The organism is Lysobacter sp. TAF61, assembly GCF_052113485.1.
Taxonomy (GTDB): Bacteria; Pseudomonadota; Gammaproteobacteria; order Xanthomonadales; family Xanthomonadaceae; genus Lysobacter_J.
Genome location: NZ_JBFRDH010000001.1, coordinates 55,138 through 170,480, shown reverse-complemented (window position 1 = coordinate 170,480; position 115,343 = coordinate 55,138). Strand labels below are relative to the sequence as shown.

Genomic DNA, 115,343 nt, shown 5'->3' with positions numbered 1-115,343 from the left:
GATCCGCGCAACGGCAAGTCCGGTCCGCTCAAGGGCAATTTCAACCAGTTCAAGAAGCTCAAGGCCAAGTACCCCAGCATGAAGGTCATGATCTCGCTGGGCGGCTGGACCTGGTCGCGATGGTTTGCCAAAGCCGCGGCCACCGATGCGCTGCGCAAGCAACTGGCGAGCTCGTGCATCGATGTCTACATCAAGGGCAACCTGGCATTCGACCAGGCCAGCAACGCCGGGGGTGACGCAGTCGCGGCCGGCGTGTTCGACGGCATCGACATCGACTGGGAGTTCCCCGGTGGCGGCGGAATGCCTTGTAACGCGGTCGATCCGAACGACAAGCGCAACTACACGTTGCTGCTCGCCGAGTTCCGCAAGCAGCTCGACGCGATCGGCCAGCAGAACGGCAAGCACTACCTGCTGACGGTGGCGATCGGATCGGGGGGCGACAAGATCGCCAACACCGAACCTGGCGAATACAGCAAGTCGCTCGACTGGATCAACGTCATGTCCTACGACTTCCATGGCGGCTGGGAAGCCACCGGGCCGACCGACTTCCAGTCCAACCTCCACATCGATCCGGCAAGCCCGAATGCCAAGGGCAACGGCGCCACCTTCAACGTGGACAGTGCGATCAAGGCGCTGCTGCAGGGCGGCGTGGCGCCCTCGAAGATCGTGGTCGGTATTCCGTTCTATGGCCGTGGCTGGACGGGAGTGGGCGCCGGACCGAAGGGCGACGGGCTGTACCAGCCCGCCAGCAAGCAGGCGCCGGGCAGCTACGAGGCGGGCATCGAGGACTACAAGATCCTCAGGAACGCGCCGGGCACCGTGCACGAGCATCCGGTGGCGAAGCAGGCCTGGAAGTACGACGGCACGACCTTCTGGTCGTACGACACGCCGGCCACGGTCCGCGAAAAACTCGACTACGTGCGCCAGAACAATCTGCGCGGCGTCTTCAGCTGGGAGCTCGACGGTGACGCCGATGGCGCGGAACTGACCAAGGTGATGGGCGAGATCAACAAGTAGCCACCGGAGTCGACCATGCCTGCTTTCTCTGCAACTTCGGCCCAGCGCCCGCGTCGCGGGTTCACGCTGCTGGAGCTGCTGGTGGTCCTGCTGATCATCGCGTTGCTGGCGGGCTACGTCGGGCCGAAGCTGTTCGGCGAGATCGGCAAGGCCAGGAGCAAGACCGCCGCGTCGCAGATGAAGTCGATAGCCGACGCGCTCGATCGCTACCGCCTGGACACGGGCCGGTTCCCCTCCAGCGAGGAAGGTTTGGCGGCGCTGTCGGTCAACCCCGGCAACCTGCAAGGCTGGGCCGGGCCGTACATGAGCAAGGAGACCCCGCCGGATCCCTGGGGCGCGGCGTATGTGTTCCGGGTGCCCGGCGAAAGCGGCAAGGACTACGACCTGCTGACGCTGGGCGCCGACGGCAAGCCTGGCGGAACCGGCGAAGACGCCGACATCGTCGCCAAGTAGGGGCGATGGCATGCGCTTCCAGGTGCGCAAGCCGCGTTTCGACCGCTCGTTGTTCACGCAGGAACTGATCGCGCTGCTGGAGGCAGGCCTTAGCCTGATCGAGACAATGGAAACGCTGCGCGACAAGAGTGGCGAGGGTATCAACCGGACCGTGCTGGCTGGCATCGTCGATGCCCTGTGCGAGGGACTGCCGCTGTCGAAGGCGCTCGAGCGCCAGCCCGATGCGTTTCCCGGGCTGTACGTGGCAACCGTTGCTTCGGCCGAACGCACCGGCCATCTGGCCGAGGCGCTCAAGCGCTACCACCACTACGACGCCAGGCTGGCGGTGGTGCGCAAGAAGGTGGTGGCGTCGATGGTGTATCCGATGGTCGTGATCGCGACCGGGGCGATGATCATCCTGTTCCTGGCGTTCTACGTGATCCCGAAGTTCAGCCAGGTGTATGCATCGATGAAGGACCTGCCGGCAGCGGCGAGGTTGATGCTGTGGTGGGGCGAGATGGTGCATGCCCACGGCAAGGTGCTGTTCGCCGCGATAGTGGTTGCCGTGGTGCTGATGGGGCTGGCCCTGCGCAGTGGCAGCACGCGCCAGAAGCTGATGGCGCTGATATGGGCCTTGCCGCGCATGGGTCAGTACCAGCGTCTGTTCGCACTCACGCGCTTCTACCGGACCCTCGGTTTACTGCTCTCGGGCGGCATGTCGGTCGTGGCATCGCTGGAGCTGTCGGCGCAATTGCTGCCGGCAGGTATGCAACCGTCGCTGATGCAGGCGCTGGGCGACATCAGCGCCGGCAAGGCCCTGTCGACCGCGCTGCCTGCCGCCGATCTGACCACGCCTGTTGCCGAGCGCCTGATCCGCGTTGGCGAGCAGAGCGGCGAGGTGGCGGCCATGGTCACGCGTTCGGCCGAGTTCTGCGATGACGAGCTCGACCGCGCCATCGACACGCTGATGCGGATGGTGGAGCCGGTGCTGATGCTGGTCGTCGGCGCCATCGTCGGCACCATCGTGTTCCTGCTGTACATGCCGATCTTCCAGCTGGCCGGAAGCGTGGGGTAGGGCGATGGCCAACGGACCGGGCGAAGTGCAGGAACGCGGCGCGGAACGGGCATTTGCCTCGGGAAGCGACGGCTCGCTGCAGGTGCGCATGTGGAACGAGGCCGGGCAGGATCCGGATCAGTACCTGGAGCGGGTGGGTCGCCTCACCGGCCTGCGTGGCCTGGACGCGGGCGAGCTGGACGCGCTCACGCCGTGCTTCGACCTGCTGCCGTTCGCCGAAGCGATGCCGCGCAATTGCCTGCTCGCGCGCGACGCCGACGGGCTGGCGCTGCTGGTGCTGGCCGATCCGTTCGATCCGCACCAGCGCTCGTGGGCGATGCAGCGCGTGCGCGTGCCGTTCCGCTTTGCCTTCGCCGTGCCGGGCGTGTTGCTGGCCTACCTGGCCACGCACGAGGTCGAGCACCAGGCGATGGGCCAGGTCGACATGGGCCATGCCCAGGCCACCGGCAGCGACGGCGTGAAGATCACCCTGGCCACGCTTGCCGCCGATGTCCATCCGGTGATCCGCCTGGTCAATTCGTCGCTCTACGACGCACTCAAGGCCAGGGCCTCCGACATCCATGTCGAAAGCACCGCCTCCGGCCTGGTGGTCAAGTACCGCATCGACGGCGTGTTGCTCGCGGCCGGCTCCGCTGCCGGCGTCGATGTCGCCGAGCAGGTGCTGTCGCGCCTGAAAGTGATGGCCGATCTCGATATCGGCGAACGCCGCATTCCGCAGGATGGACGATTCCGCGCCATCATCAACCAGCGCGAGATCGACTTCCGCGTCTCGATCATGCCGTCCATCCACGGCGAGGATGCGGTCCTGCGCGTGCTCGACAAACAGCGCGGGCAGAAAGAGGCCGCGCCCCTGCGCCTGGATGCGATCGGGCACGAGGCCGACATCGTCAGCGCGATCCGCGCCGTCGCCCATGAGCCGTACGGGTTGATCCTGGTGACGGGGCCGACCGGCTCGGGCAAGTCGACGACGCTGTATGCGACGTTGTCGGAGATCAACACCGGCGAAGAGAAGATCATCACGATCGAGGACCCGGTGGAGTACGAACTGCCCGGGGTCCTTCAGATTCCGATCAACGACAAGAAGGGGCTGACCTTCGCGCGCGGCCTGCGCTCGATCCTTCGCCACGATCCGGACAAGATCCTGGTCGGCGAGATACGCGACGGCGAGACTGCCGCCATCGCCGTGCAGGCGGCGCTCACCGGTCACCTGGTGTTGACGTCGGTGCACGCAAACGGCGTGTTCGCGGTGCTGGATCGCTTCCTGCACATGGGCGTGGACATGCACAGCTTCGTCTCGTCCGTGCTGGGCGTGGTGGCGCAACGACTGATGCGCCTGAACTGCCCGCATTGCCTGTGCGAGGCGCCACCGGATGAAGGCGTGCTGCAGGCCTCGGCATTGACGCTGGAGCAGGTCGGCGGATGGCGGTTCCGCAAAGGCGCCGGTTGCGATGCCTGCCGCAGGACCGGCTACCTCGGTCGGCAACCGATTGCCGAGGTGTTGCGTTTCAACGACCGGATCCGCCAATGCTTCATCGAGCGCCGGCCATTGCTGGAGCTGCGGCAAGTCGCACACGAGAATGGCTTCACGCCCATCCGCCACGTTGCCCTGCGCGCGGTGGCGGACGGACGCACCACGCTGGCGGAGGTGAACCGTGTCACGCTGGTGGAATAGGTTTCGGGCACGGCTGGCGGAGTGTGTCGGCCGACTTGCGGCGATGGTTCCGTCCGTCGACGCCGTGTGGAGCCGCCACGAGCTTCGCGTCGACGATGACTGCGTGCAGTTGCGCGGTGCGGGCGGCCAATCGCCGACCAAGGCGACTTTGGCCCGCGTGGGCGACGTGAACTCGGCGCTGGCGGCAGTCGAGGCGCTGCTCGAATCGATGGGGCCCCGCAAACGTGGCCTGCACCGGATCGAGGTCGTGGTGTCGGGTGCTTTCGCCTGTTACTTCATCCTGCCCTGGTCGCCTTTGCCACGACCCGCCGACTGGCTCGTGTCGGCGCGGGCCCGGTTCGTCCTTGACGGCCTCGGTGCGCCTGAATCGTGGCGCTTCAGCGCGGAGGACGGCCCCTGGGGGCGTGCGCGCCTGGCCACTGCCACGCCGGAAGCATTGTGCGCGGGGATCGCGCGGCTGTGCAAAGCGAAGGCGTTGCGGCTGGTGCGGATCGAGCCGGCATTCACCCATGCGCTTGCCCGCCAGGGTGCACGTGTCGACGACCACGGATCGATCGCCATCGTTGAAGTCGAGGAGAACGCCAGCCGGCGTGCGGTCGCCCATGTCGGCTTCCGCGACAACAGGCAGTGGTCGGGCCATGTCGCGCTGCCGGCCTTTGCCCCGCTCGAACACGTGCTTCGGGACGCGGCGTTCCTGTGCGCCGCGGCGCCATTGCAACGCACCTATGTGATGGCGCCGGCGCACATGCAGGCGGTGATGAGCAGCCTGCCTGGCGCGCTCTGGTTGCCGTCCGATGCAGAGGGCGCGCCATGAAGGCGCAGCGACTGGACCTGTACCTCGCCAACCGGCCAGGCCAGGGGCTGCCAGTGGCAAGCCTGCTGGTCGCCGTGGTCGTCCTGGTTGCCGCCATGCAATACCTTCAGCTGCTACGCGATCGTGGGCATGTGCTTGACGCCCGGGAAGCGGAGATCGTTCGCGCCGAAGGCGCGCGCAGATCCATCGGCGACGCCCACCGCAGCGCCACGGATCCGCAGGCCCGCGAGCTGATGGTCCGGCAGCGCTACGCGATGGAGCCGGCGCGCGATCTGATGGAGCGCGGCTGGCATCCCGGCATCGCCATCGTGCTGCTGGACCTTGCCACCGGTACGCGCCAGATCGACATGGTGTTCGAGTCGAGGTCGGCGCAGGAAGCGCTGGCCTATGTCGATTGGCTGGAACGGCAGGCCGCCACCGAGCGCGTGCTGTTGAAGCGGCAGACGGCAAAGGTGGGACCGCCGGAAGCGCCGGTGGAAACCCGCCTGCAGGTGGTCTGGCGTCCGCAGCCATGAAACGGATCGAATGGGAACTGCGACGTGGCGTGTGGCGGCTTGGCAATCTCGGCCGGTGCGCGGTTGCCGTGCTGGTCATCGCGGTGGTGATTGCATGGGTGGAGATCCGGCCGCTGCAGCGTGACCTGGCCGCGCGACAGGTGCAGCTCGACGCGCGCGCCGCCGCGATAGCCGGAGCGCCGCCACCGACCCCGGAGGAAGCGCGCGACAAGGCCAGTGCGGACCAGCGCTTTTCCGTGTTCCTGCACAGCTTCCATGCCATCGCAGCCCGCCATGGCCTGGTCATTCCCAGCGCCGTCTACCAGGCCGTGCCGGTCGATGAAACCCGCTTGCGGCGCTATCTGGTGGAGGCATCCTTCAACAGCGACTATCCCCGGTTTCGTGCCTTCACTGACGACCTGCGGCAACTGGCGGGGGTGCGTATCGAGCACCTGACCTTGTCGCGCCAGGACATCGGACAGACGCAGCTGGCGATCCGCATCCAGTGTTCGTTCCTGGTCGAGGTTGCGTCGTGACGCGCGCGCTCAGCAGGTGGTCGGCCGTGGATCGCGCAGCCCCTTGGCTGGGGCTTGCCGCGCTGCTCCTGTGCACGCTGGGGATCGTCAGCGGGTGGGGGCGGAGCGAGACCGCGCGCTCCGGTGCTTCAACCCCGGCCACGGTGCGGGCGCAATCGTCGAATCGCACGCGGCCAGCGCCGATGAAGCCGCAGGCGCCGGCGCACCGCAGTGCTGCGGCGCGGTTGCCGGTCGAGCCCTTTGTCAATCTGTTTCCCAGCCAGAACTGGGCACCACCGCCGCCGCCGCCGCCGCAGGCTTCGAACGCACCGCCTGCGCCCGCGCAACCGCCACCGTTGCCGTTCTCGATCGGCGCGCTGTGGCTGGACGGCAGCGGCGAGTTCTACGCGGTGCTCAACTCGCAGGGGAGGGAGTTCCCCATGTGCGCGGCCTGCCGTCAGTCGGGCTTTTACCGGGAGGGCGACGTCGTGCTCGGTTCCTATCGGATCGAGAAGCTGACCCGTCATGAGGTGCGGTTCCTCTACCTGCCGATGAAGCGCAGGCAGCAGCTGTCGCTGGGAGGCTGACATGCGCGCCATCGGGACGCTCGCCACCGTCACCTCGCTTGCATTGCTGATCAGTTGCGCCAGCGACATGCGCCACTACCAGATGGATTCAATGCTCGGCAAGCAGACGCCGGAAGCGACGGCGCAATGGCTTGCCACGCAGTCCGCCGCCCACCCCGATGACCTGGCGTTGCGCAGCAGGTATCTGCAGGTCCGGCGCGAAGTGCTCAACGACTATCTGCGCAAGGCGGTGGCCGCGTACGAAGCCGGCGACCCGGCGCAGGCCAGGGACTGGGCCGGCAAGGCCATCGCGATCGCGCCGGACGATCAGACCCCGCGGGCGATGACGGAGTGGATCGACCGCCAGGGGCAGATCGACTCGAAGTTGAAGTACGCCGAGTCGGTCGCGACGCAACGCCCGCAGGAAGCCCTGGCGATCGTCACCGAAGTGCTGGCGAAACAGCCGGGGAACCTGCGCGCCGGACGCCTGCGCGATGCCATCGTTTCGGCCGAGGGCGCCGGGTCGGGGCCGACCCTGACGCGCGACCTCAGCCGTCCGATCACGGTGCAGTTCCGCGACCAGCCTCTGATCAGCATCTTCGAGCTGATGTCGAACATCACCGGGCTGAACTTCACCTTCGATCGCGAGGTTGCGTCCACCGCGCCCACCACCATCTATGCCAGCAACACGCCGGTGAAACAGGTGCTGGCGCTGGTGCTGCAGGCCAACCAGCTGGCCAGCAAGGTCGTCAGTGGCAACTCCCTGCTGATCTATCCGCGCCGGCCGGACAAGGAGCTCGAGTACCGCGACCTGATGGTGCGGACGTTCTACCTGCAGAACGCGCAAGCCCCGCAGGTGCTCGCCGCGCTGAAGCAGATGACCAAGACCCGCGACGTCGTCCTGGACGAGCGCACCAACGCCATCATCATGCGCGACTCGCCCGAAGCCATTGGCGTGGCCGAGCGGCTGGTGGCGGCAATGGACGTGTCACCGGCCGAAGTGGTGCTGGAGGCGGAGGTACTGGAAGTGTCGGCGACCGACCTGCTGCAGTTCGGTTTGCTCTACCCGGACCGGATCGAATTCACTGCCAGTCCGGCGACAGGCACCGACAGCGAGGGGCGGCGAACACCGGGGGTGCTGACCCTGGAGGAGCTCAAGAGCATCAACAGCGGCGACATCCTGGTGCGGCTCGGAGCGCCTTCGCTGGCCCTGGACATGCTGCAGCGCCAGGGCAGGACCAACACGCTGGCCAATCCGCGCATCCGCGTGCGCAATCGCGAGAAGGCCAAGGTCCTGATCGGTGACCGGCTGCCGGTGGTGACCACGACGCTGTCGGACAATTTCAGCACCGAGAGCATCAACTACCAGGATGTCGGCCTGGCCCTGGAGGCCGAGCCGATCATCAGCAGCAACGACGAGGTGCAGGTCAAGCTGCGCCTGGAGGTCTCGAACGTCACCGACACGATCACCACCAGCACCGGACTGGTTGCCTACCAGATCGGCACGCGCACGGCCGAGACGGTGATGAGCGTGCGCAACAACCAGACCCAGGCGCTGGCCGGTCTCCTGCAACGCAGCGAGCAGGCCGGCGGAACCGGGCTGCCGGGCCTGAGCCGCATCCCCATCCTCGACCGAATCTTCGGAACCCGAGGCAGCGACAAGCGCCGGACCGAGCTGATCCTGCTTCTGACGCCGCACATCGTCCGCAACCAGGGCGTTCCCGCCGACAGCATCACCGATTTCTATTCCGGCACGGAGACCCGTTTGAGCACGCAGCGTGACGGCGAGGGCGCTGCGGATGCCGCGCCCGTGCCGGTGAGCGTGCAGAGCGCTGCCGCGCCAACGCCGCCGCCGTCAGCAGCGCCTGCAACGCCGCCGCCTCCGCCTCCGCCTCCGCCACCCCAACCGCAGAGCCGGCGCAAATGAGCCCGGCCATGGCGCGTGGATTCACGCTGATCGAGCTGCTGGTAACGCTCGCGATCATGGCCACGCTGGCGATGGTGGCGTTGCCACTGACCCAGGTCGCCGCCCAGCGTGCGCGCGAAGAGGAACTGCGGCGTGCGCTGTGGCAGATCCGCGACGCCATCGACGCATACAAGACCGCGACCGACGAGGGCAGGGTCGACAAGTCGGTTGACGACAGTGGTTACCCGCCCACGCTTGAGGTTCTGGTGGAGGGCGCGGTCGACAAGGGCAGCGCCGGCGGCGCGCGGATCTATTTCCTCAGGCGCATTCCGCGCGATCCGACCTGCGATTGCCCAAGCCGCGGCGACGCCCAGACCTGGGGAATCCGCAGTTACGCCAGTCCGCCGGAGTCGCCCGGCGAGGGCCTGGATGTCTACGACGTGTATTCCCGGTCGGAGGGGGTCGCGCTGGATGGCACGGCGTATCGCAAATGGTAGGCGCGTGATGAATCGCCGGGGGTTCACCCTGATCGAGCTGCTGGTGGTGCTGGCCATCATGGGCGCGTTGCTGACGCTGGTGGTGCCGCGCTACTTCGAGCAGGCCGACCGCGCCAAGGAAACGGTGTTGCGCGAGAACCTGACCGTGCTGCGGTCATCCATCGACCGCTTCCATGGCGACAGCGGGCGCTACCCGCAGGCGCTGGACGAACTGGTCCAACGCCGCTACCTGCGCGAAGTCCCGATGGACACCATCACCGGCAGTCGCACCACCTGGACGCTGGTGGCGCCCACGGACGGCGGGGCAGGCATCTACGACGTGCGCAGCGGCGCGCAGGGCAAGGCCAAAGATGGCACCGAATACAGGACCTGGTAGGCGACGCGCGCGTCCGTCAGTCGCGCCCGCGTCGCAAAGCGGCTTCGGCATTCTCGCCGCGCTGCTGTGCGTGGGGTTGATCGCGATCTACCTGATGGAGGTGGGGACGATCTGGAGCCTGGAAGTGCAACGCTCGAAGGAAGAGCAGCTGCTGCGCCACGGCGATGCGATCCGCGAAGCGATCCGCAGCTACGCAATGGCCGATGGCGGTGGCAGCTATCCAATCCGCCTGCAGGACCTGCTGGTGGACCCGCGCGTGCCTTACCCGCGCCATCACCTGCGAGCGCTCTATCCCGATCCCATGACCGGAGGCGAGTGGTTGTTGATCAAGGGCGCAGAAGGCGAGATCTACGGTGTCAACAGCGCGGCCACTGGCGTCCCGCTCAAGCAGCACGGTTTTCCGCCGCAGGACGCCAGCTTCGCGATGAAGTCCAGCTACCAGGAATGGAAGTTTTCCCATTACCCCTCCAGCGGACGGATGAGGCGATGAGTGTGCAGACGCAACCAGCAGGAGAGATGTCATGAAACCACGGCGATTCAGACTGCGCGTGCTGCCAGCTGCGTTGTTGCTTTGTGTGGGGGGCGCGCTGGCGCAGCAAGCATGGCGTGAGGGCGCCACTTACACCGAAGGAACCCTGGTGACCCATGAGGGGCGCACCTACGAGGCGATACAGACCCATACGGCTTACCCCGGCGCGGGGTGGACGCCTTCGACCAGTCCGACCTTGTGGCGCGACACCGGCGCGCCGACGTCAGCGACGCCCTCCCCAACACCAGCGCCGGGTCCGGCGCCGGGCCCAACGGGGACTTGTCACGATCCCTGGTCGGCCAGTTCGACCTATGCCGAAGCAGGGGCTCGGGTGACGCACAACGGCCGCAACTACGAGAACAAGTGGTGGACCCGCGGCGACAATCCGCAGGTTTCAGGCGAGTGGGGTGTCTGGCAGGACCTGGGTCCGTGTTCCAGCACTTCGACGGGCGCGCCTGTACCGACTCCGACTCCGACTCCGACTCCGGCGCCGGTGCCCGCACCGACGCCATCACCGGTACCAACACCCGCACCAGTGCCCGCGCCAACACCAGCACCGACACCAACCCCAACCCCAACCCCAACCCCAACCCCAACCCCAACCCCAACCCCAGTACCAGCGCCAGAACCAGCACCAGCACCAGCACCGACCGAAGCGTCCTACAGACCGCACATCATCTACGTCCCCGCACCCGCGGATTACCCGAGCGACGCCGACCTCCAGCAGCACGAAGCGGCGCTGGTCAGCCAGACCCAGGGGCAGATGGAGCACATCCGCGCTGCACTGCGGGTTCTCCCCGATGCCGACGTGGAAGCCGTGAGGCCCGGCCGGGCCGACAACCCGTCAAATGTTCGCCGCGTCGAGGCCATCGTTCCGGAGCAGTCGTTCGACGAACTGTTCCCGGTGCGGCACATCAAGTACTCCTATGAAAACCTGCTGCGCGGCATCGCCAAGTTCCCCGCCTACTGCGGCGACTACAGCGACGGCCGTGACGCCGATGCGATCTGCCGCAAGTTGCTCGCGACCTCGTTCGCTCATTTCGTCCAGGAGACCGGCGCCAACTGGCCAGGCCTGACGCCGGCGCAGGCGCGCTCCACCGATTCGGAGCACGCCAACCCCATGCTGGCTTCGCTGCCACAGGAAATGCCGATCGCCACGTGGCGGCAGGGGCTGTGGTTCCTGCGGGAATCGGGCTACCAGGAAGGTTCGTCCGTCGGTGCCTACCAGCAATGCGCGCCCGGCTCGCATGCGACCAACTGGGTCTTCTATCCGTGCGCGAAGAACGAGCGCGGACAATACATCGACTACTACGGTCGCGGCTCCAAGCAACTGTCGTGGAACTACAACTACGGCCCATTCTCGCAGGCGCTCTATGGCGACCCGGCTGTGCTTCTCGATGATCCCGCCCGTGTTGCGGACACCTGGCTCAACTTCGCCTCCGCCGTCTGGTTCGCGGTCACTCCGCAGACCCCGAAGCCGCCCATGACCTGGGTCGTCGACGGGACGTGGAAGCCCAACGCGGTGGACCTGGCCAACCACATGAAGCCCGGCTTCGGCGCGACGGTCTACATCATCAACGGCGCCATCGAATGCGGGGGCGGCGGCCCGGAGCGGCCGCAGGTGGCAAACCGCATTGCCGCCTACCGCGAGATCGCGCACAAGCTGAAGGTCGAAATTCGGGCCGACGAACCATTGGGCTGCGCAGACATGCGCGGCTTCACGGACGGCTCCGCCGCCGCCGTCCGGGCGTACCTCGACAAGGACTGGTCCTGGCGCGATGGCAAGCCGGCGATCGGCTGCAAGGTCGTCGACTACACCATGCCGTTCTCGCTGATCAATCCGGGCGACTACACGTTGTGCACGAACTACTACTTCCGCGGCAAGGTTGAATACAACGGCCAGGTCGTGATCGACAACACCCGGTGAAGCGAACGGTTCCTGGAGACCCGCATATGCTTTCAGCCGACTGGAACTCATGGGTGCGCGAAAACCTGGAACGCGGCTGCACGCCCGATTCGCTTGTGCAGGTGATGCTCGCGCGGCGGATCGACGGCAAGGAGGCGGCCCTGGCGGTGACGCAGGCGCTGGCCGCAGTCGATGGCGCGCCGACCTCGACCGGGCCGTGCTGGCCCGACCGATTCGCTTTCCGCAGCGCGAATCGGGCCATCGTCGGCGACCGTACGCTGCGGGTGATTGCCCGCATCGAACGACCCGCAGCCGTGCTGCTGGAGAATGTCCTGTCGCCACAGGAGTGCCAATACCTGATCGCGCTGTCGAAGCAGCAGATGCGTCCGTCCACGGTGGTCTCACCCGACACCGGCGAGATCGCCATGATCGAAGCCCGCAGCAGCGAGGGCGCTTGGTTCGTTCGCGGCCATGACGCCACGATTGCCGCCATCGAAACGCGGCTGGCCGAGCTGATGCGGGTGCCAGTCGAACACGGCGAGGGGCTGCAGGTGTTGCATTACAGGGCGGGCGGCGAGTACAGGCCGCATTACGACTACTTCCCGCCGGAGCAATCCGGCAGCGCTCCGCACCTGGCGCGCGGGGGGCAACGCACGGCATCGCTGATCATGTACCTCAACAATCCCGATGCCGGTGGTGAAACCGTGTTTCCACTGGCGGGCGCGGCGTTCGTTCCGCGTCGCGGCAATGCGCTGTACTTCGCCTACTGCGATGGACTGGGACGGCTGGATTCCTCCAGCCTGCACGGCGGCGCGCCGGTGGCGGGCGGGGAGAAGTGGATCGCCACCAAGTGGGTGCGCCAGCAGCCTTACAGGTGATCCGGCCGGCGCCTGCCCGCGCGGTGCTGTGACAGGGCAGGGTAGCGGGCCTTTCCCGGCGGCCCCGCGTGCCCGCCGCGCCGGTGTCGACCGGCCGTCGGCAGGGCCGGCATTGACGCGGATTCAACAAACAAGTCCCTACGCTGAGTGGATCGACTTCACCGACCACGGAGCAAGCCATGTCGCTGACCCTCACGATCGACCTGTCGGACGAGGACCTGGAGCGGTTCACCGGCCAGATCGAAGCGGCCCGCAAGGACGCCGGAAGCAAGAGCAACGAGGAGATCGTGGCTGCTGCCACGGTGTTGCTGGAGAAGGCGCAGCAGGGCAATCCGCCGCAGTTCGTGAAGGCACGGCTGCCGGCACTTGGCACCCTGATCGCGATGCTGCGTGACGAGGCCTGGGGCCTGTCCGAGGAGGATTCGCTGCGGGTCCGTGGCGCCCTGAATTACCTGGCCGCGCCCGTCGACATCATTCCCGACGACATCCCGGTGTTCGGCTTCCTCGACGACGCCATCATGATCGAGCTGTGCGCCCGTGCGCTGTCGCATGAGATCGAGGCCTACGACGACTTCTGCGACTACCGCGAACGCGAGGCCGAGCGCCGTTCCCTGTCGCCGGACACCGTGGGCCGCGCCGACTGGCTGCAGTCCCGCCGCGACGAGTTGCAGGAGCGCATGCATCGCCGCCGTGGCCGCGATACCGGGCGTGGCTTCGGCCAGGGCTACGGTTCCAGTAGCGGCTATGGCAGCCCGGTGAGCCGTTACACCGACAACAGCTGGCGCCCGGGACCGTTCAAGTTCCGCTGATAGGGTCCGCCGGGCAGGTATTGGGGCAAGCTTGGCAGGGTCAAGGCAGGACCCGGGCGGCTCGCGGCTGCTATAATTTGCGGTTCCTTTGACCGCACCGCACGGACATGATCGAACTCAATCCCGTCCGCCAGCGAATCGCCGACCTCACCGGTCGGCTGGATTCGCTCAGGGGGTATCTTTGACTACGACAGCAAAGTCGAACGTCTCGAAGAAGTAAACCGCGAACTCGAAAGCCCCGACATCTGGAACGACTCCGAGCGTGCCCAGGGCCTGGGCCGTGAGCGCTCCTCGCTGGAAAAGGTCGTCGACGGCATCCGCAACCTCACCGATGGCCTCAATGGCGCCGGCGAGCTGCTGGAGCTGGCCGAAATGGAGGACGACGAATCCACCGCGCTGGCCGTGGTCACGGACGTCGAGAGCTACGCCAAGGAAGTCGAGAAACTCGAGTTCCGCCGCATGTTCTCCGGCAAGATGGACGCGGCCAACGCCTTCGTCGACATCCAGGCCGGCGCCGGCGGCACCGAGGCGCAGGACTGGGCCGAAATCCTGCTGCGCATGTACCTGCGCTGGTGCGAGTCGCGTGGCTGGAAGACCGAGCTGATGGAAGTCAGCGGCGGCGACGTCGCCGGCATCAAGTCGGCCACGCTGCGCGTGGAGGGCGACTTCGCCTACGGCTGGCTGAAGACCGAAACCGGCGTGCACCGGCTGGTGCGCAAGTCGCCGTTCGATTCGGACAACCGCCGCCACACCAGCTTCACCTCGGTGTTCGTGTCGCCCGAAGTCGATGACAACATCGACATCGAGATCAATCCGGCCGACCTGCGCACCGACGTCTACCGCTCCTCCGGCGCCGGTGGCCAGCACGTCAACAAGACCGAGTCGGCGGTGCGAATCACGCACATCCCCAGCGGCATCGTGGTCGCCTGCCAGACCGGCCGCAGCCAGCACCAGAACCGCGACAACGCGATGAAGATGCTGGCCGCCAAGCTCTACGAGCTGGAAATCCAGAAGCGCAACGCCGAACGCGATGCGGTCGAGGCGACCAAGTCCGACATCGGCTGGGGCAGCCAGATCCGCAACTACGTGCTCGACCAGAGCCGCATCAAGGATCTTCGTACCGGCATCGAGCGCAGCGACACGCAGAAGGTGCTCGACGGCGACCTCGACGAATTCGTCGAGGCCAGCCTGAAATCGGGCCTGGAAGTCGGCTCCAAACGCCTCGACGCAGTTTGATCCATCCGTCCCGCGTACCGCGGGATCGCTGGCCGTCATTCCCGCGAAGGCGGGAACCCAGCGACTTTGCTTTCACCCATGAGAACAAAGACACTGGGTTCCCGCCTACGCGGGAATGACGGTTGACCCCTCAGTTCCCAATCAACGCCAAACCATGACCGACCAGACCCCAGCCCCCCAGACGCACACCGACGGCGCCCCGCCGGACGAGAACCGGCTCATCGCCGAGCGTCGCGCCAAACTCACGGCGTTGCGCGGGCAGGGGGTGGCGTTCCCGAACGACTTCCGTCGTGCCGACTTCGTGGGCGATCTGCAGGACGCCTACGCCGACGCGGAGCAGTGGACGGCCGAGGCGCTGGAGGGCAAGCACCACCGCGTCGCCGTTGCCGGCCGCGTGCTGCTCAAGCGCGACATGGGCAAGGCCGGCTTCGCCCAGATCCAGGACGAGTCGGGGCGCCTGCAGCTGTGGCTGAAGAAGGACCTGCTCGGCGACGCCTTCGATATGTTCAAGGACCTGGACCTGGGCGACATCGTGTCGGCCGAAGGCGAGCTCACCCGGACCCGCACCGGCGAGCTGTCGCTCAAGGCCGAGAGCCTGCGCCTGCTGACCAAGGCCCTGCGGCCGCTGCCGGACAAGTTCCACGGCATGGCCGACGTCGAGCAGCGCTACCGCCAGCGCTACGTCGACCTGATCGTGACGCCGGAGGCGCGCGACGTCTTCGTCAAGCGCTCCAGGATCATCCGCGCCATGCGCGCCTGGCTCGACGCCCGCCGCTTCCTGGAGGTCGAGACGCCGATGATGCATTACATCCCCGGCGGCGCCGCGGCAAAACCCTTCGTGACCCACCACAACGCGCTGGACCTGGAGCTCTACCTGCGCGTGGCGCCGGAGCTGTACCTCAAGCGCCTGGTCGTCGGCGGCCTGGAGCGCGTTTACGAGATCAACCGCAACTTCCGCAACGAGGGCGTGTCGACCCGGCACAACCCCGAGTTCACGATGCTCGAGCTGTACGAGGCCTATGCCACCTACACCGAGATCATGGACCTGACCGAAGGCGTGATCCGGGATGTCGCCCAGAGCGTGCTGGGCACCACCGCCCTCAACTGGGAAGGCAACGCCATCGATGTCGGCCCGGCCTTCCGCCGCTGGTCGATGACCGACGCCGTGCTTGAGCACAATCCCGAGATCCAGCGCGAGGACCTGCGCGACCTGACGAAGATGCGTGCGCATTGCGCCCGCCTGGGCATCGCGGCCAAGCCCGGCAACGGCTGGGGCAAGCTGCTGCTGGACATCTTCGAGAAGACCGTCGAGCACACCCTGGTGCAGCCGACCTTCATCATCGACCACCCGGTCGAGGTCAGCCCGCTGGCCCGCGCCAGCGACCGCGACCCGGAGCTGACCGACCGCTTCGAGCTGTTCATCAACGGCAAGGAGCTGGCCAATGGCTTCTCCGAACTCAACGACCCCGAGGACCAGGCCGAGCGCTTCCGCGCCCAGGTCGAGGCCAAGGAGGGTGGCGACGACGAGGCCATGCACTTCGACGCCGACTACATCCGGGCACTGGAGGTCGGCCTGCCGCCCACCGGCGGCCTGGGCATCGGCATCGACCGACTGGTGATGCTGATGACCGGCTCGACCTCGATCCGCGACGTCCTGCTGTTCCCGTACATGCGCCCCGAGACCGGCGGCTGAGCCTGAACCGACAACGCCGGCTTACCGGGTCCGCTCCGCGGACCCTGCGGACAATCGCGCCGCGGGGTATCCTCGGTACCGAGGCCACCACAGGGGGTGGCGGCTCTAATGGATGTCCGGTGTGAACGTCGTCATCGTTGATGATCAAACCTCCGCGCGCACGATGCTGCGCCACATCATTGAGGACATTTCCTCTGAACTGAGGGTCTCGGACTTCGGCGACCCGGAAGCGGCGCTGGGCTGGTGCGAGAGCAACCAGCCCGACCTGCTGCTGCTCGACTACCGCATGCCGGGCCTTGATGGTCTCGAGTTCGCGCGGCGGTTCCGCCGCCTGCCGATGCATCGCGACATCCCGATCATCCTGGTAACCGTGGTCGGCGACGAGCCGGTGCGCCAGGCTGCGCTGGAAGCGGGCGTGATCGACTTCCTGGTCAAGCCGGTGCGTCCGCGCGAACTGCGGGCACGTTGCCGCAACCTGCTGCAACTGCGCCAGCAGTCGGAGAACGTGAAGCAGCGTGCGCTGTCGCTAGAACAGCGCCTGCTGTCGAGCATGCACGAGGTCGAGGAGCGCGAACGCGAGACACTGTCGCGGCTGGCGCGTGCGATCGAATACCGCGACGCCGGCACCAGCGCCTTCCTTGAGCGCATGTCGCATGTCGCCGGCCTGATCGCCGAGCAGCTGGGCATGTTCGAGGACGAGGTGCGTGTCATCGAAATGGCCGCGCCGTTGCATGACATCGGCAAGATCGCCATCCCCGATGCGGTGCTGATGAAGTCCGGCCCGCTGACCGAAGACGAGACCGCGGTGATGCGCCGCCACCCGCGCATCGGCTACGAACTGCTCAGCGGCAGCCAGAACCGCTTCATCCAGGCCGGTGCGCTGATTGCCCTGCGTCATCACGAACGTTACGACGGCAGCGGTTATCCTGACGGCCTGGTGGGCGAGGAAATTCCGTTGGAAGCCAGGATAGTGGCGGTCGCGGATGTCTTCGATGCGCTGATTTCGCCGCGGCCCTACAAGAAGGCCTGGGACGCGGACGCAGCGCTTGGCTACCTCTACGCACAACGTGGCCGGCTGTTCGATCCGCGTTGTGTCGACGCCCTGATCCGCAGTCGCGAGCGGCTCGAGGACATCTGTAATCGCTATTCGACGGTTTCCGCGCGCCCCGGCATGGAGTAGCCATGGTTTCGGTCCTGAACAAGCTGAAGACGCGCCTGGCCGCCCGGCCTGACAGCGAACACGCGCAGGACCTGGTCCGGATCGTCATCACGGCGCTGTTCTCGACCTACCTGGGCTGGCGTTTCCTGCACCTGGACGGCGCCGACAACACGTTGCCGCTGACCTGGATGATCCTGCTCGGCGAGCTGCTCGTGGCGCTGGGCCTGCTCGCTGCGATCCTGCTGGAACCTGGCGTTTCGCACGTGCGGCGCTGGATCGGGATGCTCACCGACTATTCGGCGATGGGCGCGATCATGTGCATCCAGGGCGAGCCTGCCGCGCCGCTGTATGCCGTCTACCTGTGGGTGACGATCGGCAACGGCATGCGCTACGGCAGCCGTTACCTGCGCATCGCCACCGCGCTGGCAACCGCGTCGTTCCTGTCGGTGATCCTGATTTCGCCGTACTGGCGCGACAACCCGTATCTGGCCTGGGGCCTGTTGCTTGGCCTGGGCGCGGTGCCGTTGTACTTCGATTCTCTGCTCAACGCCCTCACCCGGGCGGTGGACGACGCGCGCAAGGCGAACGAGGCCAAGAGCCGCTTCCTGGCCAACATGAGCCACGAGTTCCGCACGCCGCTCAACGGCCTGGCGGGCATGTCCGAGCTGCTGGCGACCACGCGCCTGGACGCCGAGCAGCGCGAGTGCCTGAGCACCATCCAGGCCTCCACGCGCAGCCTGCTGGCGCTGGTCGAGGACGTGCTCGACATCTCCGCGATCGAGGCCGGCAAGGTCAAGCTCGACCTGGTCGAATTCATCCCGCAGGAGCTGGTCGAAAGCATCGGCCTGATCCTGCAGCCGCAGGCGCGCGCCAAGGAGCTGCGCTACGAGGCGGCGATCGGCGAGGGCGTGCCGGTCAGCCTGCGCGGCGACGTCGTGCACCTGCGCCAGGTGCTGATCAATCTCGCCGGCAATGCCATCAAGTTCACCGACCAGGGTTCGGTGCGCCTGGATGTCAGCGTGGTCGACCAGGGCCCGGCCAAGGTGCGGCTGCGGTTCTCCGTCACCGATACCGGCATCGGCGTGCCACTGGCGATGCGCCAGCGCCTGTTCGAAGCGTTCGAGCAGGCCGATGTCAGCCTGGCGCGCCGCTACGGTGGCACCGGCCTGGGCACCACGATCGCCAAGGGCCTGACCGAGGCGATGGGCGGCAGCATCGGTTTCGAGAGCGTCGAGCAGCGCGGCAGCCGCTTCTGGGTCGAGCTTCCCTTCGACCGCCTGATCGAGGAGGCGAGCACCGCCGCCGGAGCCGCTGCGCTGGACCATGGCATTTCGGTCGATGGCGACGGCGCCGGTTCGCCCAATGTCATCGCCTTCTCCGACCCGTTCCTGCGCCATCGCGCGCGCGTGCGCAGCCTGGGCATCCTGGTCGCCGACGACCACGTCGCCAACCGCATGGTGCTGCAGCGGCTGCTGCAGAAGGCCGGGCACAAGGTCACCTGCGTCGACGGCGGCGGCGAGGCGCTCAATGCGCTTTCCGGTTCGGACTACGACGCGGTCATCGCCGACCTGCACATGCCCGACGTCAGCGGCCTGGACCTGCTGCGCCAGCTGCGGGTGATGGAAGCCGGTGGCGGTCGCCGCACGCCGGTACTGATCCTCAGCGCGGACGTCACGCCCGAATCGATTCGTGCCTGCGAACAAGCCGGTGCGCGCGCCTTCCTGGCCAAGCCGGTGTCGACCGTGCGCCTGCTCGACACCCTGGCCGAGATCGCCGCCAATGCCCGCTTCGGCGCGCCGCTGGTGGCACTGCGCAACGAATTGCCCAGCGGCGACGGCACCTTCGACAGCACGGTGCTGGACGAACTCGGCGCGCTCGGCATGGGCGCCGGCTTCGAGCGCGAATTCATCGCCCAGTGCCTGCGCGACGCCGACGGGTGCATGGTCGGCTTGCGCCAGGCCGGCGAGCAGGCCGAATGGGAGCGTGCGCGCGAACATGCGCATGCGCTCAAGGGCGTGGCGAGCAACCTGGGCCTGAACAAGCTGGCTGCGGTCAGTGGCGAGATCATGCGGCTGCCGGACTGGCAGCTCGCGCGCGAGTGGCAGGCCCGCCTCGACGGCCTGGGCGAGCGCATGGCGCAGGGCAGGGCGGCGCTCGACACCCGTGAGCGGCAGCGCGCCGCGCGCGGCGAAGGCGAGCGGTAACTCGCCGGCAAAGGCGAAGGAAAGGATCGGCCCGCCGGGTTTTCCCCTCCCGCGGGCGTTAGGTTCCCCTGAGATGTACCGGGTATTGCCGGTCAGGCGGGCGTGGGCCTGCCTGACTATCCCTGTCTGATTCTCTTGCGTGTCCCCAGTCAATCAGCCTGCTGGTGTTGCCCGGCGGGGCTCAGCCCGCCATGTTTCAGGCAGCGCCGTTCCCGGCCCGGCGCTCCTGCGCCCGCACCAGACGGTCCATCGTCCGCAGCGACTTCTCGCCCAGCTGCAGCGCAGTGTCCACCCAGACCTCGGTGATGCGCATCATTTCGTCGAGGGTCACCGACTGCGTCATCTGCCTGACCTGGTGCATGGCTGCGCGCGCATGCGGGATGCGGCGATTGCTGCGGATGACATCCTCGACCGCCGCCACGCCTTCGCCGCGCGGTACCAGCACGTCGACCAGGCCCATCTTGTGCATTTCCTGGCTGCTGAACATGTTGCCTTCCAGCATCAGCTTCTCGGCCAGGTGCGGGGTGACGCGCTTGCACAGGAACGAGTAGGCGCCCATGCCCGGGAACAGGTCGAACAGCACCTCCGGCAGGCCCATCAGGATGTCTTCCTCGGCCACGATGGTGTGGCAGCTCAGCGCAGCTTCGAAACCGCCGCCCAGCGCGTCACCCTGGAGCAGGGCGATGCTGTGTGCGCCCGCGCCCAGGCCGTCATGGAAGGCGTGCACGCCGCGCACGCACTGGCGGGCGTAGTTGAGCAGGCCGTCGCGGTCGCCGGCGCGGATCAGGCGGCAGAAGAGGTCCAGGTCGCCGCCGAGGTTGAAGGCGTCGCCATCGGAGGCCAGCACCACGTGCGGCAACGTGTTCGCCGCCGCGCCAGCGCGCAGGCGATCAGTGAGGCCGCGCTGGTACTGGATGATGTCGTCGACCAGGTCCGTCGAGAAACAGGCGCGGCGGCCGGGTACGGCGCCGGCATGCATATGGCACCAGTAGACGCCGCGCTCGGTTTCCTCGACGACTCGCAGGTTGCGACCGGAAGCAGTGCGGTGGAACGGGTAGACAGCTGACATTGCGAATCCTCCGTGGGATGAAACCGTCCGGCCGGTCGCGCTGTTCGGGACGGCAATGCGATACAAGGGGGTGCGTCCGACCGTCCGATTCTATGCCTACCAATGCAAACGCCCGCAAGACCGGTGGCCTTGCGGGCGTCAGGAGTGCCTCTGGACCGGAGCTGGACCCCGGCCTGATCAATGCGCGGCGGGGTGCGAGGCCGGGTGCGGGGCGGGGCTGTCGCGCAGTTCCCTGCGCAGGATCTTGCCGACATTGGTCTTCGGCAGCTCGGTCCGGAACTCGACGTAGCGCGGGTGCTTGTAGCCGGTCAGGTGCTCGCGGGCGTGGCTCTTGACCTGCTCGGCGGTCAGGTTCGGGTCCTTCTTGACGATGACCACCTTGACCGCCTCGCCGGACTTGTCGTCCGGAACGCCGACGGCGGCCACTTCGAGCACGCCCGGCATCATCGCGATCACGTCCTCGACCTCGTTCGGGTACACGTTGAAGCCCGAGACCAGGATCATGTCCTTCTTGCGGTCGACGATGAAAAAGAAGCCGTTCTCGTCCATCCGCGCCATGTCGCCGGTGTGCAGCCAGCCGTCGGCGTCGATCACCGCGGCGGTGTCCTCCGGCCGGCGCCAGTAGCCCTTCATCACCTGCGGGCCCTTGATGCACAGCTCGCCGACGTCGCCCATCGGCAGGGTCACGCCGTTCTCGTCCTTGACGCAGGCGTCGGTGGACGGGATCGGCAGGCCGATCGAGCCGTTGTATTCCTTCAGGTCCATCGGGTTGATGCAGGCCGCCGGCGAGGTTTCGGTCAGGCCGTAGGCCTCGACCAGGGTCACCCCGGTCACCTGCTTCCAGCGCTCGGCAACCGAACGCTGCACGGCCATGCCGCCGCCCAGGGTCAGGTGCAGCCGGGAGAAGTCGACCTGGTCGAAGCCCGGCGTGTTGAGCAGGCCGTTGAACAGCGTGTTGACGCCGGTGATGGCCGTGAACGGCACACTCTTGAGCTCCTTGACGAAGCCCTTCATGTCGCGCGGGTTGGTGATCATGTAGTTCAGGCCGCCGAACTTCATGAAGACCAGTCCGTTCGCCGTCAGCGCGAAGATGTGATACAGCGGCAGCGCGGTGATGATCACTTCCTCGCCGTACTTGACGCCGGTGCCCACCCACATCGCCGCCTGCTGCATGTTGGCGACCAGGTTGCGGTGGGTCAGCATCGCGCCCTTGGCCACGCCGGTGGTGCCGCCGGTGTACTGCAGGAAGGCGATGTCCTGCGGCGAGATCTCGACCTCGGACAGCCCGTGGCGCTGGCCCAGCGCCAGCGCGTCACGGAAGCGGATCGCGCCGGGCAGGTTGTAGTCCGGCACCATCTTCTTGATGTACTTGAGCACGAAGTTCACGACCGTGCCCTTGAGGCCGAGCATGTCGCCCAGGCCGGTGGTGATGACCTGCTTGATCTGGGTGTCGGCGAGCACTTCCTCCACGGTGTGGGCAAAGTTGTCGAGCACGAGGATCACGGTGGCGCCGGAGTCGACGAGCTGGTGCCTGAGCTCGCGCGCGGTGTACATCGGATTGGTGTTGACCACCGTCAGTCCCGCGCGCAGCACACCGAACGTGGCGATCGGGTACTGCAGGCAGTTGGGCATCATGATCGCGACGCGATCGCCCTTCTTGAGCTTCAGCTCGCCCAGCAGGTAGGCGGCGAACTGCGCGCTGAGCTGGTCGATCTCGGCATAGGTGAGGGTCTTGCCGAGATTGGCGAAGGCCGGCCGGTCGCGATACTTCTCGATCGCGTTCTCCAGCACGGCGACGACGGACGGGAACTCGTCCACATCGATCTCGGCCGCAACCCCCTGCGGATACTGGGCCAGCCAAGGACGTTCAAAACTCATCGCGATCCCCTCTCCAATCGCAGTTGATAGCCTTCGGCGGCGCGTGTGTCGAATGCGCCGCCGTACGGTGCTTCCAGCGATTGGAGCATAGGCCCCCAAGGCTGGCAAGGCGCGACGGGGAAGCACAACGGTGCACGCGAGGGCATGGCAGCATGGAGCGAGGGAACGGCGAGGGGCAGGGGATGCGGACGACGAATGCGGTTGTGCGCTGCAGCGTGACAGCGATGCTGATGATGGTGTGCGTGCTCGCTGGTTGCAGTCGCACGCCGCCGGAACAGCGACTGCGCGAGACCGTGGCGAGCTTGCAGCAGGGCATCGAGCAACGCGATGCCGCTGTATTGGACGACATCCTCGCCGACGATTTCGTCGGGCCCGATTCGCTCGATCGCGCGGGCGCAGGCAGGATCGCGCGGCTGATGTTCCTGCGTCATCGCCAGATCGGCATCAACCTGGGCCCGGTTTCGGTGAAGCTTCAGCCGGGCCATGCAACGGCGCGATTCACTGCGGCGCTGACGGGCGGATCAGGCGAAGTGTTGCCGGATGCGGCGCAGCTCCATGAGGTGGAGACCGGCTGGCGCGAGGAAGATGGTCAGTGGCGGCTGACGAGTGCGGTGTGGACGCCGAAGCTGTAGTTGCTTTGGAATCCGTCATTCCCGCCTTCGCGGGAATGACGGCCTATCTGGAATGAGGGCCCATGTGCCCGGGTCGGGAATTACGCCGCCTTCTTCGCCGCCAGCTGCCGCAGCACGTAATGCAGGATGCCGCCGTGGCGGAAGTACTCGACTTCCTTCGGCGTCAGCAGCAGCACGCGGACTTCGAAGCGCTTCTCGCTGCCGTCGCTGCGGCGGGCGGTCACCGTGGCAGTCCGTGCTCGGCCGTCGTCGATGCCGGTCACGCTGATTTCTTCGGAGCCGTCCAGGCCGTGCGTCTGGGCGTTCTCGCCGTCCTTGAACTGCAGCGGCAGCACGCCCATGCCGACCAGGTTGGAGCGATGGATGCGCTCGAAGCTCTCGGCGATCACCGCCTTCACTCCGAGCAGGTTGGTGCCCTTGGCCGCCCAGTCGCGCGAGGAGCCGGTGCCATATTCCTTGCCCGCCATCACCACCAGCGGCACGCCTTCGGCCTTGTACTTCATCGCCGCGTCGTAGATCGACATCTTCTCCGGCGCCGCGCCGCCCTTGGCGTAGTACAGCGTGTTGCCGCCTTCTTCGCCGCCGAGCATCAGGTTCTTGATGCGGATGTTGGCAAACGTGCCGCGGACCATGACATCGTCATTGCCGCGACGGCTGCCGTAGCTGTTGAAGTCCACCGGCTGGACGCCGCGCGAAACCAGGAAGCGGCCCGCCGGCGAATCCTTCTTGATGTTGCCCGCCGGCGAGATGTGGTCGGTGGTGATCGAGTCGCCAAACAGGCCCATGATGCGGGCGCCGTGGACGTCGTTGATCGAGCCAACAGCCATCGTCATGCCGTCGAAGTAGGGCGGGTTCTTGATGTAGGTCGAGGCGCCATCCCATGCGAACGACTCACCTTCCGGCGAGGCGATCTGGTTCCAGCGCGAATCGCCCTTGAACACATCGGCGTAGTTCTGCGCGAACAGTTCCGGGCCGACGGTGGCGGCGATGACGTCGCCGATTTCCTTGTTGCTCGGCCAGACATCGCGCAGGTGCACGGCGCGGCCATCGGGGGTGTAGCCAAGCGGCTCGCGGGTCAGGTCGATGTCGACCGTGCCGGCAATGGCATAGGCCACCACCAGCGGCGGCGAGGCGAGGTAGTTCATCTTCACTTCGGGGTGCACGCGGCCCTCGAAGTTGCGGTTGCCCGACAGCACCGAGGCGACGGCGAGGTCGTTTTCGGCAATGCCGCGCGAGACTTCATCCGGCAGCGGGCCGGAGTTGCCGATGCAGGTGGTGCAGCCGTAGCCGACGACGAAGAAGCCGAGCTTCTCCAGGTCGGCCAGCACGCCGGCCTTGCGCAGGTAGTCGGTGACGACCAGCGAGCCTGGTCCGAGCGAGGTCTTGACCCACGGCTTGGCCTTGAGGCCGAGCTTGACGGCGTTTCGCGCCAGCAGGCCGGCGCCGAGCATCACCGCCGGGTTGGAGGTGTTGGTGCACGAGGTGATGGCGGCGATCACCACCGAGCCGTCGCACAGGTCGGCGTCCTGGTCCTGGACGTGGATCTTCGAGCGTGGCCGCGCTGCCAGGTGTTCGGCCTGTGGCTGGTGACCGCCTTCGGCGTCCATGCGGCGCGTGGCGCCGTTGACGCGGTGCGAGGTGAGGTCGCCCAGGTTCTCGGTGAAGTTGGCCTTGACGTCGCTCAGCAGCACCCGGTCCTGCGGACGCTTGGGGCCGGCCAGCGACGGCTTGACGTCGGCGAGGTTGAGTTCGAGCGTGGCCGAGTAGTTGGCCTCGGTCTGCCCCGGCTCGTGCCACAGGCCCTGGGCCCTGGCGTAGGCCTCGACCAGCGCTACCTGCTCGTCGCTGCGCCCGGACAGGCGCAGGTAGGTCAGCGATTCGGCATCGATCGGGAAGATGCCGCAGGTCGCGCCGTACTCCGGTGCCATGTTGGCGATCGTGGCGCGGTCTGCCAGCGGCAGGTGCGGCAGGCCTTCGCCGAAGAACTCGACGAACTTGCCGACCACGCCGAGCTTGCGCAGCATCTGGGTGACGGTCAGCACCAGGTCGGTGGCGGTGGTGCCCTCGGGCAGTTTTCCGGTCAGCTTGAAGCCGACCACTTGCGGAATCAGCATCGACGACGGCTGGCCCAGCATCGCCGCCTCGGCCTCGATGCCGCCCACACCCCAACCCAGGACGCCGATGCCATTGATCATCGTGGTGTGGCTGTCGGTGCCGAAGACGGTGTCGGGGAAGGCGAGCAGTTCGCCGTCCACTTCGCGCTCGACCACGACCCGCGCCAGGTTCTCCAGGTTCACCTGGTGGACGATGCCTGTGTTGGGCGGCACCACCTTGAAGTTGTGGAAGGCCTTCTGGCCCCAGCGCAGGAAGCTGTAGCGCTCCATATTGCGCTCGAACTCGATCTTGCCGTTGAGGTCCAGCGCGTCGGCGCGGCCGAACACGTCCACCTGCACCGAATGGTCGATGACCAGTTCCGACGGGATCAGCGGATTGATCTGGCCGGCGTTGCCGCCGAGCTTGCTGACCGCATCGCGCATCGCCGCCAGGTCGACCACGCACGGCACGCCGGTGAAGTCCTGCAGGACCACGCGCGCAGGCATGAAGGCGATCTCGGTGTCGGGTTCCTTGCCGGCATCCCAGCGCGCCACGGCCTCGATGTGGTCCGTGCCGACCGTGATGCCGCCGTCTTCGTGGCGCAGCAGGTTCTCCAGCAGGATCTTCATCGAGTAGGGCAGCTTGCGGATGTCGAACCGCTCGCCCAGCGCCGGCAGGCTGTTGTAGGTGAGGGTGCGGCCGTTGACGACAAGCTGGCGACGGGTGGAGAAGGAGTCGAGCATGAGTGGGGCTCCTGATCGTGTGGCTTGGCCCCATGGGGGTAGGGGCACTATGGCTTGCACGGCGCCGACGCTGCCGGCGCGGTCCGTCGATTATCACCCTATCGGATTCAGGTAGCGTGCAGACCATGGTCGCAACATGGCCACGGAGTGTTCCAACGGCGCTCCAAACCCTTGTGGCACAGGGCCCCGAGCCCTTTTGCGCATTGCCCGGAAAGCGCATTCAAGGCAAAATACGCAGTCGAGGGGCAGTCCCTTGCCAGGGCGCTCCGACCCCCAGCTGACCAGCCTGCAGGCCCGCCGTCCGGCGCGCCAGACAGCGCTCGCAGTTGTCTATTCGCTTCAACCGACGGGACTCTCAATGCTCTCCAGCTACCGCCAACACGTTGCCGAGCGCGCCGCGCTGGGCATTCCGCCGCTGCCGCTGACCGCGCACCAGACCGCTGACGTCATCGAGCTGTTGAAGAACCCGCCGGCGGGCGAGGGAGCGTTCCTTCTCGACCTGATCACCAACCGCGTTCCGGCCGGCGTCGACGACGCCGCCAAGGTCAAGGCGTCGTACCTGGCCGCGATCGCCTTCGGCACCGAAGTCAATTCGCTGATCAGCCGCGAGCGCGCGACCGAACTGCTCGGCACCATGCTCGGCGGCTACAACATCCATCCGCTGGTTGATCTTCTTGACGATGCGCAGGTCGGCGGCATCGCTGCCGAGGCGCTCAAGAAGACGCTGCTGATGTTCGACGCCTTCCATGACGTGCAGGAAAAGGCGGAGAGCGGCAATGCAAACGCCAAGGCCGTGCTGCAGAGCTGGGCCGACGCCGAATGGTTCACCAGCCGTCCGGAAGTTCCGGCCAGCCTGACCATCACCGTCTTCAAGGTCACCGGCGAAACCAACACCGACGACCTGTCGCCGGCGCCCGACGCCACCACCCGTCCGGACATCCCGCTGCACGCGCTGGCGATGCTGAAGAACAAGCGCGACGGCATCGAGCCGGAAGAAGACGGCAAGCGCGGCCCGGTCAATTTCATCGAGTCGCTGAAGGACAAGGGCCACCTGGTCGCCTATGTCGGCGACGTCGTCGGCACCGGCTCCTCGCGCAAGTCGGCCACCAACTCGGTGCTGTGGTTCACCGGCGAGGACATCCCCTTCATCCCGAACAAGCGCTTCGGCGGTGTCTGCCTGGGCAGCAAGATCGCCCCGATCTTCTACAACACGATGGAAGATGCCGGCGCGCTGCCGATCGAACTCGACGTGTCGCAGATGAACATGGGCGACGTGGTCGAGCTGCGTCCGTACGAGGGCAAGGCGCTCAAGGACGGCCAGGTCATCGCCGAGTTCGCGGTCAAGTCCGACGTGTTGTTCGACGAAGTCCGCGCCGGCGGCCGCATCCCGCTGATCGTCGGCCGCGGCCTCACCGCCAAGGCGCGCGACGCGCTCGGTCTGGCGCCGTCGAGCCTGTTCCGCCTGCCGTCCAACCCGGTCGACAGCGGCAAGGGCTACTCGCTGGCGCAGAAGATGGTCGGCCGCGCCTGCGGCCTGGCCGAAGTCGATGGCGTGCAGCCGGGCATCCGCCCGGGCACCTACTGCGAGCCGAAGATGACCTCGGTGGGTTCGCAGGACACCACCGGCCCGATGACGCGCGACGAGCTCAAGGACCTGGCCTGCCTGGGCTTCTCGGCCGACCTGGTGATGCAGTCGTTCTGCCACACCGCCGCTTACCCGAAGCCGGTCGACGTCAAGACCCACCACGACCTGCCGGCCTTCATCAGCAACCGCGGCGGCATCGCCCTGCGCCCGGGCGACGGCGTGATCCACTCCTGGCTCAACCGCATGCTGCTGCCCGACACGGTCGGCACCGGCGGCGACAGCCACACCCGTTTCCCGGTCGGCATCTCGTTCCCGGCCGGCTCCGGCCTGGTCGCCTTTGCCGCGGCCACCGGCGTGATGCCGCTGGACATGCCCGAGTCGGTGCTGGTGCGCTTCAAGGGCACCATGCAGCCGGGCGTGACCCTGCGTGACCTGGTCAACGCGATTCCGCTGGCCGCGATCAGGCAGGGCACGCTGACCGTCGCCAAGCAGGGCAAGAAGAACATCTTCTCCGGGCGCATCCTCGAGATCGAAGGCCTGCCGCAGCTCAAGGTCGAGCAGGCGTTCGAACTGTCCGACGCCTCGGCCGAGCGTTCGGCGGCCGGCTGCACGGTCAAGCTCGACAAGGAACCGATCATCGAATACCTCACCAGCAACATCACGCTGCTGAAGTGGATGATCGCCGAGGGCTACGCCGACCCGCGTTCGCTGGCGCGCCGCATCAAGGCGATGGAAGCCTGGCTGGCCAACCCGCAGCTGCTGGAAGGCGATGCCGACGCCGAATATGCCGCCGTCATCGAGATCGACCTCGACCAGATCGTCGAGCCGATCGTGGCCTGCCCGAACGACCCGGACGACGTGAAGACGCTGTCCGACGTCGCCGGTGCGGTCATCGACGAAGTCTTCATCGGTTCGTGCATGACCAACATCGGCCACTTCCGCGCCGCCGCCAAGCTGCTGGAAGGCAAGCGCGACATCCCGACCCGCCTGTGGGTCGCGCCGCCGACCAAGATGGACGCTTCGGAGCTGACCAAGGAAGGCCACTACGGCACCTTCGGCACCGCCGGTGCGCGCATGGAAATGCCGGGCTGCTCGCTGTGCATGGGCAACCAGGCGCAGGCGCGCGAGGGCGCGACGGTGTTCTCCACCAGCACCCGCAACTTCCCCAACCGCCTGGGCCGCAACACCAACGTGTACCTGGGTTCGGCGGAACTGGCGGCGATCTGCTCGCGCCTGGGCCGCATCCCGACCCGCGAGGAGTACATGGCGGACATCGGCGTGATCAACGCCAACGGCGCCGAGATCTACCGCTACATGAACTTCGACCAGATCGAGGACTACCGCCAGGTGGCCGAGACGGTCGCGGCCTGACCGGCCTGCCATGCGCTGAACGAAAACCCCGGCAAACGCCGGGGTTTTTGTTTTGGCGCGGGAATGACGGAACACGGGTGGAGGGGTGACAAAGACTGTGCCGGCCGTCGCTATCCGCGAACCTGGCCGACGCCATGCGTCCAGTGCGTGACAACAGTCAAGGACTTGCGTTGCACGCTGTCGTTTCATCGCGCGCAGTCAGGGGGACAACATGAAGACGCACAAGGGGACGGACCGCGTCGAACAGACGCTTCGCTGGATGCTTGCGCTGGCGTTGATCGCGGCGGTTTGCTGGGCCTGGGGGCAGAGCGGCGCGGCGCTGTTGCCGCTGGCCTGATCTGGGCACGCCTGGTGAGGCACGCCTGATCAGGGCATGCCTGACGGGGCACGCCAGGCAGGAGCCGCTTGCAGCGACGAGCGATTCGCGCCCGCCGCCGGCGTGCCTACGCGCTCAACCCAGATGGTCCTTGACCGCCGTCAGCAGCTCGCGCCTGCGCAGCAGGAAGTCCCACAGGCTGCCACCGCACTGCCGCCACAGCACCGCCGAGCGCACGGCTGCGAGCAGGATCGCGCGCACTTCGGCCACGACCGTGGCCTGCCCGAGGTAGTGCGGATTGCCCTGCACCAGCACGCGCGGGCGCAGGTGGCTCAGGGTCTCGGCATAGAGGCCGCCCAGCGCGTTGAGCACGTCCGGATTGCTGCTTCCCAGGCGCTCGGCGTTGCCGGCCTGGGCGCGGATGCCGGCCTGCACGCGCTCGGCCATGTCGTGGTCGCGGACGAAACGCCGCTCCAGTTGCAGCACCGCCAGCACCAGCCGCGGCAATTGTTCATCGCGCTGCTGGTTGCTGAAATAGTCGCGCAGCAGCGTCAGGCCCGGGCGCAGGGCCTCGATGTCGCCATAGATCGCGGCAGGCGAGGGCGCATCGATCCGGAACACCGAATCCATCGCCGTGCCGAGGATGGCGGCGTTGGCCTGCCCGGTGTCGGCGACGCGACGGACCTGGGCCAGCGCCTGCACCAGGCCGGCCAGCGCCAGGACACGGGTGGACATGGATTTGCTTTGATTCATGCAGCTTGGGCCTTCAATCGTTGTTCCAGCGGCGCGTCGGTGGCGGAGATGACAGCGCCGCCGAGGCAGACCTCGCCGTCGTAGAGCACCAGCGACTGCCCCGGGGTTACCGCACGTTGGGGGCGGGCAAAGCGGACTTCCAGGGTGCCGTCGTCGCGCACCGCCACCTCGCAGGCCTCGTCGGCCTGGCGGTAGCGGGTCTGCGCGGTGCAGGCGAAGCGTGCCGAAGGTGGCGCGCCGGCGATCCAGTGCGCGGCTTCGGACCACAGGGTGTGCGACTGCAGCCAGGGGCTGTCGGCGCCCTGGTCGACATAGAGGACGTTGCCGGCGACATCCTTGCCGACCACGTACCAGGGCGCCGCCTCGAAACCGCGGACGCCACCGATGTTGAGCCCTTCGCGCTGGCCAAGGGTGAAATAGAACACGCCCGGATGACGGCCGATGACCTGGCCGTCGGGCGTTCGCATCTCGCCTTCCCGCGCCGGCAGGTAGCGGCCGAGGAACTGGCGGAAATCGCGTTCGCCAATGAAACAGATGCCGGTGGAATCCTTCTTCGCCGCGGTCGGCAGGCCGGCGTCGAGGGCCATCTGCCGCACGTCGCGCTTGAGCAGGTCGCCCAGCGGGAACCGCGTCGCCGCCAGCTGGGCCTGGCCTAGCTGGTGCAGGAAGTAACTCTGGTCCTTGCTGCGGTCGACCGCGCGCAACAGCCGATGACCGCCACCGGACGCCTCGACGCGAGCGTAGTGGCCGGTGGCGATGAACTCCGCCCCCAGCTCGCGGGCGGCGTCGAGGAAGTGCTTGAACTTGATCTCGCGGTTGCACAGCACGTCCGGGTTGGGCGTGCGCCCGGCCGCGTATTCGGCCAGGAAGTGCTCGAACACGCCGTCCCAGTATTCGCCGGAGAAATCGCGGAAATGGATCTGGATGCCGAGCCGGCCGCTGACTGCCACCGCGTCGCGGCGGTCGTCCTCGGCGCGGCAGTCGCCGCTGCCGTCATCGGCCCAGTTCTGCATGAACAAACCGGCGATCGGTTCGCCGCCATCACGCAGGCGCAGCGCCGCCACCGACGAGTCCACGCCACCGGACATGCCGACGATGGTTCGCGCCTTCGCGGCGCTCATGACAGCGTGCTGCTCATGCCAGGTGCTGGACCAGTTCCAGCGGGTGGCGGTGGCCGGCCAGGAAATCGGCCGCGGCACGCCATACCAGCGGGCTGCGATGGCGGTCCCGGGCGGCCTGCAATTGGCTGGGCGTCATCCAGACCGCGCGCACGATGCCGTCGTCCAGCGGCCGGGCCGGATCGTGCCTGACCGGTTCGGCGGCGAAGGCGAAGCGCAGGTAATGGCGACCGCCACTGCCGTCGCCGTTGTCCGGGGCCTTCCACTGGTAAGCCCCGACGAAGGCGGTGAGCCGCACGTGCCAGCCGGTCTCTTCCAGCGTTTCCCGCAGCGCCGCCTCCAGCAGGCTCTCGTCGGGCTCCAGGTGGCCTGCGGGCTGGTTCAGCACCAGGCGCCCGCCAACCGATTCCTCGACCACCAGCAGGCGGCCGCCATCGACCACGATCGTGGCCACGGTCACGTCAGGCTGCCAGAACCGGCCTTCGCGGTAACTCATCTCAGAATTCGTCCTTGCCCTGGGTCAGCGTGGCTTCCATTTCGTCGGCCGAGCGCAAGGCGAAGTCGAGCGCGTCATCGAGCTCGTCGGCCCCGGCGTTGGCGGGAATCTTGACCACGAACAGCGCCATGTCGCCCTGCTTGACCCAGGCGCCCAGCTTGCTCGACTGGCTGCTCTCGAGCAGGCGGTTGGCCACATCGACCGGGAACTGCCCGTCGCTGGCGCGGTACGCAGGCGACCACAGCTCGCGGACCTCCAGATTGCCGAACTTCTCGGTTCCCGACAGCACGTAGACCAGCTGGCTGCGCTTGTCGTCCATGTCGAAGGTCAGCTTGTAGTCGCCGTCCTCGTCCACTTCGTAACGGTACTTCAGGCTGTCCAGGTGCCGGGCCACGAGCGGGTCGGCAACAGGATGCTGCGTTTCAGCGGTGGCCACAGTCGTGTCGCCGGCAATAGCCGGCATCGATGACAACGCAAACAGCATCACGGCAAGCACACGCATCAAGTATCGCTCCTCGAAGGGTTGGGAAGCGGGGGATGGACGGCATTGTGCCGGCGCCCGGGCATGGGCGTCCACGACCGGCAACGGCCCGGGCCCTATAATTCAGCCATGGCCAAACAGACCGAACACGAACAACACCACGGCGTGCTGGTGGAAACCGGCAAGCCGGAGGTCGCCCGCCCGCCCCTGTATTCCGTCCTGCTGCTGAACGATGACTACACCCCGATGGATTTCGTGGTCGAGGTGCTCATGCGGTTTTTCGCCATGAACGCCGAAAAAGCCACCCAGATCATGCTGCACGTGCATACCCGCGGCCGCGGCGTGTGCGGGGTTTTCACCCGCGAGGTAGCAGAATCCAAGGTGGCGCAGGTGAACGAATTTTCAAGGCTCAACCAACACCCCTTGCTGTGCACGATGGAAAAGGCCTAAAAGTTCTGCTTAGCACGTCCTGACCAGTAAGAGGGTGGTGCCGGCCGCGCCTGCGGCCGGACCGGAACTCGCAGCGGAGGTCAAGCCTGGGAAGGATAGGGACTTGCGGCAGGCAATGCGGTCATGGAAAACAGGCGGCATGGAATTCGCCAGTCCCACCCCCATCTAGGACGGCAGTAGTTTCCGGAGGCTCTCGCCCCATGTTCAGCAAGGATCTCGAATACAGCATCGGCCAGTGCTACAAGCGCGCCCGCGAGGCGCGCCACGAGTACATGACGGTCGAACACCTGTTGCTGGCGCTGCTCGACAACCCCTCCGCCGAGGCCGTACTGAAGGCCTGCGGTGTCGACTTCCCGCGCCTTCGCAACGACCTGGAACAGGCCATCGCCACCTCGGTGTCGGTGCTGCCCGAGGACGTCGACCGTGACACCCAGCCGACGCTGGGGTTCCAGCGCGTGCTGCAGCGCGCGGTCTACCACGTCCAGTCCTCCGGCAAGAAGGAGGTCACCGGCGCCAACGTCCTGGTGGCCATCTTCGGCGAGAAGGATTCGCACGCGGTCTATTTCCTCAACCAGCAGGACGTCGCCCGCCTGGACGTCGTCAACTACATTTCCCACGGCATCGCCAAGCAGGGTGGCGAGGAGTCCTCGCGCTCGCAGGATGAGGGCGAATCGCCGTCGGGCGAAGGCGAGGGCGAGAGCAAGGGCGACGCCCTGGCCGAATTCGCGGTCAACCTCAACCAGCTCGCCCGCGACGGCAAGATCGACCCCCTGGTCGGCCGCGCCGACGAGGTCGAGCGCACCATCCAGGTGCTGTGCCGCCGCCGCAAGAACAATCCGCTGTACGTGGGCGAGGCGGGCGTTGGCAAGACCGCCATTGCCGAAGGCCTGGCCAAGCGCATCGTCGACGGCGACGTCCCGGACGTGCTGGCCGACGCCACCATCTACGCGCTCGACCTGGGCGCGCTGGTGGCCGGCACCAAGTACCGCGGCGACTTCGAGAAGCGCCTCAAGGCCGTGCTGACGCAGCTCAAGAAGCTGCCCGAAGCGGTGCTCTTCATCGATGAGATCCACACCATCATCGGCGCCGGCAGTGCCAGCGGCGGGACCATGGATGCCAGCAACCTGATCAAGCCGGCGCTGGCGTCGGGCGACCTGCGCTGCATCGGTTCGACCACGTTCCAGGAGTACCGCGGCATCTTCGAGAAGGACCGTGCGCTGGCGCGGCGCTTCCAGAAGATCGACATCGTCGAGCCGACCGTTGGCGAGGCCTACGAGATCCTGCAGGGCCTCAAGCCCAAGTACGAGGCGCACCACGGCGTGACCTACGCCGACGATGCGCTGCAGGCGGCGGTGGACCTGTCGGTGAAGCACATCGGCGACCGCCTGCTGCCGGACAAGGCCATCGATGTGATCGACGAAGCCGGTGCGCGCCAGCGGCTGCTGGCGATCGACATCCGCAAGAGCCTGATCGATGTCGAGGAAATCGAGACCATCGTCGCCAAGATGGCGCGGATCCCCACCAAGCAGGTAAGCGCTTCCGACAAGGACGTGCTGCGCAACCTCGAGCGCAACCTGAAGATGGTGATCTTCGGCCAGGATCCGGCGATCGATACGCTGACCTCCGCGATCAAGCTGGCACGCTCGGGCCTGGCCAATCCGGACAAGCCGATCGGCAACTTCCTGTTCGCCGGTCCCACCGGTGTCGGCAAGACCGAGGTGACCAAGCAGCTCGCGCTGCAACTGGGCATCGAGCTGGTCCGTTTCGACATGTCCGAGTACATGGAGCCGCATTCTGTGAGCCGCCTGATTGGCGCGCCTCCGGGTTATGTCGGTTTCGACCAGGGCGGTCTGTTGACCGAGAAGATCGTCAAGACGCCACACTGCGTGCTGTTGCTGGACGAGGTCGAGAAGGCGCATCCGGACATCTTCAACATCCTGTTGCAGGTGATGGACCGCGGCGTGTTGACCGACACCAACGGTCGCGAGGCAAACTTCAAGAACGTGATCCTGGTGATGACCACCAATGCCGGTGCGGCGCAGGCGTCGCGGCGGACCATTGGTTTCACCCAGCAGGATCATTCGACCGATGCGATGGAGGTGATCCGCCGCAGCTTCACGCCGGAATTCCGCAATCGTCTCGACGCGGTCGTGCAGTTCCAGGCGCTGGGCTTCGAGCACATCCTGCGGGTGGTCGACAAGTTCCTGATCGAGCTGGAGGCTCAGTTGCACGACAAGGAGGTGACGCTGTCGGCGACGCCGACCGCGCGCGACTGGCTGGCCCAGCATGGCTTCGATCCGCTGATGGGTGCGCGTCCGATGGCGCGTGTGATCCAGGACAAGATCAAGCGCCCGCTCGCCGACGAACTGCTGTTCGGCAAGCTGGTCAATGGCGGTCGCGTCATGATCGACGTCAAGGACGACGAGCTGGTGGTCGAGGCGCAGGCGGAGCCGGAGAAGCTGTTGCCGGCTACGGTGTAGGCGGTCTGGATGTCGTTGAGGCGCCTGTCTTCAACAAAAAAGGCGGCCAATGGCCGCCTTTTTTAATTCAATGGCTTACCGCTGTTACTTCATGCGGTAAGTGATACGGCCCTTGGTCAGGTCGTACGGGGTCATTTCGACCTTCACCTTGTCGCCGGTCAGGATGCGGATGTAGTTCTTGCGCATGCGGCCGGAGATGTGGGCAATGATCTCGTGCCCGTTTTCGAGGCGCACCCGGAACATGGTGTTCGGAAGGGTTTCCGCCACCGTGCCCTCGAATTCGATCACGTCGTCTTTTGCCATGTGGTTCCTGAAATGCGTGGAGCGCCCGTGCCTCAGGATGAGGGACGGAACGAAGCCCCGTATTTTGCCATGCGCACGCCGCCGTTGCAAAAAAACGGTTAATCGGGCAGCGGACCGGCCATCAGACGCGCCGGCCAGGCGCCGACGCGGGCGCTCCAGGGGCCGGGGAGGCCTTCCAGTGCCGCCATCTCGGCGACTCGCGCGACGAAGGCGGGCCGCGGCCACGAGGTTGCGCCAAGGCTGAGCAGGTGCGGGTTCTCGACCTGGGCGTCGATCAATGGCCAGCCCCACTCGTGCAGGTGGTGGGCGAGGGCGGCCAGGGCGACCTTGGAGCCGCCGGACTCGCCACTGAACATGCTCTCGCCGTAGAACATCCGGCCCACTGCCACGCCGTAGATGCCGCCGACCAGGCGGTCGCCGGCGAAGACCTCGAACGAGTGGGCATGGCCGAGGGCGTGCAGGCGGCGATAGGCGACCTGCATGTCGCGGGTGATCCAGGTGCCGCGTTGCCCGGGCCGGCGGATGCGGGCGCAGACCTCGACCACTTCGTCGAAGGCGGTGTCAGCACGCACCGTCCAGTCGCACCGGCGCAGGCTGCGGCGGAATTTCGAGGGCAGGCGCACGCCGTCGGTGGCGAACACGGTGCGTGGATCCGGGCTCCACCACAGGATCGGCTGGCCCTGCGAGTACCAGGGAAAGATGCCGTGCCGGTAGGCGTTGAGCAGGCGTGCCGGTGACAGGTCGCCGCCGACGGCGAGCAGGCCATCGGGTTGCCGCAATGCCTGTTCGACGGGAGGGAACGGCGCCTCGGGATCGTCGGGCAGCAAGGCGGGCAGGGCGGTCATGCGGGTGATGATGGCACCGGCGCCACGCGGCGCCCAGAGCGGACGGCTTCCGCTGCTTATGCGTCCTTGAACGGCGTGTGCGCGGTCAGCGTGGCCGCGTAGCGGCGAACCGCGCTCGACTCCTGCGCGCACCAGTCGCGCAAGGCGGAACCGAATTGTTCGTCGGCGATCCAGTGGCGGCTGCGGACGATCGTGGGCAGGAAGCCGCGCGCGAGTTTGTGCTCGCCCTGCGCGCCAGGTTCGAACCGGGTCAGGCCGTTGCGCAGGCAGTAGTCGATGCCCTGGTAGTAGCAGGTTTCGAAGTGCAGGCCCGGCGCCATTTCGCTGGCGCCCCAATAGCGTCCATACAGCGTGTCGCCTCCGCGCAGGCAGAGCGCGCCGGCGATCGGGTGGCCATCTCGGCAGGCCAGGAAGATCACCAGCGAGGAGGGCATCGTGTCGGCCAGATGACGCAGGAAGGCGAGCGTCAGCGCGGGCCGGTTGCCGTAGTCGGCGAAGGTCTGCAGGTAGAAGCCATGCATCGCCGCGAGGTCATCGTCGCTGGCGTCGCGGCCTTCGATGGTGCGGAACGTCACGCCGGCACGGGCGACCTTGCCGCGTTCCTGGCGGATGTTCTTGCGGTGCTTGTGATCGAACGCGGCCAGGTAGTCGTCGAACGTCTGCCAGGCGCGGTCGTTGCGCCAGTGGTACTGCACGTCTACCCGCGACAGCCAGTCGCGGTCGAACACGGCATCCTCATCGTCGCGATGGAAGTTGACGTGCACCGACGACAGCCCGTTGCCCGCGCACAGTGCCGCCAACGTCGCGGTCAGTGCGGACTGGCGGTCTGCATCGCGGGCGCGGGCGAGAAGTCGCGGGCCGGTTACCGGCGAGTACGGGACCGCGCACAGCCACTTCGGGAAGTAGTCGAGTCCGTGCTGCGCATATGCATGCGCCCATGCATGGTCGAAGACGAACTCGCCGTGCGAATTGTCCTTCAGGTAGGCAGGTGCGGCCGCGACGAGGTCATCGCCGTCCCACAGTGTCAGGTGCTGCGGCGTCCAGCCCCATTGCGCGCGCAGGCAGCCGTGCTGTTCCAGGCCGCTGAGGAAGGCGTGCGCGACGAACGGATTGCGGCCATCGTGCAACGCATCCCACTGCGCGGCGGGGACGTCCGACAGAGAGGCGATGATGCGCGGGGAAGCCATTTCAGCTGCCGGCCGCGCGTTTGCAGGAAAGGACGAGGTCGGTGTCCATTGCAGATGCAACCACGACCCCACTCACCGGTATCAGCCTTCCTTGTCCAGGAACTTCTCCGCGTCCAGCGCGGCCATGCAGCCGAAACCCGCGGAGGTGATCGCCTGGCGATAGACCTGGTCGGCGACGTCGCCGGCAGCGAACACGCCGGGCACCGAGGTCTGCGTGGCATTGCCGTCCAGGCCGGTGCGGATGGTGATGTAGCCGTTCTTCATTTCCAGCTGGCCTTCGAACAGCGACGTGTTCGGGGTGTGGCCGATGGCAACGAACAGGCCGTGGATCAGCACTTCGCGGGTCGAGCCGTCCTGCACCGACTTCACGCGCAGGCCAGTCACCCCTGCATCGTTGCCGAGCACTTCATCGACCTCGTGGTGCCAGATCGGTTCGATCTTGCCGGACTGGATCTTGGCGAACAGCTTGTCCTGCATGATCTTCTCTGCGCGCAGCGTGTCGCGGCGATGCACCAGGTAGACCTTGCGGGCGATGTTGGACAGGTACAGCGCTTCCTCGACCGCGGTGTTGCCGCCGCCGATCACCGCCACGTCCTGCTCCTTGTAGAAGAAACCGTCGCAGGTGGCACAGGCCGACACGCCACGGCCCTTGAACAGTTCTTCCGACGGCAGGCCCAGGTACTTGGCGGTCGCGCCGGTGGCGATGATCAGTGCGTCGCAGGTGTACTCGCCGCTGTCGCCGACGAGCCTGAACGGGCGCGAGGAGAGGTCGGCGGTATGGACGTGGTCGAACACCACTTCGGTATCGAAACGCTCGGCATGCGCCTGCATGCGCGCCATCAGGTCCGGACCCATCAGGCCGTGGGCGTCGCCCGGCCAGTTGTCGACTTCGGTCGTCGTCATCAGCTGGCCGCCCATCTGCAGGCCGGTGATCACCAGCGGCTTGAGGTTGGCGCGCGCAGCGTAGACAGCCGCGGTCCAGCCGGCCGGGCCGGAGCCGAGAATGATGACGTGGGAGTGCTTCGATGGGGTCATTGGTATAATCGCGGGCTGTATGGATAGAAGGCGTCTGGCGCGGTTAAGGCCATACGCAGGCGTGTGTCGGGTCGTCGAAGCCATAGCTTGGAGGCGGCATCCCGGCAAAACAAGGCGAGCGGCATGGACGCAATGTTGCACTGCGCCGTGAGCCCTGTCTGGCTTGTGAAGGACAATAGCGGTATGCGCCGCGGATGCGGCGCTTTTTTGCGTCATTCCCCTCGCAATCGCCCGCGCATGCCCGCGTGGGCATTCAACAATTCGAAGAAGGTAGAGACATGCGGATCGGCGTTCCCAAGGAAACCAAGACCCTCGAAGGGCGCGTAGCGCTCGTTCCGGCTGCTGCCGGCGACCTGGTCAAGCGCGGTCATGAGGTCTGGCTGGAAAAGGATGCCGGCATCAAGTCGGGCTTCAAGGACGAGCAGTACACCCAGCTGGGCGTGAAGATCGCCGCCGATGCCGCGCAGCTCTACGAAAAGGGCCAGCTCATCGTCAAGGTGAAGGAGCCGATCGCCGGCGACCTCAAGCTGTTGCGCAAGGATCACCTGCTGTTCTGCTACCTGCACCTGGCCGCAGAGCCGGAGCTGACCAAGCAACTGCTCGACATCGGCCTGACCGGCATCGCCTTCGAGACCGTCGAGCTGCCCAACGGCGACCTGCCGCTGCTGGCGCCGATGTCGGTCATCGCCGGCAAGATCGCCGTGCAGGTCGGTACCCATCTGCTGCACCAGCCCGAAGGTGGCAAGGGCAAGCTCCTGGGCGGCCTGCCGTCGACCGAGCGTGGCAAGGTCGTGGTGTTCGGCGCAGGCCAGGCCGGCAGTGCCTCGGCGGCGCTGGCTGCGGCCGGTGGCTCCAATGTGGTCGTGTTCGAAATGCGCCAGGACCGCATGGAGCAGATGATGCGCCTGGGCAACAACGTCACCACGCTGTATCCGTACGCCGACGTGGTCGCGCGCGAAGTGGCCTCGGCCGACCTGGTCGTCGGCGCGGTGCTGGTCACCGGTGCCCGCGCCCCGCACGTGCTGACCCGCGAGATGCTCAAGGGCATGCAGGACGGCAGCGTCGTGGTCGACATCTCGATCGACCAGGGCGGCTGCTTCGAGACCTCGCGTCCGACCACCTGGAAGGAGCCGACCTACGTCGAAGAGGGCGTGACCCACTTCTGCGTGACCAACATGCCTGGCGCCGTGCCGCAGACCAGCTCGCAGGCGATCTGCGCGGCGATCCTGCCGTGGGTCAACAAGCTGGCCTCGGGTGACGCCTGGCGCCAGAACCAGGCGCTGGTGCGCGGCATCAACGTCGAGGGTGGCAAGCTGGTGCACCCGGCGCTGCAGGGCATGAAGCTCTAAAGCGTCTGCAGATGGAGTCCAGGACGGGGAGGGTCGGGAAGCCGGCGCTCCCCGTTCCTGTTTTGGCGGCCTGGTCGTGGCGGTGCAGGCCCGGTGCCCCGGCCGGTTCCCGGTCCGACCGTACCCGGACGACCGGTTTGCGCGCCAGGTCTCCCCGTTTTTGCCGCTTCTGGCGTATATTCAACGACTAACAGTAGCTAGCTAAGGCAGAACATCACGGTGGCGCAAGCGTCAACAGCCAGCCGCAAGAAAGTCACGGCCGAAAAGCTGCCGCCTTCGCCGCGGCGGCAACGTCTCATGCGCGATATCGCGCTGATCATGATCGCGCCACTGCTGCTGTACCTGCTTGCCAGCCTGGTGACGTTCTCGCCGCAGGATCCGGGCTGGTCGCATTCGGGCAGCATCACCGCGCCGCTGCACAACGTGGGCGGCCGCGTCGGCGCTTGGACCGCGGATGTGCTGCTCTACCTGTGTGGCTATGTGGCCTTCCTGCTGCCGCTGATGCTCGGGGCGGTCGCCTGGATCGCATTGTTCGGAATGGACGCCGACGGTGACGGCGACGCCGACCTCGGGCCGGCGTTGCGCCTGGTCGGCATCGTCGGATTCCTGGTTGCGGCGACGGGCCTGTTGCATCTGCGCGTTGCTCCCGCCGAGGCGTTCTCCGCAGGCAGCGGCGGCATCCTGGGCCGTCTGGTCGGCAAGTCGCTCTACAACGGTTTCGGCCCGGTGGGCGGCAACCTGTTCCTGCTGGCGCTGTTGCTGGTGTCGGTGACGCTGGCGACCGGTTTGTCGTGGTTCGCGGTGATGGACCGCATCGGCCAGGGCGTGCTCGCGCTGGGCCCGACATTGAGCAAACTGTTCCGCCAGGGCAGCCAGCAGGCGACCGAATGGCAGCAGACGCGCGCCTTCCGCGAGGAGCGCGAGGAAGCGCGCAAGGTCGATACCGAGCTGCGCGCCAAACGCGCTCCGGTGAAGATCGAACCGCCGGCGGCGCCAGTGGTGGAAAAGAGCGAACGCGCCAAGCGCGAGCAGCAGATTCCGCTGTTCCACGTCGGCGACGGCACCGGCATCCCGCCGCTGGCGCTGCTCGATGATCCCAAGCCGCAGCCCAAGGGCTACAGCGAGGAGACGCTGGAAACGCTGTCGCGCCAGATCGAATTCAAGCTCAAGGATTTCCGCATCGATGCGCAGGTGGTCGGCGCCTATCCGGGCCCGGTGATCACCCGCTTCGAGCTGGAGCCTGCGCCGGGCGTGAAGGTCAGCCAGATCAGTTCGCTCGACAAGGACATCGCCCGCGGCCTGTCGGTGAAGTCCGTGCGCGTGGTCGACGTGATCCCGGGCAAGTCGGTGGTCGGCCTGGAAACGCCGAACACCTCGCGCGAGATGATCTTCCTGTCCGAGCTGCTGCGCTCGAAGGAATACGACAAGTCGACCAGCCCGCTGACGCTGGCGCTGGGCAAGGACATCGCCGGTCGCCCGACCGTGGCCGACCTGGCGCGCATGCCGCACCTTCTGGTCGCAGGCACCACCGGTTCGGGCAAGTCGGTCGCGGTCAACGCGATGGTGCTGTCGCTGCTGTACAAGGCGTCCGAGAAAGACCTGCGGATGCTGATGATCGACCCGAAGATGCTCGAGCTGTCGGTCTACCAGGGCATCCCGCACCTGCTGGCGCCTGTCGTCACCGACATGAAGGAGGCCGCCAACGGCCTGCGCTGGTGCGTGGCGGAGATGGAGCGCCGCTACAAGCTGATGTCGGCAGTGGGCGTGCGCAACCTGGCCGGCTTCAACAAGAAGGTCAAGGACGCCATCGAAGCCGGACAGCCGATGATGGATCCGCTGTTCAAGCCCAACGCGGAACTGGGCGAAGCGCCGCAGCCGCTGGACACCTTGCCCTTCATCGTCATCTTCATCGACGAATTCGCCGACATGATGATGATCGTCGGCAAGAAGGTCGAGGAGCTCATCGCCCGCCTCGCGCAGAAGGCGCGCGCCGCCGGCATCCATCTGATCCTGGCCACGCAGCGTCCGTCGGTCGACGTGATCACCGGCCTGATCAAGGCCAACATCCCGACCCGCATCGCCTTCCAGGTGTCGAGCAAGATCGACTCGCGCACCATCCTCGACCAGTCCGGCGCGGAAACGCTGCTCGGCCACGGCGACATGCTGTACCTGCCGCCGGGCACGGCGATGCCCGAGCGCGTGCACGGCGCTTTCGTCTCCGACGAGGAAGTGCATCGGGTGGTCGAGCATCTCAAGCAGGTCGGCGGCGGCCCCGCCTACATCCCGGGCGTGCTCGACGAAGTGCAGACCATGGGCGACGGCATCGTGGTTGGCGCGACCGGCCTGCCGGAAAGCGGCGGCGGTGGCGGCGACGAATCCGATCCGCTCTACGACGAGGCCGTGCGCATCGTCACCGAGACCCGCCGCGCCTCGATCTCGGGCGTGCAACGGCGCCTGAAGATCGGCTACAACCGCGCCGCGCGCCTGATCGAGGCCATGGAAATGGCCGGTGTGGTCACGCCGCCCGAGCACAACGGCGATCGAAGCGTGCTGGCCCCGCCACCGCCCAAGTAGCCAGGGCGGGGCGGATCGATGCGTTCATGCCTCCATTCATCTTTTCGGCGGCACACTTCGCCCATCGCCAATCGCGCCGCAATTCACCCAGGATCCCCATGCGCCTCATCCAACTGACCGGCCTTGTCGCCGCGCTGGCCGTCTCGAGCGCCTTCGCCGGTGCGCGCGACAACCTCAATGCGTTCACCAAGGGCCTGAAGGGCCTGAGCGGGCAGTTCACCCAGGAGGTCTTCGACCCCAGCGGCAAGTCCAAGGAGAAATCCAGTGGCGAGGTCGCGTTGTCGGCACCGCGCCTGTTCCGCTGGGAATACGTCAAACCCTATGCGCAGCTGATTGTCGCCGACGGCAAGAAGGTCTGGGTCCACGATCCGGACCTGGACCAGGTCACCGTGCGGCCGCAGGGTGAGGAAGAACAGAACAATCCGCTGTCGGCGCTGATCGACCCGAGCAAGCTCGACGCGCAGTTCAACGTCAAGGAACTGGGCGCGGTCGACGGCTTGGAATGGCTGTCGCTCACCCCCAAGGGTGACGGCGAGTCGAGCTTCCGCTCGGCGCGGCTGGGCTTCGGCCCCACTGGCCTGGTGAAGATGCAGGTGGTCGATGCACTCGGCCAGCGCACCGAGATCAGCTTCAGTGGCTGGAAGCGCAATCCGGCCTTCGCTGCCGGTACCTTCCGCTTCACGCCGCCCAAGGGCGTGGATGTGATCGGCGGCGGATGAGCGCAAGGCCTGCTTCGGCAGGCCTTTTCGTTTCAGGGTAGGCAGGCGGCCCTTTGCGCGGCCGCTGGAACCGTTGCTCCCATGCGTGACTGCCTTGCCTGGACGCTGGTGCTGCTGCTGTGGCCTGCAACGGCGGCGCTGGCCGGCCCGCCATCTGCGCCCGCGCACGCCGTCGCCACGCGCGCCCTGGACCGTGCGGGCATCGAGAAGGCCGTGGCCGGCGTGGTCGTCGGGGCCCTGGCCGCTCAGTTCGATGGCCGCGACGTCGAAGCACGTTTTGACGCCTTCGACGACCAGCCTGGCGACGACGGCCGGCGCTCGATCAGCGGGGAAGGGCAGATGCGATTCGCCGGTGATCTGGCGTGGATCGGGTTCAAGTTCCGCACCTCATACGACGTGCTGCTCGGGCAGGCCGGGGTTCCCGAGCTGGCGATAGGCGCGGGCGGCGATGCCCGGCCCGTGCCGAACGACACCGCCATCGTGCGGCAGCTGGATGACCGCCTGGTCGACGCCCTGCGGCTGGACCTGGGCCTGTCTTCGATCCGGCTGCAGCTCGATCGGATCGAGTCGGTCGAGACCGGCCAGAATTACCTGCTGATCGACGCCTGGGGCCTGGCCGACTTCGGCCGCGACGGCAGCAGCAACATCCGCATTGCCGCGTTCTACGACCGCCGCAGCGGCCAGTGGCTGCAACTGCACTACGACGTGGACGCGCCGCCGGCGCCTGCCATGCCGCCGGTGGCCGGGCGCTGAATCGGTCGGCCATGGCATCGGCCAGCGGCGGCATCGGCCGCTGACGCCCGCCTTGGTATTGTGTGCGTGTCCCTGGCAAGGTTGCCCGCACGTGCCCCGTTCCCCCCGAAATTCCGCTTCCGACCTGGCAGCGTCCGACGACCTGCTGCAGGTCGATCGCGACGCGATGCGTCCGCTTGCCGAGCGCATGCGACCGCGCACGCTCGATGAGATGGTCGGGCAGAAGCGCCTGCTTGCACCGCGTTCGGCGCTGCGCCGCGCGATCGAGTCCGGGCGCGTGCATTCGATGATCCTGTGGGGGCCGCCGGGCTGCGGCAAGACCACCCTGGCACTGCTGCTGGCCAAGTACGCCGACGCCGAGTTCCGGGCGATATCGGCCGTGTTGTCGGGGCTGCCGGAAGTGCGGCAGGTACTGGCCGAAGCGGCAGTTCGCTTTGGCGAAGGCCATCGCACCGTGCTGTTCGTGGACGAGGTGCACCGTTTCAACAAGGCGCAGCAGGATGCTTTCCTGCCGCATATCGAGCGCGGAACGATCCTGTTCATCGGCGCCACCACCGAGAACCCGTCGTTCGAACTGAATTCGGCGTTGTTGTCGCGGTGCCGCGTGCATGTGATGGAAGCGGTATCGGTGGACGACATCCGGCTGGCACTGCAGCAGGCGCTCGCCGACGACACGCGTGGACTGGGCGGCCGCGGTCTGAAGGTCAATGACGAGGCGCTGGAGCAGATCGCGCGCGCCGCCGATGGCGACGTTCGTCGCGGCCTGACACTGCTTGAGATCGCCGCCGAACTTGCCGAAGGCGAGGGCGGCGAAATCACCGCGACCACGCTGGCGCAGGTGCTGGCCGATCGCACGCGCCGCTTCGACAAGGGCGGCGAACAGTTCTACGACCAGATTTCGGCGTTGCACAAGTCGGTGCGCAGTTCCAACCCGGACGCCGCGCTGTATTGGCTCACGCGCATGCTCGATGGCGGCTGCGATCCGTCCTATCTGGCGCGGCGGCTGACGCGCATGGCGATCGAGGACATCGGACTGGCCGATCCGCGCGCACTGCAGATGGCGCTCGATGCCTGGGACACGTTCGAACGCCTGGGCAGCCCGGAAGGCGAGTTGGCCTTCGCGCAGCTCACGCTCTACCTGGCCAGCACGGCCAAGTCGAATGCAGGCTACGCCGCATTCAATGCGGCCAAGCGCGACGTCAGTGAGTACGGTACCCAGGAGGTGCCGCTGCATCTGCGCAACGCGCCGACGAAACTGATGAAGCAGCTGGGGTACTCGAAGGGATATCAGTACGACCATGATGCGCAAGGTGGCATCGCGCTCGACCAGACCGGCTTCCCCGATGCGATGGGCGAGCGTGTCTATTACGAGCCGGTCGAGCGCGGTCTGGAGCTGAAACTCAAGGAAAAACTCGACCGTCTTCGCAGCGCCCGCGACGCCTCGCGTCGTGAGCGCGGTGTGAGCAAGGGCGACGACTGATACGCAGATTTATCCGTGTGTTGCCTCACCGAAACGCCTGCAATACGGCAAATTCGCGAGGCAACCCATTGAGCGCAATGGCAAATGGCGCTACTGAAAGATGCCTGTAAAGCCTGACGTTTCACTTTTGCAATGACTTGCTGAATTCGCACCTGACGCCGCAGGCGCACCACGGATCAATGGCTTGCGCCATGCCAATGCCGACCAGCAGCGCGCACCGGGCGAAAGCCGGTTTCATATTTGCAACGACATGAGGCCATATCGGCGCCCGTGCAGCGCGCCGACGAGCCAACCCACTTTTGTTCATCTGCAATTGGTCGCGCGATCAATGACTTGGCGTGCCTGAACGAAGATTGGCACCGGCTGTGCGTGTAGTTCCATGCGTCGTATACCGGTGCCTCCCCCGGGTGCCAATCGACGTACCGTAAAGGAGAACAAAATGCGCATTCGTAGCAGCTTGATGGCAACGGCAGTGCTCCTCGGCCTTGGTCTAACCAGCCAGGCATGGGCACAACAGACCAATGGCAATGGTAATGACGGCGACGATATCCTCGCCAACATCACCGCCACTGATAACAGTCAGGACAACGACGCAGACAGCAGCACCGCAAACAACGGCAGGTCCAAGGCAGACTCGGGATCGGCCTCAGCGGCAAGCAGCGGTACCGCAACCAACACCTATACCGATTCGAGCACCTTCTCCAAGACCTCCAGCCACATCGTCGCCCTGACCAAGCTGGAAGGCTCGGTCTATGACACCTACAACCATGACATCGGCAACGCCGCCAAGAACTATGGCAGCGCCAATGGTGGCAAGGGCGGAGCCGGTGGTGATGGCTACGGTGGCAGAGGCTACGGTGGCGACGGCTACGGTGGCAACGGCGGCGACGGCGGTAACGGCGGCGACGGTGGCGACGGCGGCAGCGGTGGCAATGCCGACAACGGCAGCGCGAGCTCCGGTGATGCCTCCATCGGTGATGCAACGGCCGGACGTGGCGGCCGCGGCGGCGACACCTGGGATAACACCAGTGGTCGTGGCGGCAATGCCAGCAACGACAGCGGCGACGCTGGCGGCGCAAGCCTGGCAGGTTCCGGTTCCGGCGCGGGCTCCGGCTCGCTGGCCGGTGGCAGTGATGGCGGCAGCGGCGGCAATGCTGGCGGCAACGACGGTGGCAATGGCGGCGGCGCGCGTGGTCGCGGCGACGACACTGGCGGCGCAGGCGGTGCAGGCGGTACTGGCACTGGCGGCGCGGGCGGTGCTGGCGGCGCACCGAGCTCGACCTCGAGCTCGACCTCAACCTCCACGGCTACCTCCGGCGCAGGCACGGGCACCTCGGGTGCAACGGCCGGTGACGGCGGCGCGAGCGGTGCGGTTACGGCATCGGCTGGTGCGGGCGCGGCAGGCGGTGCAGCCACCAATGGCAATGCTGATGCCAGCGCAAGCAATGGCTCGGCAACGGCCGGTGACGGTGCGGTTGGCGCAGCAGGTGCCGAAGGTGGCGCAGGCGGCGGCGGCGGTGCCGGCAACGGTGGCGTCGGCAACGGTGGCGTTGGCAACGGTGCAACCGGCGGTGCCGGCGGTGCTGGTGGCTCAGTCGCCAATGACGCAGGTTCGTTCAACATGTCCAGCAACATGACCAGTGTTGGACAGTCGGCGGCCGGCATCATGACGGTTGCGCAGAACAGCGGTTTCTCCTCGCTCATCCAGCAGGGTGTGACCGTCCAGGCCAATCTGTCCGTAGGCCCATAAGCGCTTGACCCCGACGTACCGGAGACCCATGGCCTCCGGTGCGTCGTGTTGCGCGTAGTGGACTTCCTGCCGGCGTTCGCGTCGGCAGGGAGCTTGGGCATGGCAAAGGAGAATGACCGTGCGACCGACTCGTTCCATTGTTCATGCAAGCGTTGCGGGCGTGATCTGCCTGCTTCCGTTGGGCACGGTGGCTGCCCAGGACATCACCCAGATCCAGCAAGTCACCCCGCAAGTCACTCAGTACGACCAGAGCATCGATCCTCTGGCATTCGCACCCGCGGCTGATCCTGTCCAGACACCCGTACAGGACCAGGCGATGGGTCAGTCCATCAACCTCGAAACGCTCGCCGACATGCGCGGTGGCGCCGATATCGTCGAGAACGACGTGCTGCTGGATGGCCGCGTAGAGGACAACGCCGCCAACCGTGTCGTCACCGGCAACAACGCCCTTGCGGGCGGATCGTTTGCCAATTCCAACGGCATCAACACCGTCATCCAGAACACCGGCGCGAACGTGCTGATCCAGAACGGGATGGTGGTGAACGTGCAGTTCGCGGATCCGTCTCCATGAGCCTGCGCACTATCCGGGGCCGCGCGGTTCTGGCGGCATCGGCCTGTTTGCTGTTGGCCGGCCTGGCCCAGGCCGGCAACGTGGACGTGCGCGTCAACGGCGCTCCCTACCGCCTGCACGTGGTCAGCCTGAAAGAGGCACGGTTCCAGACCACGGTGCCGCAGCAGTACGACTTCAGTTGCGGTTCGGCCGCGACTGCCACGCTGCTGACGTATCAGTACGGGATTGCGGTCACCGAGTCGGAAGTCTTCATGCAGATGTACCAGCGCGGGGATCAGGAAAAGATCCGCCAGCGCGGATTCTCCCTGCTCGACATGCGCCGTTACCTGCAGTCGCGCGGATTCGAGGCCGATGGTTTCGAGCAGCCGCTGGACAAGCTGTTCAAGGAAGGCCTGCCGGCGATCGTGCTGCTCAATGATCGCGGTTACAAACACTTCGTCGTGATCAAGGGCATACGCAATGGCCGTGTGCTGCTAGGCGATCCCGCCCGCGGCACGCGGGCGATGCCACGTTCGCGATTCGAGGAACTGTGGGACAACAAGATTCTTTTCGTGGTCCACAACCGGCGCGAACTGGCCGGCTTCAATCTCGCCCGCGATTGGCGCACTGCGCCGCCCGCGCCACTGGATGCCGGCATTGCACGCGACAGCCTTTACAACATCGTCACGCCGCGCAAGCGGCCGGGCGACATCTGAGGGGGTGGGATATGCGCTCGCCTTCAATGCATTTCAGGACCTGCCTGGTCGCGTTCGCCACGGTCGCCAGTCTGGCCGCGAACACGGCCGCAGCGGCCGGACCGGCCTTGCCGGGTAATGACCGGCTGGGTGTGGAGTGGGTCGCGGTCGACCCGGCGCTGCTGGAGGATATGCGTGGCGGATTCCAGACTGCCAACGGCATGTCGTTGTCGTTCGGCATCGAGCGTGCGGTCTTCGTCAATGGCGAAATGATCGCCTCGACCCGGGTGCAGATCCCGGATGTCGGCCGCATGACCAGCGACCAGGCCCAGGAACTGGCGCGCTTCAACCAGGGCCAGGTGATCCAGGTGGGCGGGGGCAATACGTTCGAGCCGTCGACCACCTTCAACGGCCTGCTGATCCAGAACACGCGCAACGACCAGGACATCCGTGCCCTGACCACGGTCAATGTCGGCGTCGACACGCTCAGTGCCTTCCAGGACCTGAACATGAACCAGGCCCTGCAGAACGCCATGGTCGCCGCGACATCGCCGTGACATCCATGGCCTGAGCGTCACGTCCCGATGCCGACGCCCTGAAAGTCGCTCCGACTGCGTTCTATCCGAGGACCCCCACAGGAGGCCGCATGAAAAGGACGCCACTGACGCGAAATCGACTGATGCTCGCCACCTGCCTCTGGCTGGGGGTGGCCGGCATCGCCAATGCCCAGGACTGGTGGCACTCGCACCATTCCCTCGGTGACGACGCGGCGCCCGTAGCGGCCACTGCCGCGGCGCCTGCGACGCCTTCGCCCGCTCCGCGCAGTGCTGCCGAGGCCAGGTCGGACTCGTCGGCGACGGCTGCCCTGGCGGCTTCGGCGGCGGCGGCCGCGGCCAAGCCGGCAGTCGCGGCTGAGCCGGTTGCTGTAGCCAAACCGGTAGCCGTAGCGGTTGCAGCGCCCGCGCCGATTGCAGTACCTGCAGCCTCAGCAGCCGTGCAGCACGTGGCGCCGCCTGCTTCGGCTCCCGCGCCAGCGGTTGCTGCAGCGTCCACCGCGGCCCTCGTTCCGGCGACACCGGAAGCCATCGCCGCCGCCGAATCACGTCTTGACGCCCTGCAGCGCGAGATCAACGAACAGACGCAACGCCTGGGCATGCTGCGCCAATCGCTTGCCCAGCAGGAACAGAATGTCGCGCAGCTCCAGCGCGCCATCGACGAGGAGCGCCTGGAAGGCGAGCGCGGCGCCGGCGTGACACCCAGCCGGATGGTGCCATCGCTGTCGCAACAGACGTTCGTGCCAGTGGTGGTGCCGGAAGGCTCGCCGCAGGTGGCCCAGGCCCAGCAGCAGCAACCGTCGCAGCAGCCTGCGCCGCAACAACAGCAGGCCCAGCCGCAGCAACAACAGCAGCAGCAACCGGTGGCGCAGGAGTCCGGCCAGAAACCGGTCGGGCAGGCGCCCGAGCAGGCGTCGCGTCCACCTGAAGTCGCGCAGATCTTCGACCAGCCCGGTGTGCTCACGCCGGCCGGCAAGTTTGTGCTCGAGCCGTCGTTGCAACATGGCTACTCCGCCAACGATCGTGTCGCGCTGGTCGGCTTCACCGTCATTCCGGCGATCCTGATCGGCCTGATCGATGTGCGCCAGGTCAAGACCACCTCGGGCGTGGCGACGGTCACTGGCCGCTATGGCTTCGGCGGGCGCTTCGAGCTCGAAGCAAAGGTTCCCTACGTCTATCTCAACGCCGACACCGTCAGCCGCGAAATCTTCACCGGCACCGCGGTCGACAACGTCTTCAATGCCAGCGGCCGCGGCATGGGCGACATCGAGGCGACCGCCCGCTACCAGCTCAACCGCGGTGGTCCCGACAAGGCGTTCTACATTGGCTGGCTTCGCTACAAGAGTCGCACCGGCAAGGACATCTTCGACGTCGTCACCGACTGCGTGACGCGTTGCGTATCCAATGCGACCGGCACCGGCCTGCCGCTGGAACTGCCGACCGGTACCGGCTTCCAGGCCGTCCAGCCCGGCGTGACCTGGCTGTTCCCGTCCGATCCGGTGGTGTTCTTCGGCAGCATCAGCTACCTGTACAACTTCGAGCGCAAGGATGTCTCGCGCACTGTTCTGCTGGGTGGCACCGAGCCGCTGGGCGACGTCAAGGCCGGCGATATCTGGGGCTTCAACCTCGGCATGGGCCTGGCGCTGAACGAGAAGGCCTCGATCAGCCTGGGCTACGACACCAGCCTGGTCGGCAAGACCGAACAGAACGGCAAGGACTCGCCGGGTTCGGTGCGTGTCACGCTGGGAACGATGCTGCTTGGCGGCACCTATCGCTTCAACGACAAGGTCTCGCTCAACGTTGCACTGGGCGTCGGCGTTACCCGCGACACGCCGGATGTGACCTTCACGGCCCGGGTTCCGATCTCGTTCTGAGCCGTCCCGTTCACCGCGCGATTGCAGGCCCTGTCGGCCCGCAGTCGCGTGCAATGGCGGGCTTTCACGTCCGTTTCACGTGCGTGGGGGCTATTTCCCGTTCCACGCAAAGCGCGCAGCCATCGCGGGCCATGTCCGCCCGGGTTCGTCGCTGTAGGTTGGCGAGCAGCCGCTACTTCACACGGGAGAAGACCATGAAACACGTTGCAATGGGCATGCTGCTTGCGGCCGCGCTGGCGGGCTGCGCAACCACGCCGACGGTGACCACCGATCACGATCCGGCCGCGCAGTTCGGCAACTACCACAGCTACGCCTGGCTGAAGAAGCCCGAGGCCAGTTCGCCATTGATCCAGCAACGGATCGTGTCGGCGGTCGATGCGAAGTTGCAGGCCAAGGGCTGGCGCCAGACCGACGAGGCATCGGCCGACGTGGCGCTGGTGGCCAACGTCGCCACGACGCAGAAGCAGAGCATCGACACGTTCTACAACGGACCGGCATGGGGTGGCTGGGGCTGGGGCGGCATGGGCATGGGCAGCGCCTCCACTACGGTGCGCACCTACGATGTCGGCACCCTGGTGGTCGACATGTTCGATACGAAGACCAAGCAGGCGGTCTGGCGTGGCAGCGCATCGGCTACGGTTCCAAGTTCAGTGGAAAAGGGCAACGCGCTGGTGCAGTCGGGCATCGACAAGATGTTCGCGACGTTCCCGCCCGGAAGCGCTCCGGCCAAGTAGACATCGGCAACATCCAGGGTGGCGCGGGGCCGGCGGGGTGACTCGCCGGCCTTGTGTTCTTTTGGGCCAGACACGTCGCGCGGTTCAGTCTTTCACCACAGACACGCGCAGGATGCGCAGGACCTCGGCAATTCCCGCGTCGGTCTCGTGGGCGTCGTGGCCGACGGGGAGCACGAGCGTGGATTCGGCGCCGGGAATGATGGCGCTCCCGAGCGGCACCACGCCGTCAGACGGTGGAACGCGCCCCGGCAACGCGCCTGCGATCGTGTGGTAGGCAATGCCGGGGACCGGCATCAGCACCTGGCCAGCCTCGCGCACCGGCTGCTTCGTCTGCAGCGTGGTGATGCTGTTGAGGCGCGCCTGCTGGAAGTACATCAGCAGTTCCGGCTGCACCGCCTTCGGATTTTCATCGGCAATGCGCTTGAGCGATTGCAGCTCCGGCGTGCGCTTGCCGATGAGCACACGCGCCAGTCGTCCGAACCAGCGCGTCGCGCTGGGGCTGCCGGCGTGCGGTGCGGAGATGAAGACGGCGCGCTTGATGCCGGGGTAGGGGCGGAAGTGGAAGGTGGCGTCCAGGCCGTCAATGTCGGCGCGATCGCCCTTGAGCGAAGATGCCGGCTGCAGGAATGCGGCATTCCACAACACCTCGCCGCTGTCGATGCAGAGCAGCCTGGCCACGACGCCGCCCATGCTGTGGCCGACCAGCACCATCCCGGTGCGTGCGGGATCGTCGCCTTCCGGATCGAGGATGTTCCAGGCTTCGTCGAGGTAACGCTGGACGCGCCTGCGCGTGACCAGCAGCGGCGCGTCGGTCTGGTAGACCACGTGCCACACCTGGAAGCGTGAGCGCAGGTCGGGCGCACCCCAGACCGCATCGGACATCCGCGCAAAGGTCAGCGGGCTGCTGCCCAGTCCGTGGATCATGATCAGCGGGCGTTTGTTGGGGTCGTAATCCTCGAGCAGGTAGAGGCCGGCGCGTCGCCCGACCTCGTCGCCGCCGAGCAGTCCCCAGATCGCGAGCCGGCCGAGCTTCGACGTGCCGGCGCCCTCGGCGAAACCTGCCGAGGTGTCGTAGGCGAGCGCGAATCGTTGAGTGCCAACCACCAGGGTATCGAGCGCCACCGCGTCGGCGATGACGAGCCGCGGCCTCCTGCGTCCGTCTGAACCGGCCGGCTCGCCGGGTTCGATCCAGGCCGTCGCGTTGCGGAACACACCCTCCGGTGGCAACAGCTTGCACAACGGCCGGTCACTGCAGCGGGGTGACAACACGGCCAACGGGACGCCGAAACCGGGGCGGTGCATGCGCGTGCCGCCGTAGAGCGTCATCGGTACCTGGCTGGCGCGGGTCAGTCGCAGCGGGCCTTCGAGGTAGGGCGACAGTTGCCGGAACTCGACGTCGAACTCGCCGCCGCCGATGTGCTGCGTCCCCGACTTCCAGCCGTCGTTGTGTTGCGAAAGGATGCGGGCGAGCAGGGCGTCGGTGCATTGCGTGGCCAGGGTCGCCGCGTCGGTCGCGGTCTCCTTCGCGGCCATGGCCGGCCAGGCGGCGACTGCGCACCAGCTCCATTCCTCCACGTTGTCGTGGGCCTCGTCCTCCATGGCGGCGCGGTGAGACCACATGCGCGCCAACTCGAGGGATTGGCGGGCGTCGCTGCGGTCGCCGGCCGTGCACGCGGACGCGTACCTGCAGTCGCCAGCGCCGGACGTGGCATCGTGATCGGCAACGCTGCGGCAGGCGACCAGGCTCAGTGCCAGGCTCAAGCCCAGAAGCCACGAAACTCGCCATGCGGCGCCGGTGGTGGCAGGGCTCATGTCCGGTTCCGGTTCCGGTGCGGGGAAGGGGTCAACCAACCCGCAAAGTCATACCGCAACCGGGCAGCGAACGCACGCGTGCGATGCCAGCCCGTCACCATGATCCGGTGACGGGCGGCAACCGCAGCCGTCAGTTGCCGATATCGTTTCCGGCCGCGGCGGCGTTGGCGATGATGCCCGACAGCGGCAGCAGCTGTGACAGGAAGCGGTTCCAGCGCGTCACGCCAGCCGGACCCACCCAGACCACATCACCGGGGCGAAGCGAAAAACGGTCGCCCAGCGCGAACGCGGCCGGCGACTGGGCGTCGAGGTGGTAGACCGTTGCCGGCGTCTGCGACATTTCCTCGATACCGCGAATCACGTACACCGCTTCACCCTTCGACGTCACCGGGTTCAGGCCGCCAGTGCGGCCCAGCGCCTGGGTCAGCGACATGTCGGTGGTCTTGAAGGTCAGCGCCTGCGGACGCAGCACCTCGCCGACCACATACACCTGCTTGCGATCGTTGAACGGCAGGAACAGGCGATCGCCCGGCTTGAGGAAGATGTCGGGCGCGGTTTTTCCGTCGCGGTTGAGCGCATCGAGATCGAGCGGGTAGTCGCGGCCGTCGCGGGTGAGGATGAAGCCGGCGAGATCGGCCTGCTCGACGTTGACGCGGGCACGGCCGACCGCCTGCGACAAGGTCAACGGCACCGTGGTGACTTCCTGCGGCGCGGTGTCCTCGAATGCACCCTGCACCGCGACGCGACTGCCGTAGCCGACCACGTTGATGTCGAGCTGCGGATTGCGAAGGTACTGGGCAAGGCGGCTGGTGAGCGTGCTGCGCAGATCCTCCATGGTCATGCCGGTGACGTTGATCTTGCCCGCATAGGGATAGAAGAACGTGCCATCGGGTTGCACGAGGCGGCCATTGGTCACAGCCTGCTGCTGGTTGCCTGCGGGGCTGGTCAACTCGGGGTGGTCCCAGACCGTGACCAGGATGGTGTCGCCCGGGTGGATCTTGTAGGACTCGGTGCGATAGCCAAGCAGTTCCTGCGGGATCTGCGCCTGTGTGCGCGGCTGGCTGACCGTGTCGGCGGTGATGGCCACCATGCGCACATCACTGCCCCCGGCCACCTGCATGTCGCCGGACGATTGCCGGCTCATCTGCTGGCCCGGTACGCAGCCACTGGTGGCGACAACGGCGGTGGCGATGGAAGCGGCCAACGTGACTTTGTGGATGATTTTCAAGGACTGGCCCTCACGTCATTGGCAAGCATCGGTCGATGGCTTGATCCTAGTGTCGCGATGGCGCATGTCGCGTGATTGTTGCGGCGCACGGTGCGAGAACATTCAGTGACTTCAACCGCAGCCGAACGAAGTCACGCAGAAAGTGTGAATTCAAGCGTGTTCAGTTCTGTATGCGAATCATCAACAAGCCGCCGAACTCCTTGATCGCGCGACCACTGCGCCACAGCGCGCTTCGCGACGGGAACCAGCGGTCTTTCCAGCTGACGCGCCGCGCGCGCTCTGGAACAGGCACGGCGACAACGTCGATGCCTTCACCCTGGAACTGCTCTATCGCGCGCGGCATGTGGATCGCGGATGTGACCAGCAGGATCCGGTGCGCCTGGCGTGTGCGCGCAATCGCGGCGGTATATCGCGCGTTGTCGCGCGTGTTGCGGCTGCGCTCTTCCAGCAGCAATGCCGATGGCGGCACGCCGAGCCGCTCGATGGCGGTCGCCATCATCCGTGCCTCGCTGTCGTCGCTGCCCTCGCCGGCGTTCTCGCCACCACCGGACAGGATCACGACAGGCGCGCGTCCGGCCAGCCATGCGCGGGCGCCTGCCGCGAGGCGACTGTTCTGCAGGTCCTCGGGGCGGACGTCAGGACGGTCGAGCCATCCATAGCGAACGCCGCCGCCCAGCACCACGATCGCGTCGGCGTACGGCAGCGCTGCTTCGTCGACCAGCGGGTACTGTTGTTCCAGGCGTCCGCGCAGCCAGTCCGACGCGGTGGGCACCGACAACAACGCCGACCATGCGACCGCTGCAGCGAATACGGCCGCGGCCGAGCGCCGGTAGCGAAGGAGCAGCAGGCCCACCGCGAGCACGAGCAGGCACAGGCTCAAGGCCGGCGGGTAGGTCAGGCCAACGATGAGCTTCTGCAAGGCTTGCGACATGGGTCAGATCACGATCTCGTTGTTGACGTAGTAGTAGAACACCGCGCACGACAGGATCAGGCCGAACCGCAGCAGCAACGGGTGACGCAACGCGGGCAGGCGGCTGTGGCAGATCACGGCGGCCACGATCAACGATGCCGACAGCCAGGCCGGCAGCAGGTAGCGGTTGGAGAAGAAGCCCCAGCCCACTGCGAAGAACGGCAGCATCATCACCAGGTAGATCGCCGTGCTGTTGCGGATCTTCTCGCGGAATTCGGGCTTGACCAGTGGCGACAGCACAAACGGCAGGACATACCAGAAGATCGAGAACACCGCGAAATCGATGCGGACGCCGGAACGGGAATGGCTGTTCTCGGTGTAGGTCATGACCAGTTCGTAGAGGGCAGGCACGCCGGCCCTGACGATCGCCATCGACAGGCCGCTGACATAGAGGACGAATGCGACCAGCGCGACCAGCCGCTGCGTCCTCGCACCGAGCAGGAGCACCGGCGCGAACAGCAGATAAAGGAACGACGACATGTGCAGGCTGCTGGCAAGCAGTCCGAACAGCACAAAGGCGCCCCAGCGACGCTGCTGGAACGACAGCAGCGCGGTGAAGACCAGCAAGGCTGCGAGGCCCTGGCGGACGGTGTTGATGGAGGCGTTGACGAACATCGGCGAGATGAAGAGCAGGGTCAGCGCCACGACAAGGAACGTCAGGTAGCCGCGCTCACCGCCGAGCGAGCGGAAGTACTGGTGCGTGGAGACGACGACGGTGCCGAGCAGCAGGGCGAACAGCGCGGTCTGGTAGCCGATCACGCCCATGCCCAGCTTCCACAGCGCCAGGCTGAGATAGACGAATCCAGGCTCCAGGCGCGTCTCCATCGACTCGCGGCCCAGCGCCTCGAAGAAGCCGGCATAGGTCATGGTGTCGGTGCCGATATCCGCAGCCCGGGTACCGACCAGCCAGCAGGCGAAGACGGCCACTGCAGCCAGCAGCAGCATGCTCAGCACGTTCGCGCCCACGGTTTCGGCTGCGCGCCGTGGTCGCAGGTGCAGGTGGCCCATGCCGCCGACAGCACTCATGACGTGGCGCCGTCCGCTCGCCATCGACGCATGGCTGCAATCAGGCGCTGCCGCGCCTTGCGCGCGAGCCCGAACGTGCGCGCGAACAAGTGCTCCGGCAGCGTGACCAGTCCCTGCCTCAGCAGCTCAAGGCGGACTTCGCGACCGGCCTTGTGCATGGCCGCCAGATCCTGACTCAGTCCACCGGCGCCGTAGTTGGCTTTGTGCCAGTACGCCAGGGTCTGATCGAGCTTGGCGCAGCGGAACCCGGAGAAGCCGATCTGGCCCCACAGCAGGAAGTCCTCGACGCGGCGGAAGCGCTCGTTGAAGCGGAACGGCAGGTCGCGGCGAAGCACGACCGACGCCGTCGGGAACGGATTGCTCAACAGCAGGCGCCGGCGCGGAACGATCGTGGTCTGCGCCGATACCGGTGACGGCGGGGCGGGCAGTTGGCGATCACGTACTTGCATGCGGTGCGCTAGCAGGGCAATTTCCGGATCATCGCGCAGCGCCTTCATCTGCAACTCGATCTTGGTGGGGCACCAGGTGTCGTCCGCATCCAGGAACGCCAGGTATTCCTGGCGGGCGCGATGCCAGCCGGCATTTCGCGCGCGCGACGGACCGCCGTTGTCGGGCAGGGCGACGATCTCGATCCAGCCGCGTGGATAGCTGGCGGAGACGAAGTGGAGCATCTCGAGCGTGCCGTCATTGCTGAAGTCGTCGACCAGCAGCACCTGCGCCGGCGCCATGGTCTGCTCTGCTACCGAGGCAACCGCTTCTGCGATGGTGTCGCGGCAGCGATAGCACGGAATGATCACGCAAACCGGGGCGACCGAAGGCGAGGAGACTTCGCGGTTCATGGCATCGTTCCGGCGTGCGATGGAGGGTGGCGCGCCGGTTGTGCCGGGCGTTGGTTCGGCCGTGGTCGATCGGGCCGGGGAATCGTTGACCATGGTGCGCATTGGAATACGTCCTGGGCCTGTTGCGCGTATACGGACGGTGAAACGCGTGGTCGCGCATCGGGATCGTTCAGCATCGTGGTGATCGCGGTGACGAGATCCTCGCTGCCGTGCGCGGTACCGGTCACCCGCAAGGCCTGCGGAAGGCCGATGTCATCGGCGAAATCGGTGCATTTTGGGTGGTAGTCGACGATCGTGAATGGCACGGCGCACAGATAGGCGACGATCGCACCGTGAAGACGTGCGCTGATGAACGCATCGCATCGGCAGATGTCGCGCACCGTCGCCAGCGGGTCCTGGCCGCGATAGAGATTGAGCTGGGCATTGATGCCGCGGGCGCGCAGCCGCGACTGCATGGCCTCGGCCAGCGCCTGGTCGCCATGTTGCGGGTGTCCGTTGAGACTGAACACTTCGACCTGCAGCGGGCAACGCAGGGCGATCCGCGCCAGCGCCTCCGTCGTGGCGTCCTGCCAGGCGCTCATCGTCGGTGCGGGATGATCGTCGCGCGGTGTGTAGCGGCAAGGGGCGATGCCAATATGCAGTGGGCCTCCGCGTCCGGCGCGCATGCTCGCGCGTGCAGGTCCGACCGGCATCAGCAAGGACAACAGCCCGGCGAGGTCGCGTCCGTGGTGGGTGACCCGCTCAAGTCCCAGGCGCAGCGCCAGGTCGTAGGAGCGTTGATCACGCACGGACAGGTACGAGAATTGTCGCGCGTAGTCGGCGACCACAGCTTCATCGGAATCGTTTGCGAACGGACCCATCGAAACGCCCACCGCGGCCAGCTGCAGGCCGCGCCGGCGATGTGCCCGCAGCATCAGCGGCTTGCGGAACGACTCGCGCGCGGTAATGACCGAGCCGCCGCCCATCACCAGCACATCGTTGCCTTGCAGGCCGCGAACGAAGCTCAGCAGGCGGCTCACCTTGCCGGCGGCGCCGGCGCTGCCATAGAGGTCCAGAGGCAACTGTCGCGGCCAGGTGCTGGCGCCATCGAGGTCGGTGAGCGCCGGGCCAACCAGGGTCGGCTCAGCGTTCCAGTACAGGCGCGATGCCGCCGTGCACAGCAGCCCGAACAGATCGTCGCCGAAGTTGCGCATGCCGTAGTAGCCGGTGAACCCGACCCGCAGCTGGTCTGTCATGGCGGTGTTGTCTCCGGATCGGGTGCGGCGGTGGCGGTGGCGGAAGGCGTGGCAGGCTGTCTGACGATCCGGCGAACGCCCAGGACCATCAGCAGCAGGAGCGTCGCCTCGGCGACCACCGTTGCCCATGCCGCACCGATGCTGCCAAAGCGCGGAATCAGCAGGCAGGTCATGGCGATCGCGACCACGGTGGCCGCAAGCATTGCCAGCACGCGATAGCGCATGTGGCTTTCGGTCAGCAGCGCCGACCCGACCGAGGTCGAGAGGAAGCGGATAGGCGCGCAGATCGCGAGAATGCCCAGCAGCACCACCACGTCGCCATACGCCGGGCCGAACGCCAATGGCACGAGCCACGGCGACAGCAGCCACAACGCAAGTCCCGTGGCCACGCCGATGCCGAGCATCGCCACGTTGCCAAGGCGGTAGACCTGCCAGAAGCGTGGCTTGTCGTGCACGGCCCAGCGATGCAGGCGCGACAGCAGGAACTTCTGGTAGACGGTGGCCGGAAACAGATACAGCGCCGTCATCACCGCCAGGGCCACGCCGTAGTGTCCGGCCTCGGCGTTGCCGCCCAGATACTTGAGCAGGACGGTGCTGACCTGGAAGAACACCGGATAGAGCGCTGCGGCGACGCCATAGGCCCACGCCTGCGACCACAGCTGCCACGCACCGGGCGGGTCGGCCATCACCTGCTGCGCCGGGCGCGGCCCATGTCCGATCAGCTGCATGCCACCGCGCTTCATCGCACGCAGCTGTGGCAGCGCCATCGCCGCGATCAGCAACGAGATCAGACCGTAGCCGAGCGCGACCTGGCGCGCGTCGATGCTGGCAATTCCCACCGCCAGCAGCGCCACCGCCAGCCGCCCCGATGGCATCAGCAACTGCCAGCCGGCGAGGGCGCGGTGCCGTTCCTCCAGGCGCAGCTTGCTGCCCACCAGGTCAACGGCGAAGGCACCGACAATGACCGGCGTCAGCAGCATCAGTGTCGCCCGCGTGTCGTTGTCGACGGGGCCGCCCCACCAGGCCCATGCCACGACTGAGACAATCGCCAGCACGGTGGTGACCAGGCAGAAGCGGAAGGCCGGGCGCAACCAGCGATCCGCACCCCAGCCCTCGCTCCCGTACGCCTTCAGACGGAATTGCGACAGCCCGAACCCGGCCAGTGGCGCGAGCATGGTGACCGTTGCCAGCGATGAGGCGAACAGGCCGTACTGCGCCGGCCCGAGTCGCCGCGCAAGCACGACCTGGGCGAGGAACACCATCGCCGCGCCGGCCGCGGTCGCCAGCCAGAGCAGGGAGATGGCCATCGCGGCCGGGCGCCAGCGTTGCGCGACCATCGGTCTCATCCGGCCACGGGCGCGCGTGCCTGCAGCGGCACGGTCAACAACTCTTCGTAGACATCGAGGGTGCGACGGATGACGATGCGCTCATCGAACTGGCGCAGGGCCCGTTCGCGGGCGTTGGCGCCCAACGTGGCGAGCAGCTCGCGGTCGTCATCGAGTTGCGCGAGCAGGTCGGCCAGCGACTGCGCATCGCGCGCAGGCACCCGCAAGCCGTCGCTGCCGTGGTCGGTCACGACCTCGCGGCAACCGGGCAGGTCGGTGGTGATCAACGCCAGTCCAGCGGCGGCGCCCTCGATCAGGCATCGCGGCACGCCCTCGCGGTAATAGCTCGGCAACGCCATCACGTCGACGGTGGCCAACAGGGCGGGCATGTCCTCGACGTGACCGAGCCACCGCAGCAGTCCCTCGTCCTGCCAGGCCTGGGCTTCCTCGGCGGTGATGGAGTGGGGATTGCCCGGGTCTGGCGTTCCTGCGAGCAGGAACTCGATATCGCGCCCGCCCTGGCGCAGCAGGCGCGAGGCCTCGGCAAACTCGGCGACGCCCTTTTCGCGCAGCAGTCGCGCTGCAAGTAGAACGCGCAGCGTTCGTCGACCGTCGTCGCGTGGCGTTGGCTGGAAGCGCTGGGTATCGACGCCGGAGCTGCGGATCAGGCGGATCTTGTCGCCCGGGACGAGGCGGGCATCCACCAGCGCCTGCGCGTCGTCGGGGTTCTGCAGAATCACGCGCGAGTGACCGTGACCCAGCGTGGTCCGCATCAGGGTGCTGACAATCGGCCGCAGCATTCTTGCCTTGAAGCTGTCGCTGGCGAACACGTAGCCCATGCCGGCGACGGCGTTGATGACCGCAGGTATTCGCGCCATCCGTGCCGCCATCGCGCCGTACACCGCGCATTTGACGGTGAAGTTGTGCAGAAGGTCTGGTCGCTCGCTTCTCAGCAATCCCACCAGTTCGCGTAGCGTATGCAGCTCGCGCAGCGGGTTCAGGCTCGCCCGGTCCATGGCAAGCTGCCGCCAGCCGATTCCGTGCTCCTGGAATCGTTCGCCAAAATCGCCGGGTGGCGAGACCATCACCACTTCGGCGCCGTGTGCCCTCAGCTGCAGGGCAGTCGACAATCGGAAGTTGTAGAGGTACCAGTCGGTATTCGCAAAAAAAACAATACGCATCGGCAAGCGGAGTGCCGTGCATCGCCGTGCTGCTTCGGTTCGCGATGCAGTGGCACTGTTCGATGGAGGGATAAGGATTGTATCGATGCAACCTTGCCAGGCTGTAAACGACACGATCACTTTCCACATCCGCGCATGAACGAATCCGGCAAGGCGCACGGGAGAGCACGCCATAACGCATGCGGCCGGCAAAAGCCGGCCGCGTGCGTCATGCAGATTTCAGGATCGTTACTTGGCGTACTGGTTGGTCGTCACACGCAGGTCGACGCAGTCGGTGGTGGCCTGGATATGGGCGCCGTTGCCGTTGTTTCCGTCCACCAGTCCAGTCATGGACACCAGCGGGTTGGTGGCGGTGCTCACCCCGTGCATGCGCGTGTGATTGTTGCGGAACGTGTTGCCACTGACCTGGTAGGACTTCGTCGCCGAGCGCAGCATCACGCCCATCAGGTAGTTGTGCTGGAACTTGTTCTGGGCGATGTATCCACTGACCGGCGCGATCGTCAGGATTCCGTAGCCGCCGTTGTATTCGACCGTGCAACTCTTGATGGTGACGCCGTTGACGCGCTTGTAGACCTGGATGCCGTTGCCCTGGTTCTTGCGGATCAGGCAGTTCTCGATGTGCACCGTCGTGCACGTGCCCAGGTCGTCGGCGTCGGGCTCGATGTCGATGCCACAACCCGGGTCGATGCCGGTGTTGTTGCTGAACTCCGAATCGTAGACCTTGACCTCGCTGGAACGTCCGATCGACAGACCCTGGCGGCGGTTGCCGGTGGAGACCACGTTGGCGATGACGATGCCCTGCGAAGGAACGGTGGGCTGGTTGGTGACCATGGCGCCGCCGATGGAGATGCCGTCGCCCCAGCACTTGGAGAGGTGGATGTCGCGGATGGTCACGCGCGAGGAACCGCGGACCATGATGGCGTGGCCCCATTCGCCGGTGGTGCCGAGGTGGTTGTCGCGGTCGCCGACGATCTGACCGCCGGAGATCTCGACGTCGCTGACCTTGTAGACCATGACCACGTAGGCGCGCTCGGCGCTGTTGCGCTTGGCGGCCAGCTTGGCGCCGTCGGCCAGTTGCAGGTGCATGCGGCTGCGCAGGCGCAGGTTGCGGGTCGGGTCGATGACGTAGGTGCCGGCGGGGATCAGGATCGTGCCGCCGTCGGAGGGCAATGCGTCGATGGCCGCCTGGATGGCGGTGGTGTCGTCGTGAATGCCATCTCCGTACGCGCCGCGGTTGCGGACGTTGAGCACGGCCGCGCCGCGTGCGCGTGTGGGTGGCGCATAGGCCGCTTCGACACTGCTGCCAGTGCCGGCGAGCGCACGCGAGATGCCGGTGGCGGTGAGTACGCCCGGAACCGCCGCAAAGAGGGAGCGGCGGAGGAAGTCGCGGCGGCCGTTGTGGGCATGCTCGCTGGTGGTGCGCGTGACGCGCTTGAGTCTTCTGTCTTTCACGTATGGGGTTCCTGGGCCAGCCCCTGTCCGGCCGTGCTTCGAAAGTTCGCAGCCGCGCGTTTGAACGTGCGCCGCTTCGTTCGTCACTTCACACTCATTTTCGTGACTTGCGCGAATCTAGCGCAGCGATGCTTAACTGCAGGCTCCGATTGCCATATCTGTGCGCGTGCGCAAGAAACGAAAGCATGCTTGTTCAGCTTGAGCCGCATTCAAGTTCATGACTGTGCATTCATTCATGAACCTGTAGAGGCGATTGCGCGGAACCGCCCGGGCACGGCGGGCATCGACTAGTTGCGATAGCTGTTGTCGTCGGTGACGTGGATCGCCTGCGCTTCCTCGGCAATCGATACATGCCTGTTGCGCGGCAGCGACTTCCTCGACTTCGCGCTGTAGGCCGGCCCGTTATCGGCGAACTCGTTGCGACTGACCGATATCTCGCGCGCCCCAGGACGCAGGCTGACGCCACCCAGGGCGTTGTCGCGGATCAGGTTGTCTCGGATCACGCAGGCACTGGCGGCAATCGCCAGCACGCCATGGCCGCGATTGGCTTCGATCGTGCAGTCGCGGATGGTCACGTCCGATACCCGCTTGAACAACTGGATGCCGGCGCCCTGGTTCCTCGCCACCACGCAGTTGCCGATGATCACATCGTCGGCGACGTCGCCCGCATCCGGTTCGACATCGATGCCGCAGCCGGGCAGGGTGCCGCCGGTGTCGCTGAAGGTCGAATCGTAGACGCGGACACGCCTTGAGCGGCCGATGGTCAGGCCCTGGCGACGGTTGCCGACGCACTGGACGCGCGCGATCACCACGTCGCGGCTCGGCACGATGGCACCGTTCCCCGTCCTGGCCCCACCAATGGAGATGCCATCGCCCCAGCAATGCGAGACATGCACGTCGCGGACGGTGACGGCCGATGCGCCGCGGATCATGATCCCGTGGCCCCATTCGCCGGTGGATCCGTGGTGCGCGTCGCGCTCGCCGATGATGCGGCCGCCGGAGATCTCGACGTCGCTGATGGCCTCGGCGGTCAGCACATGCGCGCGTTCGGCCGCGTTGGCCTTGGCCAGCAGCCGCGCGCCCGGCGCCAGCTCCAGGTGCATGCGACTGCGCAGGCGGATGCTCCGCACCGGATCGATCAGATAGTCGCCAGCGGGTACCTGGACGGTGCCGCCAGTGGCAGGCAACGCATCGACCGCACTTTGAAATGCGAGCGTGTCGTCGTGCCCGCCGTCGCCCTGTGCTCCGTGCTGGCGCACGTCGATCCGCGTCGCCCCGCGACCGCGCGCGGGCACGTTGCCGGAAGCACCTGCAGCCGCACCACCCGGGATGGCGAACGCCAGCGGAAGCAATGCGCAGCCGCGCAGCAGCACGCGGCGGCCGTGGTCAATGGCTGGCGGCATCCGTCTGCGCCTGTGCAGTGCCATCGGCGCCATGCAGTGCGGCCTGCCTGCGCGATTCCAGCCACGGCAGCACGATCGCCAGCAGGTAGAACTTGGACGCGTGGTACTTGTTGTCCAGGCGCTTTCGATTGCGCTCGAGCCAGCCGCCGGCGCCCGGCAGCAGGTCGCGAGACTGGCGGGCGAACTCCAGTACCTGGTCGAAGCGTTGCTGCGCCAGACCGCGCAGGTCGAAGCGAAAGCTGCCCTTGCCCTGCACGTAGGGAAGCTCGCCGAAACGGGTGGCGATGTGCTGGCGAATGAGCAGTTTGTTGAGCTGGGTCTTCGGGTCGACCTTTTCGTAGCGGGGCACTTCGCGATGGATCCATTCGCGCAAGGTGAGATCGCAGAACGGGTACGCCGCCTGCAGCGACAGCGCGCTCGCGGTGTACAGGCCCTTGGCGAAGGCGCCGGCCGAACCGGCGATCGATGTCGACATGTCGCGCCATTCCGCCGGCGTGGTGGCCGATCCGATCTCGTCCAGGAACAGGTCCAGGCGCTGACGCGATTGCCGCGCGATGTCGCGGCCGAACAGTTCATCGACCTCGTCATCGCTGAAGCGCGAACCGGGGAAGACCCGCTCGATCGGATTCATCTGCAGCGTGCTGAGCAGGTAGCACAGGCGGAAGCTGCGATCGACCAGCGGCAGTTCCGCCACCCGCGGCGACAGGTTGATGTCGCGTGCCAGGCGCGCCAGCAAGTGCTGGCGACGGTTCATCGGCGTGCCGAAGTAGCTGTCGGCGCCGAGCCCGTCGATGATGCCGTCACCGCCGCGGGCCGCGACCTCGGTGCCCAGGTCGACGCAGGAGAGCAGGGCGAAATCGGCGGTCAGCAAGGGCATCCGGTCGACCGCCGCCAGATAACGGTCATAGGCGCGGGCGGGGTCGCAGACGAGCACTTCGTGGCGCAGGCCGAGCGTGCGCGCGACATGCGACGCCGATTCGACCTCGTTCTCTTCGCGTCCGCCCAGGTAGGTGATGCAGGTCGTGTCCGGCCGGGCCTCGGCAATGGCTATGGCCAACGTGGTGGAGTCCTTGCCGCCGCTCTGCAGCAGCCAGGGCGCGCGCATGCCCGCGCAACTGCGACGGATCGAATCGCACAGCAGGCGGTGGTAGCCGCCGACCCAGTCCTGGTCGAAGCGGGGCTCCTCGGGCACTTCGCCGGCATTGCGGAACTTGAAGCGGAACTGCGGCGATTCATGCATGTCGTCACGCGGGCAGAATCCGAACGTCACCAGGCGCACGCCCTGCAGGATCGAGAAGGGCGGATAGACAAAAGCATTTCGCAGCAGGTCGGCGACGGAGACCAGGTCGACCGGCGGCGATGCGGGCGAAGCGAGCGGCGAAAAGTCGGGAATCCCGTAGTACGGCGACATCGTGATCTGGGTTCGCATCGGCCTCACCTCGCCGCCGTCGGGTTACGAAGCGGCTGATAGTCGTAGTACGAGTAGGTGTATTGGCCCGAGCCGTGCTTCTGCACCGCGTTGAAGATCGCGCCGCGCACATCGACACCGTTCTGCTCAAGGCGCTGCTTCGCCATGGCGATCTCGCGTTGCTGGTTCAGGCCCCAGCGCACGACCATCAGGCAGGTGCCGACGTGGTGGCCGATCACCGCCGCATCGGTCACTGCCAGCACCGGCGGGGTATCGATCACGACGACGTCGTAGATCTCGGCCAGCTCTTCGAGCAGGGAACCGAAGCGCGGGTGCATCAGCAGTTCGGAGGGATTGGGCGGGATCGCGCCGCGCGAAATGAAGGTCATGTTGTCGGTGCCCGGGACCCGGCGCAGCGCCTGCTCCAGGTCGATCTGGCCGGAGATCAGTTCCGACAGGCCGCCTTCCGAGCGCACGCCGATGGCGTGGTGCAGGGTGCCGCGACGCATGTCGGCATCGATCAGCAGTACGGTCTGGCCCGCCTGGGCGATGGTCACGGCGAGGTTGGCGCAGACGAAGGTCTTGCCGACGCCGGGACTGGGCGCGGCGATCATCAGCATGTTGTTCTTCATCTCCAGTCGCGCGAAGTGCAGGCTGGTGCGCAGGCTGCGCAGCGCCTCCATCGCCAGGTCGGTCGGCGAGCGCAATGCCAGCAGGCGCTGGCCGTCGCGGCGGAAACGGCGCGGACGCGTGGCGATCTGGTGGCCCTTGGCGCTGAAGGGGATCGAGGCGTAGACCGGCAGGCCGAGCAGTTCGATGTCGACCGGATCTTCGACGCCGCGCTTGAACATCTGCCGCAGCAGCACGAAGGCGACCATGAACATGGCGCCGATCAGGGTGCCGCCGGCCACGACCAGCAGCGGTTTCGGCCATGCCGGGCTGTCCATGTTGACGTCGGCCGGGTCGATCACGCGGGCATTGCCGATCGCGCTGGCGCGGGCGATGTTGAGCTGCTGCGCCTGGTCGAGCAGGTTGGCATAGGTCGCGTTGGTGACTTCGACGTCGCGGTTGAGGCGGAACAGGCCCTGCTGGGTGTCGGGCAACTGGCTCAGGCGCGACATCAGCTTGGCCTTCTCTGCCTGGAACTGGCCGATCTGGCGCTGCAGCGACTCATACACCGGATGGGCGGTGGTGAAGCGGCTGGCGATGTCGGCGCGCTGCACCAGCAACTGCTGGATGCTCGCGTCCAGGGCGATGCTCTGGTCGAGCAGGGCCTTGTTCTGGACGGCGACGTCGAGCGTGCCGGTGCGGCTCTGGAAGTTGTTGAGCGCGGCCTGCGCGTCGGCCAGTTCGCGACGTACATTGGGCAGCTGCTCGGTCACGAACTGCAGGCGCTTGGCGGCCTCGGCGGAATTGCGCGCGACGTTCTGGCGGGAGTAGGCCTGGGTGATCTCCTCGAGCACCTGCTTGGCCCGCACCGGATCGGAGTTGGAGTAGGTCAGGGCGATCACGCCGGAGTTGCGGCCCTGCTCGGTGACGGTGATCTTGCTCTTGAGGTCGGCCATGATCGCCATCGGGTTCAGGCGCTTGACCTCGAAGCGCGTGCCCGGATTGGCGGCCAGCGTCTTGACCTCGATGCTGGCGCCGCCGCCGCTGACCGGACCCTGTCCGGCGCGCCCCTGCAGCATTGCCTTGCCGTCGGGGTCGAACAGCGTGAAGCGGCCGCGCTCTCCGGCGACCAGCTGCAGCGGCACGTCAACCAGCGTATCGGGGAGATCGAGTCGGCCCAGCTGGATCTTCTCGCCGCCCCAGCCGTACTGGTTGAGGCCGAACATCGGCGCAGCCAGCGCATCGGGTTGTACGAGCTGCTGGCCACGCGCCAGCAGATCGCCGATGACCGGTACGCGCACCGGCTTGGCGGAGATGTCCAGGTCGAGCTTCGTCATCGCTTCGCCGAGCACGCGGCGTGAGGTGAGCAGCTGCGATTCGGTGGCCGCCGGGGCATCGATCGACGGCGGCGCCTGCGGTGCATTGCCGGCGCTCAGGCCCGGTACCGTCGGTGGCCGGCTTTCAACCTGCACCACGGCGTTGGCTTCGTACTGCGGCGTGGCCAGCAGCACGTAGACGGCGCTGACGGCGAAGAACAGCATCGTGCCGAACAGGATCGACCACTTGTGCTCGCTGAGCGTGGTCACGAGGGTCGGGATGTCGATGTCGTCTTCCCGGATCGTGGTGGCGGGGACCGAATAGGCGGAATCGGCCTTGGTCATCAGATGGGTAGCCATGATTCGTCACCATTGCGAGCGAAAGGGGGAGGTGAGAGGGCGGGGCGGCGAGGCGTCATGAGGCCTCCCACGCGCTACCGATGCCGTGGTGGTTTGGCGAACCTGCGTCCTGTGACAGGGTTCCTGGGAGGTGGGCTACAGGACGCAGGACCGCCAAGGCATCGGCGATGCGCTGGCACGCATCGCCTTCGTCGAGGTCGCCGGCGGCGATTTCCGGGGGCGTCAGCGGCGGATCGCGGCTGAGCAGATGCAGCAGGTTGTTGCAGATGGAGTCCGGATCGGTGCCCAGCAGATGGATGCGGCCATTGCCCTGCACGTCACGGTGCGGCTGCAACGCCAGCAGCGGAACCGCCATGGCCATCGCCTCGACCTCGATGTCGCGATGGGCGAAGGCAAGGTGTGCGCGTTCGAGCAGGTAGACCGACGCGAGGTAGTCGGGCTGCCCGATCGAATGCATGTTGGGCGGCAGCTGCGCCGGATCGAGGCCGTGCACGTCCAGGTCGACGCAGACCACGTCGATGTCGGGGCGCTCCATCGCAACCTCGAGGAGCGAGCCGACCACGAGATCGGCGTGGTCGTCGGCGAATCCGCCGGCAAGCATCAGCAGCAATGGATGGCCACGACGCAGGAACCCGTAGCGCAGGCGCAGGTCGGTGCGGCAATCGGCGTCCCAGCGCAGGTGGTCCAGCGCCGCGCGCAATGTGTCGATCGCCGTGTTGCCGGCGACGAGCACGCGATCGGCGGCGACGCCTTCGGCGACCAGCTGCCGTCCCGTGGTCGTGCTCGGCGCGACGTGCAACGCCGCCAGTGCGCGGGCGATGCGTCGGCCGGGATCGTCGCCGGGACTGGCGGCAACGTCGGTCAGGCCGCTGTCGATGCATACCACCGGTACGTGCCGATAGTGCGCCGCCAGCGTGGCGGCAAGCGTGGCGGGCGTGTCGCCCGGCACCAGCACCAGGTCGGGCTGGACGTTGCTCATCACGCGCTGAAGGCTCCCCAGCGCGTTGGAGGTGGTCTCGGCGGGGTCTTCGCCGTGGGGCACGTCGAGTTCGACGTCGGCGACGAGGTCGAACAGGCTCAGTACCTGCGTTGCGCTGCGCTCGGGAACCGCAGTCACGCAGACGGTCGATTCGAAGCGGCCATCGCGTGCCAGTTGCTGCGCGATGGGCGCGATGTGGACGGCATCGGGCGAGTCGGCAAGGACGCACAGGGTCCTCATCGGCGCCACCGCGGCCGTGGTCTGCTCCTGGCCGGCCTCGGGATTGGTGCGGCTGGCATGGACCGGGACGGGATCGAACAGATCGTCCTCGAAGCGCGCCAGTTCGGTGATGAAGGTGGCTTCGTGCTCGTTGCCGCTGAAGGCCATGACCAGGCCCACGCCGTTGCCGGGCAGCGGCGAGGGCCACACCGTGCGCACCCTGGCGAGCAGTTGCGGCGTGCCCCAGACATGCGCGGCGAGGACGGCGAAGAACGCCACCAGGCTCACCATCTCCGGCGCATTGCGCAGGGCATAGCCGATGAACACCAGTACGCCGCTGACGCCGAGCATCGCCAGCAAGGCCATCCGCGGCTGCAGGCCGGTGTCGAGCAGCAGGTGATGCAGGTGCTGGCGATCGGCGCGGAACGGCGACCGGCCCGCGCGCATGCGCCGGTACATCACCGCCGCGGTGTCGATCACCGGCAGGGCGACGCACCACAGCACATCGACCGGCGCCAGGCGCTCGATGCGCTCGTGGCTCATGTAGATCAGGCTCCAGGCCAGCAGGAACCCGATCAGGGTGCTGCCGGCGTCGCCCATGAAGATCTTGCGGCCGTCCGGCCAGCCCAGGTTGACGAACAGGTAGGGGATCAGCGCGAAGAACAGCACCTGCAGCAGGAACACCACGCCCGGCATCGACCACGGACTGTCATCGAACAGCATGATCGCGCCGATGCTGACCATCGCCACGGTGGCGGCGAGGCCATCGATGCCGTCGAGCATGTTGAAGGCGTTGATGAGGCCGATCACGGCAACGATCGTGAACGGAATCCCGAGCACGCCCAGGCCCAGGCGATCGGCTCCAAACAACTGCCCCAGGTCGTGCACGTAGTAACCGGACATGGCGATCACCAGCCCGGTTGCGCCGGCTTCCACCAGCAGTCGCGCACGCACGCTCAGGTCGCTTGCGTCATCGAGTGCGCCGGCCACGACGATCAGCGCCGAGGCGGCCATCAGGCTGGTGACGAACCCGTCGAAGTATCCCAGATAGCTCAGTCCCACCACCGTGCCGATGAAGAAGCACAGGCCGCCGATCAGCGGGATATGGCCGCGGTGGTGCTTTCTGCCATTGGGCTTGTCGACCAGTCCCATCCGGCGCGCCCACGGGCGCATGGAGAAGATCGCGAAGAGGGTGACGGCCAAGGCAATGGCACTGGCTGCGACTAACTTTGGATCCTTCATGCACGCACCTCGGAATGAGCCTTGGGTGTTGATTCCGTGTGCATGCGCACCCACAACAACCACATCGCTCCTGGCGCGGGAAATTCTTCGTGCGTGTGGGCGTCAATGCCGTTCCGCCGCGCCAGGTACCGGCACGAATCTAGGTGCGCGTTGTTGACGGACAGATGAAAGCACGCCGATTTATTTGAACGAATTCGCCGCCGTGCTTTGCGAAGGTTCAGTTCGATGAATGGTTCACTTCATCTCTACAACGATGAAGCGTGTTTGTTCGAACAGGTCACAGACGCGATCGCCATTGCTCGATAGCGGCATCGATGAGCTCGTACGCGCGATCGAATTTTTCCTGTGCGCGACGATGCGGATCGGCGATGTCGCGGCCATCGGTCCATCGCGAGAACAGGTGAACCCGGCCGCGAAGCGTGGGCGAAAGCGCCAGCAATGCGGCCACCTGGCGCTTCTCCATCGCCAGCACCAGTTCCGCGCGGTCGATGTCGGCGATGGTGATCTGGCGTGCGATGTGATTGCTGGCGCTGAGCCCATGGGCAAGCAGCGTGCGTTCGGCGGCGGCGTCGACCGGGGATCCCGTCATTGCCGCAAGGCCGGCCGAGTCGATCTCGGCGTCGGCGAGGCGATGACGAAACATCGCCGCCGCCATCGGACTGCGGCAGATGTTGCCCTTGCATACGATCAGGATCATGCGATCAGGCATGCGCGTTGCCGGCGAGCGCGGTCGCTAGGCCGGCGGCACGGTCTGGCGCACGCGGGTGAATCCCTCCCACGGATCGGCCTTGAGCGAATCGGCACGCCGTGCCGCCTTGCGCAGGTCGAACGCGCCCGCCTGGCGGATGCGGGCGAGTTCCTCCCAGGTGACCGGCATGCACACCGGTGCGCCGGCCCTGGCGCGCAGCGACCAGCTGGCGACGCTGGTGGCGCCGCGCGTGTTGCGCAACCAGTCGATGAAGATGCGGCCCTCGCGCGCGGCCTTCGAGGCGTGGGCGATATAGCGCTGCGGCGACGCGGCGACCATGGCGTCGGCGAAGGCCTCGCAGAACGCCTTGGCCTGTGCCCAGTCGGCCTTCGCGCGCACCGGCACGACGACGTGCAGTCCCTTGCCGCCGGACAGGCGCACCCAGCTGCGCAGGCCGGCCTCGGCCAGCCGGTCGCGGACATCGCGCGCGGCTGCCTTGACCTGTGCCCAGGTGATGCCTTCGGCGGGATCGAGATCGAAGACGAGGCGATCGGGGTGCTCGACGTCGTTGGTTCTCGCGCCCCACGGATGGAACTCCAGGGCATTCATCTGCACCAGGTCGAGCAGACCGTCCAGATCCTCGATGTAGATGTAGTCGCCGGTGCCCGACGTTTCGCTCAGGGTGATCGAATGGACATTGGCGCCGAGCGAATCGGCTTGGTGCTTCTGGAAGAAGCACGCGGCATCGGCGCCGTCCGGGCAGCGCAGCAGCGACAGGGGTCGTCCGATGATCTCCGGCAGCAGCCAGCGTGCGACGACGCCGTAATAGGCGGCAACATCGCCCTTGCTGATTCCGGCATCCTCGTAGACGACCCGATCGGGACTGGTCAGCCTTCGTGCTGTCATGCGGGGACTTTCCGATGCCGCATGTTGGCGATCGGTGAAAGGGCCTGGCTGCGATTCAGTTGGCGCGAGGGCGGCGTACTGCCGCCATCGCCCCTAGCATCACTGCCGCATCAGGCGGCGGTGTCCACCAGGACCAGCTCGACGTCTTCCAGCGCGGTCACCGTGAGCGTGCGCTCGTTGCGGACCGCGGCGCCGTCGCGCGCTTCCAGGCGCACGCCGTTGACCTCCGCCGTGCCCTTGGCCGGGACCAGATAGCCGAAACGCTCCTCGCCCAGCTCGTACTGCACGGTCTCGCCGGCGGCAAGGGTCAGGCCCAGCACCCGGGCATCGGCACGGATCGGCAGCGCGTCATCGTCGCCCTCGGCACCACTGGCCAGGACCACGAAGCGGCCTGCGCGGTCGCCCTTGGGGAAAGGCTTGGCGCCCCAGGTCGGAGCACCGCCGCGCTGGTCGGGGATGATCCAGATCTGGAAGATCCGGGTGGTGCCCGGCTCGAGGTTGTACTCGGCATGCTGGATGCCGGTGCCCGCGCTCATCACCTGCACGTCGCCGGCTTCGGTGCGGCCACGGTTGCCCAGGTTGTCCTGGTGCGTTATCGCGCCTTCGCGGACGTAGGTGATGATTTCCATGTCCGAGTGCGGGTGCGGCGGGAAGCCGGTGTTGGCGGCGATGGTGTCGTCGTTCCAGACACGCAGCGCGCCCCAGCCCATGCGCCCGGCATCGTGGTAGCTGGCAAAGGAGAAATGGTGCTTGGCGTCGAGCCAACCGTGGTTGGCTCCACCCAGGCTGTTGAAGGGCCGACGCTCGATCATGGTGAAACTCCTGTGGGGGACCCCGTGGCAATCACGGGGGATCCGCTTGACCGACAAGATAGGCGCCCGCGAACAGGATTAGAATGGAACCAATAGAAAAGGATCGTTTCCAGAATCGACATGCAGAAACTGCCCGACCTGGAGGCCTGGGCGATCTTCGCCAAGGTCGCCGAAACCGGATCGTTTGCCCGCACCGCGGCCGACCTCGGCCTGTCGCAGGCCACGGTGTCGAAGGCCATCACCCGGCTGGAGACGCGCCTGAAGACGGTGCTGTTCCATCGCACCTCGCGGCGGATGTCGCTGACTGAAAGCGGCCGCGGCGCGCTCGAACGCGCCACCCGCATTCTCGCCGAAGGCGAAGCGGTGGAGGCGGAGGTCACCGCCCAGGCCGCCAGTCCGCGTGGCCTGGTGCGGCTCGCGGTGCCGATGTCGTTCGGCGTGGCGCACCTGGCGCCGGTGTTGCCGGAGTTCATGCGGCGCTATCCCGACATCGCCCTGGAAGTCGACTTCGACGACGGTTTCGCCGACCTCGTCGGCGGGGGCTTCGACCTGGCGCTGCGGATCTCGGCCCTGGCCGATTCCAGCCTGCTTGCGCGCAGGTTGTGCGGCGTGCGCGTGCTGCTGGTGGCCACGCCCGAGTACCTGGATGCACACGGCCGCCCGCGCCATCCGCGCGACCTGGCCGACCACGCCGCGCTGTTCTACACGCTGTCGCGCTTCGGCAATGCCTGGCGGTTCCAGCATCGCAGGCACGGCGATTTCTCCATCAGCGTGCAGGCGCCGCTGCGCGTCAACAATGCCGAGGCGATCAATCCGGCCCTGCTTGCCGGGCAGGGGCTGGCGCTGCAGCCGGAGTTCCTGGTCTGGCGCGAGATCAAGTCCGGCAAGCTCGAAGTGGTGATGCCGGACTGGTCACCACCGCCGATCGCGCTGCACGTGGTGACACCACCGGGGCGGATGCGTCCCGCACGCGTGCAGGCGCTGATTGACCACCTCGTACGCAAATTCGAAAAGGCGCCGTGGGCCGACTGCAGCGAGTGAGTCGCGTGCTGGTTTCGTGAAGGCGACGTGAGGAACGCTATCCGACCAAAGTCCAAGCCCGGTATTGCCGGCCTTCGGCGTTGGAGCAGGCAGGAAGCATCGTCGTCCGGCACGGAGCCGGTGACGATGCCGGTCACTGCGCTGAGGAGTTCCTCATGCACGTTGCCAAGGGTTGGTGGTGGCTGGGGCGCGCAGGCCTGTGCCTGCCGTATGCCTGGAGCGGCGTGACCAAGCTGCTGGACTTTCCCGGCGCCGTTGCCGAGCAGGCGCACTTCGGCATGATTCCGCCGGAGCTCTTTGCCGCGTGCGTGATCGTGGTGCAGCTGGGCGGTTGCCTGCTGGTGCTGTTCTGCCGCGGCCGCTGGCGCGCCGGTGGTGCGATCGTGCTGGCCGCCTTCACCGTGCTGGCCACGGTGATCGGCCATGCCTACTGGACGATGTCGGGGATGCAGCGCCTGTACACGCTCAATTCGTTCCTCGAGCACGCCGGGCTGGTCGGCGGATTCGTGCTCATCGCCGCGCAGGCCCTGCACAAGGGCGGGGTCGGTGGCGACGAGGAGGAAGAAGAGGAAGAGGAGGAGTGAGGGAATCGGCGCGGGGATCGCGCCGCCTCATTGCCGCGACGACGTCAGTCGCCGGTACTGCGACATATGCCGGATCGCCTGCCGCGGCTGGTCCAGCGCTTCGTGCAGGAGCGCCAGGTTGTAGTGGCAGTCGGCGAGGGCGGGGTCCTCGCGCAGTGCGGCCTCGTAGGCCTGGATCGCTTCGAGCTTGCGGTCCATGTCGTCCAGCAGCACGCCCAGGTTGTAGAACAGCAGCGGGTCTTCGCCGCCGTGGGCGACTGCCTCGCGATAGACCTGTTCGGCTTCCCCGAAACGGCCGAGCTCGTGCAGCAGGCGACCCAGGTTGATGCGTGCATCCTGGCGTGCCGGCTCGGCGGCGATGGCGCGTCGATAAGCGTTGATGGCCGCCTCACTGGCGGATACCTCGGCGGGCATCGCCCGTTCGGTCGAGTCGGCCGTATCGACCGTATCGACCGCGCCCATCGCTGCGACCTGCGCCGACGAAATGGCCGCCGGCTCGATCACCCGCAACGACCCCTGCGCGGGATCGCCTTCGAATGCCAACACGTATTGCCCCGATTCGGCATGCCAGCGGCTGCCGCCTTCGCGTACGACCACGTGGTCGGCGACCGCACCAATGCTCAGCCCCGACAGCGGCATCTCCTCGGGCAGGCGGCTGCGCAGTTCCTTCAGCGAACGCAGTATCCGCCGCTGCGGCACGTTGGCCGCAGCCAACGCCTGCGCGGTACGCAGCACGATCAGGTCCTGGAACGAGAACAGCCAGGCATTGCGCGGCCCGCGCGTGGGCGCCACGAACCCGGCCGCGACCAGCGAGCGGATGGCACTGCGGGGCAGGCGGAGCAGTTTTTCGACATCGCGCATGCCGTAGTGATGCATGTGCGGTTACTTCGCCCTCTTGGCAACCTTGCGCTTGGCCGGCGCCGCTTCGGCCTCGGCGGCCTGCTTGGGCGGTTTGCGCCCGCGTGTCGCTGCCGGCGCCGCGGCCTTGCCCTTGGCAGGGGCGGCGCCCTTCTTCTCGAGGCTGGCGCGAAGCGCTTCCATGAGGTCGATGATCTGCGCGCCACCGCCTGGTTCCTCGGCGACGGTGATCTGCTCGCCTTCGACCTTGCGCTGGATCGCCGCCTCGACGCGCTCGCTGACCTCGTCCTTGTAGGCGCTCGGATCGAAGCGGCTGGACGCCTGCTGGTCGATCAGCTGCTGGGCGAGCTTGAGCTCGGCGTCGCGCACGTCGGTCTTGGGAATGTCGAGGTCGCCGATGGAGCGGACCTCGTTGGCGTACAGCAGCTGCTGCATGACCAGGCCGTCGTCGACCGGGCGGATCATCACGATGTGCTGCTTGCCATGCGAGGCCCAGGTGCCGACCGCGCATCGCTTGGATTCGCGCAGCGCCTTGGCGAACAGCGCATAGGGCTTGGCGCCGCCCTTGTCGGGCGCCAGGTAGTAGGCCTTGTCGAAGTAGACCGGGTCGATCGAGGAGATCGGCACGAACTCGGTGATGTCGGCGCTGTGGGTGCCGGCCTCTTCGAGCGCCTTGAGCTCCTCGGGCGTGAACATGACGTACTGGTCCTTGGCGAACTCGTAGCCTTTCACGATGTCGTTGCGCGCCACCGGGATTTCTTCCCTTGCGCACACGTACTGCTGCTTCAGGCGCGATCCGCAGCCCTTGTGCAGCAGGTTGAAGGAGATCTGCCGGCTGGCCTCGGTGGCCGAATAGAGCTTGACCGGTATGGACACAAGACCGAATGAAACGGTCAGCGACGCAATCGAACGTGCAGCCATGACAGCCTCCGGGCGGGTCGTCAGGCGGGGCCACCCGCCAGGGCGCTCGCCAGGTCCTGCTTGCGTTCCAGGGCATCGCTCCAGCGATCGCCCGTGCGGGACAAACGCTTTACCACATCCGGGATCCGGAAGTCGAGCGGGTGCGCGCTGGCCAGTTCGTCCCAGGTCAGCGGCATCGATACCGGCGCGCCGGGCTCGCCGCGCGGGGAGTAGGCCACGTTCAAGGTCTTGCCGCGCACGTTCATGTTGTGGTCCATGAAGATCCTGCCGGTGCGCTTGGGCACGCTCCATTCCATGGTGATGTCCTTGGGGTGCTGGCGCATGAGGTGGCGGCTGACCAGCTCGGACACGTGCCGGGCGGCGTCGAAATCGAGCGTGCGCCGGATCGGCACGAACACGTGCAGGCCGGTCTTGCCCGAGGTCTTCACGATCGGCTCCAGCGCCATGCCCTGCAGCAGTTCACGCAGCCAGAACGCGACCTGCTTGCCCTTCTCGAACGCGATGGTGTTCAGCTCCGGCTCCGCGCCCGGTGCTTCCTTGCCGGAGTAGATGTAGGGATCGATGTCGAACACGACGTAGTCGGGGTAGTTGAGCACCGAGGCTTCCAGCGACTGCAGCGAGCCGTCGTAGTCGGTCGATGACGACACCGCGTCGGGCCCCGGGCGTGCACGCGAATGCCAGACATGGAACTCCAGCGTTCCCTGCTGCGCCAGCCACAACAGCGTCGGCAGGTTGTTGCACAGCAGGTATTCGTGGTTCTCGTCCTTGTGCGCCGAATAGACGTTCACCGTCTCGACGAAATCCGGCCGCTCCTGCGTCCAGTGCTTCTGGAAGAATCGCTGGCCACCGATGCCGTCGGGCATGCGGATCATCGTCAACGGCCGGTCGGCCAGGTGCGGCAGCATCAGCGGCGCCACCTGGGCCAGGTAGCGCAACAGGTCGCGCTTGGTCTGTGCCGGTTGCTGCAGGGCCTCGACTGCCGGCCAGTAGACGCGGTCGAGGTGGGTCAGCCGGACTCGCTGGTCGCCGACGCCCAGTTCGAAGGCATTCTTCGGGCTGTCGAGCGCGGCGAGGATCTCGTCGCCGGCGTTGGCCGGTTGCGCTGGCGCGGTCTTTCCGCGCGCGCGTGGCTTGTCGGCCCGGGCGGCCAGGTCCGGCTCGACCCGCTTGACGGTGCGAGGGTCGATGTCGTCGCGCAGGCGCACGAAGGTCGGTGCGCGCAGCGATCCGTCTTCGGTCCACTGCTGGTAGTTGACCTCGGCCACCAGCTCGGGTTTCACCCAGGTGACCGGTCCGTTCACCAGCGGCGTTTCCACGAAAGGGCACTGATCGCTGTGCAGCGGCTCCAGCCGCGCCAGCACCTGCTTGAGCGAGCGCTCGTCGAAGCCGGAACCGACGTGGGACGCGTGGCGCAGCTTGCCCTTGTCCCAATAGCCGATCAGCAGCGAGCCCAGTTTCGCCCGCGCGCCCTTGCCGCGCGTGTAGCCGCCGATCACGAACTCGGCGCTGTGGGTCGGCTTGATCTTCAGCCACGCGGGAGAGCGCCGACCGGCTTCATAGACGCTGTCCTTGTGCTTGCCGACCACGCCCTCGAAGCCGCTGGCGAGCGCGGCGGCCTGCAACGCCACGCCATCGCCATCGGCATGCACCAGATGGATGAGCGGCGAGGGCAACAGGCACTGCGCAAGGTAGCGGCGGCGGTCGCGCCAGGGCGTCGTGCGCAAGTCGATGCCCTCGAAGTGCAGCAGGTCGAAGGCGTAGAACAGGGTGGGGCTGGCGCGGTCGGCCGCAGCGATCTCGCGCTCGCCCTTGAGCTGGAAGCGGTTCTGCAAGGCGTTGAAGGACGGCTTGCCGGCGGCGTCGAACGCCACCAGTTCGCCGTCGAGGATGAGCCCGGCCTCGGCCTGTTCGCGCAGTTCGGCGGCCAGTCGCGGGAATGTGCCGGCCAGTTCCAGGCCACGGCGCGAGCGGATGCGCACGCCGTTGCCGTCTACGAAGGCGAGGGCACGGTAGCCGTCGAGCTTGGGTTCCCACATCCAGTCCGGATGCTGCATCGGCGAATCGCCGATCTCGGCGAGCATCGGCTGCAGATTCGACGGCATGGCGCTGAGTTCACCGTTGGGGGCCAGGCGCGCCGCCGGCATGCGATGCACCGGGGCGACCTTGAGATCGGTCACCGAGTAGCCCGACAGCACCGACCGCTGCTGCGCGGTGACGTCGGCGGTGGTGACGAAGCGATCCTTGTGTTTGATCAGCAGCCAGGTCTTCGGGTCCTTGGTGCGCACCAGCGCAAAGGACCCTTTGAGCTTCTCGCCGCGCAGCTGGATGCTGAGCTTGCCGGCGGCGATGCCGTCGCGCACGCGGCGTTCGGCCTCGATGCGATCGTGAAACGAGGTCCCGCCCTCATCGGGACTGTAAACGCCGCAGTCCCAGACGATGACCTCGCCAGAGCCATACTGCCCGGGCGGAATCACGCCCTCGAACGAGGCGTAGTCGTAGGGGTGGTCCTCGACGAACACCGCCAGACGCTTCTCGGCCGGGTCCAGTGAAGGTCCCTTCGGCACAGCCCATGACTTCAGCACGCCATCGCACTCCAGGCGGAAGTCGTAATGCAGCGCCCGTGCCTTGTGCTGCTGGACAACGAACAGCAGCGGCCCGCTGCCGGCTTCGACGGCCACCGGCGGCGGTTCCGGGGTGGCATCGAAGCGGCGCTTGGCGGAATATTCGCTGAGCTTTGCCATGTCGGGTGACCGGAGGGTTCGGACCATGACTGCACGACTGCAGGTGGGTGCCAGTGGCTATTCCTACAAGGAATGGAAGGGCAGCTTCTATCCCGAAACCATCAAGCCCGATGCCATGCTGGCGTGGTACGCACAGCGCCTGCCCACGGTCGAGATCAACAATACCTTCTACCGGATGCCCAGGGTGTCGATGCTGGAGCAATGGGCGGCGGCCACCCCCTCGCACTTCCGGTTCGCGATCAAGGCCTCGCGCCACATCACCCACGAGGCGCGGCTCAAGGCCGACGGATCGAGCGAGCCGCTTGCCTACCTTTACCGGCATCTGGAGGCGCTCGGCGACAAGCGTGGGCCGGTGCTGTTCCAGCTGCCACCGTTCCTGAAGAAGGACCTGCCGCGCCTGGTCGACTTCCTGGCGTTGCTGCCGCAAGACCATCGGGCCGTGTTCGAATTCCGCAACGACAGCTGGTTCGACGACGATGTCTACGACGCACTGCGCGGCGCCGGTGCGGCCCTGTGCCTGTCCGAGCGCGAGGACGCCACACCGCCGCCGTTGCACGAGACCTCGAGCTGGGGGTACGTGCGACTGCGCCTGGAACACTATTCGGGGCACGACCTCGCGCGTTGGGTGGAGCGCTTCATGCAGACCGGATGGGACGAGGTCCATGTCTATTTCATGCACGAGCCGACCGCGCCGGAGTACGCGCGCACGCTGATGGAACTGGCGGCGGTGCAGGAAGGGGCCGCGTCATGACCGCCCAGGCGGTCGGCATCGACATCGAATCCGGCGAGCACGTCTCCGGCCTGTTGCAGGTGCCGGAGGATGCCATCGCCTGTTACGTGCTGGCGCACGGTGCCGGTGCGGGCATGACCCATGCGTTCATGGCGGCGGTCGCGGACGGCCTGGCCGCACGCTCGGTGGCGACATTGCGCTACCAGTTCCCGTACATGGAGCGCGGCTCCAGGCGTCCCGATACGCCAAAACTGGCACAGTCGATGGTACGGGCGGCGGTGGCCGAGGCTGCGAGGCGGCTGGCGGGGATGCCCCTGATCGCCGGCGGCAAATCCTTCGGCGGGCGCATGACGTCGCAGGCGCAGTCGGCCGCGCCCCTGGATGGCGTGCGTGGCCTGGCCTTCATCGGCTTCCCGCTGCACCCGGCGGGGAAGCCGTCGGTCGAGCGGGCCGCGCACCTGTCCTTGATCGACGTGCCCATGCTCTTCCTGCAGGGCACGCGCGACGAACTGGCCAGCCTGGAACTGCTCCAGTCCGCGGTGGCGGGGCTGGCGGCGCCCACGACATTGCAGCTGTTTGCCGACGCCGACCATTCCTTCCACGTGCCGGCCCGGACGGGGCGGAAGGATGCTCAGGTGATGGCGGAGCTGCTCGACGTACTGGCGCTGTGGATCGGCTCGACCGTGACCGGTTGAGTCCGTTCACGCACTGTGAATGCAGTCTCCCCACAGATGGGCTAGGGTGCGCGACGATCCAGGGACATCAGGGGGTGTCTGTTGGCAACGACAAGCAAGAAGACCGCGGCCACTGCCGGCACGAAGAAGGCGGCGGCAAGCGGCAAGAAGAAGGCTTCTGTAAAGGTCCAGGACAAGGTGCAGCCAACGCGCGAGGCGCCTGGCCGCGAGCCGCTCGAACTGCTGATCGAAAGCATGAATGCGGTGCTCGAAGGCGATTTCTCGGTGCGCCTGCCGCTGCATTGGGAGGGCCCGGAAGGACGCCTGGCGCATATTCTCAACGGCATCATCAGCCACAACCGGCGCCTGGCGGCAGAGTTGTCCCGGGTCGGCGATGCGGTCGGCCGCGAAGGCCAGACACGCCAGCGCATCGCCCCGGCCGACCGCCAGGGTGAGTGGGCCGGCATGGAGTTGTCGGTCAACCACCTGATCGACGACCTGGTCCGCCCGGTCGAGACCATGACCGAGGCGATGGCCGGCGTGGCCAAGGGCGACCTGACCCGGACCGTGCCGCTGGAGGCGGACGGACGCCCGCTGAAGGGCGAGTTCCTGCGCTCGGCGAACATCGTCAACCGCATGATCGAGCAGATGGGCGAGTTCAGCTCCGAGGTCACGCGCGTGGCGCTCGAAGTGGGCACTGCCGGTCGCCTGGGCGGACAGGCCAAGGTCAAGGGCGTGTCCGGCGTCTGGAAGGACCTGACCGACTCGGTCAACCAGATGGCGAGCAACCTGACCGCGCAGGTGCGCAACATCGCCGACGTGACCATCGCCGTGGCCAACGGCGACCTGTCGCGCAAGATCACCGTGGACGTGCGCGGCGAGATCCTGCAGTTGAAGGAGGCCATCAACACGATGGTCGACCAGCTCAACGGCTTCGCCGCGGAAGTCACGCGCGTGGCGCGCGAGGTCGGCACCGAGGGCAAGCTCGGCGGCCAGGCGATCGTGCCCGGCGTGGCCGGCACCTGGAAGGACCTGACCGACTCGGTCAACGCGATGGCGTCGAACCTGACGTCGCAGGTGCGCAACATCGCCGAGGTGACCACGGCGGTGGCGCGCGGCGACCTGTCGCGCAAGATCACGGTGGACGTGCGCGGCGAGATTCGCGAACTCAAGGACACCATCAACACGATGGTGGACCAGCTCAACGGCTTTGCTGCGGAAGTGACGCGCGTGGCCCGCGAGGTGGGTACCGACGGCAAGCTCGGCGGCCAGGCCGAGGTGCCCGACGTCGCCGGCACCTGGAAGGACCTGACCGATCACGTCAACTCGATGGCGTCCAACCTGACCCTGCAGGTGCGCAACATCGCCGACGTGACCACGGCGGTGGCGAAGGGCGACCTGTCGCGCAAGATCACCGTGGACGTGCGCGGCGAGATCCTCGAGCTGAAGAACACCATCAACACGATGGTCGACCAGCTCAATGGCTTCGCCGCGGAAGTGACGCGCGTGGCGCGCGAAGTGGGTACCGAAGGCAAGCTCGGCGGCCAGGCGCTGGTGCCGGGTGTCGACGGCACCTGGAAGGACCTGACCGACTCGGTCAACGCGATGGGCTCCAACCTGACCTCGCAGGTGCGCAACATTGCCGAGGTGACCACGGCGGTGGCGCGCGGCGACCTGTCGCGCAAGATCACGGTGGACGTGCGCGGCGAGATCCGCGAACTCAAGGACACCATCAACACGATGGTGGACCAGCTCAACGGCTTCGCCGCGGAAGTCACGCGCGTGGCCCGCGAGGTCGGCACCGAGGGCAAGCTCGGTGGCCAGGCGCAGGTACCCGGCGTGGCTGGTACGTGGAAGGACCTGACCGACTCGGTCAACCAGATGGCGTCGAACCTGACGCTGCAGGTGCGCAACATCGCCGACGTGACCACCGCGGTTGCGAAGGGCGATCTGTCGCGCAAGATCGGCGTGGACGTGAAGGGCGAGATCCTCGAGCTGAAGGACACCATCAACACCATGGTGGACCAGCTCAATGGCTTCGCCGCGGAAGTGACGCGCGTGGCGCGCGAAGTGGGCACCGAAGGCAAGCTCGGCGGCCAGGCGCAGGTGCCCGGCGTGGCCGGTACCTGGAAGGAGCTCACCGACAACGTCAACTCGATGGCGTCCAACCTGACCACGCAGGTGCGAAACATCGCCGAGGTGGCGACCTCGGTGGCGCGCGGTGACTTGTCGCGCAAGATCGCGGTGGACGCGCAGGGCGAGATCGCGCAGCTCAAGGACACCCTCAACACGATGGTGGACCAGCTCAACGGCTTCGCCGCGGAAGTCACGCGCGTGGCGCGCGAAGTGGGAACCGAAGGCAAGCTCGGCGGCCAGGCCACGGTGCCCGGCGTGGCCGGCACGTGGAAGGATCTCACCGACAACGTCAACTCGATGGCGTCGAACCTGACCACGCAGGTGCGCGGCATCGCCGCGGTGGTGACCGCGGTGGCCAAGGGCGACCTCGACAAGAAGCTGACGGTGGAAGCCAAGGGCGAGATCGCCGAACTGGCCGAAACCATCAACGGCATGACCCAGACCCTGGCCATCTTCGGCGACCAGGTCACCACGGTGGCGCGCGAAGTGGGCGTGGAAGGGCGCCTGGGCGGCCAGGCCAACGTGCCCGGCACCGCGGGCATCTGGGAGGACCTGACGGCCAACGTCAACCAGCTCGCGGCCAACCTCACCACGCAGGTGCGCGCGATCGCCGAGGTCGCCACCGCGGTGACCCAGGGCGACCTGACCCGCTCGATCCAGGTCGACGTGCGCGGCGAAGTCGCCGACCTGAAGGACAACATCAACGCGATGATCGGCACCCTGCGTGCCACCACCGAGAGCAACCGCGAGCAGGACTGGCTGAAGACCAACCTGGCCAAGTTCTCCAGCATGATGCAGGGCCAGCGCGACCTGATCACGCTCGGACAGATGCTGCTGTCGGAACTGGCGGGGCTGGTCGATGCCCAGCAGGGCGTGATGTACATCGTCGAGGAAGGCGCCGAGGGCGAGGCGCCGCGCCTGCGCCAGCTCGCTGGCTACGCCGATACGACGCCTGCCAGCAAGCGCACGCTGGAGTTCGGCGAAGGCCTGGTCGGGCAGTGCGCCAAGCAGGCGCGCCTGATCCTGATCCAGAACGTCGGCACCGACGTGGTGCAGATCCAGTCCGGCCTGCTGCAGGCCGTTCCGCGCAGCGTGATCGTGTTGCCGGTCTCGTTCGAAGACCAGATCAAGGCCGTCATCGAACTGGCCACGCTGGGCGAGTTCACGCCATCGCAGCGCGCCTTCCTCGAGCAGCTCTCGGGCAGCATCGGCATCGTCCTCAACACCATCGAGGCGACGATGCGTACCGAGCGCCTGCTGTCGCAGTCGCAGGAGCTGGCCAGCGAGCTGCAGTCGCAGCAGGACGAGCTGCAGCAGACCAACGAGGAGATCGCGCTGAAGGCCTCGCTGCTGGCCGCGCAGAAGGCCGAGGTCGAGCAGAAGAACCAGCAGATCGAACAGGCCCGCCGGGCGCTGGAAGAAAAGGCCGCGGAGCTGGCGCAGACCTCGCGCTACAAGTCCGAGTTCCTCGCCAACATGTCGCACGAGCTGCGCACGCCGCTCAACAGCATCCTGATCCTGGGACAGCAGCTGGCGGAGAACCCGGACGAGAACCTCACGCCGCGCCAGGTCGAGTTCGGCAAGACCATCCACGCCGCCGGCACGGACCTGCTGCACCTGATCAGCGACATCCTCGACCTGTCGAAGATCGAATCGGGCACGGTCACCATCGACATCGAGGACATCAGCTTCACCCACCTGCGCGAGAACCTCGACCGCGGTTTCCGCCACGAGGCCGAGCGCCGCGGGCTGGAGTTCGGCATCGGCATCTCGCCCGAACTCGGGCCGAAGCTGCGCTCGGATCCCAAGCGCCTGCAGCAGATTCTCAAGAACCTGCTGTCGAATGCCTTCAAGTTCACCGAGCAGGGCAGCGTCTGGTTGCGCGCACAGGCCGTCACGCGAGGCTGGAGCGAGGACCATCCGGTGCTGTCGACCAGCCCGGTCGTGCTGGCCATCGAGGTCAGCGATACCGGCATCGGCATTTCCCCGGAAAAGCAGCGCATCGTCTTCGAGGCGTTCCAGCAGGCCGACGCCGGCACCTCGCGCAAGTACGGCGGCACCGGCCTTGGCCTGGCGATCAGCCGCGAGATCGCCGGACTGCTCGGAGGCGAACTGAGACTGCACAGCGTCGAAGGCCAGGGCAGCACGTTCACGCTGTACCTGCCGCTGCGCTATTCGGGTACCCGCGAAACTCCCGCAAGCAGCAGGCCGGGCCACCTGCGCGGAGAGCTGGCCGCTGCCGTGTCGAGCGACACTGCCGCGGCGAACGCCGAGGCCGTCGAGGACGACCGCCACACGCTCAATGCCCAGACCCCGACCCTGCTGGTCGTGGAGGACGACGCCAACTACGCAACCGTACTGCGCGACCTTGCCCGTTCGCGCGGCTTCCAGGTGCTGGTGGCCAGCCGTGGCGCCGACGCGCTGCGCCTGGTCCGCGAGTACCGCCCGAGCGCCATCACCCTGGACATCTACCTGCCCGACATGCTCGGCTGGACCGTCCTGGCCCGCCTCAAGCAGGACGCTTCGACGCGCCACATCCCGGTGCAGATCGTCACGGTGGAGGAGGGACGCCATCACAGCATCGAGCGCGGCGCGTTCTCCTACCTGCCCAAGCCGTCCTCGACCGAATCGATCGGCGACGCGCTGCAGCGGATCAAGGACTACACCGTGCCGCGGGTCAAGCGGCTGCTCGTGGTCGAGGACGACGCTGCCGAGCAGCTGAGCATCGTCGAGCTGCTGCGCCACGACGACGTCGAGATCGACACGGTCGGCACCGGCGAAGATGCCCTGTCCGCACTCGCCAATGGTCAGTACGACTGCGCCGTGCTGGATCTGAGATTGCCGGACATGAGCGGCTTCGACCTGCTCGAGCGCATCCACAGTGACGAGCGGTTGAAGCAATTGCCGATCGTGGTCTTCACCGGCAAGGACCTCAGCGCCGAGGAGGACGAACGCCTGCGTCGCGTCGCCAAGAGCGTGGTGCTCAAGGGTGTGGAGTCGCCCGAGCGACTGCTCGACGAGACCGCGCTGTTCCTGCACCGCGTCATCGACAACCTGCCGCCGGCCAAACAGCGCATGGTCCGCAGCCTGCACGAATCCGGCGAGGCGCTGCGCGGCAAGAACGTCCTCGTCGTCGACGACGACATCCGCAACATCTTCGCCCTGTCGAGCGTGCTGGAGCGGCATGGCATGGCGGTGGCGACGGCCAGCAACGGTCGCGACGCGATCGCCCGTGTCGGCGACGGCTCGCAGCTGGACCTGGTGCTGATGGACATCATGATGCCTGGGCTGGACGGCTACGACACCATGCGCGCCATCCGTGCGCAGCCTGATCGCCGCACACTGCCGATCATCGCCCTGACCGCCAAGGCGATGAAGGGCGACCGCGAGAAATGCCTTGAGGCGGGCGCATCGGACTACCTGGCCAAGCCGGTGGTGACCGACCAGTTGCTGGGAGTGCTGCGGCAATGGCTTCAGCGCTGACCGTCGCCGCGCAGGCGCGGGCGAAGATCCTGCTGGTCGACGACCAGCCCGGGCGCCTGATGACCTACCACGCCATCCTCGACCCGCTGGAAGAGGAGCTGGTGGACGCCCATTCCGGCCTCGATGCCCTGAAGCTGCTGATGCAGGACGAGTACGCGGTGATCCTGCTCGACGTGAACATGCCGGGCATGGACGGCTTCGAAACCGCGAGCCTGATCCATCAGCACCCGCGTTTCGAGAACACGCCGATCATCTTCGTCACGGCCGTCAATGTCAGCGACCTCGACCGCCTGCGCGGCTACAAGCTGGGAGCGGTGGACTACATCATGGTGCCGGTGATTCCGGAGATCATGCGCAGCAAGGTCTCGGTGCTGGTCGAGCTTTACCGCAAGCGGCGCGAGTTGCAGGTCCTCAACGACAGTCTCTCGGCAGCGAACCAGACGCTGCAGATGGAAAAGGCATTGGAGCTGGAGCACCTCAACGCCTCGCTGCGCGACGCCAACGAGGCATTGGCGGCGCGCAACTTCCAGCTGCTGGCCGAGAACGCCGAGCGGATGAAGGCCGAAGCGCGCCTGCGCGAGGCCGACCAGCGCAAGAACGAATTCCTCGCCACCCTGGCGCACGAACTGCGCAACCCGCTGGCGCCGTTGCAGAACGCGCTGGCATTGCGACGGATGGGTGCGCCCGGCGAAGACCATCCGCTGCTGGACATGATGGAACGCCAGGTCGCCCTGCTGGTGCGGCTGATCGACGACCTGTTCGACATTGCCCGCATCTCGCGCGGCAAGCTCAACCTCAAGCGCGGCCCGGTCGTGCTGCAGGATGCGATCAGCGTGGCCATCGACAGTGCACGGCCATGGATGGAGCACGGCGGCCACTCCTTCAGCCTGGTGCTGCCCGATGAACCGATCCGCCTGCATGCCGACCAGGCGCGGCTTTCGCAGGTCTTCGCCAACTTGTTGAACAACGCCGCCAAGTACTCCGACCCGGGTGGCCGGATCGAACTGGGCGCCGACATCGATGGCAATGAGATCCGCGTGTGGGTGCGCGACGATGGCATCGGACTGGCGCCGGACCAGCTGGAAGTGGTGTTCGAGAGCTTCCACCAGGTCGACTCGACCGTGGAGCGCAGCCATGGCGGTCTTGGGATCGGGCTGACGCTGGTGCAGCGCCTGGCCGAGATGCACGAAGGTCGCGTCGAGGTCAGCAGCGCCGGCCTGGGTCGAGGCTGCACGTTCACGGTGCGCCTGCCCGTCGCGACACAGGCGTTCGTGCCGGACGCAGTGGCGGCACCGGCGCCTGAGCCGGCAGGCTCCCGGCGCATGCTGGTGGTCGACGACAACCGCGATTCGGCCGACACCATGGCGGCGATGCTCCGGCTGCTGGGCCAGGAAGCCAGGGCGATCTACGATCCGCATCTGGTCGACGAAGAGCTGCGCGAGTTCGCCCCGGAAGTCGTTTTCCTGGATGTGGGCATGCCCGGTCGCAGTGGTTACGACATTGCCCGTTCGATTCGCGACAGCGGCCAGGACCAGATCGTCATCGTTGCAGTGACCGGCTGGGGACAGCCCGAAGACCGGCAGCGCACCTCGAATGCGGGCTTCGACCATCACCTGGTCAAGCCGCCGGATATCGGCGCCATCCGGCAGATCTGCCAGCAACGGGGCCGGCCAATGACGGGTGACACGCGATGAGTGGGACCACACCTGCATGGATGGGCAAATGGGCCCACGACCTGCGCGAACCGCTCTCGCCGATGCAGTCGGCGCTGTACCTGCTGCGGTACGGCGAAAGCGAAGGCGCCGAGCGCGACGAGCTGTTCGATCTGATCGATCGCCAGATCCGCCGCCTGGTGTCGATGATCGACGAGGTCAATGACTGGGTCCGTGCCGACCAGGGGCGATTGCTGCATATCCGCGGCCCGGTGGAACTGCAACTGCTGATCGAAGGCTGCCTGAGCGCGGCCGGCGCGTCTGCCGTGGACATCGGGGTCGAGTACCGCGACGGCGCCGATCGCGCGCGCATCAACGGCGATGCATCGAGGCTGGCCAGTCTGTTCTCGACCATGCTGTGGCTGATGTCGTCGCCGTCACCCGGCGTGGACGCCAAAGCCGGGGTCGCACCCGCACGCGCGGTCGTGTCCCTCGATCGCGAGGCCGGATCGATTCTGTTCGAAGGGCCGCTGCTGCGTGCTTCCGGCATCCGCGGATCGATCGCCAACCTGTTCGCCGAGCCACAACCTGCGTCCATGGGCGACGGCCTGGGGCTGCGTGCCGTCATCGCGCTGGCGATCGCACAGGGGCATGGCGGCGAACTGGTGCTGCTGGAAGACGCATCGGACACGCCGATGCTGCGCCTGAGCCTGCCGCTGCTGGACGAGGAAGCGGAGTAGGCGGCGATTGCCCGGGAGCCGTCAGCGACGGCCCCCGGGTCGGGTCGCATCAGCCCTGCGCGTGCGGCTTCAGCAGGTCCGACAAGCCAACGCGGTTCAACATTTCGGCGCGCAGCCGGTCGGTCACGCTGAACCCGACATCGGCGCCATCGGCGGCCGGGTCGACGTGCACGCGGAATGGCCGCTTGCCGAACGGCGCCGCAACGGTGGCCACGATCGCATCGGCGACCAGCGAGGCATCCGCATCGGCCGGCACGATCTCGGCAAACGCTTGCTGCACCTGGCCACCGAAACCGGCGTAGGGGCCGGCGTCGTACTCGGCCAGGCGCGCCGCGTCGGCCGGCTGTCCGCTGTGGGCGAAGTGGTTGGTGCCGCTGGTGAACGCACCCGGGACGATGATCGAGGTTTCGATGCCCCAGCGCGAGAGCTCGCGTGCGTACTGCACCGCGATCGCGTCCATGGCCGCCTTGGCGCCGAAATAAGGCGCAAGGTACGGTGGCGTGCCACCGGCAACGCTGCTGCTCGATACCCAGACCACCAGGCCCTTGCGTTGCTGGCGCAGGTGCGGCAGCGCGGCACGGTTGACGCGCTGCGTGCTCAGCACGTTGACGTCGTAGAGCTGCGCGTACTGTTCGGCGGTGAAGGCTTCGGCCGGGCCGAACGCCATGTGGCCGGCGTTGTGGATCAGCACGTCGATGCGACCGGCTTCGGCGATGACCTGCGCGATCGCCTGGTCGACCGAATCCTGCGATTGCACGTCCATGTCGACGGTGCGCAGGTCTACGCCGTGCTGCTGCGAGAAAGCCTTCATCTGTTCGACGATCGCGGCGTTGCGGCCGGTGGTGTTGCGCATCGAGGCATAGACCGTGTGGCCGGCGCGCGCGAGCGCCTCGGCGCTGAGGCGGCCGAAACCGCTGGAGGCGCCAGTGATGACGATGACGTTGTTCATGGGGTTCTCCTGGCACGGGCATCGGGCGTGGGCCGCGATGCGCCGTTGAAGTGGGGTGTGGGACGCGGGGTGTGTGGGGTGTGTGGCGATCAGATGATTCCGCCGTTGGCGCGCAGGACCTGGCCATTGATCCATGCACCGTCCGGGCCGGCGAGGAAGGCCACCGCGGCGGCGATGTCGGCCGGCTCGCCAAGGCGTTCCAGCGGCGCTTGCTTGGCCAAGCGATCGATGACTTCCTGCGGCTTGCCTTCGAGGAAGAGGCGGGTGGCGGTCGGGCCGGGCGCCACCGAGTTGACGGTGATGCTGCGGCCGCGCAGTTCCTTGGTCAGCACCTGGCTCATCGCTTCGACCGCAGCCTTGGTAGCGGCGTAGACACCGTAGGTGGCTGGCGTCAGGCCGACCACGCTGCTCGACAGGTTGATGATGCGGCCGCCGTAACGCAGGCGCCGGGCGGCTTCGCGCAGGGTGTTGAAGGTGCCCTTGAGGTTGACGGCGACCTGGCTGTCGAACAGTGCGTCGTCGCTGTCGGCCAGCGCGGCCAGGCGCATGATGCCGGCGTTGTTGACCAGCACATCGACGCCACCGAAGGCGGCCTGCGCGGCTTCGAACATGCGCGCGACCGCGCCGGCATCGGCGACATCGGCCTGGGCGCTGATGGCCCGGCCACCGGCCTGCTCGATCTTCGCGACCAGGGCTTCGGCTTCGTCCGGGGACCCGGCGTAGTTGACGACGACGGTGAAGCCGTCGGCGGCGAGGCGCTCGGCAATGGCGGCGCCGATGCCACGGGAAGCACCGGTGACGAGGGCGGTTCTGGGGGTGGAGGACGCGTTCATGGGAGGACTCCTTGGGGCGACGGCCACCGGGATTGGCGGCGTGGAAGTAGTCTGCCGAGGCCCGATCTGGAGATAATCCCCTCAGGAGTGGTATTACTGTTTCCGCAGAGCGAACAATAGGGCGCCGATAGCATGGACCGGTTCGATGTCATGCGGCTGTTCGCCAGGATCGTCGAACGACGCAGCTTCACCCAGGCCGCGCACGACATGGACGTGCCGCGCTCGACCTGCACCAAGGTCATCCACGACCTCGAAGCGCGGCTCGGCGCGCGGCTGCTGCAGCGCACGACCCGCGTGGTGCGGCCGACGCTGGATGGCGAGGCCTACTACCGGCGTTGCCTGGGCATCCTCGACGACATCGAGGACGCCGACGGCGTGTTCCGCAACGCGGCGCCGAAAGGCGTGTTGCGGGTGGAGGTGCAGGGCACCATCGCGCGTCATTTCCTGGTGCCCGCATTGCCGGCATTCTTGGAGCGTTATCCGGACATCGAACTGTCGATGAGCGAAAGCGACCGCTGGGTCGATCTGGTGCAGGAGGGCGTGGACTGCGCACTGCGCTATGGCCAGCTGCGCGACAGCGAACTGGTGGCCAGGCAGGTCGGGGTGCTCGAGCGCATCACCGTCGCCACCCCGGAGTACCTCGCGCGCCATGGCACACCGCGAACCATCGACGAGCTCGATGGCCACCTCGTCGTGGGACTGCGTTCGATTTCCACCGGTCATGTCACGCCGTTGACGTTCGGCCAGGGCGACGGCGGGCGAACCGTGTCGCTGCCGTGCCGATTGTCGGTCACCGGCACCGAGAGCTATCTGGCAGGAATCCGCCTGGGCCTGGGGATGGCGCAGGTGCCGCGCTTCCATATCGAGGCGGAGCTGCGCAGCGGCGCACTGGTGCAGTTGCTCGCCGAGACACCGCCACCATCGGCGCCGGTATCACTGCTTTATTCGCGCACGCGCCAGCTGTCGCCGCGCGTGCGCGTGTTCCTGGACTGGGCGGCGCGCGAGTTCGCGCAGCGCCTGGCCGGGCAGGGTGACTGACTACTTCGTCTTCGGCGTCGGCGGGAAGCTGGCGAACATCTTGTCCAGGCCCTTGTCGAGACCGGCCGCGGCCTTGTCGGGGTTGCTCGGTACGGTGCCGCTGGCAGTGCCGCGCCAGATCGCCTGCTTGGACTTGGCGTCGAACATGTCGACCACCAGCGTGCCAACGTCGTAGGTGCGAACCGTGGTCGAGGCGTTGCCCATCCCCATGCCGCCGCCCCAACCGCCGCGCCATCCCCAGCCACCCATGCCGGTGCCGGTGTAGAAGGTATCGAGCGACTGCTTCTGCGACCTCGAGATGTTGGCCGCGACGGCGACATCGCCGCCTTCGGCGAGCGTCCAGCCCTTGGCCTGCAGGCGCGCATCGATGCCTGCGACGATGCGCTGCTGCATCAGCGGCGAGCCGCCCTCGGGTTTCATCGCCCAGTAGTAGGTCTTGTATGCGGCGAAGTTGGCCGCCGGGTCGGAGTCGGTGGTGACCTTGGGCGTGGCCGCAACTGCGACGAACGAGACCAGTGCCAGGGACAGGGCAAGCGCTTTCATGGGAACACCTTGGGGGTTGCGATCAGCGCAGATCAGGCACCAGATCGCGTGGTCCGGACGTGAACAGTCCTGAGGATCGCTGGCTGCCGCGGCAGGGTATTGGGGTCCGGCCAGGCGCCCCCATTTCGGTGGGGCGTTCCCTTCCTCCCCGGAGAATCTGCATGAGCGAGTACCGCAAGACCCCCGAAGCCGTCGCCAGGCTGACCCCCGAGCAGTACCGGGTCACCCAGGAGGGCGCGACCGAGCGTCCCGGCACCGGTGAGTACCTGCACAACGACCGGGCAGGCATTTATGTCGACATCGTCTCCGGCGAGCCGTTGTTTGCCTCGTCGGCCAAGTTCGATTCGGGTTGTGGCTGGCCCAGTTTCACCAAGCCGATCGGACCGATCACCGAGCTGCGCGACATCTCGCACGGGATGATCCGCACCGAGGTGCGCTCGGCGCAGGGCGACAGCCATCTGGGGCATGTGTTCGACGACGGTCCGCGCGATCGCGGCGGGCTGCGCTACTGCATCAACTCGGCGTCGCTGCGCTTCGTTTCGCGCGAGGAGATGGAAGCGGCCGGTTACGGTGCCTGGATCGACCAGGTCGAGGACGTCTGATCGCTGCATCGCGCGCAGCAGCGCACGCATGCACGAAGTGTGAGGCTCGCGGGCGCAGATCGCCCGCGAGCGTTTCGGGTATCGCAGCGACTCAGGCTGCTTCGGCCATCTCGTCGGCCAGCGAGCGCCAGCGCGGAAGCCGGTCGAGCTGTCCGACCGTGCGCAGGTAGGCCTCGTCGACTTCACTGCCGTTGACGATGGCCGCGGCCACGTGCACCGCGCCTGCGACCCAGAAGCCGCCGCGCAGCCGCGCCGGATTCTGGTGGAATGCCACGGCCTCGACGATCGGCGAGGGCAGGCCCCACAGACCGAGCAGGTAGGCACCGGCGACGCCGTGCGGGGTGATGCTGCCGTCGCCGTCGCTGCTGGTCATCGGCGGCAGCAACAGGCCGACCTCGGCCAGCAGGCCGGCGGTGGACGCCAGTTCCGCGCTCGGTCCCGCGAGCAGCCGGCCGGCCAGTTGCGAGATGCGCAGGGCGCGGTCGCGCATCGCATCGGCATGCGCCGAACTCGCGCCGGCGGAGAACACTTCGTTGGCGAGCACCAGCTGCAGCAGCGCGTTCTGGCCCAGGCGGGTGACGGCGGTGCGCAGGTCGCTGATCTCGCGGCCACCGGAGTAGTACGCGGAGTTGGTCAGGCGCAGCACCTTGGCGGCGACGGCGGGGTCCTTCGACACCGCTTCGACCACGCGCGCCGAGCTGGTCTCCGGATCGCGCAGCAGCCGCGTCAGCGCCAGGTACTGGCGCGGTGCGGCGGGCAGCGAACCCATTCGGCCGATCGCGGTCTTGAGCGACTGGTCCGACAGCAGCGTGCGCAGCTCCATGACACTTTCGACCGCTTCGATCAGCGCCAGCGCCTCGAGCGGTTCGGGCAGCACGCGGTGGCTGACTTCCAGCGCTTCCATCGCGTCCTCGTCGCTGCCGTTGTCCATCAGCAGGATGCTGACTGCATCGGGATGGCGCTTGCGCAGTTGTCCGAGCAGGCTGCGGCCATGGCTGGAGCCGACGCGGGCGGCGCAGACGATCACGTCCGGATTCCAGTCGCCGGTCAGGGCGACTTCGGCGCGGTCGGTCCAGGCGATGCGCCAGTCCAGTCCCTGGTCCTTGAGTTCCTCTTCGATCTGCGCGGCATGGCCGCCGTCGTCGCTCACCACGAGAATAAACACCGGGCGCTCTTCCGTAGGTCGTTGCTGTTGCATCGACTAACGGCAGCGCGGGGCCGTCCTGAAGTGCGTGGTTCGCGAACTGCCAACTCGCGCACAGTTCGGGCGGGCTCGCTGGGGGGCTCCGTGCCGGCTAGCGGGCGATGTGCATCGGCAAGGTGGCCCGCACGCACGTGCCGCCACCGGGGCAGCTCTCGATTTCCAGCGTCCCGCCCAGCTGCTGCGCCCGTTCGCGCATGGTCACCAGGCCCAGGCCGTGGACGCCGTCGCCATTGAAGCCACGGCCGTCGTCGGCGATGGCCAGTCTCAGCGTGCGCTCGTCTTCATCGATCGCCAGGGTCAGCGTGACCCGGGTCGCGGCGGCATGCCGCAGGACATTGGTCAGCGCTTCCTGGGCGATGCGGAAGCAGGCCTGTTCGACTTCGGGATCGGGCCGCCGTGGCAGTGGCGCCAATGCCAGCTCCAGTTGCGGCTGGCCCTGGCGGAACAACTTGTCGGCCTGCCAGCGCAGCGCTGTCTCCAGGCCCAGCGTGTCGAGCTGTGGCGGACGCAGCAGCAGCGACAGGTTGCGCAGCTTGGTGACCGTCTGGTCGGTCGTGGCGATGATCTCGGCAAGGATCTCGTCGCGGCGGGCCGGGTCGTCGTCGTGCTGGATGGCCATCGCGCCGAGCTTGATTGCGGTGATCGCCTGGCCGATGTCGTCGTGCAGTTCGCGCGAGAGCGTTCGTCGCTCATCCTCCTGCACCGTCAGCAGGCGTCGCGTGACCGCCTGCAGCTCCTCGCGCAGGTTGCGCTGCTGTTGCAGGCTGAGGTTGACCTCGCCATAGGCCTCGTGGGTGCGCGCGGCGAGCTGGTTCATGGCTTCGGCCAGTGGCGCCAGTTCGCGCGGCACGCTTCCGGGTTCGATCGGCGCCGAGGCGCGCTCCAGGGCGAAACGCTGCATCCGGTCCAGCAGTTCGTGGACGCTGCCGCCAAGGCGCTTCATCTGCATGTTGACGATGGTCAGCACGCCGACCAGCACCAGTGCGAGCAGGCCCAGGATGACCATGGTGTTGCGGCGCAGCTCGGCGGCGACGACGCGATCGGGCACCAGCAGCAGCAGGCGCCATCCCATCTGCAGCGGGACGGCGCGGGCGTAGGCGTCGCCGCCATCGCGCAGGACGCCGTGCAGGCGCTGCATCTTCGAGCGGTCGCTGGAGCGCTGCAGTGCGCGGATCTCCCGATCGCGCGGGCTGTCGCCGAGCACGTCCAGCGAGCGGTAGGGCAGCCCTTCGCTGGCATGCACCACGGTCTGGTCGCGGTCCAGCAACAGCACCTCGAAGCCGCGCGCGCGCAGCCATTGGCTGCGCAGTGCCGCGAACGCCTCGATCCTGATGGCGCCCTGGACGATGCCGGCAAAACGGCCATTGGCGAACATCGGCGCGGAGACCGCCACCAGCGGCGCCTTGCCCAGGTAACGGCCGCGGAATGCGTTGGAGACGTAGGCGCGGCCGTTGCTCGCCGGTTCCTTGAAGTACGGCCGGTCGGCGACCGAGACGACGCCGCGGCCGGGCAGTTCCGGCTGGATCACCCGCACCGTGCCGGCGCCGTCGGCGACCACCAGCGAAGTGAAGTCGGAGTAGTGGCGATGCAGGCGCAGCAGGTCATCGGCCCATGCCGCGTCATCGTCGAGATTGCCGACGGCACTGCGGCGGTCGGCGAGCAGCTGGACGGGCACCAGGTGCAACTGCAGGAAACTGTCGACGTCGTGGCCGGTGGTTTCGGCGACGGCTTCAAGGCTGGTGCCGAACTGCTCGCGGGTCGCGGTGGAACGCTGCCACAGGATCAGCGCAGTCAGCACCAGCACCGGCACCACGACCGCGATCAGCAGCAGTCGGGCGAACTCGCGCAGCAAGCCCCGGCCTGGCGGGGGCGTTGCTGGCAGTGAGGCGTTGGGCATGCGTCAAAGCTACCTGCCCAGCCGGCCGCACCGCAATGCCGGATCGGCCGGGTTGGCCGAGACGGGTTGGCTAGTGTTGACTCAGAACAGCTCGACGCTGCCCGCGTCCATAGACTGCTGCATCACCGGCTTGTGCGGCGGGCGCTCCCACTCGCCGCGCATCTGCGTGATGCGCTGGCCGAGCTGGCCCAGGGCCTGGCGGATCTCCGCGCCACCGGCGCCGCTGCTGCGATGCAGCAGCTCCTGCAGGGCGGTGGCCTCGCGGTTGATCGCGCCCAGGCGTTCCAGGTGCACGTTGGCGGCGGTCAGGGCCTGGGTGGCGATGTCCTCGAACTGCAGCGAGCGCACGGCGTCGGCTACCGAGCCGTCGATGGCGCGACCGCACTCGGCGATCTCGCGCATGCCGTTGCCGAGGCCGCGGTTGATGCCGTCGACGCGCTCGAGCATCGCAGCGGCTTCGGCGCGTGCACCGCGGCTGCGGTCGAGGTCGCGCGAGGCCATCTGGCTGACGGTGTCGCGGACCCGTGCGATCGAATCCTTGGAGCTGTGGGCGAGCTTGCGGATCTGCTCGTTAAAGGCGGTCGAGCGCTCGGACAGGTTGCGGACCTCGTCGGCGACCACGGCGAAGCCGCGTCCGGCTTCGCCGGCACGTGCGGCCTCGATGGCCGCATTGAGCGCCAGCAGGTTGGTCTGGTCGGCGATCGACTTGACGTCCTCGAGCAGCGCGAAGATGCCATCGAGGTGACCGGCCATCGCATCGATGTGGGTCACGGTGGTGCTGCTCTGGCCGCTGACCGCTTCCAGCGCTTCGACCAGTTGCTCCATCTGCTGGCTGGCCTGGAGGGCAAAGCGCGAGACGTCGACGCCGCCGCTGTTCTCGCCATCGCCGGTACGGTCGATGAGGCGGGACACCACATCGCCCTGCTGCCGCGACTTGCGGTTGACCGCCTCGAAGCTGCCGCCGAGCCTGGCGACCGATTCGCGGATCAGTTCGCGGGTGCGCTCGATCTCGGTGCGCGAGCCCTGGACTTCGGCGCCGACGAAGTTGCGCAGCTCATCGAGCAGGCGGATCTGTTCGCCCAGCAGTGCGCCATCGCGGCTGCCGGGCCTGAGGATGCTCCAGCCGAAGCCGAGCCAGGCCAGGGTCATCGCCACCAGCGCGCCCCAGCGCACCGGTGCTGGCAGTCCGAAGGCCTCGGTGCAGATGAGGGTGAAGGTGAGCGCCAGCGGCGCTGCGATGCGAATCAGTACGCGCGAATCCATCATCGGTCTCGTCGGGGGCGGTCTACGTTAGATAACGGCCGCTCGGCAGCGCGCTTGAGTCGATCGACGCGGCGCAGAGCAGGTGATGTGCGATGTGTTCGAGCGGCAGGACGTGGTCGACGGCGTCGCGCGCGACAGCCGCGCCCGGCATGCCCCACACCACGCTGCTGGCTTCGTCCTGGGCGAAGGTCGTTGCGCCGGCCTTGCGCAAGGCAAGCATGCCGCGCGCGCCGTCGTCGCCCATGCCGGTCAGCAATGCGGCGCTGGCATTGGCGCCGGCGTGCTCGGCGACGGACTCGAACAGGACGTCGACGCTGGGGCGATGGCGCCTGACCGCTTCGTCGTCGCCGAGACGGCAGTGCCAGCGCGCACCGCTGCGCTGCACGCGCAGGTGGCGCCCACCGGGAGCAACGTAGGCATGGCCGGCCAGCAGTGGCTGGTCGTGCTCCACGTGCACGACGGTCATCTTGCTGTGGCGGTTGAGCCGTTCGGCGAAGGCGCCGCTGAAGGCGCCCGGGATGTGCTGGGCAATGACAATCGCCGGCGCATCGGCGGGCATGCGCGCCAACACCTCGCGGATGGCTTCGGTGCCGCCGGTGGATGCGCCGATGGCGAGCAGGCGGTCGGTGGTGCGGTAGCCGAGCGGTTGAGAAGCCAGTTGCGCCTCCGGCGGCAGCGGACGCGCCGCGACCGCCGGTACGACGCGCGCACGCGCCGCCTGCCTGACTTTCTCGACCAGCACCGAGGCGTATTCGTGGAAACCCTGCACGACATCGAGCCTGGGTTTGGCGATGAAATCGACCGCACCCAGGGCCAGCGCGTCGAGCGTGACCTGGGCGCCGCGTTCGGTCAGGGTCGACACCATCACCACCGGCATCGGCCGCAGCCGCATCAGGTTGCGCAGGAAGGTCAGGCCATCCATGCGCGGCATTTCGATATCCAGCGTCAACACGTCCGGAGCTAGCTGCTTGATCTTCTCGCGGGCGATGTACGGGTCGGCCGCGGTGCCGACGACCTCGATGCCGGCGGCCTCGCCGAGCAGTTGCGTCATCAGCTGCCGTACCAGCGCCGAATCGTCTACCACCAGCACGCGTGTCGGACGGGCAGGCATCAGAACAGTTCCACGCCGCCGCTGCGGACCTTGGTGCCGGTGAGGCGACCGTAGTAGGCGCGCTCGACATCGGCGATGCCATCGTCGCGCGTGGCCGGGAGGCGCTTGACCAGGGTGCGACCGGTCTGGGCGAAGAAGCAGACCTTGCGCGGATGGATGTCGCCCAGATCCTGCGCCAGCACCGGGATGCGCTCGGCAGCGAGGTATTCGAGCACGAAGCGCGCATTGCGCGTGCCAACCGGATCGCTGTAGAAGCCGCTGAGCACGTTGCCGCCACCGAACACCTTGGCCTGCAGGCGCGAGCGCCGGGCGCCGCGCTTGAGCAGGTCGTTGATCAGCAGTTCCATTGCGTGCACGCCGTAGCGCGAGCACACCGAATCGCTGTCGCCGCCGGGAAGCATGAAGTGGTTCATGCCGCCCACCGCCAGCGTGGTGTCGAACAGGCACGCGGCCACGCACGAACCAAGCAGGGTGACCAGCGCGACCGGACGATCGGTGACGACGTAGTCGGCGGGCAACAGCTTGATCGCCTCGGTCTGCAGGACCGGATCGTAGTAACTGCCCGGCGCCAGGTCTGCGGCCGCGGCGGCGCTCACCGGCGACCTGCCTGCGCGGCTGCGCGGTAGATGGTGCGCCCGCAAGGCACGACCAGGTCCTGGGCGTGGGAGAAGCTTTCGGAATGGCCGGCGAAGAGCAGGCCGCCGCTGCCCAGCAGCGGCGAGATCCGATGCAGGACCTGATACTGCGTGGCCTTGTCGAAGTAGATCATCACGTTGCGGCAGAACACCGCACTGAAGCCGCCGCGAAGGCCGTAATTGGCCGCGAGCAGGTTGAGCGGGCGGAACTCGACCAGCGCCTGCAACTCCGGCTTGACCCGGCACAGTTCGGCATTGGGGCCGCTGCCGCGCTGGAAGAAGCGCCGCCAGCGTTGCGGCGAAAGGTCGCCGATGCGCTCGATCGGATAGACCCCGGTAGCGGCGGTCTGCAGCACGCTGGTGTCGATGTCGGTGGCAAGAATGCGCACCGGCGGCGTCATCGTGCCGAACGCCTCGCAGGCGGTGATGGCGATGGAGTAGGGCTCCTCGCCGGTGGACGCGGCGCAACACCAGATCGTCTGCTCGGCCACTCCGGTGGCCGCTGCCGCGCGCAGGTGCTCGCTCAATGCGTCGAAATGGTAGGCCTCGCGGAAGAACGAGGTGAGGTTGGTCGTGAGCGCGTTGACGAAGGCCTGCGATTCCGTCTCCGGGCTTCGTTCGAGCAGGTCGAGATAGTCGCTGAAGCGTTCCAGGCCCAGCGAGCGCACGCGCCGCGCCAGCCGGCTGTAGACCATGTCGCGCTTGTGCGGGCCGAGGTTGATGCCGGCGCGATCGCGGATCAGGCGGCAGACGCGGCGGAAGTCGCGGTCATCGAAGACGAAGGCGCGCTCGTCGAGGCTCCCGGTTTCGTGGCTGCGGCGTTCGCGGGGGCGCGTGCTGATCATGTGCAGGGACTCTTGCGTGGGCTGTCATGGGGCGACGCGGGCTGGGCCGCGCCGCCGCATGTGGTGATCAGGCGTGCGCGGATCAGAACTCCTGCCAGTGCGCGTCGCTGCCATTGACCACCGCGCCATTGCCGCGCGGCTTGCGCGCCGCCGGCTTGGCGCGCGCGGCAACGGCGACCGGAGCGGACCTGTGCGCCGGCGCCGGAGCAGCCACCGCGACCACCGCCGGTGCACGCGACACGCTCGTCGCAGCGCTGCCGCCGGAGGTCAGGCGGAATACCGCCACCGTCTGCACCAGCTGCTCGGACTGCTGCTCCAGGCTGCGTGCGGCGGCCGAGGCTTCCTCGACCAGCGCCGCGTTCTGCTGGGTGCCTTCGTCCATCTGCGTGACGGCCTGGTTGACCTGCTCGATGCCGGTGGATTGTTCCAGCGAAGCGGCAGTGATGTCGGCGATGATGTCGGTGACCCGCTTCACGCTGGTGACGATCTCGCCCATGGTCCGGCCGGCCTGGTCGACCAGGGTCGAACCTTCCTCGACCTTGTTGACCGAATCGGTGATGAGCTGCTTGATCTCCTTGGCGGCGCCGGCCGAGCGCTGCGCCAGCGAGCGGACCTCGGCGGCGACCACGGCGAAGCCGCGGCCCTGCTCACCGGCTCGTGCCGCCTCGACCGCGGCGTTCAGCGCCAGGATGTTGGTCTGGAAGGCGATGCCGTCGATGACACCGATGATGTCGACGATCTTCTTGGAGGCGGTGTTGATCGCGCTCATGGTGTCGACCACGCGGCCGACCACCTGGCCGCCCTGCGATGCGACATCGGCCGCGCCCAGTGCCAGCTGGTTGGCCTGGCGGGCGTTGTCGGCGTTCTGGCGCACGGTCGAGGTGAGCTCCTCCATCGACGAGGCGGTTTCCTCCAGCGAGGCGGCCTGCTGCTCGGTGCGCTGCGACAGATCGTTGTTGCCCGCGGCGATTTCGCCGGCGGCGGCGCTGATCGCGTCGCTGCCCTGGCGGATCTCGCCGACGATGCGGCTGAGCTGGGCGACGGTGCTGTTGGCGTCGTCCTTCATGCGGCCCAGCGTGCCGCGGTAGTCGCCGTCGATGGTCTGGGTGAGGTCGCCCTGGGCCAGCGCCGAGAGCACGCGGACCACGTCGTCGAGTGCGGCGGCGTTGGTTTCCAGCAACTGGTTGATCCCTTCGGCCAGCAGCTTGACGAATCCGTCCTTGCCGTTGAGGGCGATGCGGTGCGAGAAGTCGCCTTCGACGGCGGCCTGGACGATGCTGGCGATCTCGGCTTCCACTGCCACTTCGGCGGTGAGGTCGCCCCATTCCACGACCGAACCCAGGCGCTCGCCGGCGGCGTTGATGATCGGGGAGGCCGCCATCGAGAACGTGCGGCCGCCAATGACGATGCGGGAGGCGTAACGCTCGCGCAGGCCGTCGAGCACGCGCTTCTGGTAGCCCGGCTCGCGGTCGAACACGTCCATGCTCGCGCCGAGAAGGCGGCGGGCCTCGAAGTGCGGCAGGTCCTTGCGGATGTCCGATTCGGCATGGATCAGCATCGCCGAGACCGACTGGTTCATGTAGATGATGCGGCGCTCGTTGTCGGCGATCATCACGTTGGTGCCGACGTCATCGAGCGCGTTGCGGATGCGCAGGTTCTCGTCGGCGACGCGGCGCTCCTCCTCGATGTTGGCCTTGAGCTGCGACTGCATCTGCGACATCGCCGTCATCAGCTCGGCGACTTCGTCGCGGCCGTCGATGCGGATGCTGTTGTCGAGGTGGCCGTCGGCGATCTTGCGCGACACGCCGATGACGCTCTGCAGCGACGAGCGGGTGCCGCGGCTGAAGCCCAGGAAGAGATAGCCCGAGAGCAGCAGGATCAGCACGCACGCGCCCAGCGTCAGGCCGGTGCGGCGCTGCAGTCGCGAGATCTCCGTATCGGCGGCCAGGGCCAGCGAGCGGTTGGCGGCGGCCATCGCGGCGCCCAGGGCCAGGCGCGTCGCATCGGCGCGGGCGGCCATCACCTTCACCGGCAGCACCGGCGTCTCGGCATCGAGGATGTTGGCCTGGATCAGCTCGTTCTGCTTGGCGATCGCGGCGAGCGCGCCGGTCAGCGGCTTGCCGGCAGTGACGGCCAGGCGCGGCAGCTCTTCGGTGGCGTCCTTGTACTCCAGCTCGACGCGGCTGCGCACGTACTCCTGCATGTTGCGCGACACCGCCAGGTTGGTGCGGTCGTCGACCCAGATCGCGCCTTCGCCGAGCACGCGCACGCCGACCAGCGACTGCTGCGCGGTGTATTCGGCCAGGGTCGGGATCCAATCGGTGCCGGCGTGGCCCATGTACAGGACCGCGGCGTTCTGCGCCTGCGCCAGACCAGTGTGGTCGGACAGCTGGCCCATGAGTTCGCCGACCCGGCGGATCGCGGCGTTGTGCGCGACCACGGCTTCGGCCGCATCCTTGTGGGTGTCGACGGCCTTGGCCCAGGCGCTGCGGGCGGCCTGGATCGGTGCCTGCAACGGCGCGTCGGTGAGCTTGTCCTGTTGCCAGGCGGACAGTGCCTCCAGCTCCGCGTCGACCGTGTCGGCGGCCTTGGCCAGCGCCTGGTCGGCGACCGTGTCCTTGGCGAAGCGGCGCGCCTCAAGCTGGGAGTGGTCCTGCATCGCCAGCATGGCGCGCTGCAGGTGGCCCAGGCCGGCGCTGGCCTCGTGCTGCATGCGGGCCGCGGCAATCTCGGCGTTGGAGCGGGTGATGAGGATGCCGGCGAGGACGCCGCAGGTCAGCATGAATGCCGTACCGATCACCATCGCCTTCTGGCTGAAGCGCAAACGCGCCATCAGCCGGGTGGCCGGCGTCAGGAAACCATCCAGATAGGGGGTAGTGGGGCGGACGGACATAAAGGGCCTCGGGGTCAGGACGGACCCGTTGCGGGTCGACTCTCCCGGCATCGGCGCGGCGGGCGGAAACTTTAGGTGCGCGTCACGCTTCGGGCGCGCTGCGGTCGCGTTGCGACGAGTTCCACCGTGGCGCTAAAGAATTTCCCGGGCCGGCCGATGCCGGGGATGTCGTCACGAATCCAACCCCAAGGAGTGCCCCATGCGTCTTCCCACCTTCATAGCTGCCGGCCTGGCGGCCCTGATGCTGTCGTTCGCTGCGCCGGCGATGGCTGATCTCAAGCCGATCAAGCGCGTTGAACCGCAATACCCTGCCGATGCGGCGCGTTCGGGCACCCAGGGCTATGTCGAAGTCGAGTTCGTCGTCGATGACGCCGGCAACGTTGCCAGTGTCTCGGTGGTCAACGCCAAGCCGGCGCGTACGTTCGAAGCGGCCGCGGTGAAGGCGGTCAAGCAGTGGCAGTTCGCCCCGGGCGGCGGTCGCGGCAAGGTGCGGCTGGACTTCGCGCTCTGATCGAGCGTTGACCGGCAAAGAAAAACGCGCCTTTTCAGGCGCGTTTTTTTTTGCTTCCTGGCGCGGGTTTTGATAACCGGCCCCGGGCGTCAGGCCGGCTTCTGCCGCGCCAGCGCCCGCTCATCGATCACGGCGGTGAACAACGCGCCGACGAAGACGATCAGCGAGGCGTAGTAGATCCAGACCAGCGCCAGCAGCAGCGCGCCCATGGATCCATAGGCCGAGCCGGGGTCGGATCGCTCCAGGTACCAGGCGATGGCGTTGCGCCCCAGCACGAACAGCACCGCGGTCGCTGCGCCGCCGCCGAGGGCCCGCTTCCAGCCCACGCGGCGGTCGGGCAGGTAGTGGTACATCAGCGCGAACGACAGCGTGTAGATGAGCCAGGTGGCAGCGTTGAGCAGCGCCGGCAGCGCCCACTCGTAGCGCGAGAACGCCAACTGCAGCGCGGTGCTGACGGTCATCGACACCAGCAGCAGGAAGCCCATGGCGAAGACCAGCCCGAGCGAGAAGACGCGCTTGCGCAACCAGGCGAGCATGCTCGACAGGCGCGTGGCATCGGTGCGGAAGATCCGGTTCAGCACGTCCTGGAGCTGGGCGAAGACTGCCGTGGCGCCGACCAGCAGCAAGGCTGCGCTCCACCAGCCGGCGATCGATCCGGTGTCGGGCCGGGCCTGGGCGTTGTCGATGATCGTGCGCGCGATCTGCTCGGCCTCGTGGCCGGCGAGGGTGCCGATCTGGTCCATCAGGGCTTCCTGCGCGCCCGGGAGCAGGGCGCTGGTCAGCCACACCAGGATCAGCAGCAGTGGCGCCAGCGACAGCACGGCATACAGGGCAAGGGCAGCGGCCTGCGACATCAGGTCGGTGTCGACGAAGCGCTGCGCCAGCGCCACCGGCAGGCTGCCGCGGGCGCGGCGGACGAATGCCTCGACCGCCGGTCGGCGCAGCGACTTGCCTTGCTGCTCGGGGAGGGGGCGCGGTGACGTGGGGTCGGTCATGTCCGTCAACAGGCATTCGGCGCGAGACGGTTGTGCACCGCCGTAGCCGCGATGGCTGCATGCCCGGTGGCGACCGAGATCTGGTTCAGGCCGCTGACGACATCGCCGATGGCGTAGAGCCCCTCGATTGACGTCATCTGGTGGCGGTCGGTGATCAGCGCGCCTTCCTCATCGCATTTCGCGCCGGCGTCAGTGGCCAGGCTCGAGCGCGAGATCATGCCCATCGATGGATAGACGACGTCGAAGCTTCGTGTCGCGCCGTCGATGTCGAACTGGCAGCGCTCGCCATCGAAGCGTGGCGCGCTCGCCGGCCGGGTGACTTCGATACCGTCGCGTTCGAGCTGCCCGCGTTCGTCTGCACCCTGCGGTTCCCGCGACGGAACCATGACGAGCTTGCGCGAATACGTGCGCAGGAAGCGCGCATGCGAAGCGGCGTGCTCGAGCGGCCCGTAGACTGCAATGTCCAGGTCGATCGCTTCGAAGGCATCGCAGATCGCACACAGGCGCATGGCGCCGCTGGCAACTGCCGCCTCAAGTCCGTCCATCGCGGGCATGACGTCCTCGCATCCCGTGGCGAGAATCACATTGCGCGCCCGCGCGTGGGCGTTGCCGTGCGTGAGCACGAAGTGGTCCTGCTCGTGCACCAGTGAGGCGACTTCCTCGTCCATGGTGTGCACGCCGAACGAAGTGGCTTGCTGGCGCATCCGCGCGAGCAGTTCGCGTCCACCGACACCATCGGGAAAGCCCGGGCAGTTGTGGCTGGTGGGAATCCAGACCGCACGCGACAGGCCGTGGTCGAAGACCACGATGGACCGACGGTAGCGCGCCAGATAGGTCGCGGCGGTCAATCCGGCCGGACCGCCACCGATGACGATGCAATCGAACAGGTCCGACACGTGATCGCGTCCACTCCATTCGGAGCCGGATGGCCCTTGCGGGCATGGTGGCGTCGCAGGAGTGAATGGGGTGTCGAGCCGTGCGCGCCCGCGGCTTCAGCCGCCGGGCGCGGTTAAGACACTCACGTGACCACTACATGGCGCGGGCTAGCGTCGCGCCAGATCCCCAGTGGAGCGCAAGATGATCAAGTGGGCCATCATATTCGCCATCATCGGCCTGGTCGCCGGCGCGCTGGGCTTTACCGGAGCCGCAGGCGCGGCCATGGGTATCGCCAAGCTGCTGTTCTGGGTCGGCCTGGGCATTGCCCTGGTGCTGCTGATCCTCGGCATGACGGTGGCGAAGAAGATCACCTAGACCTGTCAATGGCTAGCCCTGTCAATGGCGCTTGTCCGGCGGCCCTCAGGCCGCCGCGGCCTCGGCCACCAGGCCCATTTCGGCGCTGGTCATCAGGCGCTCGATTTCCAGCAGGATCAGCATGCGTTCGCCCTGCGTGCCGATGCCGGTGATGAACTGGCGGTCGATCGCCGAGCCGATGTCGGGCACCGGGCGGATCTGTTCGGCTTCGAGCTGGATCACGTCGGAGACGCTGTCGACGACCATGCCGACGACGCGGTCGGCGACGTTGAGCACGATCATCACCGTCAGCGCGTTGTACTCGGCGCGCGCCAGGCGGAACTTCAGGCGCATGTCGATCACGGGCACGATGGTGCCGCGCAGGTTGATCACGCCCTTGATGTAGTCCGGTGCGTCGGGCAGGCGGGTCACGGTGTCGTAGCCGCGGATCTCCTGCACCTTGAGGATCTCGACGCCGTATTCCTCCTCGCCAAGGGCGAAGGTCAGGTACTCGTCGGCGGCTTCCACCGACTGCGTCCTGGCGCGGTGATCGTTGCGCGGGGAATGTGCGGATGTGGCGGTCATGGTGCTGCCTCGAAGGAAGGTCTGCGCGTTGGAGTGGGTGGGTGATCAGGCGGCAAGCGGCGGACGCGCGGCCTGGACCAGGCCATCGGTGTCGACAATCAGAGCCACGCGACCATCACCCAGGATGGTCGCGCCGGAGACGCCCGGCACGCGGCGGTAATTGCTTTCCAGGTTCTTGACCACTACCTGCTGCTGGCCGAGCAGTTCGTCGACTTCCAGCGCCAGGCGGCGGCCGTCGCTTTCCACCACCACCGCGATCGGCGTGGCCGGTTCGGCGTCGGCGGCGCGCGTTGCCGCGGGCAGGCCGTACTGCTGGGCCAGGTTGAGCAGCGGCAGGTAGTCGTCGCGCACGCGCAGCACGCGGGTATCGCCGCCTATGGTGCGCACGTCGGCCGCGGCCGGCTGCAGCGACTCGACCACCATGTTGAGCGGGACGATGAACACTTCGTCGCCGACCGCCACCGACATGCCGTCGACAATGGCAAGCGTCAGCGGCAAGCGGATCGACACGGTGGTGCCCTGGCCGAACTGGCTGCGGATCTCGACCTGGCCACCGAGGGCGGCGATGTTCTTCTTGACCACGTCCATGCCGACGCCGCGACCGGACAGGTCGGTCAGCGCTTCGGCGGTGGAGAAGCCCGGCGCGAACACCAGGTCCCAGACCTGTGCGTCGCTGGGGTTCTCGGGCACGGCGAGGCTGCGTTCGGCGGCCTTGCGCAGGATGCGTTCGCGGTTCAGGCCGCGACCGTCGTCGCCGACCTCGATCACGATGTAGCCGCCCTGGTGCGCGGCCGACAACGTCAGCGTGCCGGATTCGTCCTTGCCCGCGGCGCGACGGTCGGCGGGCATTTCCAGGCCATGGTCGATGGCATTGCGGACCAGGTGCACCAGCGGGTCGACGATCTTCTCGATCACGCCCTTGTCGAGCTCGGTGGCCTCGCCGAACGTGCGCAGCTGGACCTTCTTGTCCAGGCGCGTGGCGAGATCTCGGACCATGCGCGGGAAGCGGCTGAAGGCGAACTCGACCGGCAGCATGCGCACGCCCATGACCGATTCCTGCAGGTCGCGGGTGTTGCGCTCCAGTTGCACCAGCCCCGACAGCAGCAGCTCGTTGGCGACCGGGTCGAGCTGCTCGGACCGCTGGCGCAGCATGGCCTGGGTGATCACCAGCTCGCCCACCAGGTTGATCAGCGCATCGACCTTGGCGACGGCGACGCGGATCGAGCTGTCGGCGGTGTCGCCGCCGCGGGACACGGCCGTGTCGGTGGCAAGCGCCGGAGCGGACTCGACCACCGGCGCCAGCGGCGCTGCTGCGACCGAGGTGATGTCGAGCTCGCACTCGCCCTCGACCCAGGCGAACGCCTCGTCGATGGCGGCGCGCGAAACGTGGCCGGGCAGGGTGAGGTCCCAGGCCAGGTAGGCCTCGAACGGATCCATCTGCTCGAACGGCGGCAAGGCCGAGTCCAGGCAGGTGACGCCCAGTTCGCCGTGGCTGGCCAGTTCGCGAAGGATGCGCAGCGGATCGTTGCCGCCCATGAACATCGACGGCGCCGGCTTGAAGCCGATGCGCCAGTCGCCTGCGGGTTCGGCCTTGGCGACGCTGGCGCTGCCGCTTGCGGGTCCGGTTGCTGCACTTGCGCCCGGCATCGCCAACAGGCGATCCAGGCCGGCACGCGCCTGTGTCAACGCCGCCTGGTTTACCGGACTGCCGTGCTCGCACGCTGCCAGCAGCGAACGCAGCACATCCACCGCCGTCAGCAACGCGCCGATCGCATCGGAATCGAGCGCGCGGCGACCGCCGCGGGCCTCGTCGAGCAGCGTTTCCAGCAGGTGGGTCAGGTCGGTGACGGCGGTGAAGCCGAACGTCGCCGCACCGCCCTTGATCGAATGCGCGGCGCGAAAGATGACGTTGATGGTTTCCGCATCGCCGTTGCCGCCTTCCATTGCCAGCAGGCCGCTCTCCATTGCGTCCAGCCCTTCACGGCTTTCCTCGAAGAACGCAGCGTGGAAGCGGGTGATGTCCATGGCTCAGCCAAGCACCTTGCGGATGGTTGCGACCAGCTGCTCGGGATCGAACGGCTTGACCAGCCAGCCGGTGGCGCCGGCGGCCTTGCCTTCCATCTTCTTGTCGCCACCGGATTCGGTGGTGAGCATCAGCAGCGGCGTGAACTTGTAGGCCGGCAGCTGGCGCAGCTCGCGGATCAGGGTGATGCCGTCCATGACCGGCATGTTGACATCGGTGACCACCGCGTCGAAGCGCTGGGTGCGGGCGATCTCGAGCGCGGCACGGCCGTCCTCGGCCTCGCGCACGGTGTAGCCACCGGAAGTCAGGGCGAAGGCAACCATCTGCCGCATGGAGGTGGAATCGTCGACGATCAGAAGTTGCGCGCTCAAGCGGTCTCTCCGGTTTCAGTGTCGACCCCGAGACTGGCGGCCATGTCGAGCTGGCGCGCAGCCGCGGCGAGGGTCGGCGAGGCAAGGGTGACGAAGGTGTGGTGGCCGCGTGCGGCGCGGTCGCGGACGAAGGCGTGGAGCAACTGCAGTCCGGCGGCATGCACGCGCTCGACGCGATCGCCGGCCAAGGCCAGCGGACCGTCGTGGTCGAGGTGTTGCTGCAGCGCCGATTGCAGCTCGGCGACGCATTCAATGCCCAGGTCGGTTTGCAGGGATAGCTGGTTCATAGGTCAGCCACTGGCGGGTACTCGAAGGCATTAACGGCGAACTGCGTCACGACTTGAGGGCCGCGAGTTGAGGGCCGCGTCAGCCGAACAGGGCATTGGCGTCGAGCAGCACCGTCGGCACGGCGCCGACGCGGGCGATGCCGACGATGGCGCCGGGATCGCTGCCGGGCAGCGGCGGCTCGACGCGGTCGCGGCCGAGGGTGACCACATCCTCGACTGCGCTGACCAGGGCGCCGATCAGCTCGTCGTTGCGCTCGACCACGACTATCCGGCTGCGCTCGTCGGGCTGCACGCGGTCGGTGCCGAGCCAGATGCCGAGGTCGAACACCGGCACGACGCGGCCGCGCAGATTCATCACGCCCAGCACGGACGGCGCGGCACCGCGCATAGCCACGATCGGGGCCGGCCTCAGCACTTCCTGGACGCGCAGCAGTTCCAGTGCGTAGCTGTCGTGGCCGACATTGGTCCGCAGCCAGCGCTGCGAAGAGGCGGTTACGGCCTTGTGTGGCGGCGAGGGCAGGGGCCGGGCAGGCGGCGGCAGGATTGCGGCAGGCGCAACAGGGCCCGCGGCGACCGCTGCGGGGCCGGGTGCTGGCGTTTCAATCGGTGCGGGCGCTGGTGCCGGGGCGGTAGCAACCGCATCGATCGCGACCACGGTCGTCGGCGAACTGTCAGCGCCATCGAGCAGGGCGTCGAGGTAATCGTCGATGATCATGTCGCCCCCGGTGTTCATGCGGCCTGCTGTTGCGCGGCGCCGTCCTGGGCCAACAGCCACTTCAAGGCGCGCCGGTAGGCATCGGCGCCGCGCCCGGTGGGCATGACTGCGGTGGTCAGCGCGTGCGCGTCACGCAGGCGCGTATCCATCGGCACCGCGCCCGGCCAGACGCGGTCTTCGTAGCGATCGTGCAGCAGTTCCAGGCTGTGCACACCGGTGCGCGTGCGCCGGTCGAAAAGGGTTGGCAGCACATAGCGCGGCATGGGCCGGCGGCGCGAGCGCTCCACCATCTCGGCGGTGCGCAGCATGTCGGCCAGACCGTGCAGGGCGAGCGGGTCGGTCTGGGTCGGCACGACCAGGCGGTCTGCCGCAGCCAGTGCGTTGACCATCAGCAGGCCGAGCGTGGGCGGGCAGTCGAGCAGGGCGTAGTCGTACATCGACCTGGCGGCATGCAGCGCCCGCCCCAGCGCGAGCCCGAGCCCGGGCTGGGTTGCGCCGCGACGTTCAAGCGTCGCCAAGGCCGGTTGTGCGGCGACCAGCTTGAGGCCTTCGATGTCGGTGGTGCGCGCGAGCGATGCCAGTGATGCACCGTCGATGCTGAAAAGGTCGTGCGTGCCGGCGGGCGGCGGACTGGCCGGGACGCCGAAGGCCCGGGTCAGCGACGCATGCGGATCGAGATCGATCAGCAGTACGCGGTTGCCGGCCAGCGCCAGTCCACGGGCGAGACACAGGGTGGTCGTGGTCTTGCCGACGCCGCCCTTCTGGTTTGCGATGGCCCAGGCCTGCATGTCAGCCAGCCTCCGAGTCGGTGGCGCGTTGCACGTACACCGTGGCCGGTACCGTGGTCGCCGGGTGGAGGGAAGGTGCGGCGATGTCATGCGCGGTCGCTGCGCGTCTTGCCGGCGAGCTGGCAGGCGAGGTGGAAGGTGCGGGCATGGGCACCGAGGGCGGCAAGCGATGGGGCAAGGACCGCGGCAATGCTGCCGGCGCCGCGGCGATTGGCGCACCGGCTGCAGCGGGCGCCACGTCCTGCATGGCGATCGCCGGCGTCTTGTCCGGCACCGCGTCCGGTCCCTGCGGTGCGGCCAGGATCACCAGCAGCACGCGACGGTTGGCATTGCGCCCCTCGACGGTGTTGTTGTCCGCGATCGGCTGGTGCTGGCCGTAGCCGACCACGGCCAATCGCTCTGGGCCGATGCCTTCGCCGACCAGGACATGGACCACGCTGGCCGCGCGCGCAGCAGACAACTCCCAGTTCGAGCGGAACAGCGCGGTGCTGATCGGAACATCGTCGGTGTAGCCCTCCACGCGCAATGCGTTAGGCGCGGCGCGCAGTACGGCGGCGAGCTTGCGCACGGTGGCCGTTGCAATCGTGCTCGGTTCGGCGACGCCGCTGGCGAAGAGGATGTCGCTCTGGATCTCGACTTCGAGGTAGGTGCGGCCGCGTCGTACGGTGACCAGCTTCTGCCGCACCAGCTCGGTCAGCGCATCCTGGATCTGCGCGCCGAGGGAGTTTAGCTGGGTATCGCGCTCGCGCAGCAGTTGCTGCTCCGACTCGACCGTCTTGTCGTTGACGTGGTGGCGGCCGAAGGTCGGCATGTCCAGCATCTGGCGCACCCGCACACTGGTCACCGCGGTCGTCGACGCCGGGCCGGTCTTGGCCGCGGCGGTCTGCAGCGACGGGCGGTCGAATGACGAGCCACGCAGCTGCGACTTGCCCAGCTGGATCGGCACGATGGTGCGCGGCGGCCCGCCGAACGCCGACGACAGCGCATCGGACACGACCCGGTACTTGCCCTCGTTGAGCGAGGAGATCGCATACATCACCACGAAGAAGGCCAGCAGCAACGTCATCAGGTCGCCATAGGGGATCGCCCAGGCTTCGTGGTTGATGTGGTCCTCGTGGGGGCGCCTGCGAGCCATGCCGACCTCAATGCACGTAGCCGTTGAGGCGTGCTTCGATGTTGCGCGGGTTCTCGCCCTGGGCGATCGCGATCAGGCCCTCGATGATCATCTCGCGCTCTTCGGTCTGCGAGTGCACCAGTCCCTTGAGCTTGCTGGCCATGGGCAGCAGCGCAAGGTTGGCCGAGCCGATTCCGTAGATGGTGGCAGTGAAGGCCGCGGCAATGCCGTGGCCGAGCTTGCTCGGATCGGCGAGGTTCTTCATCACCGCCATCAGGCCCAGTACCGCGCCGATGATGCCAAGGGTGGGCGCGTAGATGCCCATGCCTTCGAATACCTTCGCAGCGGCGAGATCGCGCGTGCTTTGGCCGTGCAGGTCGATCTCGAGCATCTGCCGGATCGACTCCGGCTCCACACCGTCGACCACCATCTGCAGCCCCTTGCGCAGGAACGGATCCTCCTGCTGCTGCACCTGTGCTTCCAGGCCGAGCAGGCCCTGCTTGCGTGCAGTGGTGGACCACTCGACGATCTGCGCGATCACCGCGACGCGATCGTGCGCAGGCGGCTGGAACACCCAGCGGAACATGCGCATCGCGCGCATGAACGTCGCCATCGGTGTCTGCAGCAGGATCGATGCCAGCGTGCCGACGATCACGATCACGAACGCCGCCGGCGACCACAGGCTGGACAGCCCCGCGCCCTTGAGCACGCTGCCGCCGAGCAGCGCGGAGATGGCGAGAACTGCGCCAATGATACTGAGTCGGTCCATGGGGGATTTATCGGTTGCCATGGGGATTACTTGAGTTGCGACCGGCTGTTCTGTGAGCTCTCTCGCAATCCGGTACGCAGCAATGCATCGACGTCGAGAATCAGTGTCATGCGACCGTCACCGACCAGACTTGCGCCGGCGTAGCCGGGCAGTCCACGCAAGGTGGGCGGCAAGGCCTTGATGACCACTTCCTCGCGGCCGCGCACGCGATCGACGATCAGACAGAAGCGCTGCTCGCCCGACTGCAGCACCACGCACGTCGTCTCCGCCATCGAACCGGCTTCCAGGCCGAGCCATTCGCGCAGATCGAGCAGTGGCAGCGGTTCCTGGCGCAGGTCGAGCACCTGCTGGCCATCGATCCACAAGGTGTTGCCGGGCTGGTAGGCGAGCACTTCGACCACGCGCACCAGCGGCAGTGCGTAGACGTCGTCGCCGATCTCGACGAGCAGCGTCGGCAGGATCGCCAGCGTCAGCGGCACGCGGATCGCGAAGCGGCTGCCGACGCCCGGCTCTGAATGGATCTGCACGAAGCCCGACAGCTCCCTGATGCGCGATTGCACGACGTCCATGCCAACGCCGCGGCCGGACAGGTCGCTGACCTGGTCGCGCGTGGAGAATCCCGGCAGGAAGATCAGCTGCAGGCATTCCTCGGCCGACAACCGCGCGGCGGCCTCGGCATCGATCAGGCCCTTGTCGATGGCCTTGCGCCGGACCCGTTCGGGGTCGATGCCGTTGCCGTCGTCGCGCACCTCGATGGCGACGTGGTCGCCTTCCTGCTGCGCGCTCAGACGCACGCGCCCCAGCTCCGGCTTGCCGGCGCGGCGGCGTGCATCGGGCATCTCGATGCCGTGGTCGATGGCGTTGCGGACCAGATGCACGAGCGGGTCGGCGAGGGCCTCCACCAGGTTGCGGTCGAGCTCGGTTTCGGCCCCGATCACTTCCAGGTCCACGTTCTTCGAAAGCTGGCGGGCGACGTCGCGGGCGAGCTTGGGGAAACGGGCGAACACACGCCCGACCGGTTGCATGCGCGCGGTCATGACCGCCGACTGCAACCTCGACGTCGCGGCATCGAGCGAACCGACGGCGCGGTCGAGATCATCGTCGCGCAGGCGCGGACGGATCGTCTTGAGGCGGTTGCGCGCGAGCACCAGCTCGCCCACCAGGTTGACCATCGCATCGAGGCGGCGCACATCGACGCGGACGGTGACTTCCGCGTTCTCCGCCGGTGCGGCGTTGCCGCCTTTCGCCACGGCGGTCGAAGGAGCAGGCGTGGCTGCGGGCGAGGGAGCCGGCGCAGGCGCGGTCGCCGCGGGCACCTCGCCGGGAACGCCGCCGGCACCGTGCAGGCTGTCCAGCAGCGCTTCGAAATCGAGGTCGTCGATGCCGTCGCCACCCGCAGCGAACGCGGCGATCGCAGAGGCAGCGGGCGTCGCCATTGGCGCAGGCGCCGACGAACCTGCGCGCAACGCGGCGAGCAAAGGCTCCGGCGCGGGCGAGGGTTCCAGGCCGGCGGAAACGCTGCGCAACATGTCCACCAGCAGGTCCAGCGATTGCTGGGCGCCGTCGAACGCCTGCGCGTCCAGAGGCGCCGCGCCGGTGCGCGCGGCGTTGAGGCGATCCTCCACGGCGTGGCAGATCGCCACCATCGGCGTGAAATCGAGGAAGCCCGCGCCGCCCTTGATGGTATGGAAGCCGCGAAACACCGCGTTGAGGCATTCGCGGTCGGTCGGCGCATGCTCCAGCGCGACCATCTGCTCACCGAGCTGGTCGAGGATTTCGCCGACCTCTACCAGGAAGTCGGCGCAGATGTCGGAGGCGATCGCGGACACGGCGGCTACAGACCCAGCGACGACAGCAGCTGGTTGGCGTCGTCCTGCGTGGCCGCGGGCGGATCCACACCGGCGAGCGACGGACCGTGTCCGTGACCGGACAGCTGCAACGGCCGGTCGCCTGCATCGGCGTAATCGCCCAGCCCGGCATGCACCGCCTGCACCAGGTCGACCACCCGACGGATGATCTGACCGGTGAGGTCCTGGTAGCCCTGCGCGGCGGTCATCTCCGAGAGGCGATTGCGGATCGCCTGGACCGTCACGGCCTGGCCCCCGGCTTCGGTGACCGGCAGCGTGCCGAGCAGCGCGCCGCATTCCTGGATCAGGTCGAGCGTGTGATGGCTGGCTTCCTCGCTCATGCGCACTACGTGCTCCAGGCGCGCGCAGGCTTCCGGCAGCGAACCGCCGCCGCTGCCCGGGCCATCGCCCAGCGCCTGATCGAGTTCGCGCGCGAGTTTGGCCAGTCCCATCACCAGCGGCTGCGTGCGCCACTGGATCAGTTCATCGACATGGGCGCGCCAGGCGGCGTGGTCGTCGGCCTCGAGCGCGTCGAGCGCGGCGTGCAGGCATTCGATCACGGTCTGGCGGTCCTCACGCTCCGGCGCGGCGCGCCCGGGGGGCGCCTGGACCACCGGCACGGCATTCACGCTGCGGCCCCGAGGCGCTCGAAGATCTTGCCGAGCTTGTCGCCGAGCGTGGCCGCGGTGAAGGGCTTGATCACATAGCCGTTCACGCCGGCCTGCGCCGCTTCGAGGATCTGCTCGCGCTTGGCCTCGGCGGTGACCAGCAGCACCGGGATCTTTGCCAGCGCGGCGTCGGCGCGGATCGCCTTGAGCAGGTCGATGCCGGGCATGCCGGGCATGTTCCAGTCGGTGATGACCAGGTCGAATGGGCCCTTGCGCAGTTCGATCAGTGCGCTGTTGCCGTCGTCGGCTTCCGCGGTGTTGAAGAACCCCAGATCGTTGAGCAGGTTCTTGACGATGCGGCGCATGGTCGAGAAGTCGTCGACGATGAGGATGCGTATGTTCTTGTCCATGCGGGTCTCTTGGGCAGTTCTGGATTTCGTGGAAAAAGGAGTGGTGGCCGGTCAGGGCAGGTAGTCGTCGTCTTCTTCGCGCTCGCCGCGCCATTCGCCCAGGCGCGCGCGCAGTCGCACCATCGCCTGGCCGTGGATCTGGCAGACGCGCGATTCGCTGACCGACAGCACCGCGCCGATCTCGCGAAGGTTCAGTTCCTGCTCGTAGTAGAGGGACAGCACCAGCTGCTCGCGCTCCGGCAGGTCGCCGATGGCCGCGCCGAGTGCGTCGCGGAATGCGCCGTTCTCGAACATCCGCGCCGGCGTGGCGTTGCTGCTCGTCGCCAGGCGCGGTTCGCCGTCGTGTTCTTCCATGTGGGCATCGAGGCTGACCAGCTGGCCGCGGGCGGCGTCCTCGACCATCCGGTGGTACTCGTCCAGGCCGATGCCGAGCGCGTCGGCGACCTGCTGCGCGGTGGCGGCACGGCCGGTGCGCTGCTCGATGTCGCGGGTGGCGGCGATCATGTCGCGGTAGCGGCGATGGACCGAGCGTGGCACCCAGTCGCCGCGGCGGATCTCGTCGATCATCGCGCCGCGGATGCGGATCGATGCGTAGGTCTCGAACGCGGCGCCCTGGTCAGCCTGGAAATTGCGTGCTGCGTCGATCAGGCCGAGCATACCGGCCTGGATCAGGTCGTCGATCTCGACACTGGCCGGCAGGCGCGCGGCGAGGTGATGGGCGATGCGGCGGACCAGCTCGCCGTGGCGGACGACGATGTCGGCGGCGCTGCCGTTCTGGGCGGCGCGGTAGTGGGCGGCGGCGACGGCGTTCATGCGGCAGAGCTCCGCACGGGCGAATTGGCCGGAGCCTGCGAGGGCGCTTGTGAAATCAGCCGCTCAATGAAGAACTCGACGTGCCCGCGCGGCCCCGGCGGCGACTGCCACTGGCGCGAGTGCCGGGCGATGTCGCGGAAGGCAAGCGCCGACGGCGACGAAGGAAATGCATCGACCACGGCTTCCTGGCGCTGGATTGCGCGACGCAGCCATTCGTCGCGCGGAATCGCGCCGAGGTAATTGAGGGT

The 115,343-nt window shown here is 67.2% G+C and carries 100 protein-coding genes and 1 pseudogene (2 of these 101 only partly in view); 46 read left to right on the top strand and 55 right to left on the bottom strand.

Features of this window, described 5'->3' with window-relative positions; translation table 11 throughout:
- The 19 genes from AB4Y64_RS00800 to AB4Y64_RS00710 all read left to right on the top strand — a co-directional run.
- A protein-coding gene (locus tag AB4Y64_RS00800; protein ID WP_441814561.1) for a glycosyl hydrolase family 18 protein crosses the window boundary here: on the top strand, positions 1–1,017 show its final stretch. 1,107 nt of this gene lie to the left of the window's left edge; 1,017 of the gene's 2,124 nt are visible here — the last part of the coding sequence; its start codon lies off the left edge, out of view; the stop codon is at positions 1,015–1,017.
- Between the two features lie 15 nt (positions 1,018–1,032).
- Positions 1,033–1,470, top strand: a complete 438-nt coding sequence (gene gspG / locus AB4Y64_RS00795) for a type II secretion system major pseudopilin GspG (protein ID WP_441814560.1) — start codon at positions 1,033–1,035, stop codon at positions 1,468–1,470.
- 10 nt (positions 1,471–1,480) lie between these two features.
- A complete protein-coding gene (locus AB4Y64_RS00790; RefSeq protein WP_441814559.1) occupies positions 1,481–2,524 on the top strand; it encodes a type II secretion system F family protein in 1,044 nt (347 codons plus the stop codon).
- Between the two features lie 4 nt (positions 2,525–2,528).
- Positions 2,529–4,196 carry a GspE/PulE family protein gene (locus tag AB4Y64_RS00785; protein WP_441814558.1) on the top strand — a complete coding sequence of 556 codons (1,668 nt, stop codon included), beginning with the start codon at positions 2,529–2,531 and terminating at the stop codon, positions 4,194–4,196.
- Between the two features lie 103 nt (positions 4,197–4,299).
- The gene (locus AB4Y64_RS00780; protein ID WP_441814557.1) at positions 4,300–5,010 is read left to right on the top strand and encodes a hypothetical protein; all 711 of its coding nucleotides are present in this window, start codon (positions 4,300–4,302) and stop codon (positions 5,008–5,010) included.
- A complete protein-coding gene (locus tag AB4Y64_RS00775) occupies positions 5,007–5,525 on the top strand; it encodes a hypothetical protein (RefSeq protein WP_441814556.1) in 519 nt (172 codons plus the stop codon). Before AB4Y64_RS00780 ends, AB4Y64_RS00775 begins: the two co-directional genes overlap by 4 nt.
- Positions 5,522–6,040 (top strand): hypothetical protein, encoded by a 519-nt coding sequence (locus tag AB4Y64_RS00770; RefSeq protein WP_441814555.1) that lies wholly within the window; start codon positions 5,522–5,524, stop codon positions 6,038–6,040. The genes AB4Y64_RS00775 and AB4Y64_RS00770 overlap by 4 nt, the downstream gene beginning before the upstream one ends.
- Positions 6,041–6,066: 26 nt before the next feature.
- Positions 6,067–6,606, top strand: coding sequence for a hypothetical protein (locus AB4Y64_RS00765; protein ID WP_441814554.1), 540 nt, complete (start codon positions 6,067–6,069; stop codon positions 6,604–6,606).
- Position 6,607: 1 nt separating this feature from the next.
- On the top strand, positions 6,608–8,512 hold the full coding sequence (locus AB4Y64_RS00760) for a secretin N-terminal domain-containing protein (RefSeq protein ID WP_441814553.1): 1,905 nt from the start codon (positions 6,608–6,610) through the stop codon (positions 8,510–8,512).
- An 8-nt stretch (positions 8,513–8,520) separates the two neighbouring features.
- The gene (locus AB4Y64_RS00755) at positions 8,521–8,988 is read left to right on the top strand and encodes a type II secretion system protein (protein WP_441814552.1); all 468 of its coding nucleotides are present in this window, start codon (positions 8,521–8,523) and stop codon (positions 8,986–8,988) included.
- Between the two features lie 7 nt (positions 8,989–8,995).
- Complete coding sequence (locus AB4Y64_RS00750) at positions 8,996–9,364, top strand: type II secretion system protein (protein WP_441814551.1); 369 nt, start codon at positions 8,996–8,998, stop codon at positions 9,362–9,364.
- A 70-nt stretch (positions 9,365–9,434) separates the two neighbouring features.
- Positions 9,435–9,854: a hypothetical protein gene (locus tag AB4Y64_RS00745; RefSeq protein ID WP_441814550.1), complete on the top strand. Its 420-nt coding sequence runs from the start codon at positions 9,435–9,437 to the stop codon at positions 9,852–9,854.
- A gap of 31 nt (positions 9,855–9,885) precedes the next feature.
- Entirely contained in the window at positions 9,886–11,820 is a 1,935-nt protein-coding gene (locus tag AB4Y64_RS00740) for a glycoside hydrolase family 19 protein (RefSeq protein WP_441814549.1), read from the top strand.
- 26 nt (positions 11,821–11,846) lie between these two features.
- A complete protein-coding gene (locus AB4Y64_RS00735; RefSeq protein WP_441814548.1) occupies positions 11,847–12,677 on the top strand; it encodes a 2OG-Fe(II) oxygenase in 831 nt (276 codons plus the stop codon).
- 179 nt (positions 12,678–12,856) lie between these two features.
- Positions 12,857–13,486, top strand: a complete 630-nt coding sequence (locus tag AB4Y64_RS00730; RefSeq protein ID WP_441814547.1) for a YkvA family protein — start codon at positions 12,857–12,859, stop codon at positions 13,484–13,486.
- A 107-nt stretch (positions 13,487–13,593) separates the two neighbouring features.
- Positions 13,594–14,722 (top strand): peptide chain release factor 2 gene (prfB, locus tag AB4Y64_RS00725; RefSeq protein WP_441814546.1). Its coding sequence is split into 2 segments (ribosomal slippage): positions 13,594–13,668 and positions 13,670–14,722, totalling 1,128 coding nucleotides; the frame shifts between segments, so codons are not numbered across the junction.
- A 154-nt stretch (positions 14,723–14,876) separates the two neighbouring features.
- Complete coding sequence (gene lysS, locus AB4Y64_RS00720) at positions 14,877–16,415, top strand: lysine--tRNA ligase (RefSeq protein WP_441814545.1); 1,539 nt, start codon at positions 14,877–14,879, stop codon at positions 16,413–16,415.
- Positions 16,416–16,527: 112 nt separating this feature from the next.
- Complete coding sequence (locus AB4Y64_RS00715; RefSeq protein ID WP_441814544.1) at positions 16,528–17,595, top strand: HD domain-containing phosphohydrolase; 1,068 nt, start codon at positions 16,528–16,530, stop codon at positions 17,593–17,595.
- Positions 17,596–17,597: 2 nt separating this feature from the next.
- Positions 17,598–19,778, top strand: coding sequence for an ATP-binding protein (locus tag AB4Y64_RS00710; RefSeq protein WP_441814543.1), 2,181 nt, complete (start codon positions 17,598–17,600; stop codon positions 19,776–19,778).
- Between the two features lie 196 nt (positions 19,779–19,974).
- On the opposite strand, the gene AB4Y64_RS00705 is transcribed toward AB4Y64_RS00710, so the two are convergent.
- Positions 19,975–20,847, bottom strand: coding sequence for a crotonase/enoyl-CoA hydratase family protein (locus AB4Y64_RS00705; RefSeq protein ID WP_441814542.1), 873 nt, complete (start codon positions 20,845–20,847; stop codon positions 19,975–19,977).
- Between the two features lie 177 nt (positions 20,848–21,024).
- Positions 21,025–22,725, bottom strand: a complete 1,701-nt coding sequence (locus AB4Y64_RS00700) for a long-chain fatty acid--CoA ligase (RefSeq protein ID WP_441814541.1) — start codon at positions 22,723–22,725, stop codon at positions 21,025–21,027.
- Between the two features lie 224 nt (positions 22,726–22,949).
- Between AB4Y64_RS00700 and AB4Y64_RS00695 the strand changes: the two genes are divergently transcribed.
- Positions 22,950–23,357, top strand: a complete 408-nt coding sequence (locus AB4Y64_RS00695) for a nuclear transport factor 2 family protein (protein ID WP_441814540.1) — start codon at positions 22,950–22,952, stop codon at positions 23,355–23,357.
- Between the two features lie 80 nt (positions 23,358–23,437).
- Here the strand turns inward: AB4Y64_RS00695 and acnA are convergent, their stop codons facing one another.
- Positions 23,438–26,194, bottom strand: a complete 2,757-nt coding sequence (gene acnA, locus AB4Y64_RS00690; RefSeq protein ID WP_441814539.1) for an aconitate hydratase AcnA — start codon at positions 26,192–26,194, stop codon at positions 23,438–23,440.
- 358 nt (positions 26,195–26,552) lie between these two features.
- On the opposite strand from acnA, the gene acnB reads away from it, so the two are divergent.
- A complete protein-coding gene (gene acnB, locus AB4Y64_RS00685; protein WP_441814538.1) occupies positions 26,553–29,150 on the top strand; it encodes a bifunctional aconitate hydratase 2/2-methylisocitrate dehydratase in 2,598 nt (865 codons plus the stop codon).
- Between the two features lie 211 nt (positions 29,151–29,361).
- Positions 29,362–29,487, top strand: coding sequence for a hypothetical protein (locus tag AB4Y64_RS00680; protein WP_441814537.1), 126 nt, complete (start codon positions 29,362–29,364; stop codon positions 29,485–29,487).
- A 114-nt stretch (positions 29,488–29,601) separates the two neighbouring features.
- On the opposite strand, the gene AB4Y64_RS00675 is transcribed toward AB4Y64_RS00680, so the two are convergent.
- Genes AB4Y64_RS00675 through AB4Y64_RS00660 form a run of 4 tightly spaced genes read right to left on the bottom strand, consistent with a single transcriptional unit; the run spans position 29,602 to position 32,335 of the window.
- Positions 29,602–30,201: a lysogenization protein HflD gene (locus AB4Y64_RS00675; RefSeq protein ID WP_441814536.1), complete on the bottom strand. Its 600-nt coding sequence runs from the start codon at positions 30,199–30,201 to the stop codon at positions 29,602–29,604.
- A gap of 14 nt (positions 30,202–30,215) precedes the next feature.
- The gene (gene mnmA / locus AB4Y64_RS00670; protein ID WP_441814535.1) at positions 30,216–31,340 is read right to left on the bottom strand and encodes a tRNA 2-thiouridine(34) synthase MnmA; all 1,125 of its coding nucleotides are present in this window, start codon (positions 31,338–31,340) and stop codon (positions 30,216–30,218) included.
- 13 nt (positions 31,341–31,353) lie between these two features.
- Positions 31,354–31,833: an NUDIX hydrolase gene (locus AB4Y64_RS00665; RefSeq protein WP_441814534.1), complete on the bottom strand. Its 480-nt coding sequence runs from the start codon at positions 31,831–31,833 to the stop codon at positions 31,354–31,356.
- Between the two features lies 1 nt (position 31,834).
- Positions 31,835–32,335: a hypothetical protein gene (locus AB4Y64_RS00660; protein ID WP_441814533.1), complete on the bottom strand. Its 501-nt coding sequence runs from the start codon at positions 32,333–32,335 to the stop codon at positions 31,835–31,837.
- A gap of 108 nt (positions 32,336–32,443) precedes the next feature.
- Here AB4Y64_RS00660 and clpS point away from each other — a divergent pair, with 108 nt between their 5' ends.
- Both clpS and clpA read left to right on the top strand, forming a co-directional pair.
- Positions 32,444–32,764, top strand: coding sequence for an ATP-dependent Clp protease adapter ClpS (gene clpS / locus AB4Y64_RS00655; protein ID WP_200605146.1), 321 nt, complete (start codon positions 32,444–32,446; stop codon positions 32,762–32,764).
- Positions 32,765–32,964: 200 nt separating this feature from the next.
- Positions 32,965–35,244: an ATP-dependent Clp protease ATP-binding subunit ClpA gene (clpA, locus tag AB4Y64_RS00650; RefSeq protein WP_441814532.1), complete on the top strand. Its 2,280-nt coding sequence runs from the start codon at positions 32,965–32,967 to the stop codon at positions 35,242–35,244.
- 84 nt (positions 35,245–35,328) lie between these two features.
- Here the strand turns inward: clpA and infA are convergent, their stop codons facing one another.
- From infA to trxB, 4 genes are all read right to left on the bottom strand, one after another.
- Positions 35,329–35,547, bottom strand: coding sequence for a translation initiation factor IF-1 (gene infA / locus AB4Y64_RS00645; RefSeq protein WP_031372296.1), 219 nt, complete (start codon positions 35,545–35,547; stop codon positions 35,329–35,331).
- Positions 35,548–35,645: 98 nt separating this feature from the next.
- On the bottom strand, positions 35,646–36,392 hold the full coding sequence (gene aat / locus AB4Y64_RS00640) for a leucyl/phenylalanyl-tRNA--protein transferase (protein WP_441814531.1): 747 nt from the start codon (positions 36,390–36,392) through the stop codon (positions 35,646–35,648).
- 56 nt (positions 36,393–36,448) lie between these two features.
- Positions 36,449–37,579 (bottom strand): GNAT family N-acetyltransferase, encoded by a 1,131-nt coding sequence (locus AB4Y64_RS00635; protein ID WP_441814530.1) that lies wholly within the window; start codon positions 37,577–37,579, stop codon positions 36,449–36,451.
- 81 nt (positions 37,580–37,660) lie between these two features.
- A complete protein-coding gene (gene trxB / locus AB4Y64_RS00630; protein WP_441814529.1) occupies positions 37,661–38,614 on the bottom strand; it encodes a thioredoxin-disulfide reductase in 954 nt (317 codons plus the stop codon).
- A 278-nt stretch (positions 38,615–38,892) separates the two neighbouring features.
- Here trxB and ald point away from each other — a divergent pair, with 278 nt between their 5' ends.
- From ald to AB4Y64_RS00575, 11 genes are all read left to right on the top strand, one after another.
- A complete protein-coding gene (ald, locus tag AB4Y64_RS00625) occupies positions 38,893–39,963 on the top strand; it encodes an alanine dehydrogenase (protein ID WP_441814528.1) in 1,071 nt (356 codons plus the stop codon).
- Positions 39,964–40,182: 219 nt separating this feature from the next.
- Positions 40,183–42,537: a DNA translocase FtsK gene (locus AB4Y64_RS00620; RefSeq protein ID WP_441814527.1), complete on the top strand. Its 2,355-nt coding sequence runs from the start codon at positions 40,183–40,185 to the stop codon at positions 42,535–42,537.
- Positions 42,538–42,635: 98 nt separating this feature from the next.
- A complete protein-coding gene (gene lolA / locus AB4Y64_RS00615; RefSeq protein WP_441814526.1) occupies positions 42,636–43,256 on the top strand; it encodes an outer membrane lipoprotein chaperone LolA in 621 nt (206 codons plus the stop codon).
- An 81-nt stretch (positions 43,257–43,337) separates the two neighbouring features.
- Positions 43,338–44,009 (top strand): hypothetical protein, encoded by a 672-nt coding sequence (locus AB4Y64_RS00610; protein ID WP_441814525.1) that lies wholly within the window; start codon positions 43,338–43,340, stop codon positions 44,007–44,009.
- Between the two features lie 166 nt (positions 44,010–44,175).
- The gene (locus AB4Y64_RS00605) at positions 44,176–45,489 is read left to right on the top strand and encodes a replication-associated recombination protein A (protein ID WP_441815198.1); all 1,314 of its coding nucleotides are present in this window, start codon (positions 44,176–44,178) and stop codon (positions 45,487–45,489) included.
- A gap of 439 nt (positions 45,490–45,928) precedes the next feature.
- Positions 45,929–47,239, top strand: coding sequence for a hypothetical protein (locus AB4Y64_RS00600; RefSeq protein ID WP_441814524.1), 1,311 nt, complete (start codon positions 45,929–45,931; stop codon positions 47,237–47,239).
- Positions 47,240–47,351: 112 nt separating this feature from the next.
- On the top strand, positions 47,352–47,810 hold the full coding sequence (locus AB4Y64_RS00595) for a hypothetical protein (protein WP_441814523.1): 459 nt from the start codon (positions 47,352–47,354) through the stop codon (positions 47,808–47,810).
- Entirely contained in the window at positions 47,807–48,505 is a 699-nt protein-coding gene (locus AB4Y64_RS00590; protein WP_441814522.1) for a C39 family peptidase, read from the top strand. Before AB4Y64_RS00595 ends, AB4Y64_RS00590 begins: the two co-directional genes overlap by 4 nt.
- 11 nt (positions 48,506–48,516) lie before the next feature.
- Positions 48,517–49,041: a hypothetical protein gene (locus AB4Y64_RS00585; protein WP_441814521.1), complete on the top strand. Its 525-nt coding sequence runs from the start codon at positions 48,517–48,519 to the stop codon at positions 49,039–49,041.
- 89 nt (positions 49,042–49,130) lie between these two features.
- On the top strand, positions 49,131–50,912 hold the full coding sequence (locus tag AB4Y64_RS00580; RefSeq protein WP_441814520.1) for an acetate kinase: 1,782 nt from the start codon (positions 49,131–49,133) through the stop codon (positions 50,910–50,912).
- Positions 50,913–51,106: 194 nt separating this feature from the next.
- Entirely contained in the window at positions 51,107–51,646 is a 540-nt protein-coding gene (locus AB4Y64_RS00575) for a DUF4136 domain-containing protein (protein ID WP_441814519.1), read from the top strand.
- An 84-nt stretch (positions 51,647–51,730) separates the two neighbouring features.
- Here the strand turns inward: AB4Y64_RS00575 and AB4Y64_RS00570 are convergent, their stop codons facing one another.
- From AB4Y64_RS00570 to AB4Y64_RS00495, 16 genes and pseudogenes are all read right to left on the bottom strand, one after another.
- Complete coding sequence (locus tag AB4Y64_RS00570; RefSeq protein ID WP_441814518.1) at positions 51,731–53,458, bottom strand: esterase/lipase family protein; 1,728 nt, start codon at positions 53,456–53,458, stop codon at positions 51,731–51,733.
- A 130-nt stretch (positions 53,459–53,588) separates the two neighbouring features.
- Positions 53,589–54,662 carry a polysaccharide biosynthesis/export family protein gene (locus tag AB4Y64_RS00565; RefSeq protein ID WP_441814517.1) on the bottom strand — a complete coding sequence of 358 codons (1,074 nt, stop codon included), beginning with the start codon at positions 54,660–54,662 and terminating at the stop codon, positions 53,589–53,591.
- Positions 54,663–54,846: 184 nt separating this feature from the next.
- Positions 54,847–55,617 carry a YdcF family protein gene (locus tag AB4Y64_RS00560; protein WP_441814516.1) on the bottom strand — a complete coding sequence of 257 codons (771 nt, stop codon included), beginning with the start codon at positions 55,615–55,617 and terminating at the stop codon, positions 54,847–54,849.
- A 3-nt stretch (positions 55,618–55,620) separates the two neighbouring features.
- Positions 55,621–56,682, bottom strand: coding sequence for an EpsG family protein (locus tag AB4Y64_RS00555; protein WP_441814515.1), 1,062 nt, complete (start codon positions 56,680–56,682; stop codon positions 55,621–55,623).
- Positions 56,679–57,521, bottom strand: a complete 843-nt coding sequence (locus AB4Y64_RS00550; protein WP_441814514.1) for a glycosyltransferase family 2 protein — start codon at positions 57,519–57,521, stop codon at positions 56,679–56,681. Before AB4Y64_RS00550 ends, AB4Y64_RS00555 begins: the two co-directional genes overlap by 4 nt.
- The gene (locus AB4Y64_RS00545) at positions 57,518–58,756 is read right to left on the bottom strand and encodes a polysaccharide pyruvyl transferase family protein (protein ID WP_441814513.1); all 1,239 of its coding nucleotides are present in this window, start codon (positions 58,754–58,756) and stop codon (positions 57,518–57,520) included. The genes AB4Y64_RS00550 and AB4Y64_RS00545 overlap by 4 nt, the downstream gene beginning before the upstream one ends.
- On the bottom strand, positions 58,753–60,093 hold the full coding sequence (locus tag AB4Y64_RS00540) for a lipopolysaccharide biosynthesis protein (protein ID WP_441814512.1): 1,341 nt from the start codon (positions 60,091–60,093) through the stop codon (positions 58,753–58,755). The genes AB4Y64_RS00545 and AB4Y64_RS00540 overlap by 4 nt, the downstream gene beginning before the upstream one ends.
- 5 nt (positions 60,094–60,098) lie before the next feature.
- Complete coding sequence (locus AB4Y64_RS00535; protein WP_441814511.1) at positions 60,099–61,262, bottom strand: glycosyltransferase family 4 protein; 1,164 nt, start codon at positions 61,260–61,262, stop codon at positions 60,099–60,101.
- A 228-nt stretch (positions 61,263–61,490) separates the two neighbouring features.
- Positions 61,491–62,714 carry a right-handed parallel beta-helix repeat-containing protein gene (locus AB4Y64_RS00530; protein WP_441814510.1) on the bottom strand — a complete coding sequence of 408 codons (1,224 nt, stop codon included), beginning with the start codon at positions 62,712–62,714 and terminating at the stop codon, positions 61,491–61,493.
- A gap of 287 nt (positions 62,715–63,001) precedes the next feature.
- The gene (locus AB4Y64_RS00525; protein WP_441814509.1) at positions 63,002–64,117 is read right to left on the bottom strand and encodes a right-handed parallel beta-helix repeat-containing protein; all 1,116 of its coding nucleotides are present in this window, start codon (positions 64,115–64,117) and stop codon (positions 63,002–63,004) included.
- Positions 64,101–65,546, bottom strand: a complete 1,446-nt coding sequence (locus AB4Y64_RS00520; RefSeq protein WP_441814508.1) for an asparagine synthase-related protein — start codon at positions 65,544–65,546, stop codon at positions 64,101–64,103. Before AB4Y64_RS00520 ends, AB4Y64_RS00525 begins: the two co-directional genes overlap by 17 nt.
- A gap of 5 nt (positions 65,547–65,551) precedes the next feature.
- Positions 65,552–67,810 (bottom strand): polysaccharide biosynthesis tyrosine autokinase, encoded by a 2,259-nt coding sequence (locus tag AB4Y64_RS00515; RefSeq protein WP_441814507.1) that lies wholly within the window; start codon positions 67,808–67,810, stop codon positions 65,552–65,554.
- 55 nt (positions 67,811–67,865) lie between these two features.
- Positions 67,866–70,250, bottom strand: a complete 2,385-nt coding sequence (locus AB4Y64_RS00510; RefSeq protein WP_441814506.1) for a UDP-N-acetylglucosamine 2-epimerase — start codon at positions 70,248–70,250, stop codon at positions 67,866–67,868.
- Positions 70,251–70,527: 277 nt separating this feature from the next.
- On the bottom strand, positions 70,528–70,947 hold the full coding sequence (locus tag AB4Y64_RS00505; protein WP_441814505.1) for a low molecular weight protein-tyrosine-phosphatase: 420 nt from the start codon (positions 70,945–70,947) through the stop codon (positions 70,528–70,530).
- A gap of 36 nt (positions 70,948–70,983) precedes the next feature.
- Positions 70,984–71,829 (bottom strand): annotated as a pseudogene (gene ligD, locus AB4Y64_RS00500) (non-homologous end-joining DNA ligase); the annotation flags it as partial.
- 125 nt (positions 71,830–71,954) lie between these two features.
- A complete protein-coding gene (locus tag AB4Y64_RS00495; protein WP_441814504.1) occupies positions 71,955–72,656 on the bottom strand; it encodes a pirin family protein in 702 nt (233 codons plus the stop codon).
- A gap of 120 nt (positions 72,657–72,776) precedes the next feature.
- Here AB4Y64_RS00495 and AB4Y64_RS00490 point away from each other — a divergent pair, with 120 nt between their 5' ends.
- Positions 72,777–73,697, top strand: a complete 921-nt coding sequence (locus AB4Y64_RS00490; protein WP_441814503.1) for a LysR substrate-binding domain-containing protein — start codon at positions 72,777–72,779, stop codon at positions 73,695–73,697.
- Positions 73,698–73,852: 155 nt separating this feature from the next.
- Positions 73,853–74,281: a DoxX family protein gene (locus AB4Y64_RS00485; RefSeq protein WP_441814502.1), complete on the top strand. Its 429-nt coding sequence runs from the start codon at positions 73,853–73,855 to the stop codon at positions 74,279–74,281.
- A 27-nt stretch (positions 74,282–74,308) separates the two neighbouring features.
- Here the strand turns inward: AB4Y64_RS00485 and AB4Y64_RS00480 are convergent, their stop codons facing one another.
- The 3 genes from AB4Y64_RS00480 to ligD (AB4Y64_RS00470) are packed head-to-tail and all read right to left on the bottom strand — an operon-like array spanning position 74,309 to position 78,801.
- Entirely contained in the window at positions 74,309–75,157 is an 849-nt protein-coding gene (locus tag AB4Y64_RS00480) for a tetratricopeptide repeat protein (RefSeq protein WP_441814501.1), read from the bottom strand.
- A 6-nt stretch (positions 75,158–75,163) separates the two neighbouring features.
- Positions 75,164–76,060, bottom strand: coding sequence for a non-homologous end joining protein Ku (gene ku, locus AB4Y64_RS00475; protein WP_441814500.1), 897 nt, complete (start codon positions 76,058–76,060; stop codon positions 75,164–75,166).
- Between the two features lie 20 nt (positions 76,061–76,080).
- The gene (gene ligD / locus AB4Y64_RS00470) at positions 76,081–78,801 is read right to left on the bottom strand and encodes a DNA ligase D (RefSeq protein WP_441814499.1); all 2,721 of its coding nucleotides are present in this window, start codon (positions 78,799–78,801) and stop codon (positions 76,081–76,083) included.
- A gap of 25 nt (positions 78,802–78,826) precedes the next feature.
- Between ligD (AB4Y64_RS00470) and AB4Y64_RS00465 the strand changes: the two genes are divergently transcribed.
- The 5 genes from AB4Y64_RS00465 (at position 78,827) to AB4Y64_RS00445 (ending at position 88,216) form a co-directional block, all read left to right on the top strand.
- Positions 78,827–79,552, top strand: a complete 726-nt coding sequence (locus AB4Y64_RS00465) for a DUF72 domain-containing protein (RefSeq protein WP_441814498.1) — start codon at positions 78,827–78,829, stop codon at positions 79,550–79,552.
- The gene (locus AB4Y64_RS00460; protein ID WP_441814497.1) at positions 79,549–80,226 is read left to right on the top strand and encodes an alpha/beta hydrolase family protein; all 678 of its coding nucleotides are present in this window, start codon (positions 79,549–79,551) and stop codon (positions 80,224–80,226) included. Before AB4Y64_RS00465 ends, AB4Y64_RS00460 begins: the two co-directional genes overlap by 4 nt.
- A gap of 81 nt (positions 80,227–80,307) precedes the next feature.
- Positions 80,308–85,824, top strand: coding sequence for a HAMP domain-containing protein (locus AB4Y64_RS00455; RefSeq protein WP_441814496.1), 5,517 nt, complete (start codon positions 80,308–80,310; stop codon positions 85,822–85,824).
- Positions 85,809–87,518 (top strand): response regulator, encoded by a 1,710-nt coding sequence (locus AB4Y64_RS00450; RefSeq protein WP_441814495.1) that lies wholly within the window; start codon positions 85,809–85,811, stop codon positions 87,516–87,518. Before AB4Y64_RS00455 ends, AB4Y64_RS00450 begins: the two co-directional genes overlap by 16 nt.
- Positions 87,515–88,216, top strand: coding sequence for a sensor histidine kinase (locus AB4Y64_RS00445; protein ID WP_441814494.1), 702 nt, complete (start codon positions 87,515–87,517; stop codon positions 88,214–88,216). The genes AB4Y64_RS00450 and AB4Y64_RS00445 overlap by 4 nt, the downstream gene beginning before the upstream one ends.
- Before the next feature lie 49 nt (positions 88,217–88,265).
- Here AB4Y64_RS00445 and AB4Y64_RS00440 read toward each other — a convergent pair whose 3' ends face one another.
- Together AB4Y64_RS00440 and AB4Y64_RS00435 are read right to left on the bottom strand one after the other, a co-directional pair.
- On the bottom strand, positions 88,266–89,165 hold the full coding sequence (locus AB4Y64_RS00440; protein WP_441814493.1) for an SDR family oxidoreductase: 900 nt from the start codon (positions 89,163–89,165) through the stop codon (positions 88,266–88,268).
- An 89-nt stretch (positions 89,166–89,254) separates the two neighbouring features.
- Positions 89,255–89,998, bottom strand: a complete 744-nt coding sequence (locus tag AB4Y64_RS00435) for an SDR family oxidoreductase (protein ID WP_441814492.1) — start codon at positions 89,996–89,998, stop codon at positions 89,255–89,257.
- A 132-nt stretch (positions 89,999–90,130) separates the two neighbouring features.
- Here AB4Y64_RS00435 and AB4Y64_RS00430 point away from each other — a divergent pair, with 132 nt between their 5' ends.
- On the top strand, positions 90,131–91,036 hold the full coding sequence (locus AB4Y64_RS00430) for a LysR family transcriptional regulator (protein WP_441814491.1): 906 nt from the start codon (positions 90,131–90,133) through the stop codon (positions 91,034–91,036).
- Here AB4Y64_RS00430 and AB4Y64_RS00425 read toward each other — a convergent pair whose 3' ends face one another.
- Positions 91,037–91,579 (bottom strand): DUF4136 domain-containing protein, encoded by a 543-nt coding sequence (locus AB4Y64_RS00425; protein WP_441814490.1) that lies wholly within the window; start codon positions 91,577–91,579, stop codon positions 91,037–91,039.
- Positions 91,580–91,740: 161 nt separating this feature from the next.
- Between AB4Y64_RS00425 and msrB the strand changes: the two genes are divergently transcribed.
- On the top strand, positions 91,741–92,181 hold the full coding sequence (gene msrB, locus AB4Y64_RS00420) for a peptide-methionine (R)-S-oxide reductase MsrB (RefSeq protein WP_441814489.1): 441 nt from the start codon (positions 91,741–91,743) through the stop codon (positions 92,179–92,181).
- A 91-nt stretch (positions 92,182–92,272) separates the two neighbouring features.
- On the opposite strand, the gene AB4Y64_RS00415 is transcribed toward msrB, so the two are convergent.
- The 7 genes from AB4Y64_RS00415 to AB4Y64_RS00385 all read right to left on the bottom strand — a co-directional run bounded on the left by AB4Y64_RS00415 (position 92,273) and on the right by AB4Y64_RS00385 (position 102,029).
- Entirely contained in the window at positions 92,273–93,346 is a 1,074-nt protein-coding gene (locus AB4Y64_RS00415) for an HDOD domain-containing protein (RefSeq protein ID WP_441814488.1), read from the bottom strand.
- Between the two features lie 130 nt (positions 93,347–93,476).
- Entirely contained in the window at positions 93,477–95,282 is a 1,806-nt protein-coding gene (locus AB4Y64_RS00410; protein ID WP_441814487.1) for a sensor histidine kinase, read from the bottom strand.
- Between the two features lie 81 nt (positions 95,283–95,363).
- Positions 95,364–96,545, bottom strand: a complete 1,182-nt coding sequence (locus AB4Y64_RS00405; RefSeq protein ID WP_441814486.1) for a methyl-accepting chemotaxis protein — start codon at positions 96,543–96,545, stop codon at positions 95,364–95,366.
- A gap of 22 nt (positions 96,546–96,567) precedes the next feature.
- Entirely contained in the window at positions 96,568–97,656 is a 1,089-nt protein-coding gene (locus tag AB4Y64_RS00400) for a protein-glutamate methylesterase/protein-glutamine glutaminase (protein WP_441814485.1), read from the bottom strand.
- Positions 97,656–98,252 (bottom strand): chemoreceptor glutamine deamidase CheD, encoded by a 597-nt coding sequence (gene cheD, locus AB4Y64_RS00395; protein WP_441814484.1) that lies wholly within the window; start codon positions 98,250–98,252, stop codon positions 97,656–97,658. Before cheD ends, AB4Y64_RS00400 begins: the two co-directional genes overlap by 1 nt.
- On the bottom strand, positions 98,249–99,136 hold the full coding sequence (locus AB4Y64_RS00390; protein ID WP_441814483.1) for a CheR family methyltransferase: 888 nt from the start codon (positions 99,134–99,136) through the stop codon (positions 98,249–98,251). Before AB4Y64_RS00390 ends, cheD begins: the two co-directional genes overlap by 4 nt.
- Positions 99,137–99,218: 82 nt before the next feature.
- Complete coding sequence (locus AB4Y64_RS00385) at positions 99,219–102,029, bottom strand: methyl-accepting chemotaxis protein (RefSeq protein ID WP_441814482.1); 2,811 nt, start codon at positions 102,027–102,029, stop codon at positions 99,219–99,221.
- 199 nt (positions 102,030–102,228) lie between these two features.
- Between AB4Y64_RS00385 and AB4Y64_RS00380 the strand changes: the two genes are divergently transcribed.
- Positions 102,229–102,540: an energy transducer TonB gene (locus AB4Y64_RS00380; protein ID WP_441814481.1), complete on the top strand. Its 312-nt coding sequence runs from the start codon at positions 102,229–102,231 to the stop codon at positions 102,538–102,540.
- A gap of 89 nt (positions 102,541–102,629) precedes the next feature.
- Here AB4Y64_RS00380 and AB4Y64_RS00375 read toward each other — a convergent pair whose 3' ends face one another.
- Both AB4Y64_RS00375 and AB4Y64_RS00370 read right to left on the bottom strand, forming a co-directional pair.
- Positions 102,630–103,535: a YihY/virulence factor BrkB family protein gene (locus AB4Y64_RS00375; RefSeq protein ID WP_441814480.1), complete on the bottom strand. Its 906-nt coding sequence runs from the start codon at positions 103,533–103,535 to the stop codon at positions 102,630–102,632.
- A 5-nt stretch (positions 103,536–103,540) separates the two neighbouring features.
- A complete protein-coding gene (locus tag AB4Y64_RS00370; RefSeq protein WP_441814479.1) occupies positions 103,541–104,431 on the bottom strand; it encodes an NAD(P)/FAD-dependent oxidoreductase in 891 nt (296 codons plus the stop codon).
- A gap of 181 nt (positions 104,432–104,612) precedes the next feature.
- Between AB4Y64_RS00370 and AB4Y64_RS00365 the strand changes: the two genes are divergently transcribed.
- Positions 104,613–104,786, top strand: a complete 174-nt coding sequence (locus tag AB4Y64_RS00365; RefSeq protein ID WP_441814478.1) for a DUF1328 family protein — start codon at positions 104,613–104,615, stop codon at positions 104,784–104,786.
- A gap of 45 nt (positions 104,787–104,831) precedes the next feature.
- Here the strand turns inward: AB4Y64_RS00365 and AB4Y64_RS00360 are convergent, their stop codons facing one another.
- From AB4Y64_RS00360 to AB4Y64_RS00300, 13 genes are all read right to left on the bottom strand, one after another.
- Positions 104,832–105,350, bottom strand: coding sequence for a chemotaxis protein CheW (locus AB4Y64_RS00360; protein WP_441814477.1), 519 nt, complete (start codon positions 105,348–105,350; stop codon positions 104,832–104,834).
- A gap of 45 nt (positions 105,351–105,395) precedes the next feature.
- Positions 105,396–107,375: a chemotaxis protein CheW gene (locus AB4Y64_RS00355; protein ID WP_441814476.1), complete on the bottom strand. Its 1,980-nt coding sequence runs from the start codon at positions 107,373–107,375 to the stop codon at positions 105,396–105,398.
- Positions 107,376–107,378: 3 nt separating this feature from the next.
- Positions 107,379–107,744 (bottom strand): response regulator, encoded by a 366-nt coding sequence (locus AB4Y64_RS00350; RefSeq protein ID WP_441814475.1) that lies wholly within the window; start codon positions 107,742–107,744, stop codon positions 107,379–107,381.
- A complete protein-coding gene (locus AB4Y64_RS00345) occupies positions 107,741–108,031 on the bottom strand; it encodes an STAS domain-containing protein (RefSeq protein ID WP_441814474.1) in 291 nt (96 codons plus the stop codon). The genes AB4Y64_RS00350 and AB4Y64_RS00345 overlap by 4 nt, the downstream gene beginning before the upstream one ends.
- 79 nt (positions 108,032–108,110) lie before the next feature.
- Positions 108,111–108,764 (bottom strand): chemotaxis protein CheW, encoded by a 654-nt coding sequence (locus tag AB4Y64_RS00340; RefSeq protein ID WP_441814473.1) that lies wholly within the window; start codon positions 108,762–108,764, stop codon positions 108,111–108,113.
- Positions 108,761–109,534 (bottom strand): ParA family protein, encoded by a 774-nt coding sequence (locus AB4Y64_RS00335; RefSeq protein ID WP_441814472.1) that lies wholly within the window; start codon positions 109,532–109,534, stop codon positions 108,761–108,763. Before AB4Y64_RS00335 ends, AB4Y64_RS00340 begins: the two co-directional genes overlap by 4 nt.
- A gap of 1 nt (position 109,535) precedes the next feature.
- Positions 109,536–110,669 carry a flagellar motor protein MotD gene (gene motD, locus AB4Y64_RS00330; protein ID WP_441814471.1) on the bottom strand — a complete coding sequence of 378 codons (1,134 nt, stop codon included), beginning with the start codon at positions 110,667–110,669 and terminating at the stop codon, positions 109,536–109,538.
- A 7-nt stretch (positions 110,670–110,676) separates the two neighbouring features.
- Entirely contained in the window at positions 110,677–111,417 is a 741-nt protein-coding gene (locus tag AB4Y64_RS00325) for a flagellar motor protein (RefSeq protein ID WP_441814470.1), read from the bottom strand.
- 26 nt (positions 111,418–111,443) lie between these two features.
- A complete protein-coding gene (locus AB4Y64_RS00320; protein ID WP_441814469.1) occupies positions 111,444–113,246 on the bottom strand; it encodes a chemotaxis protein CheA in 1,803 nt (600 codons plus the stop codon).
- Positions 113,247–113,251: 5 nt separating this feature from the next.
- On the bottom strand, positions 113,252–113,893 hold the full coding sequence (locus AB4Y64_RS00315) for a protein phosphatase CheZ (RefSeq protein WP_441814468.1): 642 nt from the start codon (positions 113,891–113,893) through the stop codon (positions 113,252–113,254).
- Positions 113,890–114,282 carry a chemotaxis response regulator CheY gene (gene cheY, locus AB4Y64_RS00310; protein ID WP_441814467.1) on the bottom strand — a complete coding sequence of 131 codons (393 nt, stop codon included), beginning with the start codon at positions 114,280–114,282 and terminating at the stop codon, positions 113,890–113,892. The genes AB4Y64_RS00315 and cheY overlap by 4 nt, the downstream gene beginning before the upstream one ends.
- A gap of 51 nt (positions 114,283–114,333) precedes the next feature.
- Positions 114,334–115,095, bottom strand: a complete 762-nt coding sequence (locus AB4Y64_RS00305) for an RNA polymerase sigma factor FliA (protein WP_441814466.1) — start codon at positions 115,093–115,095, stop codon at positions 114,334–114,336.
- Positions 115,092–115,343: the end of a MinD/ParA family protein gene (locus AB4Y64_RS00300; protein ID WP_441814465.1), read on the bottom strand. 666 nt of this gene lie beyond the right edge of the window; the window shows 252 of its 918 coding nt (coding positions 667–918); its start codon lies off the right edge, out of view; its stop codon occupies positions 115,092–115,094. The genes AB4Y64_RS00305 and AB4Y64_RS00300 overlap by 4 nt, the downstream gene beginning before the upstream one ends.

Bases quoted from the DNA above. Each gene is read 5' to 3' on its own strand.
- AB4Y64_RS00400 (WP_441814485.1), bottom strand. From the start codon at position 97,656: ATGCCTGCCCGTCCGACACGCGTGCTGGTGGTAGACGATTCGGCGCTG.
- trxB (WP_441814529.1), bottom strand. From the start codon at position 38,614: ATGACCCCATCGAAGCACTCCCACGTCATCATTCTCGGCTCCGGCCCG.
- AB4Y64_RS00555 (WP_441814515.1), bottom strand. From the start codon at position 56,682: ATGAGTGCTGTCGGCGGCATGGGCCACCTGCACCTGCGACCACGGCGC.
- acnB (WP_441814538.1), top strand. From the start codon at position 26,553: ATGCTCTCCAGCTACCGCCAACACGTTGCCGAGCGCGCCGCGCTGGGC.
- lysS (WP_441814545.1), top strand. From the start codon at position 14,877: ATGACCGACCAGACCCCAGCCCCCCAGACGCACACCGACGGCGCCCCG.
- AB4Y64_RS00770 (WP_441814555.1), top strand. From the start codon at position 5,522: ATGAAACGGATCGAATGGGAACTGCGACGTGGCGTGTGGCGGCTTGGC.
- AB4Y64_RS00790 (WP_441814559.1), top strand. From the start codon at position 1,481: ATGCGCTTCCAGGTGCGCAAGCCGCGTTTCGACCGCTCGTTGTTCACG.
- AB4Y64_RS00410 (WP_441814487.1), bottom strand. From the start codon at position 95,282: ATGCCCAACGCCTCACTGCCAGCAACGCCCCCGCCAGGCCGGGGCTTG.
- AB4Y64_RS00450 (WP_441814495.1), top strand. From the start codon at position 85,809: ATGGCTTCAGCGCTGACCGTCGCCGCGCAGGCGCGGGCGAAGATCCTG.
- AB4Y64_RS00490 (WP_441814503.1), top strand. From the start codon at position 72,777: ATGCAGAAACTGCCCGACCTGGAGGCCTGGGCGATCTTCGCCAAGGTC.
- AB4Y64_RS00305 (WP_441814466.1), bottom strand. From the start codon at position 115,095: ATGAACGCCGTCGCCGCCGCCCACTACCGCGCCGCCCAGAACGGCAGC.
- AB4Y64_RS00405 (WP_441814486.1), bottom strand. From the start codon at position 96,545: ATGGATTCGCGCGTACTGATTCGCATCGCAGCGCCGCTGGCGCTCACC.
- AB4Y64_RS00700 (WP_441814541.1), bottom strand. From the start codon at position 22,725: ATGAGTTTTGAACGTCCTTGGCTGGCCCAGTATCCGCAGGGGGTTGCG.
- AB4Y64_RS00545 (WP_441814513.1), bottom strand. From the start codon at position 58,756: ATGACAGACCAGCTGCGGGTCGGGTTCACCGGCTACTACGGCATGCGC.
- AB4Y64_RS00760 (WP_441814553.1), top strand. From the start codon at position 6,608: ATGCGCGCCATCGGGACGCTCGCCACCGTCACCTCGCTTGCATTGCTG.
- AB4Y64_RS00465 (WP_441814498.1), top strand. From the start codon at position 78,827: ATGACTGCACGACTGCAGGTGGGTGCCAGTGGCTATTCCTACAAGGAA.
- AB4Y64_RS00505 (WP_441814505.1), bottom strand. From the start codon at position 70,947: ATGATCCTGATCGTATGCAAGGGCAACATCTGCCGCAGTCCGATGGCG.
- AB4Y64_RS00610 (WP_441814525.1), top strand. From the start codon at position 43,338: ATGCGTGACTGCCTTGCCTGGACGCTGGTGCTGCTGCTGTGGCCTGCA.
- AB4Y64_RS00540 (WP_441814512.1), bottom strand. From the start codon at position 60,093: ATGGTCGCGCAACGCTGGCGCCCGGCCGCGATGGCCATCTCCCTGCTC.
- AB4Y64_RS00595 (WP_441814523.1), top strand. From the start codon at position 47,352: ATGACCGTGCGACCGACTCGTTCCATTGTTCATGCAAGCGTTGCGGGC.
- AB4Y64_RS00755 (WP_441814552.1), top strand. From the start codon at position 8,521: ATGGCGCGTGGATTCACGCTGATCGAGCTGCTGGTAACGCTCGCGATC.
- AB4Y64_RS00460 (WP_441814497.1), top strand. From the start codon at position 79,549: ATGACCGCCCAGGCGGTCGGCATCGACATCGAATCCGGCGAGCACGTC.
- AB4Y64_RS00390 (WP_441814483.1), bottom strand. From the start codon at position 99,136: ATGATCAGCACGCGCCCCCGCGAACGCCGCAGCCACGAAACCGGGAGC.
- AB4Y64_RS00605 (WP_441815198.1), top strand. From the start codon at position 44,176: ATGCGTCCGCTTGCCGAGCGCATGCGACCGCGCACGCTCGATGAGATG.
- cheY (WP_441814467.1), bottom strand. From the start codon at position 114,282: ATGGACAAGAACATACGCATCCTCATCGTCGACGACTTCTCGACCATG.
- mnmA (WP_441814535.1), bottom strand. From the start codon at position 31,340: ATGAGCGCCGCGAAGGCGCGAACCATCGTCGGCATGTCCGGTGGCGTG.
- AB4Y64_RS00590 (WP_441814522.1), top strand. From the start codon at position 47,807: ATGAGCCTGCGCACTATCCGGGGCCGCGCGGTTCTGGCGGCATCGGCC.
- AB4Y64_RS00510 (WP_441814506.1), bottom strand. From the start codon at position 70,250: ATGAAGGATCCAAAGTTAGTCGCAGCCAGTGCCATTGCCTTGGCCGTC.
- AB4Y64_RS00535 (WP_441814511.1), bottom strand. From the start codon at position 61,262: ATGCGTATTGTTTTTTTTGCGAATACCGACTGGTACCTCTACAACTTC.
- AB4Y64_RS00600 (WP_441814524.1), top strand. From the start codon at position 45,929: ATGCGCATTCGTAGCAGCTTGATGGCAACGGCAGTGCTCCTCGGCCTT.
- AB4Y64_RS00550 (WP_441814514.1), bottom strand. From the start codon at position 57,521: ATGAACCGCGAAGTCTCCTCGCCTTCGGTCGCCCCGGTTTGCGTGATC.
- AB4Y64_RS00485 (WP_441814502.1), top strand. From the start codon at position 73,853: ATGCACGTTGCCAAGGGTTGGTGGTGGCTGGGGCGCGCAGGCCTGTGC.
- AB4Y64_RS00525 (WP_441814509.1), bottom strand. From the start codon at position 64,117: ATGCCGCCAGCCATTGACCACGGCCGCCGCGTGCTGCTGCGCGGCTGC.
- AB4Y64_RS00585 (WP_441814521.1), top strand. From the start codon at position 48,517: ATGCGCTCGCCTTCAATGCATTTCAGGACCTGCCTGGTCGCGTTCGCC.
- AB4Y64_RS00425 (WP_441814490.1), bottom strand. From the start codon at position 91,579: ATGAAAGCGCTTGCCCTGTCCCTGGCACTGGTCTCGTTCGTCGCAGTT.
- AB4Y64_RS00360 (WP_441814477.1), bottom strand. From the start codon at position 105,350: ATGACCGCCACATCCGCACATTCCCCGCGCAACGATCACCGCGCCAGG.
- AB4Y64_RS00335 (WP_441814472.1), bottom strand. From the start codon at position 109,534: ATGCAGGCCTGGGCCATCGCAAACCAGAAGGGCGGCGTCGGCAAGACC.
- AB4Y64_RS00495 (WP_441814504.1), bottom strand. From the start codon at position 72,656: ATGATCGAGCGTCGGCCCTTCAACAGCCTGGGTGGAGCCAACCACGGT.
- ligD (WP_441814499.1), bottom strand. From the start codon at position 78,801: ATGGCAAAGCTCAGCGAATATTCCGCCAAGCGCCGCTTCGATGCCACC.
- AB4Y64_RS00345 (WP_441814474.1), bottom strand. From the start codon at position 108,031: ATGAACCAGCTATCCCTGCAAACCGACCTGGGCATTGAATGCGTCGCC.
- AB4Y64_RS00430 (WP_441814491.1), top strand. From the start codon at position 90,131: ATGGACCGGTTCGATGTCATGCGGCTGTTCGCCAGGATCGTCGAACGA.
- AB4Y64_RS00635 (WP_441814530.1), bottom strand. From the start codon at position 37,579: ATGGCTTCCCCGCGCATCATCGCCTCTCTGTCGGACGTCCCCGCCGCG.
- AB4Y64_RS00735 (WP_441814548.1), top strand. From the start codon at position 11,847: ATGCTTTCAGCCGACTGGAACTCATGGGTGCGCGAAAACCTGGAACGC.
- AB4Y64_RS00340 (WP_441814473.1), bottom strand. From the start codon at position 108,764: ATGAACACCGGGGGCGACATGATCATCGACGATTACCTCGACGCCCTG.
- AB4Y64_RS00365 (WP_441814478.1), top strand. From the start codon at position 104,613: ATGATCAAGTGGGCCATCATATTCGCCATCATCGGCCTGGTCGCCGGC.
- AB4Y64_RS00435 (WP_441814492.1), bottom strand. From the start codon at position 89,998: ATGAACGCGTCCTCCACCCCCAGAACCGCCCTCGTCACCGGTGCTTCC.
- ald (WP_441814528.1), top strand. From the start codon at position 38,893: ATGCGGATCGGCGTTCCCAAGGAAACCAAGACCCTCGAAGGGCGCGTA.
- AB4Y64_RS00380 (WP_441814481.1), top strand. From the start codon at position 102,229: ATGCGTCTTCCCACCTTCATAGCTGCCGGCCTGGCGGCCCTGATGCTG.
- AB4Y64_RS00660 (WP_441814533.1), bottom strand. From the start codon at position 32,335: ATGCGTGTGCTTGCCGTGATGCTGTTTGCGTTGTCATCGATGCCGGCT.
- AB4Y64_RS00730 (WP_441814547.1), top strand. From the start codon at position 12,857: ATGTCGCTGACCCTCACGATCGACCTGTCGGACGAGGACCTGGAGCGG.
- clpA (WP_441814532.1), top strand. From the start codon at position 32,965: ATGTTCAGCAAGGATCTCGAATACAGCATCGGCCAGTGCTACAAGCGC.
- AB4Y64_RS00705 (WP_441814542.1), bottom strand. From the start codon at position 20,847: ATGTCAGCTGTCTACCCGTTCCACCGCACTGCTTCCGGTCGCAACCTG.
- gspG (WP_441814560.1), top strand. From the start codon at position 1,033: ATGCCTGCTTTCTCTGCAACTTCGGCCCAGCGCCCGCGTCGCGGGTTC.
- lolA (WP_441814526.1), top strand. From the start codon at position 42,636: ATGCGCCTCATCCAACTGACCGGCCTTGTCGCCGCGCTGGCCGTCTCG.
- AB4Y64_RS00440 (WP_441814493.1), bottom strand. From the start codon at position 89,165: ATGAACAACGTCATCGTCATCACTGGCGCCTCCAGCGGTTTCGGCCGC.
- infA (WP_031372296.1), bottom strand. From the start codon at position 35,547: ATGGCAAAAGACGACGTGATCGAATTCGAGGGCACGGTGGCGGAAACC.
- AB4Y64_RS00750 (WP_441814551.1), top strand. From the start codon at position 8,996: ATGAATCGCCGGGGGTTCACCCTGATCGAGCTGCTGGTGGTGCTGGCC.
- AB4Y64_RS00715 (WP_441814544.1), top strand. From the start codon at position 16,528: ATGTCCGGTGTGAACGTCGTCATCGTTGATGATCAAACCTCCGCGCGC.
- AB4Y64_RS00665 (WP_441814534.1), bottom strand. From the start codon at position 31,833: ATGAGTTACCGCGAAGGCCGGTTCTGGCAGCCTGACGTGACCGTGGCC.
- AB4Y64_RS00575 (WP_441814519.1), top strand. From the start codon at position 51,107: ATGAAACACGTTGCAATGGGCATGCTGCTTGCGGCCGCGCTGGCGGGC.
- motD (WP_441814471.1), bottom strand. From the start codon at position 110,669: ATGGCTCGCAGGCGCCCCCACGAGGACCACATCAACCACGAAGCCTGG.
- AB4Y64_RS00355 (WP_441814476.1), bottom strand. From the start codon at position 107,375: ATGGACATCACCCGCTTCCACGCTGCGTTCTTCGAGGAAAGCCGTGAA.
- AB4Y64_RS00520 (WP_441814508.1), bottom strand. From the start codon at position 65,546: ATGCGAACCCAGATCACGATGTCGCCGTACTACGGGATTCCCGACTTT.
- AB4Y64_RS00680 (WP_441814537.1), top strand. From the start codon at position 29,362: ATGAAGACGCACAAGGGGACGGACCGCGTCGAACAGACGCTTCGCTGG.
- AB4Y64_RS00325 (WP_441814470.1), bottom strand. From the start codon at position 111,417: ATGGACCGACTCAGTATCATTGGCGCAGTTCTCGCCATCTCCGCGCTG.
- AB4Y64_RS00385 (WP_441814482.1), bottom strand. From the start codon at position 102,029: ATGTCCGTCCGCCCCACTACCCCCTATCTGGATGGTTTCCTGACGCCG.
- aat (WP_441814531.1), bottom strand. From the start codon at position 36,392: ATGACCGCCCTGCCCGCCTTGCTGCCCGACGATCCCGAGGCGCCGTTC.
- AB4Y64_RS00580 (WP_441814520.1), top strand. From the start codon at position 49,131: ATGAAAAGGACGCCACTGACGCGAAATCGACTGATGCTCGCCACCTGC.
- clpS (WP_200605146.1), top strand. From the start codon at position 32,444: ATGGCCAAACAGACCGAACACGAACAACACCACGGCGTGCTGGTGGAA.
- AB4Y64_RS00675 (WP_441814536.1), bottom strand. From the start codon at position 30,201: ATGTCCACCCGTGTCCTGGCGCTGGCCGGCCTGGTGCAGGCGCTGGCC.
- AB4Y64_RS00515 (WP_441814507.1), bottom strand. From the start codon at position 67,810: ATGGCTACCCATCTGATGACCAAGGCCGATTCCGCCTATTCGGTCCCC.
- AB4Y64_RS00375 (WP_441814480.1), bottom strand. From the start codon at position 103,535: ATGACCGACCCCACGTCACCGCGCCCCCTCCCCGAGCAGCAAGGCAAG.
- AB4Y64_RS00560 (WP_441814516.1), bottom strand. From the start codon at position 55,617: ATGTCGCAAGCCTTGCAGAAGCTCATCGTTGGCCTGACCTACCCGCCG.
- ku (WP_441814500.1), bottom strand. From the start codon at position 76,060: ATGGCTGCACGTTCGATTGCGTCGCTGACCGTTTCATTCGGTCTTGTG.
- AB4Y64_RS00695 (WP_441814540.1), top strand. From the start codon at position 22,950: ATGCTGATGATGGTGTGCGTGCTCGCTGGTTGCAGTCGCACGCCGCCG.
- AB4Y64_RS00480 (WP_441814501.1), bottom strand. From the start codon at position 75,157: ATGCATCACTACGGCATGCGCGATGTCGAAAAACTGCTCCGCCTGCCC.
- AB4Y64_RS00570 (WP_441814518.1), bottom strand. From the start codon at position 53,458: ATGAGCCCTGCCACCACCGGCGCCGCATGGCGAGTTTCGTGGCTTCTG.
- acnA (WP_441814539.1), bottom strand. From the start codon at position 26,194: ATGCTCGACTCCTTCTCCACCCGTCGCCAGCTTGTCGTCAACGGCCGC.
- AB4Y64_RS00775 (WP_441814556.1), top strand. From the start codon at position 5,007: ATGAAGGCGCAGCGACTGGACCTGTACCTCGCCAACCGGCCAGGCCAG.
- msrB (WP_441814489.1), top strand. From the start codon at position 91,741: ATGAGCGAGTACCGCAAGACCCCCGAAGCCGTCGCCAGGCTGACCCCC.
- AB4Y64_RS00445 (WP_441814494.1), top strand. From the start codon at position 87,515: ATGAGTGGGACCACACCTGCATGGATGGGCAAATGGGCCCACGACCTG.
- AB4Y64_RS00710 (WP_441814543.1), top strand. From the start codon at position 17,598: ATGGTTTCGGTCCTGAACAAGCTGAAGACGCGCCTGGCCGCCCGGCCT.
- AB4Y64_RS00785 (WP_441814558.1), top strand. From the start codon at position 2,529: ATGGCCAACGGACCGGGCGAAGTGCAGGAACGCGGCGCGGAACGGGCA.
- AB4Y64_RS00740 (WP_441814549.1), top strand. From the start codon at position 9,886: ATGAAACCACGGCGATTCAGACTGCGCGTGCTGCCAGCTGCGTTGTTG.